This is a genomic window from Lactobacillus sp. ESL0263 (assembly GCF_003692845.1).
Classification (GTDB): Bacteria; Bacillota; Bacilli; order Lactobacillales; family Lactobacillaceae; genus Lactobacillus; species Lactobacillus apis.
Window position 1 is genome coordinate 344554 of the sequence record NZ_REHL01000004.1, and the last position, 113903, is coordinate 458456.

Sequence of the window (113903 nt, forward strand, 5' to 3'; positions counted from 1 at the left end):
AAAAGGCTACGAAAAAGAAAGAAGGATTCAAAGCAATGACAACAATCAAAATGAATGACGGCCGTACCCAGTACGATGTTGTAGATGGTCATAGATTGTTTTGTTACAGATGCGAATATACAACCTATTCGTTAAATTCGTTGAAGAAAATGAGTGAGTGAAATGACAGGAATAATTAAATTTCGTGGAACCGGTAGCGATTGTGCTAGCCGAATATATGAAAAGCAGTTAACAGATTTGAAGGAATTAAGCATGAAAGTCGAAAACGGACGCTTTGCAACGTATAAAGCCAAGTTTGGCCGGAGAATCTATCGCATTAACAAGGATGTGTTTTTTGAAATATTAGATAGGTTACCCGAGACTAATTTAGTAATCATTAATCCTAATTAATTAATCCTAATTAAAGGAGGATAAAAGATATGACCATGAAAGAAAATCTTGAAGAGTGGCAGACAGAGACGCTGGACGAGGCAAAGCTTAAGGCAATGGATTTGGAAGACGAAGCTCTAAAACAGACCACGTACCAAGACGCATTAGATTTTTTGAATAAAAGTAAGCCCAAAAGGCATGACTGCGACTACGGCAATTGGTCGGTAGCAAAAAAATTATATGAAATAACTGATTTGATTTTGGATGAAGTTAAAGAGGAAATTGTAAAACAAGCTTTTTCGAGGAAGATTGAACATGATTAATAGAGTGGTATTAACGGGACGCTTAACGCGCGTTCCTGAATTAAAAACAACGCAGAATGGGCTATCAGTGGCATCGTTTACGCTTGCCGTTAATCGTCAGTTCACAGACGTGCATGGCAAAAGAGCAGCTGACTTTATAAGCTGTGTCATTTGGAGAAAATCAGCTGAAAACTTTTGCAAATTTACAACTAAAGGCTCACTTGTTGGTATTGACGGCCGGATTCAAACCAGAAGCTATGATAACAAAGAAGGTCAAAGAGTATATATAACAGAAGTCGTTGTAGACAGTTTTTCATTGCTTGAGCCTAAAAGCGAAAGTCAAGTTAGCAATGCGGGTAACGACAATAATAGCTATAGCAGTAATAACAATGCTGATGCAGCCCCAGACCCGTTTGGTGGCAATGGTAATTCGATAGAAGTGAGTGATGACGACTTGCCGTTTTAGAAAGGGGGCACAGAAGTGATGCATGTAAAAGATGATTTAAAGAAAAAAATAAATGATAAAGTCGGCAGCTGCATATTCTGGTTTATTGCAATGTTAATAGCAGCCGTTGCAACTTTTATTTGGAGGACGAAAGTAGCATTTTTCATTTTAGCAGTAACAATAATTTTCTTTATTTTGTTACTAATGGAATTATGTCTTGTCTGTTTTAAGGCGAAAAAAATGTTAAGCGATGAAAAACGAAGCAGCCAAGAAAAAGCAAATAAAAATTTTGCTAGACAGGAACCAGAAAAAAATTTATATGAGGTATTGCGTGACTTTAGAAATGATCATAATGAGCGCTTATATGACATGGCTGAAAGGCTTGGTATTAAGTCTTGGGAATTATCAAAAATAGAAAACGGGCATGAAAAAAACCGTAAAAAAGTTAAAGAAGTATTGACCAAAATTGAGAACGCTTATGACCTGAACGGCATAGAAATGGCTACATTGATATTCGGCTATTTAACTACATATGGAGAAGACGAGGAGGTGGAGTAAAAAGATGACTAAAGATTTTGTTGATAAAGATCTCGACAAAATAGCTGATGAATCAACAGGCTATTACTATGAGATTAAAAAGACGCTACTGCAAAGTAAAAGAACCGACCCTTTTGAAAGTTCTATTTTTGGCTGGAAAAACGGAGCACCTAATCCTAAACCACCAAGTGGAGGAATTGAGCTGGTATTGCCAAATCCGGCTGACGAGGAAGAGGTTAAGCAAAGATTGTCACCATTGGACGATGAGTGGTTGCCTATTAGTCAAGAATATAAGGACTATTACTCAAAGAATATCCATTTCACAAAAACAGTCTTGCTCGAAGCAGTGGTAGTTGCACTTATCTTTGGATTGAATGACGAAGAGGATTAGCAAAATGAATTATGAATTAGATTACTTAAAAGACAAATTTGAAAAATCAGCTGGTAATTGTAAGTTGTGGACTGTTTTAGCCTTAATAACTGCAATTGCAGTATGGCTTTGGCAGACCAAGATAGCCATATTTATCTTTGCAATTTCAATGATTTTACTTGTTCTAAATCTATTAACTGCGTGGGTAGCTTATAGAAAATTCAAAAAGGCAAGTGATAAAAGCAAGGGGCAGAATCGATGGAAGCCTATCAAGTAACTTTTACTGCTGAAGGATTATCTTGTATTAAAGCTCAAGATCTTGTTTTCGCCAATACAGTTATAGAAGCAAAGGCAAAGTTTTTGGACTGGAAAAGCATTTTTGCCGGCGAAATTGAATGCTCTGATAAAAACAAGATAAAGATTGTTAGAAGACCTGAATTAGATGGCTGTGAGATATTGCCTAAAGTAGCAATCGCTGAAAAATTAGTTACAGAATGCGGTTGGAACTGGACATTCTTCAATGGCGGCGGGGATGACGTTACTCCAGAAACTTTTGATAAAAACGAGTTTGAAAAAGCTTGGGCTAGGGATGAGGAGTAATTCAATGAAAGCATTTGAAGTTAACTACTCCTGCGCTCCAGTTTTTAATGACACAGCAGTAGACGTTGCTTTTGCAAAAGACGAGGAAGAAGCTAATGCTAAGTTTACTAATGGTAAAAGCTTGTTTTCAGATTATAATGCCGGCCTGAGAAACGTAATATTTAAACGCATACCATTTTTAGACGATTGTGAAAAGTTAACATTGATGAAAAAAGTAGAAAAACTAATTACAGAGGGAAGTTGGTGTTGGACATTTGGCGGAGATGCACTAGCATTTTATAGCCCCTTAACTGACAAGCAGCTAAAAAAGTTTGAAAAGATGTGGATTGAAGAGTATGGAAGTGAGCTAGTGTGTGAGTAGTTTAACGATTATTATCCCAGGGGAGCCTGCAAGTAAGGCACGGCCACGGTTCTCTAGGACAGCCCAAGCAGTAAGGACATACACGCCTACCAAGACACTGAAGTATGAAGAGTTAGTGCGATATCACGCATTGGCCGAACGTCAGAAAATTGGCATTAAGCCAATAGCAAAACAGATGCGACTGCAGATTAAGGCATATTTCAGCATCCCAAAATCGTATTCTAAAAAGCGTAAAGAAATGTGTCTAGCAGGGGATGAACGTCCAGCCAAAAAGCCCGATAGTGACAACATTGCAAAGATTGTGCTTGACGGACTAAATCCTAAGATGAAAGTGGACCATAGATTGCACAAGGCTGTATGCGTCCACGAGGGGCTTTATCAGGACGACAGACAGGTAATAGACCTCAAGGTAGAAAAATGGTACGCAGATGAGCCTAGGGTAGAGATTACGGCCACTTGGGACGATAAGTAGAAAGGAGAAGATAGCATGAGTGAAACAAACATACCGTATGATTTGATTAATCAGTTAGAGACGGATTTCGGTTCGCTTTCAAATGTGCCAGAAAATAATCCAATTTTGATTAATATCCGCAAGATATTAAGTTATGAAGGCCATATTGTTAGCAAAAAAGTCTATCTAAAGTGTGAGATTAATAAACTACTGGATGAAGGATATTTGCCAACAGAAATTGCAGACAAGTTGATGATCACCATTGGCACTGTCAGGAAATCTATGCGCATGTTTAATATGCAGACTAGACCGAGATTCAGATACAAGGTTGTTAAGCGAAGCACTGGTGAAAGCATATATGGCAATGTTTGTCAGGACTTCAGTAAGTTAATTAATGCTAATTGTTCCTCGTTTAAATTGGCAAAAAATTATCTGTTTCTTGAAGGATATAAACTAACGCGGTGCGATCCGCGGATTCTATGGGGAGAATTAAAAAAAGGACAAAAATATTATCAAAATGGACAGTTGTTGGTAAAGAAATAAAAGGTGAAAGTAATGATTGGAGTTGTGGAATTAACATTGTTTAAGAAAGCAAAAATAAATAAGAGTAAGACAGCTAATGCAGTTAAGAGCTTTTTTGCGGATGATTTCAATCATTACCTGAACCTAGCGAATAAGCACCTTAGCGATATATCTAGTCCGACACTTGACCCTAACAATGTTGGTGGTCATGACGATCGCAATCATGCGGATGAGAAGATAATAGTTAATCTTGATGCGCAAAACTGTGTCAAGGCTGTTGACCACACTATTAGCAGCTGCAGTTATCCATCTGGCACGATCTTGTATCTGTATTTCGTAAGAAAAATCCCGGATAACAAAATAGCCGAGAGATTAGGATATCAGTCAGCTCGATATTATGACTTGAAAAATGCTGCCTTGGTCGAATTCGCCGAAAGGTTAGAGTATTGGCGGCAAATTGATCGTGCATCTATCGAAGATTTGAGGGTTTTTGATGAAGTTAAGGTAATTTGAAAATCATAGTTTCACCATAGAATCATCAGAGAATGACCATAGGTTAATCAGAGACATATCAGGTTATTATGGTATTGTCGAGAATTAAGGGTAGTTCTTGATAGCTATTAATCGTCCGCGATGACGTTAAACTACTACAAACTTTTTTTGAATATTTTGTTCATGAAAAATTCCTCCTTAATTTGACCTAGGAGCTACGGCAATGGTTGTAATCAGGTTCGATTCCTGATGCCGTAATAGCATGCCGCGACTTCAGTGGTGAAGCAAAGAGCGCCGATACTGGATAGCGTGTCAGACGTGTATTTCAATATGGTAGTCATTTTAAAATCAAAGTACATCAACAGGACGAGACCTATTGATAGCGGGTTCGAATCCCGCCACGTCTTTATTGATCAAGGAGGTAATAACTAATGGAAAATTACAGTGATGAATTAGTCAAAAATATGATAGAATTAATTAAAGAGCATGACAAAAAGATCCTTATTGAGAGTATTTCTAAAAAGCAGAAGAAGGAAAAAGAGCAATCAGGTGACATGAAGACCGTTAGTGACGTGTCAAAAAAGGTTGTTGATTTTTCAAGCACAGCAATAGATTTTTGTAAGAAAGCTTTAGAAGCACAGATGGAAAATCCAGAAAGTATAGATCCTGCTAGATTGTCAGCAATAACAAACCTGTATAAAGTTATTTACAGTGCATGGTTTAAATAAAAATAGACGTCCGAAACGACGTTAAACTAAAAACTGTATAAATAATTTAGCTAGTCTCCTATCCATTCAGTTAATAAACTGGTGTGAGGATTACGGCAATATTTGTAACTGGGTCCCGATACCAGTGCCGTAATAGACCGGCTTAAATAAAAACGCTGTTTTTAAACGTTTGTCACAAAGTAATTAAGTGATAAATGCCCAAAATGGCGTTTTTTGTGTTTTAGGGTGAACTTTTGGTGCTGTAAATGACCAAAATAGCACTTTTTGCAATTTAGTTTGAAAAATTTTGCCAATAATGATTTATAAGCACTAATTAGGTGCTTTTTTTGTGCACTAATAGGGGGTGGTGAAATGATGTGACTGATGCAGAGAAACGAATAGCTGCAAAACATGACTATGTGCTAGGGATGAAGTATAAGGACATTGCAGACAAGTATGGTGTGTCACTTAACACAGTCAGGTCATGGAAAACCAGATATGGATGGCAGCGCAATGGTGTGAAAAAAGATGCGCACATCAAATCGAAAAATGTGCGCGCAAAAACACCAACGAGTGCAGCTATTGAGCAGCTAAATGACAGTGACTTATCGGACAAGCAAAAAGAGTTTGTCCTTGAATACTTGCGACTTTACAACGCAACTCAGGCTTACCTCAATGTGTTTGGTGGAGGGTACAAAGTTGCAAACGTGTGTGGCTCGCAACTATTAGCAAAACCTAGTATTCAGGAACAAATAAGAAATATTCGTGAGGCTAAGCTAAAAGAACTAGCAATCGAGCCACTAGATTTGATTGAAGATGTTGTAAAAGAAGCTAAGGCAGACATTGGCAACTACCTTGAATTTGGCAGTTGGTCGGAGAACCTAACAAAAAAGCAATACGGTGAAGAAAAACCAAAACCGGTTGTTGATACTGACGGCAATCAGGTTGTTATTCATCACAGCTATCTGTACTTCAAAGATAAGGATAGCGTGGACACTTCATTAATCAAAAAGATAAGCGAAGGCAAAGATGGTGCAACTATTGAGCTGTACGACAAGACGAAAGCTCGTGACAAACTACTTGAATGGCTCAAGGAGCAAAACAATGATGGTGACACTTCAGTAAACATCAATTTTGATATTCCAAAGGAGGACAAAGATGCAAGTAAGTCTTAAACAGAACGTATCTCCTGCTTTTTATGACCTGTTTTGGGATATCCATAACAAAAAGCATGCTAATTATTGGCTCAAAGGAGGACGAGGTTCAACTAAGTCCTCTTTTATTTCGCTCATAATCGTTTTAGGTGTGATGCAAGACAAGAATGCTAATGCGATTGTTTTACGTAAAGTAGCTAATACCTTGCGTGATTCGGTATTTGAGCAATACTTGTGGGCAATAGACTTATTGCATGTTGATGAATACTGGCAGTCGTCAGTTAGCCCTATGCAGTTAACATTCAAGCCTACTGGTCAGCAAATCAGGTTCAAAGGTGCAGACGACCCACGCAAGATTAAGTCGCAAACCTTTCGTCAAGGATACACGAAATTTAAGCATTTTGAAGAGGTTACTGAATTCAAAGGTATGGAAGAGATTCGTTCAATCAATCAGTCTCTTGGTCGTGGTGGTTCAGGTATCATAACGTTTTACTCTTACAATCCACCAGCTAGGCAATCTAACTGGGTAAATCAGGCAGTAGACAGTGAGCAGATGCGTGATGATACGTTGGTTAACTTATCTGATTACCGCTCGGTACCTAAAGCATGGCTGGGTATTGAGTTTATAGCAGATGCAGAGCAGCTAAAAAAGGATAATGAGAAAGCCTATCGACATGAATATCTGGGAGAAGTAACCGGTACTGGTGCAGAAGTGTTCAACAATATTACGACACGTGCCATTACTGATGATGAGGTTGCTACCTTTGACAAGGTATATCATGGCCTTGACTTCGGTTTTGCGCACGACCCTACAGCTTACGTCAAGATATATTGGGATGCGGCTAGACGTCGCATTTTTATTTTCGATGAATTCGAACGTGTTGGTTTAAAGAACCGTGATGCCGTTGAGATGATTAAACAACGCAATCCGTTGAACGAACCAGTAATTGCTGATTCAGCATCCCCTGGGACGATAGCAGAATATCATGACTTAGGTTTAAACATTTATGGTGCAAGAAAAGGACCAGGTTCTCGTGACCATGGCTATAAGTGGCTTGAGGATTTACGAGAGATAGTCATTGATCCAGTCAGATGTCCGGATGCATGGCGTGAGTTTACGGGTTATGAGTTTGAGTTGGACTTGAACGGTAACTATAAATCAGGTTATCCAGACGGCAATGACCATACAATGGATGCTACACGTTATGCGTTAGAGAGATTAATACAGAGAGGAGGTTTCGAATCGTGGAAGTAGATTCAATGAAAAAGCTCTTAGAGCAAACACAAGATAGGCGCAATAGTTTTAATGAAAAGTATAGAAAATCGAAACATTATTACTTAAATGAGAACGATATTACTATTAAAAATCATGGTGAATCTAGAACAAAAGAGGATGATGCGGGTAAAAAAGAGAATAACCCTTTAAGACCAGCTGACAATAGAGTTAGTTCTAACTTTCATCAGTTATTAGTTGACCAAGAAGCAGGCTATTTAGCTACAAAGCCACCCACAATTGACGTTGATGACGATAAACTTAATCAGGAAATCAAAAACACGTTAGGTGACAACTTTGGCTTAAGGCTTAATGAGCTTGTTGTAGATGCAGCTAATGCTGGTGTGGCATGGCTACACTACTGGATTGATGAAAATGGGCAGTTTAGATATGCCATTGTACCTCCTGACCAAGTGACACCGATTTACTCAAGTGATTTAAATCGTAAGCTCGTGGCACTGAGACGCTCATATAAAGAATTAGACCCTAACACAGCAAAGAAATACTGGGTACATGAATTTTGGGACGAAAAGACAGTTACAGTATTTAAATCTAGAGATGAGCAATTCGATGATTTAGGGACTATAGATGATAGATTTACTAGTTACGATGTGACAACTGGTATTGAAACAGGTAGTTCAAGCGTTAATCATCACGGATTAGGACGGATCCCATTTATTGCCTTTCCAAAAAATAAGGAACAACAACCTGATTTATATCACTACAAGGGGCTAATTGATGTCTACGATAAGATCTATAACGGCTATGTTAATGATCTAGACGATATTCAACAGATATTCTTAATCTTGAAAAACTATGATGGACAAAGTTTAGATGAATTTAGAAAAAATTTACAAAGAGACAAAGTTATCAAGATAAGAAGTATGGGTGCTGGCGATGACTCAGGCGTTGATCAGCTTGCAATTGATATTCCAACTGAGGCTCGTAATTCAATGCTTGAAACAACAAAGACAAACATCTTTGTTACTGCTCAGGGTATTGATCCAACAGACTTTAAGGCTAACAATGCTACAGGTACAGCGATTAAGATGTTGTATTCTCACCTTGAGTTAAAAGCAGCTAAAACAGAAGCATATTTTAGGGACGCACTTACAGAGCTAGTCCGTGCAATCATGAATTGGCTACATGTGCCTGACGCTGATAGCAGACCAATCGAACAAACTTGGACTAGAACTGCAATACAGAATGACGTTGAAAAAGCTCAAGTGGTTGCTCAGTTGGCAAATTGGACAAGCAAAGAGGCGATTGCTAAGGCAAATCCAATTGTTGAAGATTGGCAACAAGAACTCAAGGACGAACAGGAAGACCTTAAGAATCGTAATGATGAGTATGGTAACCCTGATAATCTAAACGGCGGCGGTGACAATAATGACGACCAAGAGAGAAGTTAATTATTGGAAACGCCGTTTTTTGTATGAAAAAGAACAGCAACTGCAGAATACAGCTGAATATGAAACAGCAATGCGTGCACGTTTAAAAGAAGTTGAGCAGGTATTAGAGCAAGAAGTCGACTACTGGCTTAAACGTTATGCAGCTAATCAGGAAATTACAGTTAAAGATGCTCGTAAGATACTGTCAACCATCGGCACACGTGACTGGCACATGACGCTTAAAGAGTTCAAATCCAAGGCTAAAGCTGGCGGATTTGATAAAGAACTAGATGCTGAGTATTTTCGCAGTCAATTATCAAGACTAGAGAACATAGACGGACAATTAACTAGCTTGCTGGCTCAATATGCAACATCTGAGAGCGATAAATTAGAAAGTAGTCTAATTAACCAGTATCAGCAAACGTACATGCACAGCATCTATTTAACGCAATTAGAGCAAGCTAAATTATCTAGTAACTTTGCAAATGTTAACGAGTATCAAGTAAAGCAAATAGTGCACAAGCCATGGCGTGGCAGCGATTTTTCAAAGCGTATTTGGAAAAACTACACTGAAGTTTTACCGAATGAACTAGGTGATGCATTGCTTCGTGGCTCTGTTCTAGGTCATTCCCATGAACAAATATTCAAAATGATGCGCCAACGCGTGAAAGATGTCGAAGACTATCAATTACACCGACTGATTATTACCGAGATGGGACACGTTGCTGAAACTGCAACAGCTGATGCTTATAAAGAAGAAGGAGTTGAGCAATACCAATATTTAGCCACTTTAGAAGCACACACGTGTGAAGAATGTGCACATTTAGATGAGAAAATTTTTGATTTAAAAGACAAAGTTGAAGGATTGAACTATCCGTTAATACATCCATATTGCAGATGTACCACGATGCCGTACATTAAGGGATTGCCTGACAGCTCTGAACGCTGGGTTCGTGATCCTGAAACTGGTAAGGGCTATTATGTTGACAACATGACTTTCAACCAGTGGAAGAAGGCAATTGAATATCAAAGGCAAAATGAGTCGTTACCAAATTCTGCCGCTAGATGTATTTCAAAAAAAGGCAATTATAACTGGAACGAACTCAATGCAGAGCAGTATAATAAACATATAAAGGGAACGCCTGAATTTGATAACTATGCTAAAGGTCGTAAACGTCCAGTAAGCGAATTAATTATCTCACCCGCTGAAACTCAAGCATTGATTGGGAAATATGGCAAGAAACGTCAGAATACGGATAAACAAAAGGTTTTGTTCAAACATAATTCTTATATAGGATTATGGGCGGACATAAATGGCAATTATTATCCAACTAAACAAGGACGTATCGGCTACAGTAAGAGAGGCTGTCATGTCACGCCTCAGAAGCCAGATTATTTAAAATAAGGAGGGCATATCATGAACCCACGAAAAATGACGATTAAAGAAATTGATCAGCATTTCTATGGCAGGAACGTGAAGTTCACTTTAAAGAATGGTAAGCATAAAACGATATTTGTTGAGGACATTTTGAATGAAGATGATGATGAGCCTGAGCTTACTTTCATTGGCGGGACTTTAGAAGACGAGATAGGCATTTCTGATATTGTTAGTGCAGTACCAGTATAGGCAGAGCAAGCAGAAAGCATATAGAATTTTTAAGGAAGTCAGAGATTGGCTTCCACTAATCAAATAAATAAAAAGCAGCATAACAGCTGCTTTTTATTTTGCCCTGAGCATGGCGTAAAAAGGCTTATTTTTTATACCTTGATTTGTGTTCGCCACACGTAAAAGAAGCGAGAGAGGACAAATTATGAAACGCGAAGAACTAAAAAAATTAAATTTAACAGATGAACAAATTGATAAGGTCATGAGCTTACATGGCGCTGATGTTGAAAGCATGAAGTCTAAATCTGAAGAACTGAGCAAGACCAATGAGTCGTTGCAGTCGCAAATTGCTGAACGAGATAAAGATTTGAAGTCACTCAAAAAGCAAGCAGGAGACAACGAAGAACTCAATAACCAATTTAAAGATTTGCAATCCAAGTATAAGCAGGACACAGAAAACCTATCAAAAGAATTGCAGCAAACTAAACTCAATAGCGCGGTAGACAGTGAATTAGGTAAAGCCAAGGTTCGTAATACTAAGGCAGCTAAAGCTCTGCTCAACATGGACGAAGTAAAACTCAACGACAAAGGAGAAGTAGAAGGCTTAGACAATCAAATTAGTTCATTGCAGAAAACAGATGGCTACTTATTTGACCAGGGTAACAAAGAACCATATCAGCCACAAGGTGGTGGCGGTAATACTGATCCTGATCCAATAGCGGCCATGACTAATATTTTTAAAGGAGAATAAAAGTAAATGGAAGCAATAGTTAATTATGCAGACAAGTATCAAAAAGCAGTTCAAAAAGGATTTTATGATGGTCACTTATTTACCAGTGATCTATGGTTATCTCCATCTAATAAATTGATTGATTTTGATGGGGCAAAACACATTAAAGTCCCAAGACTGACAATACTAGAAGGTCGAAAAGACAGACAAAGACGTAAAATTACGGATATTAAAGCTAATTACAGCAATGATTGGGACAGTTATGAGCTCACTAATGAGCGTTATTGGGAAACCTTAGTTGACCCTCACGATGTAAATGAAACTAACTACGCAGTTACAATTGCTAATATTACTCGTCAATTTAATTTGGACGAAAAAATGCCTGAAATGGATAAGTATATGTTCAGTAAACTATTTTTAGAGAAACAGACTAAAGATGGTGGCAAAGGTATTACTACTGATACGTTGGATGAAAAGAATATTTTGACTGCTTTTGACAATATGATGACTGACTTTGATGAGGCGCGAATCCCTAGTCAAGGCAGATTTCTTTATGTAACAACTAAAGTTAATGCGATGTTGAAGAGAGCAGAAACCATCAATAGAAGTTTAGTGCTAAAAGATCCTAATAACATTGATCGTTCTGTTCATAGCTTAGATGATGTATCAATTATTGTTGTACCAACTGATTTAATGCAAACAGCGTACGACTTTACGGTTGGTGCCAAAACCATCGATGATTCTAAGCAAATTGATATGATGCTGATTAGTAATGGGGTTCAAATTGCACCAGAAAAATATAATTTTGTTGGGTTTGATGACCCAATGGCAATTAACAGTGGTAACTGCCTCTACTACGAAAGTTCATATAATGATGTTTTATTGCTTAACACTAAGACAGCCGGTATTCAGTTTGTAATTTCAGATAAAACAGCTCCGCAAGCACCATCAACTAAGACAGCAGCTAAAAGCGGGAAGTAAAAATGAACGATGAAAGAAAAAAGGAGATTAAAGATAAGGTCACCCAATTACTGGGTGATAAAGCAAACACCAATCTGATTGATTTCAGTGTGGATAGAGTTATCCAATCCGTAGCAAACTTTACCAACATTCCCGTTGATGAACTGCCACCAGAAATAGATAGCACCATTACAGCAATGTGTTTACAGTTAATTCAAACACACGAATGGACTAATTCTAGCAGTGATGTAGTCAATTCAATCAGTGAAGGAGACGTATCGGTTAACTTCGGATCACCTGCTGAAATATATGCTCAGATACAAAAGCTTAACCCTATTACGGATGACTTCATCAGTGATTTAATCCATTTTAGGAGACTACCACAATGATTAACGCATTTAACAAGTTAAAAGATATAGTCCCGATTTTATGGACTGATAAGGTCACTATTCAAGGGACAAAGAAAGTGGTTAATGAGCACCATATAACCACCAGTGAACCAGTGACGGTTGTTACAGATGAACCGGCTAAGGTGATATTGAAAGGACTAAAAAACAGTGAGCAGTCTTTTTTTGGTACAGACGAGTATGATGCAACGCTATTGCTCAGAACAGGAATAGATGTACCAGCAGGTGCCACAATAACAGTGACAGATGTTAATGGCCAAACTACCAAGTATAAACGGAGTAGTAAGGGCTATTCTGGCTATGTAAGCCATCAAGAAATAGCTATGACAAGGGATGAAAAAGCATGAGCGCATTTGGAGATTTCGACAACAGTCAATTTGAAGAGTTTGCTAAGCATGTCAATGCGGAGATATCGGGTGGTCAGCTTAAAAATGAGGTCAAAAACAGTGTGAGAAATGTCGGTGAAACGTATAAGCGTAATGCTGAAAGCAGGACACCGGTTCAATCTGGTGACTTAAGAAGAAGCTGGCAACTCAAAGGACCATTTTTTGCAGGCTCTGATATTACGGTTGAATTGAGAAACAGCAAAAACTATGCTTCATTCGTTGAAAATGGACATAGGCAGACACCTGGTAGATATGTACCGGCAATTGGTAAAAAGCTAAAAGCTAGTTGGGTTCCTGGTCAACATTTCTTGCAAAAGGCAACAGAAGAAACCAGAGGACAGGTTCCGCAATTGCTTACTCCTGTGATGAATGACATTTTACGGAGGTTAATGGATTGATAATTATTGAACGTATTGCTGACGAGATAGCACGGCTATTCCCTGATGCAACAATTTATACTGAAAATCAATCAGACGGTTTTGAAGAGCCGTCTTTTTTTATAGAAAAAATTGATACGTCGTCAGCGGCAGAACAGTTTGACAGGCAGTTACGCAAGTATGCATATCAGGTGGTTTATTTTCCTAATCCAGAAAATCCAAAAATGGATATGGAACGAATGGAAGACTACCTGCTGAGTGGACTTTTGGAGTTAAGGAACTATGCACCACTTCGAAACAAGAAACTAATTCAGCAGAAAGACAATACCTTGGTTTATCAATTCGAAGTTTGGGGTAGATTTTACCCAGATAAAAAAGATGAAATTAAATTACAGAATCAAGAAGTGAAAGGACAAATTAAATAAATGAGTTGGAAAACACAGAATAAGCGCCGTCCTGGTGCCTATATTAACGTTGTTGGTAAAGGCAATAACAATAATGGCGCAGATATTGGGCGGACATTGCTACCAGTTAGCACACAACTTAACTGGGGAGCAAAAGGGATTATCAAGCTAAACAGTGACTCAAATTTCAAGGCGTTGCTTGGACATGATATTGACGAACCAGAACTACAAACGTTGCATGAGGTACTCAAGGGTGCAAATACAGTCCTATTGTTAAATAACAATGATGGTACTGCTGCTAAGGCAACGGATGCCACATTACCATGGACAATGACTGCTAAGTATCCTGGTACACTAGGTAATAACTTGCATGTAATTGTTGAAAAGAATGATAACAAGGTGACTGTATCAACACTTTTTGGCACAAAGGTGGTTGACCAACAAGTAATTAACGTTGATAAGCCGAATACGCTATTTGACAACGATTATGTCAGTTTTAAGTTGACTAGTGAAATGACACCTCAGCCACCATCATCAGGCAGTGATGGCAATGACAGTAATGGTAGTGATGGCGGTAAAACTACTAGAGCAAGCAAAGCACCAGTAGTAATGGCATCTAAGCTGGATCAGTTATCAAGTGACGTGACTGTTGATTTGACAGGTGGGACAACATCCCCAGTTAAGATTAGTGACCTGCTTAATGATGCGCTTGAAACAGAAGACTATGACGTAGCTACTACGGCAGGTTTTCCAGTTGATAGTCCGCTACACAAGCAATTAGTTGATGAGATTAAACATCTTCGTGAGGACAACGATATTAAGGTTCGTGGTGTTATCCCTTATACAGGTGACAAAGTTAACTATGAGGGTATTTCTACCGTGGCGAATGGTGTTGTTTTAGGGGACGGCACAGAATTAGATGCCACAGTTGCTGCAGGGTTCTTTGCAGGAGCATCAAGCTCAGCCGATGCAGCTAAATCATTGACTTATGTTGAATATCCAGATGCTATCAGTGCATATCCTAAATTCAGCAATGACCGGACAATTGAAGCTTTGGAAAATGGTGAAATTGTCTTTACGACCAAACGCAACGAAACGGTTGTAATTGAACAGGATATTAATTCTTTGAACAAAGTAACTGCAGAAAAGCCAGTCTTCTTCAGCAAAAACCGTGTAGTTAGAACAATGGACACAGTTGTTACATATGCTAAACGAACTTTTGAAGATATGTTTATTGGAAAAATCACTAATAATGCAGCTGGACGTGATTTGTTCAAGGCCAACATAGTCAGTTATTTGCAGGGGTTGTCGGATGCCGATGTAATCAGTGACTTTAAAGAAGAAGACATCACAGTAGAAGCTGGAACTGACCGTGACTCAATTTTGGTTAACTTAGCAGTAAAGCCTTTAGATTCAATGGAGAAGCTTTACATGACAATGGTCGTTCAATAATTAGGAGGTAAAAATAAATGGCAGATGAAACAGTAAGTTCAGCTAGTTTTTTAAATGGGCGTGACACCATTTCAACAAAAGACGCGAAGGTATATGCCACTATTAATGGGCAGATTATTCCGCTAATTGAATGTAATGAATTCAGCGCTAAGTTGGAGAAAAATAAAGAAAAAGTATCAACACTTGGCAGTCATTGGGTTCACAAGAAAGTCACGTCTGTTGAAGGTACGGGGTCATTAGGCGGCTACCTTATCAATTCAAACTGGACAAAATATGCTTTGCCGTATGTTCAGGGTGGCAAGGACTTGTATTTTGAAATCACTTTTACAATTAATGATTCGACTAGCCGAGCAGGCGAGCAAACAATCCAATTAGGTGAGGTCAACTTAAACGACATTCCTTTTGCAGATTTCAAAGCAGATGATGGCGTTATGCAATGGAAGACGGATTTCACGTTTGAGCAAGTAAACCTAGTTACACCATTTAGCGGATTAAATTAATAGGAGAAAACAAATGACTAAAGAATATAACGTTAATGACTTTTTGGCTGAAAATGTTAAACAAGAAAGAATCACTAAAGAAATAAAAATTTCTGGTTATAAGAAACCTTTTGTTATCCAAAGTGTGACGTCCGAAGAGTTTGATGAAATGCAAAAGCAAGCCACCCGAGAATTGATTAATCCAAAAACTTATCAAGAAGTCTCCAAGACGGATAATAGTAAGTTCGGTGACTTGTTAATTGAAAAAGCAGTAGTAGTTCCTAACCTACACGATGAAAAGTTACAAAAGAGTTGGGGATGTTTAGCTGAGCCAGCTAAATTATTAAGAAAAATGATTCCTAAAGCTGGAGAATATGGTGATCTCATGGAGGAAATTCAAAAAATATCTGGATTTGATGCGGATAAATTAAGTAACTTTGTCGAACAGGCAAAAAATTAATAGAGTCCAATAGGGACTTTAATTATTGCTATTACGTTATTAATGAGTATCACTGGACACCTAGTCAATACGCTCAACTGTCTTTGAAAGAAAAGGCAATAGTACAGGCTTCGATTGATATACGGGTTAAAGCTGAAGAAAAGGCACAGAAAGAGGCAGAACGTGAAGCTAAGAGAAACAGATAGAAAGGAGGAAAAACATGGCAACAATTAGTGGAACGCTCCGTATCAATGACGCGTTCAGCAATACGTTAAACCGTTTCAACGCAGGTATACAACGTAGTGTTGCTGCGACTAATAGACTTAAGTCCACACTAAATAGTGGCAATAACAGTATGAATGCTCTAGGTAACAGTGCCAATAAGGCTAATGTGGGCTTGCGTCAGATAATAGCAGGTTCTGCATTTGGAAGCATGATTAGCAATGCAGCTAGTGCTGCGTCTAATGGGATGAGAGCATTTGTGGGCGAATTGAATGAATCAACTATTGCTTGGTCTACTTTTGAAGGAAACATGCGCCAAATCGGGAAAAGTCCTACAGAAATCAATACAGCTAAAAATGCTTTGCAAAAATTTGCGCAAGACACTATTTATTCATCGGCAGATATGGCATCAACTTATAGCCAACTAGCTGCAGTAGGTACCAAAAATACTACACAGTTGGTTAAAGGATTTGGTGGCTTAGCTGCTGCTGCAAATGACCCTAAGCAAGCAATGAAAACCTTGTCGGAGCAGGCTACGCAGATGGCTGCTAAGCCCATGGTGCAATGGCAAGATTTCAAACTGATGCTTGAGCAGACCCCAGCAGGTATGGCCGCTGTTGCCAAAACCATGGGAATGGACACTAGGCAACTTTTGCAAGCTGTTCAAAATAAAAATGTTAAAACTGAAGACTTCTTAGCAGCGATTGCTAAAACTGGTACTAATGCCAATTTCAGTAAAATGGCTACAAAGTATAAAACAGTCGGTCAGGCTCTTGACGGTTTGAAAGAAACATTAGCCAATAAAGTTCAACCACAATTCAAGAAACTAAGTGATATTGCTATACAGTCAATTAGTAATATTACTGATAAATTAGGTGGTATCGACTTTGCATCTGTAGTAGATAAATTGATTAATGGCATTAATAGAGCAAAAAAAGCTACTAGTAGTTTTTCTAAAGGATTTTCAAGTCAGTTTGGCCAAAATCAATTTAAAAATATAATTGGACAAATTGGAAGTAGTCTTAGAACGTTATCGAGCGGTCTATCTAACAATCAAGGGATTAATAGCGTAATGTCTAATCTTGGACAGGGTATAGGCAAATTTGTTTTTGACATGGCAAAAGGTATCGCTAATATAGCTCAAGCAATATCACAAATTAATCCAAGTACGCTTAAAGCGCTAGGGGCAGCATTTGTTGCTTTGAAATTTGGAACAAATGGACTAAAACTAGCTGCTATTGCAGCAGGGTTAAAAGTCATTAGTTCACTCGACCCTGGTCAAATTCAACACCTAGCTACTGCTATAACTACTTTAGCAAGTGCTTTTGTGGCATTTAAAGGGGTCAGTGCAATAGGTGGATTTTTAACAAATGCTATATCTAGCATCACGAGTGTTTTAAGTTACATACCAGCTATTATTGGAACACTTACAGGACCAATTGGTTGGGTACTAATGGGTATTGGTGTTCTAATAATCGGAGCTATCAATGCTTGGCAAAACAATATACTTGGCTTTAGAGATAGAATGCAAAATTTGTTCAGTAATTTTGGCAATATCACTGCACCACTAAAAAGTGCTTTTAGCGGACTAGGAGAAGCACTAGCACCTGCGAGTGGCGCATTATCTGTCTTCGGTAAAGTATTAGGCGGAATTAGTGTTACGGCTATATATGGCATTGCTATTGCCTTAGGATTATTAGCTGACAAAATGACAAGATTAGTTAGAGTGTTATCTATTGGAGCTAATTCAATTAGAGGTGTTGTTGATGGATTTGGTACTGTTGGATCTGCTGCTAAAGATTTATTTACTGGCAATTGGAGTTTTAGCGGAGCTAAAGGGGCAGCTAGAAACCAAATAAAAGACTTTGAGAACATAGGGGATGCATTTAGTCACTTAGGCGATCATGAAGCTACTAACGGAGTAATTAAATCACTGCAAGGGATAGATATGCAGGCTAAGAAGACTAAAACAAGTCTAAACTCCATAAAGATGCCCGACATAGCTACTAATAATAAGACTATGTTTAATATGAGTAATGTTAATGCTCAAAAAGCAAAACTTTCCAAATCAAAAGTAGAAATTCCTGCAGCATACAAAATTAACTCTTCTTCTCTTTTAAAAACAAAAGTGAAGGCAGATGCTACTCCTGCTGAAAAAGATATGCAAAAACTATTTAGCGGAGCAGGAAACAACAAGATTAAGTTAAATGTACAAAAGCCTAAAGTACCGACTCCAACATCTCCTAAGATGAAGCCTATTAAAGTTAAAGTTGCCAAGCCTAAAGTGCCAACACCAGCAATGCCTAAAATGAAGACTGTTAAAGTTAAGGTGGCTAAGCCAAAGGTTCCACAGCCGACAATGCCAAAACTTAAAACTATACCAGGTCCAAAAATTGGCAGGGCTAAAACTGGTGCATTTTTGGCAAGTGTATCCTCAGCTATTAATCAAGCTGCAGCAATTGCGCAATCAGGTGTTGGCCCTATGTTTAGTGCAGGGGCAATGATTGGACAAGGATTAGCAGCAGGTATGCAATCAGCAGTTGGTGCTGTAGCTGCTGCTGCAAATGCACTGGTTGCTCAGGCAGACAGAGCTGCACGTGCTAAGGCTAAGATCCACTCACCATCAAGGCTATTTGCTGAAATTGGTGGGTTCTTAGGTCAAGGTATGGCAGTAGGTATGGATAGCACACAAGGACTAATTGCAGATTCGAGTGCTGCCATGATTGCCACAGCAACTCCAGATGATGTAGGTATTAACTACGGTTTTAACGGCACAGCTAAGAATTTAGTTGGAGCCAAATTTGGCGGAAATAGTTCAAGCACAGACGACCATAGTTCAGCCATAACCATTGAAAGTGGTGCTATTCAAATCAATAGTACTGGTAGTGCTGAATATGATGCTGATATGCTTTTAGAAGCAATTGAAAACAGAATAATGTCTCAAAGCGAAAAAGCTCTGAGTTAAAAAGATAGAAGGTGATATTAATGGATGGTTTTGGTATTTTCTTGACAGATTATAAGACGAGTAAAACTATCCAATTGCCGGTTAACCCGGCTGAATTAAAGCTCAAATACGAAGGAGACAACTCTAGTCAATCAGTTGTTAACCTTGGTGAGATTAATCGGCTGGGCAACTTAAAGTTGGTTGGGACAACAATAGAAAGTACACTTCCGTGTGATGTGACTACATATGTTGCAGATGATAATTTGCAAGAGCCACAATTCTATATTAATTTCATTAAGAAAATTCAAAAAGCAAAGGGACACATGCAATTAGTAGTTGCTAATACAAAAATCAGCATGCCGATGACTATTGAAAGTTTCGAATATGGTTTTGCTGATGGCTATGATGAAGAGTATGTTTACACATTGGAATTAAAACAATATCGTGAGTTTGCAGCTACTAAAGTTTCTAAATCAAAAAAGAAGAAGAAATCTAAAAAAGGTAAAAAGCGGATTTCTCCACCCAAGAAATTTGGAGTGGGCTCAAGCGTTGTAGTTAACGGCAGGTTGTATATGGATTCAAACGGCAATGGACCTGGAGCATATGAGAAAAACGCTAAGCGTCAAGTAATCAACATTGCTACGGGTCATAAGTATCCTATTTGTGTTGGTATCAATGGTGCGGCACGTGGCTGGGTTAAGAAAAGTGATGTGAAAAAAGCATGATAACAATATTTGAGTTAGTGCGTCGCAGTAATCTTTATCGAAAGTCTAAAAAGAACGGCAAAGGGACTACTTACGATATGCGTGAAGTAGTGACAAACGTTAAATGGATAACCGACCTTAACTTTAGTGCTGGTGAATTGTCTTTTGACTTAATCCAAAATGCTCATCCGATAATTCCATACTCAGGAGACATTATTAAGTTCAAATGGGACAGTAGCAAAATTTTTTACGGATATGTTTTTAAATATGCCGTCAAAGACGACAATACAGTCAGTGTCACATGCTATGACAAAGAGCGCTACTTGAAAAACCAAGACTCAATTGTATGGCAGTCAGGCACTATTGCCGATCGTTTTAACAATGTCTGCAAACGTGCAGGAATTAAACATAAGGTAGTTAATAAACCTACTCACAAGGTGGCAGCTGAAGTATGCGACGGTAAAACATACTTTGATATGCTCAAGAGTGCTATTACTAAGACAAAGACAGCAACTAAGCACATGTATTATGTTTATTGCAACTACGACACGGTAGAGCTACGTAGAGCACCGTATAAGAAACTGAAAATTATAATTAGTAGTAAGTCCGCAATGACGGGCTTTTCTTATGCCGTTGATATTAATAATACAGCCAACGTGGTTAAAGTGATCCAAAAAGACACGAAAAAAGCTAAGTCGAAATCAGCCACCGCCAAGCAAGACGACCCTAAGCATACCAGTTTTAAATCAACTAGTGCAAAAGGTAAATCAACGGAGCAATGGGGCAAATTGCAGGTTACTGTAAACAAAAAGAACAAGGCTAACCATGCACAGATGGTTAAGCAAGCAAAAGATGAGCTACGTAAGCGCAATAAAGCTAATAAAACATTGACCATTGACTGTATTGGCAATGTTGACCTTGTTGCTGGAAATGCAGTAACAATCAAAATCAACGATATTAATAAGACGTTGAAGAATTGTCCAATATTAAAGGCGGAACATAATTTTGGTACTGATTATACGTGTCATTTAACAATGAAAGTAGGTGCGGAATGGCTGGAGAACTAATAATTGAAATGCTAAAAAACCGCGGTGGCAAAGACAGTGATTATGCTGATGTTGTCTATGGCGAAGTAATCAGTGATAAGCCGTTGAAAGTACAACTATCAAACAACATGGTTATTGATGACAATTTTATTGTCTTAGGTAGACACATTGGTAAATACAAGGTAACTGGTAAAGGCGAAGTAAATGGGCAGAAGATTAGTTTTAAGAACTTAGAAATAGACAATAGCCTTAAAAAAGGCGACAAAGTAACCATGATTCGCATGGATGGTGGTCAGCAATTTTACTTATTCGAACGAGAGGAGGGCTAGAATGGACGAAGACAGCAACATCATCGTTACTGAAGATGATGACAATGATATTGAACTAGAAGACAATGATGTTGATACCGAAGAAGATGACGATGAAGTCCTGGAAGATGAGTCAACTTTGACGTTTAAAGTCGAAAATGGACGAATTCGAGGCAAGGTTGACGAACAGGCAGCTATGGTTCAAGCAATTGACAAAATACTTCAAACTGAACGTCTAGTTTATCCTATATATTCTGAGCAATATGGTAATGATTTTAATGATTTAATTGGGAAAAGTATGGGTTACGCCAAAGTTGAAGTTGACCGAATGCTGAAAGAGGCATTACTAGCTGACGACCGAGTTACTGATGTTCAAATTGATGAAATAGAACAGATTAGCCGTGACACCTTGCAAGTTAAAGGTACATGTTTCACTGTTTTTGGGAAAATCAATATAGATAGTGAGGTGAGCGTTGATGAATCCTGATGAATTAGCTGCTAATTATATGGCGCAAGATTTTGAATATTGGCTTAATCTGATGCTAGATAATGTACCAGATGATATTGACCAGCGGGTGGGCTCAATTATATATGATGCAGTAGCTCCTGCAGCTATGGTAATGGCACAACAGTCACTGTCATTAGCTAATATTGTCAAGCAAACTTATATCAAGACAGCTCAAGGCCAATTTCTTGACTACAGAGCAGCTGAACACGGCACAGCCAGATATGCAGCAACCCAAACGGAAGTTAAGGCTAAATTTTTAGATTCAGATGGTAATCCAATTAATAACGTACAGATAGGCGACCAATTCGCAAGCATTGGTGAAACGCCTATTTTTTATACTGTTAAAAAAATCAATGATGATTTAACCGGAGAATTAACTGCCGATGACCCGGGAACGACGGCCAACTCTTACATTGGGCAGATACTGCCAGTAACCAGTAACGACAGCCTGTCATGGGCAGAAATTACTGAAATAGTTGCTCCTGCTCGCGATGAAGAAACAGATGACCACCTGCGTGACCGTTTATTAAGAGCTGATGACTGGATCGCCTATGGTGGTAACATTACAGACTATTTAGCTATGCTTGCAAAAATAAGCGAAGTTGGCGCTGGACAGGTTTATCCAGTCTGGAATGGCGCGGGCACTGTTAAGCTTGTTATTGTTGACAATAATTTAATGCCTGCTAGTGCCGACTTAGTTAAAAAGGTTAAAAACATAATTGATCCTACTGACAATGAGAGTCAAGGTTATGGCTTGGCTCCAATCGACCATCAAGTAACTGTCGTTGCACCAACACCTTTGACGGTTAACATAGCAGCAACAGTTAACATTGAGGGTACACATAGTGCAGACCTAGTTAAAGCTAAGATTAAGACCGCCATCGAAGAGTATTTCAAGTTGCTAAGACAGAGCTGGAACAATATTAATGCAAAGACTGGACGAGGTTACTCTCAAACAATTTATCGCTCCAAAATACTGTCACAAATTATGATGGTTGACGGGGTAATCAATGCATCTGTTCCAACTTTGAACGGTACCGACCAAGATATTGCGCTAGTGTTTAACAATCAAACATCACAACTGCCAGTTTTAGGGGAGGTAAAGTTAGATGGCTAACAATCTAATGGACTATCTACCCGACTATTACGATGGCGTCTATGAAATGGAAGCTATCATGCATGCTCAGGGTGACGTCTTAGACAGGGCAGAAAGTGAACAGTTTCGACTGCTTTTAAACCAGTTCGTCACGCAGACAGATGCCAAGGGGATTTCAGTTTTTGAAGACCAAGTTGGCATTAAGCCTGCTCCAAATGATGATTTAGAGACAAGGCAAAACAAGGTACTAATGCGTTTATTGCCACCAAGACCAATTACTATTGGCTACTTGCGTGACTTATTTGCGACCCTTAAAATTCCTGCGACAATCACAGTTATTCAGAGAGATGCAATAGTAGAAGCTAAAAGTGCCGAAATTGATAGTAGCCAAATTGAAAATATTAAGTATCTGCTTAACATCTACCTCCCTGCTAACATGATTTATGAAATCAGAGTTGCACTAAACAGAGCAGAAATATCAAATGATATCAAAATTGGCATTGGCACGTGGTCTAAAGCAACAACTACAGCGCAAGCTAATGTGTCTCAATTTAAAAACTAGAAAGGAGTGGTAATTTGTCAAAATATAATAAGACGATATTAACCAATGCAGGGCTTGATTTAGCTGCTAGAGCCAGTTCTGGAAAAGCAAAGTTCACAATTACCAGAGCAGCTACTTCAACCGAAAAACTAGCAGATAAGAGTATAAGTGAGCTGCAAAAACTAACCGCACTGCCTAGCCTGATGCAATATGGCGAGATTAACAATGTAGCTGATTCTGCCCAAGATAAAAATATTGTCATTGGTACAGAGTTGATTTTTAACAATAAAGATTTGACTACGAGTTACAATGTCAACACTGTTGGGCTTTTTGCTAAAGAAGATGGCAGCAACAAAGAGATTCTTTACGCATTAACTACTGCGGCTGAGCCTGAAACGATGCCTGACTTTAAAGATAAGGTATTGTTCAAATTCAACATGACCATGTTTGTGGTAGTTGGCCAAACTGATAATGTATCAGTCAATGTTACAGATAATGGTGTAGTTACACAGCAACAGTTGTCCGATATTATTGATAAGTTATCGACTAAAGAAGATTTGGCCAAGATGCACAAGGATAGCAATGATCTAGCGATGCTTGCAAATCCCGATAGCATAGTATCCAATCAGACAACTAACTTGGATACTTTCACAACAAAAGGAATCACCAAATTCCAAAATGCACAGTTATCGTCAGCTGGTTACATGCAGGCATTTGACCAGTCAACCACTGGACTTAATGGTTGGATTTTTAACATCTACAGCAACGATAGTGCTAGCTATATTCAGATTGTGCATATTACTAACACTGCATATAACCAAGGTGCAATGTATTTCTTACGGTCAAAAGCAAATGGAACTAGCACAGAGGATTTTGCAAGGTTATCTACAATAAAAGACCACGCTCAATTCTTCTCCTTAACGCAAAGGGACGCTAAAGATGTTGTTGCAAGGGATGAAAACAAGAGCTTCAATCCTGATAACGTGGTTGATTCGGGTGTACACCGCATTAGTAGCACTAAAATCAATGCCAAGTATGACGTGACAGACCCGAAAGATGCTAACAGTGGCTATAGCTTTTCAGGCTTTTACTGGGGATGGTTATTTAATTTAAATTTTGATGACAGCCCAACCAGTAATGCTGTCTATCAACTGCTAGTGATTAATAGTGGTATATATTTCCGCGAAATATCTGTTAAAACCAATGATTTCCCAGCTTTCAACAGTTTCAGCTTTGCCAAAGATATTGCCAATCTTCAAACAGCGATTGCTAATGCGGGCTCGGTAAAAACTATTGGCGGCAAAAAGCCTGACGATAAAGGTAACATCAATTTGTCATCTTTCGAGAATCCCGACTTCGTTTACAAATACAAAGACACGCTTGACGTTGATAAAGCCACTACACCAGGTATCTATTCGTTGATGGATACTACATTGACATGCTCAATTAACACTAATGCGCTAAGTGCAGTTCCAGGAAACACAGACGGTACAACATATACAGGATATTTGGTTGTCTATAAGCACGATGCTGCCAACATTACGCAAGAGTTACGGATCTATACAGGACGGACAGTTCCAGATTTTACTATTAGTACAAGAGGCATCTATGGCAATGGTAAATATCGTCCTGACTTTCGACGATTAATCAGCGACTACGATTATAAGAACATCATTGGTTATATTGATGGCAAAGAAGTAGTACATCAATGTGCTGATTTAACAAGCGGTATTGCTTATTCAAAAGCAAATCCGAACATAATTGTTGTAACACCTTAATAATAGTAGAAAGGGGATTAATTATGCTGCAAATGAACGGTAAAGAAGTTAATAATCTGATTATGGCAGGTCAACAATTTTCAGCTGTTAAAAGCTCTTTGATTGGTGTTAATGTCCAAACTAAAAAAGGGCAAAAAGTATACTATGTTGGCGATGTTGCATCATCTGCAACAGGACGACTTTCAATTGGTTCTGTTTTCAAAGACGAAATAGTGCCAGTTAAACAATGCCTATTTTTGACTAAAACAGCTAAGCCTGAGGATGGAGAATATTGGGTTCAAGTTCAAATCAGTTTTTCGAGTGAAGGAAATAAGGTTATCTATGCTTCAACGCCATGTTATATGCGGTTGTCAGACGTAGTCATCCAAAGTGAAAGTGGGGGGGTAAATAGTCCCTCCTATGTACTATTCATATATAAATTAGAAGATATGAGGGAGGTGACTCCTTCATGTCGCTAATGATGAACGGTAAAGAAGTTAATCACTTAATTATCAGCGGAGAACAATTTGATAAAAGCTATACTGCTGGAGTTAAGGCTAAGGTTATTTCATCAATGGCTTGGATAGGTTCAGTAAAAAAGAACGGAACAATTGCTAATGGTACTGTTGGAGGAGGCGGATATGCCAAATCACTTGGCGATATTGTAACTGTAATTGGTATATATAAAAATGCAGCTGCAATACTGACAGATGACAGGGAGACTATTAATTTTGGAAGTTGGATATCATTGAACGATATTGAATTTATAGATTAGGAGACAAAAATGACAGAAACAACGAATACAGTTAATCAAGACAATAGCGGTGCTGATGTAGCACCTAAAGATGATGTGAAAGGTTTCATTCAAGTATATAAATCAACTGATGAAAATCCTTGCGAGGTTTGGTTCGCACCTCGAGATGCAGAAATTATCCGACCTTATACGCAGATACCACCAGACCCCGATTTGAAAGATCCAAAATTCGATTTTATCAATTATAAGTGGTTAGACTTAGGCGGAGCAACACAGGCTCAGAAATTAAATAGCTTAGCAGAAAAAATCGAGAGCTTGCAACAAGATGTGGCTGATGGAAAAGTTAACCAAGAAGAAATTAATCAGAACCTTGGCACATTAACTGATTTAGTATCGGCAGTAGCAGGTACTTTTGATACGGAAGAGGGCACTAAAAATGAATAAGACTGAGCTTTTCAAAAGTGCGTATATCTACCTATATAAAAGGGGTGTCTACGACAAAGCCAAAGTTGCTAGCTTTGTTGGCAAGACTATTGATGCTGCTGCGTATAAAGAGATTACAGGTGATGACTATGTTGACCAAATTGAAACAGCTAATTAGAAATGCTGACAACAATTTTAACCAATTACTAATAGGGGTGCTAATCATATTGATTGGCATTTTTTTATGGGCGGACAAGAATTATTTCTTTTGGCCACCTCAACTTCGTCCACTAATGAACAGTGAATGGTCGGATATCATCTTTATTATTTTAGGCATATGTTTATTTTGTACTGCTTTAACAGGTAATCGCAGTAGACGATTTCAAAGCATCTTGCTGATAGTCGCAAGTGCAGCTGTGGCCATGATGCTGGTTGAGCAGTTATGGCATGTGTTGTTTGCACATAAAATTGAAATGATTATGGCAGTTATCTTAGACGCAGGGCTATTAGTAATGCTTATCAGGTGTGCATATAAAAATTAAGGGGGCGATCACTTGCGCGAATTATCAAATTGGATACAAGTGTTCGCTGGCGCAATTAGTACGTTAATAGCTGCTGTTGCGGTGTCACACAAGACCAACAGAGCAGACTATGATGCCATTATAAATGAGCATAAGTCGGAACGAGATGAATTAAAGAAGGAGAGGGACGAATTTAAAAAAAGCTATTACGAAGAGCGAGAATTGAGAACTAAAGCAGAGAACGAAGCTCTTGAATATAAAACAAAATGCAAAATTTTAGCTAAAGAGTTAAAACGAAAAAATGAGCACTAAGACAATGTCTGAGTGCTTTTTATTTGAAAGGAATTGGAAATGACGAATTTATACATAATTATCGGACTGGTGTTATTAGCATGTGGAGCATGGACACTTTACTACAAAAAGCACCCGTCAAAAAGCAAGATAGTTAATACAATTAGTCTTTATGTTGAAACGGTTAAAAAGCTAACTATTGTCTTTGTACAATTTGCTGAAAAAACTGATTTAACGGGTGAGCAAAAAATGCAAAAGGTTATTGATAAGGTGACACAAACTTTGAAAAAACAAGGCTTGCCAGTACCAGACTATGTAATAGATTTGATTAAAGCATTTGCAGAGCAGGAAGTAGCAAATATTAAAAAGGAGAACAAATAATATGAAGAGAAATTATAAATATGCATTATCTGACAACGAAGGTAGCTCACATTTAGCAAAGCGTAACTTTATCGTGGCTCACTCAACCGCTACACCAAATGGTGAAGCTTGGGCTGTAGCTAGAAATATGAAGACTGGCATTAATACTAGTCAAACCTATGTCCACTTAGTTATTGATGATGAAAATATCTATCAGGTCGGCGAAGTTGGCTATGATGCATGGGGTGCAGGTATGCCGGCTAATAGTATGGCACCAGTTCAGATTGAGCTGTGTGAGTTTACCAATCATAAGCGAGCAATGAAAGCCTATAAGCACTACGTTAACTGGCTACGTTGGTCTGCTAAAAAATATGGTATTCCTCTAACTTTAGACAACGACAAGCCAACAGGAATTAAGACACATGCTTGGCTAGTTCAACATGGATACAGTAACACTAATCATACTGATCCATGGGGTTATTTGACCAAACTTGGAATCAGCAAGGCGCAATTTGCCAAAGACTTGAAAAAGGGCTTTAGTGGGAAAAACATCAAAAATACTAAATAATAATCAATAAGCCACTCTGGAGCGTTGCTCTGGGGTGGCTTTTTTTGGTGCTATAATTAAAGAAAAAGTGAGGTAGGTATATATGAAAAATAAAAAATACTGGTGGTGGGGAGTATATGTAGTCTCTATTATTATAATATTTAGTTCTTCATTTTTAAAAAAATATAATTTAATTTTTGAAAGGGTAGCGTTTATTAGAGGAGGTTTAGTGCTTTTTATTAGCATCATATTCCTTTTACAAGTGGCTTATTTTAATAAAAAAGAACAATTCAATAAAGACTCCCTTTATATATTTTTAAGTTGCAATATACCATTATTTCTATTATCTATAGTATTAGTTATTGTGGCAATTTTTCCAGACACACACAAATTTTTAAAAGATTTAGCATTTTTTTCAGCTTTTATAATTATTATTCTTTCAATTTATTTTTGGATTATTTATTTATGGCGTTGCAATAAAACGATTGTTGAAATTAGAAAAGATAAGTACCTTTTTTCAATTAAAATGATCAGATTAATGCTAAATGCAACATTAGTTTGTTTTTCAGCTACTGTAATTATTCGTTTTCTCCCTAACAAACAAATTGTTTTAAAATCAGTATATCAAGTTATCAATGTTCTTATAAATGCCATGTACCCTTTTATTGATATGTATGTTTATGTCCGTTCAGAAATTGACAAATTTGATAAGCAGGAAAAAGAGAAAATGACTAAGGAAACGAATGGGAAAATAAAGAAAAAAGTTAAACCATAAAATTGCTTTTTTATCACTTAGGTTTTACAATTATACCAAACTAATGTTTGGGCGATGTGCAATGACCAGAGAATTTGACAAACGAGTAGATGATTTTTTTAGGACATATCAAGATCGTGGCATGAAGAAGTGGCAGGGATTTATGCTAAGCGATTTTACTTCTAAAGTTGGTAAGATTGACAAGGAACGCGCACAGGTTTATGAAAAAAAGAAACCAATGTCTCTTGAATCAATCAGTGAAATATTGATGATTGCTTATGCTAATCATAGATCAGTATCAGTACAGTTGAAGCAGGTTGATAATGACGATAAATTCTTGCCTGATATAGTTGGTACCGTAGATGGCTATCAAGTTGACCATGTAGTTATTTCGGGTGAATGGATTGAGTTGGAAGACATTAATAATGTAGAAATAGATTAAAAGAGTAGTTAATAAAACCACTCTTTTTTGTTTTAAATATTTAGCATGGATAAAACTAGATTTAAAAATACTAATATTTCAAAAATTATACCATCACTGTTTAATTTGAAAAGGTCACACATTTGGCTTTCAAATAATGTAGAATAAAATTATAATGACAAGAGATTTTTAAAAGACTAGCTTTCTTTTGAAAGGATTTAGGCAAGAGACAATGATTACTTTTATCATAGTAGTACTAGATTTTTGTGTAACGGGTTCTATTATTTACATGTTATACCATGACTATAGACTTAAAAAGTCAGGATCAACGGAAAAGCCACTTAAAAAGAAGTGGCAATATTGGCTAAGTATATTTGCGCTATTTTGTGTAATAGGTGTGGCAGCATCTTTTGATAATACCGATACTACTGCTCAAAATGAAAATAGCAGTGATACAGCACAATCAAAAAGAAAAAAGAAAAGGCAGAAAGTTGCAGATAAAAAAGCTGCTCAAACTGTTAATGATGACGATTCTGAAGACGGCAATGGTGAAATTGACTCTAAAGAAGCAAATACTAACATTGCTATGCTGTTAAGGGATGATCAAAAGGATGCCACAAAAGGAAAAGAAAAATATGCTTATGCACTATATCTTAAAAATATAAAATACAACAAAGACAGCGTAGAGGTTCAAGTTACTAACGACTTCTTTAATCTTACAAATGATGAAAAAGATATTGTTGCCGAAAGAGTTCAAGGCGTAGTTGGAGCTGGTATTTCCATGACTGACAGTAACTATGAACCAAAAGATGACCAAGAAGGATATTATTTAAGCTTTTATTACAGCAAAATAGCTGTAGGACATTCAAAAATGTCAGACTCACATGAATATAAGTGGTACAAGTCAGCTAATAAATAAAAACACGGGGTCTGATGTTAACTGTTATAAGTTTGGTAAATGGTCATTATGGTGATAAGATAGTCTTAAACATGGATATGAACTAATCACGGCATTCATGTAAGCTTCTTTTAGGCAACAATATGCTATAATCTTTCTAAGATTATGAGATATATGAAGTAGGCAGGTCTAGCAAATTGCTAGAGCTGCTTTTAAGTGTAAAAGGGACAAAAAAGGGACAAAAATAATAAATTATCTGGGAAATTTTTGGAATTTTATGGAAGATTATGGAAGTAAAAATACTAATATATCAGCATAAATTAAGATATAAAAGGGGATGAACAAAACAAATGATATATTTTGACAACAGTGCCACCACTAAAATTGATCCTTCAGTTTTAGCCACTTATGATCAGGTTGCGCAAACAATTTGGGGTAACCCATCAAGTTTGCACAAATTAGGTGATCGGGCGTTTCAATTATTGGAGAGTTCACGAAAACAAATTGCTAACTTATTGGGTACGCAAGCAGATGAAATTTTCTTTACTTCAGGTGGAACTGAATCAAATAATTGGGCTATTAAAGGAACGGCTTTTCAAAAACGTAAATTTGGCAAGCATTTAATTACTTCTAGTGTTGAACATGCTTCTGTTACCAATGCTTTTAATACCTTAGAGTACTTAGGCTTTAATGTTACGAGATTGCCAGTGGATAAAGAAGGTAGAGTTAATGTCAATGATTTGCGTAACGCAATTGATTCTGATACAACTCTAGTTTCAATTATGGGTGTTAACAATGAAATTGGTACCATTCAGCCAATTGAAGAAATTAGTGATTTACTATCTAATTATCCAAATATCATGTTTCATGTTGATAATGTGCAGGCATTAGGTAAAAATATTTGGCCACGTGTTTTTACGCCACGTGTTGATTTTTCAAGTCTATCTGCGCATAAGTTTCATGGCCCTCGTGGTACTGGTGTTTTTTATAAAAAAGAAGGCAAAATGATTGCTCCGCTCCATGATGGTGGAGGACAAGAAAAGAGCCTTCGTTCAGGTACTGAAAACTTGCCTGCAATTGCTGCAATGGCGAAAGCAATGCGTCTGATTTTGGATGACGAACCTGAAAAAGCGGCACGTGAAGAGGCAATTAAGGCGAAAATTGTTAATTACTTGCAAGATAAACCTGGTATTACAATTTTTTCACCAGTTTCAACTGGCTTTGCGCCACATGTTCTTTGCTTTTCGCTTGAAGGTATTCGAGGTGAGACTCTCGTTCATACGCTCGAAGATCATGATATTTATACTTCAACAACGTCTGCTTGTGCTTCAACTAAAGTAGATGAAGCAAGTACTTTGATTGCAATGAATGTTGATGACAAAATAGCTACAAGTGCAATCCGCATGAGTTTTGATGAAACTAATACACTGGATGAAGCAGATGAATTTATTAAAGTTTTTGATCAAATTTATCGTCACTTCGCTCAGATAAATCATTTAGGAGAGTAGTTTTTAATGGAATATACGGAAATTATGATTCGCTACGGCGAGCTTTCAACCAAGGGAAAGAATAGGAAGGACTTCATTGGTCGCTTAGCAGGAAATGTAACTAAAGTTCTGCGTGACTTTCCGCAAGTCGAAATTCATCCCAAGCATGATCGCATGCATATTGTTTTAAATGGTGCACCATTTAAACAAGTTGATCAACACTTAAAAAAGGTTTTTGGTATTCAAACCTATTCCCCAACGATTAAGACTGAGAAGACTTTAAAGGATATTGAGGAAACGGCGTTAGCCTTAATGAAGGAAACCTATCACGAAGGGATGACTTTTAAGGTTAATACCAAGCGTAGCGATCACCATTTCACTTATGATACCAACGAATTGAATTTAATGGTTGGTGACTATTTGTTTGATCACATGTCCAACCTAAAAGTTGAAATGAAGCATCCCGACATTGTTTTGAGAATTGAAGTTCGTCAAGATGCAGTTTACATCTCTGATGAGTTGCTTCATGGTGCTGGCGGAATGCCGGTTGGAACGGGTGGAAGAGCAGTAATGATGCTTTCCGGTGGAATTGACTCTCCAGTTGCTTCCTACTTAGCATTAAAACGTGGTGTTGACATTGAAATGGTTCATTTTTATAGCCCACCATACACAACTGAGAAGGCTTTGAATAAGGCAAAAGAGTTGACTGGAATTTTGGCAAATTATGCTGGTCGAATTAATTTTATCGCTGTCCCATTTGCTGAGATTCAAGAAACTATTAAAGAAAAAATTCCTGAAGGCTACTTGATGACAGTTCAACGTCGTTTCATGTTAAGACTTGCTGATTTGATTCGCGAGAAGCGTAAGGATTTAGCGATTTTTAACGGAGAATCTGTTGGTCAGGTTGCTTCACAAACATTGGAATCGATGGCAGCAATTAATGATGTGACGACTACACCTGTCCTTCGTCCTGTTGCAACAATGGATAAGACAGAAATTATCAGTTTAGCTGAAAAAATTGGCACTTTTGATTTGTCAATTCAACCGTTTGAAGATTGCTGTACTATTTTTGCGCCACCACGTCCAAAGACAAAACCTAAAATGGATAAAGCACGTGAATATGAAGCTAGACTGGATGTCGATGGTTTAATAGAACGTGCACTTGATGGTATTGAAGTTACACCAATCTATCCAGATGAGAAATTCCTAGCTAATAAAGCTGAGGAAGATACTGCATTACTGTAAAAAACATGCTATAATGGCAACAAAGTAATAATCAAGAGGTATTAATCTTATAAATAGAGAAAGGTCCATTGTTGGTGAAAGACCGAAGGAAGATTAGTTGGTAGCTTGATTGAAAACTGATTAGCTGAACTGGTAGTAAGCTAGTCCGGTGATTTGCCGTTATCATGTTTTAAGAGAGGTAGGACATCGTCTTACCTAACTTAGGTGGTACCGCGGTTAATTATATCGTCCTAAACAATTTTTAAATTGTTTAGGACTTTTTTATTGGGAGGAAAAATATGAAAGATTTAGCACCTAAATATGACCCCCGTGAGGTTGAAGAGGGCAGATATCAAAAATGGCTAGATCAAGATTTGTTTAAGCCATCGGGTGACAAAAAGGCACATCCGTATTCAATTGTTATCCCACCTCCAAATGTAACTGGAAAACTGCATTTGGGTCACGCATGGGATACTGCAATTCAAGATACTTTGATTCGTTATAAGAGAATGCAAGGTTATGACACTTTGTATTTGCCAGGGATGGATCATGCTGGTATTGCTACACAAGCTAAGGTTGAAGCTAAGTTGCGTAAACAAGGCAAAGATCGTCATGAAATGGGACGTGAAGCCTTTGTTAAGCAAGTTTGGGATTGGAAAGATGAATATGCTGGAATAATTAAGAGCCAATGGGCTAAGTTAGGCTTGTCACTTGATTATTCCCGTGAGCGTTTTACGCTTGATGAAGGTTTATCAAAAGCTGTTCGTCGCGTTTTTGTCCAATTATATAATGAAGGCTTAATTTACCGTGGCGAATATATCATTAACTGGGACCCAGAATTACAGACGGCTTTAAGTGATATCGAAGTTATCCACCAGGATGATCAAGGTGCGTTCTATCATATTAAATATCCATTTGCTGATGGCTCTGGTTTTGTTGAAATTGCAACTACTCGTCCTGAAACAATGTTTGGTGATACTGCTGTTGCAGTTGCTCACGGTGATGAACGCTACAAAGACATCGTTGGTAAAGAATTAGTTTTGCCGTTAGTGGGACGCCACATTCCTATTATTGAGGATCAACACGTTGACCCTGAATTTGGAACCGGTTTGGTAAAAATCACACCAGCCCATGATCCTAATGACTTTGCTGTAGGTAATCGTCATAATTTAGAACGAATCAACGTAATGAACGATGACGGTACAATGAATGAGAATGCTGGTAAATATGAAGGCATGGATCGTTTCGAATGCCGTAAAGCAGTAGTCGAGGATTTAAAGAAGCAAGGTTACCTAATTAAAGTTAAGCCAATCGTTCACTCGGTTGGACACTCTGAGCGTTCCGGCGTTCAAGTAGAACCTCGTTTATCAACCCAATGGTTTGTTAAGATGAAGCCATTAGCTGAAGCTGCATTAAAAAATCAGGAAACTGACAATAAGATTACTTTTGTTCCTGAACGATTTGAGCGTACTTTTAAACAATGGATGGAAAACATTCATGATTGGGTTATTTCTCGTCAGTTATGGTGGGGTCACCAAATTCCAGCTTGGTATAACAAGAAGACTGGTGAAATGTACGTTGGTGAAGAAGCGCCAAAGGACATTGAAAACTGGAACCAAGATCCAGATGTATTAGATACCTGGTTCTCAAGTGCATTATGGCCATTTTCAACGATGGGCTGGCCAGATGAAGACTCAGCCGATTATAAACGTTATTTCCCAACTAATGCTTTGGTTACAGGCTATGACATTTTACCGTTTTGGGTAGCCAGAATGATATTCCAAGGCTTACACTTCACTCATCAACGTCCATTTAAAGATGCTGTCTTTCATGGATTAATCAGGGATGAGCAAGGGCGCAAGATGAGTAAATCATTGGGTAACGGTGTTGACCCAATGGATGTAATTGATGAATATGGTGCCGACGCCCTACGCTGGTTCTTACTTAATGGTACAGCTCCTGGCCAAGACACGCGTTACAATCCAAAGCAACTTGCATCTGCTTGGAACTTTATCAATAAGATTTGGAATGCTGCTAGATTCGTAATTATGAATTTACCAGAAGATGCACAACCTGCTCATATGCCAGATACAGCTAAATTTGATTTAGCAGATGGTTGGATTTTTGACCGCCTAAATCATACTGTTAGTGAAGTTATTCGATTATTTGATGACTATCAATTTGGTGAAGCTGGTCGTGAATTATACAACTTCATTTGGAACGACTTCTGTGACTGGTACATCGAAATTGCCAAAGTAGCTTTGAATGGTAATGATGAAGAATTAAAAGCAAGAAAACAAGATAATTTAATTTGGATTCTTGACCAAATCTTGCGTTTACTACACCCAATTATGCCATTTGTAACTGAAAAGCTTTGGCTCTCAATGCCACACGATGGTGAGTCAATTATGGTGGCTAAGTATCCTGAGGCACATGCTGAATTTGAAAATGAGCAAGCGCGTCATGATATGGCTTTCTTGATTGAAATTATCAAGGCAGTTAGAAATATTCGTACCGAAGTAAATGCGCCATTATCATCTTCAATTGACATTATGATTCAACTTGAAGACGCTAAGAATGAAAGAATTTTAACTGATAATGAAGATTACGTTAAAAACTTCTTGCATCCAAAGGAATTGACTATTTCGACCCAAATTGCTGCACCGAAACTTGCTAAAACTGCTGTTATTTCAGGTGCACAAGTCTTTATCCCATTAGCTGATTTAGTGAATGTTGATGACGAAATTAAGCGGATGGAAAAAGAAGAAAAGAATCTTCAAGCTGAAGTTGATCGTTCAACTAAGAAATTAGGCAATCAAGGTTTCGTTGCCCATGCGCCAGAAGAAGTAATTGCTAAAGAAAAAGCTAAGAAAGCTGACTATGAAAGTCAACTCGAAAGTGTACGTCAACGAATTGAAGAATTAAAGAAGGGTGAATAAAATTGTTTTTTACCAACGCTCAAGATGTGATTAAGCACTTATATTCACTTCCTAAACTACATGAAAAAGCTGACCTAACCTATATTAAACGTGTCTTAAAACTATTAGGTGATCCACAAGATCAGGTGAAAACGATTCATGTTACGGGCACAAATGGTAAAGGATCTACTTCTTATTATTTGAGTAATTTGTTGCAAAAGGCCGGTCAAAAGACTGGCCTTTTTGTTTCACCGTACATCTTTGAGTTTAATGAGCGAATACAATTAAATGGCCAAAATATTAGTAATTCCGAGTTGGTTAGAATTGCTAATCTAGTTGAAAAAGCACTCGATCAAATTAGAGTCGAAGTTCCCAGTTTTGCTTTAGTGACTTTTGAATATGAAGTTATCATTGCCTTCGTTTACTTTGAACAAGTTAAATGTGACTATGCCGTGATTGAAGTTGGAATAGGCGGCGAACATGACAAAACAAATGTTATTACTCCAGAAGTTAGCATCATTACAACTGTCGGACTTGATCACGAAGATGTAATTGGTCCCACACTACTTGATATTGCTCGTGAAAAAAGTGGAGTTATCAAAACCAAGCGTCCAGTTGTTCTAGGTAATCTACCTAAGGAAGTAATGCCAATTATTGAGGAGAGAGCTCGCGAAAAAAGTGCTCCAATAAGAAAATTGGGTAAGGACTTTTTTGTTTCGGGTGACCAAAAAATACGTTATAGGGATAACAAGAAAAAGTTATCTTTCAATCTTAGACCAGAAGTTGAGGGATTTGACATTGCTGTCGCGATTCAAGCATTTTCGCTTTTACATTTACCTTTAGCGTCTGATGAAATTGAAGAGGCGATTAATCAGACAATTATTCCTGGTCGTTATCAAGTATTGCAGTCTGAGCCATTAATCATTTTAGATGGAGCTCACAATATTCAAGCAATGCAGAACTTGCTTAATTTTATTCATGAGCAAGCACGCCTTCGTCAAAGCACGGTTCGCATTTTAATGATGATGATGCGTGATAAAGATTTAGACGAGGTTTTCTCATTATTCCAGCCAGCAGATCAAATAGAATTGACAACGATTGATTATCCTCGTGCCGCTAAAAAAGAAGACTTTCCAAATTGGGTTGTGCAGAAGTATCCATACCACGAAAATTGGCAATCAGCCTACAAGCAATTAAAACTTGAAAGTCAAGCAGATGATATACTATTAGTAACAGGATCGTTTTATTTGGTGGGCGAAGTTTTACATTTAGAGGAGAATGCCAAAAATGAAAATTAATGGTATTGATGCAGAAATTAACGGTATCCTTTTCGATATGGATGGATTGCTGGTTAATTCTGAAAATTTGTATTGGAAGGCTAACATTCAAGCTGCTAAAGAAGCAAATTTGGGCATTCCAGATGACGCATATCTCAAACTTGTTGGCTCAACCAATAATGATATGCAGGATTTTTACCAAAAGTACTTTTCTGGAGCTGAACAACGTGATCGCTTTATTAAGCGGACTGATGAATTGGTTTGGCAGTGGACAAATAAAGGAAAGTTAAAATTACGACCTGGTGTCCAACAAGCACTTGATTTATTTCAGGAAAAGCAGATACCAATGGCGGTCGTTACAAGTAATACTGAAGATGTGGTAGAGCAGAATTTATGGATGACGGGAATTAGAAATTATTTCCAATTTCACTTGAATTATGATGATGTAAAGAAAAATCATGTAAAGCCTAAACCAGCACCTGATATTTATTTACTAGCTGCTAAAAAATTAGGAATACCACAAAATAATATTTTAGCTTTTGAAGATTCATCAGCTGGCTTACAATCTGCTGTTGCTGCCGAAATCAAGTGCGTAATGGTACCTGATTTAATTCCAGCAAGCGATAGTGATAAAGAAATTGCTGCAGAAGTTTGCAGCGACTTTTTCGCTTTCTTGAAAAAAGTTTAACGTCTTTTTGCGTATTAAATAGTGAAAGGAATGATTTAATGAAATTTATTAAGTCCAGACACTATTTGATAGACACTGATATTGTGATTTTGACTAAGCTGTTTGACCAGCTGAAGAAAGTTGGAATAACTGATTACGATCAGTTAATTAAGAGGCTAAATCAGTTGGATATTGTTAGCTTTGACGATTTACTTGAATATTTGTCTGATTTTAAATGTGATGATAAAGTTGCAGTGATGGGCGAAATGGTGCTTGAGCGTTTACGGATGGCTGTCTATGATCGTGATGCAGTGCTGACTTCTAGTAATGAAGTCGGAATGTACTTAACAGACAAGCTGGCTAATCGTAAGCAAGAGGAATTGTGGGCTATTTATATAGATAATAGCAACCACATAATTGCTGAAAAATGTTTGTTCAGAGGTACATTGGATAAATCTGTGGCTCATCCGCGTGAAATTTTTCGTTGGGCATTGATATATGCGTGTGCGGGTGTTTTTGTTGTTCATAATCATCCAAGCGGTAAATTAGTGCCCTCAAAAAGTGATTTAGAATTGACCAAGCTGTTGCACAGCGCGAGTGACATGCTACACATCGACTTTTTGGATCATTTTATCGTTGGAAAAGGGCATTATTTAAGCATGCGTGAGCATCAATTGTTTTAAGTTCATCTTAAAGTTTATACTGCGCTTCTTTTTTAAGTCTGAGTTTATGCTATAATGATTCAAGATTTAGAGACTGCAGTAATAAGGAGAGATTTTCGTGTTTGGATTAGGAGCAAAAAATATTGGTATCGACTTGGGTACAGCAAATACACTTGTCTATATAGAAGGTAAAGGGATAGTTTTAAGAGAACCTTCTGTTGTTGCTAAAAATACTCATACTAATAAAGTAATCGCTGTTGGTTCAGAAGCCAGAGAAATGATTGGTAGAACCCCATCAAGCATCGTTGCAATTAGACCGATGAAAGATGGTGTTATTGCCGATTACGATACAACTGCTTCAATGCTAAAGTATTTTATTGAGAAGACCGTTGGTAATTCTAAGCCTTCAGTAATGATTTGTGTTCCATCTGGTGTAACTGAAGTAGAAAAACGAGCAGTAATTGATGCTGCTCGAGTAGCTGGTGCGCGTGAAGCTTATGTGATTGAAGAACCATTTGCTGCTGCAATTGGTGCTGGATTACCAGTAATGGATCCTACCGGTTCAATGGTAGTTGATATTGGTGGTGGAACAACAGATGTTGCAACCATTTCACTTGGTGGAATTGTATCTTCAACTTCAATTCGTCAAGCAGGCGATAAGTTCAATGCCGCTATTGTAAACTATGTTCATTCCAACTTTAATTTGCTAATCGGTGAACGTACTGCTGAAGATATTAAGATTCAAATTGGATCTGCATCAGTTGAAAAAGCAAAAGAAATTGAGTCAGTTAATATTCGTGGTAGAGACCTGGTTACTGGTTTACCAAAATCAGTTGATATCAAGGCAGAAGATGTATCACGTGCCATTCAAGACGTTGTTCAAGATATTATTGTTGCTATTAAAGAAACACTTGAACAAACATCACCAGAAATTGCTGCTGATGTTATCGACCATGGTATTGTCTTAACCGGTGGTGGTGCCTTACTTAAGAATTTACCTGATGTTATTTCTGAGGCTACAAAAGTTCCTGTATTCATTGCTCAAGATCCACTGGACTGTGTTGCAGTTGGAACAGGTGAATCTCTCAAAAACATTGAAATAATGCGTAGAAGTCGCAGATAAAATTTTAAAAGCCGGCTATTTTTGCCGGCTTTTCTTTAGGGATCATTCCAGATGAAGAAATTTCTACAAAATAAAAAATTATTATCAGTTTGCATTGTTGTTATTGCTCTTTTTGCAGTGATTGGTGGCTCTGTTAGTTTACGCAACAAAAGAAATACTCCACTTGTAATTCAAAGTTTAGGCAATGATATTGTTGCAGTTGGTGCCAGAGTTGTTGATTTTCCAATCGGTATAATTTCTGGTGGCTTCAACAATGTTAATGAGCTGCTAAATACACAAAATGAGAATAATTACTTAAAAAGTCGTGTGTCTGAACTAGAGCAAACAAAAACGCGTAATTCTAGCCTTGAAGCGGAAAATAAGCAGCTGAAGTCAGCTTTAAAACTTAAGAAAACTCTTACTGATTTTGATCAAGTTAATGCGTCAGTAATATCTCGTTCTCCTGATAGTTGGACAGATATCCTGGTTATTAACAAAGGGACAACTTCTGGCTTACGTAAAAATATGGCGGTAATGTCTGGCGGTGGTGTTATCGGACGAATTGTCGAAGCAGATGCTGCATCAGCTAAGGTTGAATTAATCACAACTACTGATAAGTCTGCTAACCGTTTCGCCGTGGAAGCTGAGGCGACTAATGGGAAAAAGGTTCATGGCATTATCACTGTTATTGGAGATAAGACACTGGCATTTACTCAAGCAGTTGATAGTAAGAAATTAAAGCAAGGCACTAGGATATATACTAGTGGAATGGGCGGCAATTCTCCTAAAGGTTTACTAATTGGAAAAGTTGCGGCTACAACTCACGATTCTTTTGGGCTATCTGACTTGATAAAAGTAGATCCTGCTGGTGAATTGAATGACCCAACAACAGTAACCGTAATTAAGAGGACGGTGGACTGATGAGCTCGTTAAAGAAATATACACTAGCATTTGCTTTATTCATCACTTTAGCTTTAAACGGTAGTCTTTCATTATATCTACACCCACTGTTTGGCTTTAATAATGGAGCAAATTTATTACTACCAATTGGTATGATGCTAGTTGCATTAATTGATGATATTAACCAAAAAGAACTTTGGCTAGCATTCGGTACAGGCATTGTAAGTGATATTTTTTTCTTTGGTATCATTGGTGTATATACAGTTAGTTTGCCGTGTGTCTGCTGGCTTTTGCAAAAAGTTGCTCGCTTTTTACCAGAACTATTTTGGGCTAGAGCTATCTTTACATTAATTGGGACAATTTTCTTGAATGTTTATAATTGGCTGTTCTTTAACCTAACTGGTATCACTAAAGTATCACTAGGGATGTTAATAAAAGGCTTGCTACCAACTCTTTTATGGTCAGCTGCTTTCATTATACTAACGTACTGGATTTGGAATTGGTTAGCTATAGAGTTTCCATTTATGGTAAAGCAGGAGAATTATCGTTCTTAAATTCTCTATAAACAAAAAACGTGAGATCATTTCTCACGTTTTTTATTCGAAAAAGCCGATTTGGCTTAATGCCTGAACGACAACAGCTGCTAAAGTAATAATAGCCATTAGCCATGCCATAAAAATAGTTAACTTTTCAAAACCTGATTTTTTCTTTTTACGTCTTCGCGTCATTTGTTGACCTCCTGTTTGAACAATATTTTATTCTACTTAATTATTTTTTTCAAACGGCTAATAGGATAAAATAGAAACAAAGTAAGTAGAGGAAGAACAAATATGCTTTTAATCTTTGTGTTACCCATCATTGGAATAGTAATAGCTGTCTTACTAAATAAGTTTTTTCCAAAAGCAAAATTTAGAGGCTATGATATTTTACCGTTTTTTTTAATTGCGGCTTGTCATTTGATAGTCGTTCAAGAAAAGAGACCAGAATTTTTGCCATATGGCTTTTTCGTGTTTTTTATTTTAGTAATAATTATTGCAGTTAGTGAGGCAATAAAAAATAAAAACATTTCATTGGGTAGAACAATGAGAGAAATTTGGGACTTTTTAACTATGAATACCATTTTTTGGTATGTTGGTTTATTATTTTTGATGATTTAAGTGGGCATAATTCACCACCGGCAAAATAAGCTTAAAAGATTGAAATCTTGCAAAAAGATTTCAATCTTTTTTTATTTTTAAACGTGAAAAAATAAAAAAGTGAAAAAATGTACTAAAAAGTGGTAGAAAGTGGTGGAATGTGGTAAATTATTATTTGGAAGGGGGGCTAGACCATGTTCATGGGTGAATTCCATCACAATCTTGACAGCAAAGGGCGTTTAATTATTCCCGCTCGTTTGCGTACTCAAATTGGTGATAAGATGGTATTTACTCGTGGGATGGAAGGCTGTATTTTTGGCTACACACTTGATGAGTGGCAAAAAATTGAAGCTAAGTTAGCAAAACTTCCATTAACTAAGAGGAATGCGCGTAGTTTTACGCGATTGTTTTACTCTGGTGCAATGGAATGCGAGTTTGATAAACAAGGACGTGTTAATCTGACCACAACATTGAAGGAACACGCTTCCTTGGTTAAAGAATGTGTCATCGTTGGTGTATCCGACCGAATTGAAATTTGGGCCAAGGAACGCTGGGAAGAATTTAGTGAAGACGCTAATGAAAACTATGATGATATCGCAGAAGATTTGGATGATATTGAACTATAAAAATGACTATGGAATTCAAACACACCAGTGTACTCTTACATGAAACAATTGAAAATTTAAATCCCCAAAACGGTGGCCTATACGTAGACGCAACTTTTGGCGGTGGCGGACATGCAAAATATTTACTAAGCAAGCTTGAAAATGGAACGCTTGTTGGTTTTGATCAAGATGAATATGCAATAAAATCAGCACAGTTGAACTTTGCTAGTTTATTAGATCCTAATAGTGACCCTAAACTACAGTTAGTGCACGACAATTTTAGTCATTTAAAGAAGAATCTGGTTGAGCTAGGTTATCAAAATGGCATTGACGGTATATACTATGATTTGGGTGTTTCATCTCCGCAATTTGATCAAGCAGGACGCGGTTTTTCTTACCGTTTTGATGCTAGATTGGATATGCGTATGGATCAAAGTCAAAGTCTTGATGCGTATCAGTTAGTGAACAATTCCAGCCAAAAAGAGCTAGCAGATATTTTGTACAAGTTTGGCGATGAAAAATATTCACGACAAATTGCTCGTAAAATCGTTGAAAGAAGACAGAACAGACCAATAGAAACAACTTTTGAATTGGTAGAGGTTATTAAGGAAGCAATTCCTGCGTTTGCACGTCGAACTGGGGGACATCCTGCTAAAAAGACATTTCAAGCATTACGCGTGGCTGTTAACCATGAGCTTGATGTTTTGCAGGAGTCACTTGAGGAGGCTATTGAGCTCTTAAAGCCCGGTGGCAGAATTAGTGTAATTACCTTCCAGTCTGATGAAGACAAAATTGTAAAGAATATTTTTAAAAAATATTCTGAAGTTGAAGTACCAAGAGGAATGCCAATGATACCAGATAGCATGAAGCCAACACTTCGCCTGGTCAATCGGAAACCAATTGTTGCTTCAAAAGAAGAGTTGGAAAACAATAACCGCTCACACAGTGCAAAGTTGCGAGTTGCGGAAAAATTGTGAAGAGGAAATAGCAATGGCTGATAGTTTAGCAAGAAAAATAGAATTTAATCCTAATAATCAAGAAGAGCCCCAAAAAAGAAAAAGACAAGTTCTTGACCATCGCCATGTTGCTTGGAATGGGTTAGAGCGGACTTTACTTGCCGTGGGCACCTTAATCACAATTGGCTTGATGACAATGTTAGTATCTTCAAGCATTTCTGCTACTTCAGCTCAACATGAACTTACTAGTGTGCAACGTGCAGTTGCTAAAAAGCAAAGTCAAGTAAGTGATTTACACCAGGAATTAGGCGAGTTAACCTCAAGTGCAAGACTTAACAAGATTGCTAAAGATAAGGGGCTAACTTTGATTGAAAAAAATATTAGGACTATTCACTAATGAAAAAACACATTAGTAATTTAAATTTACAGAAATCCAAAGCTCACAAATACCGTTTTACTGTAGGAAGATTCCTTCAGGTAGCTGTAGCTTTGGTTTTTCTTGTATTTATGGGCAGATTTTTATATATAGGAATATCTAAAACAGTTAGCGGTCAAGACTTGACTAAAAAAACTGAGCAGTTATACATGAGAAATCAGGTTTTAAAAGCAACTCGCGGAACAATTTATGATCGTAATGGTCTTGCGGTTGCTCAGGATTCTCATCTATATACAATTTATGCAATTTTGGATAAATCTTCGATCAATTATAAAAATAAGCCCGAATACGTTGTAAATAAAGCAGAAACTGCAGAAAAATTAGCGAAAGTCCTACCGCTTTCTGCTGACAAGATTTTGCAGTATTTAAATCCAGGTCATCCAGCTTTTCAGGTTCAATTTGGAACTGCTGGTATTGGGTTGACACGAAAAGAAAAAGAACGAATTGAAAAGATGAAGTTACCAGGAATTAAGTTTTTTGAAACTCAATCGAGACTCTATCCTAATGGTAATTTCGCTTCTCATATTGTTGGCTTGGCTACACCAGAGTATAACAAAAAAACTAAGACCCAAGATTTGATTGGAACAATGGGACTTGAAGCTTGGTATAATGATGTTTTATCAGGTAAGGATGGCTACCAAATTTCGTCAGTTGATGCTTCAAATTTTCAAACGCCAAATAGTGTTCAAAACTATCAGGCACCCAAAGATGGTAATAACGTTTATTTGACCATTGATTCACAATTGCAAGAGTACCTTGAAAATCGTTTGTCATATGTCCAAAGCAATTTTAATCCAGTTTCAATCACTGCCGTTGTAGAAGACATGAAAACTGGTAAAGTTCTGGCTGCTTCACAAAGACCTACTTTTAACCCGCAAACGAAAAAGGGAATGGAAAAATCATACCGGAACATTTTGGTACAAGATACGTATGAACCAGGTTCTGTATTTAAGGTACTAACTTTGTCTGCGGCAGTTAACAGTGGAAATTATCACCCCAATCAATATTACAATTCTGGTTCGGTAACAGTTAACGGTTCAGTAATTCATGACTGGGAAACTCATGGGTGGGGAAGTATCCCATTTTCACAGGCTTTTCCTCGCTCAAGTAATACTGGTTTTGTTCATCTTGAACAACAAATGGGTGCAAAAACTTGGCGTAAATATTTGAATGAATTTCATATTGGTCAAAATACTGGTGTTACTTTGCCAGGAGAACAACCAGGACTGATTGCTTTTAAATCACCAATTGATCAAGCTGTTACAAGTTTTGGTCAAGGTGTAAATGTTAATGTTATGCAGATGATGCAAGCCTTTAGTAGTTTGGCTAATGAAGGTCAAATGGTAAAGCCACAGTTTGTTGAAAAAGTGACGGATTCTGAAGGTAAGACAATTACCAATTATCAAATCAAAAATGTTGGTGAACCGATTTATTCAAAAGAAACTGCACAAGTAGTTCTTGAAAATATGCAACGTGTATTGAATAAGAAAATTGGAACAGGATCTGTTTACCGCATTAAGGGCGAAAGTATTGCAGTCAAGACTGGAACTGCTCAAATTGCCAATACCAAAGGTGGAGGTTACCTCAAGGGCGACAATAACTATACTTTTTCTGTTGTTGGCGTTACCCCAGCCAAACACCCACGTTATTGTATTTATATAACCGTGAAGCAGCCTCGACGGATGAGCAAGCCTGCGGAAGTTATCTTAGCTTCAATTTTTAAACCGATGATGAAACGCGTCATTTTAATGTCAAAAAACGAAGTAAATGACACAACAATCATTAAAACACCTGATTTTAAAGGAATGTCATATTTAGAAGCTGAGAAGAAGGCACGTCAAATAGGTTTGAAGCTTGCTAAGGTAGGCAGTGGTGATAAAATAAGCGGGCAGTCAATTGCTAAAGGACAAAAACTAGAAGCAGGTAACAAAATTTTTGTTTTGACTTCTGGTAAAATAAAATGTCCCAAAATGAATGGCTGGACAATTGAAGAATTGCGTCAATTTGAAAATCTTACTGATGTGAAGTTGGATATTCAAGGCACTGGTAGAGCTAGTCAGCAAAGCGTGAAACCTGGTGTCACTATTAAGTCAGGTACTAAAATAAAAATCAAATTAAAGGAGTAGCATTTTTATGCTTATCATTAGCATTATTGCATTAGTTAGTTCGTTAGCATTAACAGGAATTTTTCTTCCATGGATGATTATTTTCATGAGAAGCCACCATGAAGGACAAGAAATTCGTGATGAAGGCCCTAAATGGCATGAGAAAAAATCGGGGACGCCTACAATGGGTGGTGTCATCTTTGTGCTTTCCGCTGTTATTTCAACAATATGGGTAGCTGCTTGGCAAAACCACTTGAATAAATTAATTTGGATTTTGGTAATTAGTTTATTAGGCTATGGCATTATTGGCTTTCTAGATGATGGAATTAAACTGTTTTATAAGCGAAACTTGGGTTTAAAGGCTTGGCAAAAGTTCACATTGCAGATCCTAATTGCAGCTTTAATTGTGCTAATTGCAGCAACTGATAACTTCAAATTTGGTCTTTATATTCCATTTATCGGCATTGTGACAAGCGCAATTTTGTTTACAATCTTTGTTATTTTCTGGTTGGTTGGCTTTTCAAACGCAGTTAACCTGTCTGATGGGTTAGACGGTTTAGCTACTGGTTTATCAATCATTGCATACGGTACGTACGCATATTTAGCATTAAAGCAAAAGAACTTTGCCGTACTAATTTTTTGTATGAGTGTAATTGGTGGACTTATTTCTTTCTTCATTTTCAACCACAAACCAGCCAAGATTTTTATGGGTGACGCTGGTTCACTTGCCCTAGGTGGTGGTTTAGCTGCCGTAAGTATCTTTTTAAATAGACCATGGTCATTGTTACTAGTTGGAATCGTATTTGTCTGTGAAACAGCTAGTGTAATCTTACAAGTGATTTCTTTCCAAACAACGGGTAAGAGAATTTTTAAAATGACACCTATTCATCATCATTTTGAAATGTTAGGTTATTCCGAATGGAAAGTTGATATTATTTTCTGGCTAACTGGTTTAATTGGCAGTATTTTATATTTAGTTATTTGGGGATAAAACAAAATGAGGCAGATTGAGACATATAAGAATAAAAATATTTTAGTCTTAGGATTAGGAAAAAGCGGCTTTGCTGTAAGTGAGTTGTTGCTTAAGCTTGGTGCAAAATTAACTTTAAACGATAAGGCTGATCTCGATCAAAATCCTCATGCACAAGAATTAAAAAAGCTTGGTGTAAGGGTTATTGGTGGTCAACATCCAGTTGATTTGCTTTCAAAAGAGCACTTTGATTATTTGGTTAAAAATCCTGGTATTCCATATGATAACCCAATGGTAAAGGAAGCAATCAAACTAGACTTACCAATTATTACCGAGCCGGAAGTTGCGTTAAGTGTCAGTGAAGCTCCATATATCTGTGTTACCGGTTCTAATGGTAAAACAACAACGGTAATGTTGACTCAACAAATTTTGGAGCATCATTTAGTAAAAACTGGACAACATGCATATGCGGTAGGTAATATTGGACGACCAATTGCAGAGGTTGTTACTGAGGCTACGAAGGATGATGTTCTGGTTGTTGAAATGTCAAGCTTCCAATTGATGGGTGTGACTGATATAAATCCGCGCGTTGCAGCAATTATTGATATTTATGATAATGTTCATCTTGATTATCATAAAACCTTTGCCAATTACGTGGCTGCTAAGCTAAATGTTACGAAAACACAATCAGCAGATAACTATTTTTTAGCTAATTTTGATCAAAAAGACATCTTAGAAAAGGAAAAGGCAATTACCAAGGCCAAAATACAAACTTTTTCAGAAAAAGATCAAACAGCAGATTACTTTATCGCTGACGGATATTTGCAAGATCAAAACGAAAAGATTATGGCAACTAAGCAAATGAAGCTGCCAGGAATCCATAACCAACAAAATGCCTTAGTGGCAATTGCAATCGCTAAAATCATGGGGGCAGAAAATGAAGACATTCAAGCAGTCTTGGCAACTTTTACCGGTGCTAAACACCGCTTACAGTATGTCATGACACTTGATGGTCGAAAGATTTATAATGATTCTAAATCCACTAATATAGAGGCTGCATCAGTTGCTATCCCATCTTTTCAAGAACCAGAAGTTTTGATTGCAGGAGGTTTAGATCGTGGATTTACATTTGATGACTTAGTACCATTACTAAAAAAGCACGTAAAAGCAGTTGTTCTTTATGGTGAAACAAGATTCTTGTTAGCAGACGCTGCTCGTAAGGCTGGTATCACTGATATTGTGATTGAAAACAGCTTACAAGAGGCGGTGCCCAAAGCCTATGAGTTAACCCAACCGGGCGATGTTTTACTATTTTCACCAGCATGTGCCTCGTGGGATCAATTCCGTACTTTTGAAGAACGTGGCGACTATTTTATAAATTTTGTTAAGGAACTGAAAACTAAATAAAATGAGAATTATTTTTACAGGTGGTGGCACGGGTGGCCACATTTATCCAATAATGGCATTGATAGAACGACTTAAAGAGCGTGACCTAGCAACTGATGACGAAATTCTGTTTGTCGGAACGCAAAAAGGGCTCGAAGCAAAAATCGTTCCTGCTGCTGGAGTAAACTTTAAAACACTTGAATTGCAGGGGTTTACTAGAAAGCACTTACTAAGTAACTTTACAACGGTTAACCTATTTATTAAGGCAACCAAAAAGGCCAGAACAATAATTTCTGATTTTAAGCCAGATGTTGTTGTAGGTACGGGTGGCTATGTAAGCGGAGCAATGGTCTACGCTGCTGCTAAAATGAATATTCCTACGATGATTCATGAATCTAATTCAGTTGTTGGTGTCGCAAATAAGTTTTTGGGTCATTATGTTGATAAAATTTGTTATACCTTTGATGATGCAGCTGCACAGTTTACCGAAAAGAAAAAACTGGTAAAAACTGGAAACCCTCGTTCACAGCAGGTGTTAGGCCTTGCTTCGACAAAAGTTGACTTGCAAAGTAAATTAGCACTTAATCCTGATACACCGACAGTACTGGTTTTTGGTGGTTCTAGGGGTGCTCTAGCTCTGAATCGGATTATGCTAAGATCACTGACTAAGTTAATGAAAAAACCGTATCAAGTGATCTGGGTGACAGGTACATACTACTATGATGAAATTCAAAAGAAGTTAGCCGACTTTAACTATGGTCCAAGCATCAAAGTATTGGCTTATGTTGAGGACATGCCAGCTCTTTTACCCAAGATGACTTGCGTTGTTTCAAGATCAGGCGCAACGAGTATTGCAGAATTTACTGCCTTAGGCGTACCAGCAATTTTGATTCCTAGTCCCAATGTTACCCATAATCATCAAATGAAGAACGCTCTTGATCTTGAAAAAGCTGGGGCAGCAACAGTTATTGCTGAAGATGATTTAAATCCTAACAATTTTATTTCTTCGATTGATCACATTTTACTAGATCAGAAATATGCTGATGAAATGAGTGCAGCGTCTAAGAAATTGGGTGTACCAGATGCATCAGATCAGGTTATTAAAGTAATGGAAGAAATAGCCAAAAAATAAAAGCAGGTGAGGTAGTTGACCAAGAAACGCATAACTAAGATTGATCCGGAAGAAAAATTATCGCACTACTTAGATCATCAATCTAATCAGAAAAAAAGAAAAAGCCAAAACAAAATTTCTGCTTCACTTTCAAATTTGCATAGTGAACGTAAGTCTGCGTTGGTTAAACGGCTTGGCTTAATCATAACTATCTCAATAATTTGCTTAATTTGCCTTGGCTACTACATTTCACCCCTAGCAAATGTTCGCAGTGTTAGGGTTGAGGGAGCGGATGATTTACCTGCTAAAGAAGTGGTTAAAACTGCTGATATTAAGGCAAGCGATAGAGTAATCGACTATTTGCTACACTGGAATGATGTAGATGAAGATCTAGCTAATAGATACACAGAAGTTAAGAGTGTTGATATAAAAGTAAAACATTTCAATCAATTAAATTTAAATATCGTTGAATTTAAAACAATTGGTTATATAAAAAAAGAAAAAGGCTATTGTAAAATCCTATCAAATGGTAAACTAGGTACACAGCTTATTTCTTGGAATAAAATAGATCAAGATAAGCCGGTTTTTATTGGTTACAACCATGAAGTTTCATTAAAAAACAATTTACAGTTATTTAATAGTTTGCCTGAAGAATTCCAGGATCAAATTAAGCTATTGAGTGGAAATACCCGTCGGAAATCGCAGGTCATCTTTGTAATGAAAGATGGAAATGTAGTTATTGGAAACATCTCTACAATCAAAAGTAAATTAAAGTATTATAATGAAATAAAGAATAAAGTAAAGAAAAATAGCTTGATTGACTTAGAAGTAGGTGCATATAGTCGTCCACTGACATCAAGCGAAAAGCGAGCTTATGGCTTAATATAAGCTGTATTTATAATTGTTTTATGTTAAAATTTTCAAAAAGGCATCGACGGGGGGTTAATCTTGGACAACACAAATTTACTGGTGGGACTTGACATAGGTACTACAAGTGTAAAAGCAGTTGTAGCTGATTCCGGAAAAGTTATTGGAGCTGTCGCAGTTCCAAATAAGGGAATGCGTCACGGTAGTATCGTTGATATTGATGAGACCGCAAGTGCAATCAGCTATGCGCTAAAAGAAATAAGTAAAAAGACAAATGCTAACATTTATCGGGTTGTAACTGGTATTCCAGTTGGAATGTTACAGCTAGAAACTGCAAGTGATTTAATCAATGTTAGTGATAATGGCCAAGAAGTTGGCAATAATGATGTTAGGCGCGTCGTAAGAGCTGCAATTAGGTCTGCTGTAAAAAGTGAACGTGAACCGATTGCTTTTTTACCGAGCCGTTTTTTAATTGATGGCAAAAACGAAGTTGACGATCCACGAAAGATGATTGCTCACTCATTGGCTGTCCAAGGTATAGTACTAACTGCTCCTGCAAGTCCATTGCACAATATAAAAAAAGCAATTGAACGTGCTGGCTATCAAAATAATTTCTTTATTCCAACGCCACTAGCAATTGCAAGTGTTGCTCTAAATGAAAGTGAACGGACATTTGGTTCTATTATTTTAGATTTGGGCGGTGGCATAACTACTGCGACTGTTATTCATAATGGTCAGATTAAATATGCAAATATTGACTTTGAAGGCGGTAGCGACATTACAAATGATATTTCAACCGTCTTAAGTACCTCCAAAAAAGATGCCGAGCAACTTAAACTTGACTACGGTTATGCTGAGCCTAAGCTTGCTTCGGAGAAGAATAAGTTTGCCATTAATAGTGTTGGCTCAAATGGTCAGCAGATGGTAGATGAAGTTTACTTAAGTCAGATTATTAATGCGCGTATTATGCAAATAGTTAACCGGATTGAGAAGGGTTTAATTAAGCATGATGCTTTAAAACTTCCTGGTGGTGTTATTATTACTGGTGGTAGTAGTTTACTACAGGGAATTGATGATATTATTGCAACAAAATTAAATATTAAAACCCGTATTTATCAACCGGATCAAATTGGGATGCGTAATCCTGTTTATTCAGCCGCATATGGTATTGTCAACTATGCATATAAGATGTCTGATATTGACTTTTTGGTAATAAGTGCAATTTACGGTAAGAATACACTTGGAGAAAAAACTGAGCTACCTGAAAAAAATAATAAAAATTCAAAAAGAACAGGTGCCGGTAATGAAACAAAGGGTAAAGAAGAATATAATAGAACTGAGTTACTGAAGCGGGAACGAAGAACGCAAAGTAAATCAAATAAAGATACGCAAAATAAAGAAAAAGGAATAAAGAATTTCTTTAAAAAATTCTTTGATTAAAGGGTGGTTAATTAGATGGATTTCACATTCGATTCAGACGACAATAAAAATGCTGTCATCAAAGTGATTGGTGTCGGTGGAGCTGGTGGTAATGCTGTTAATCGAATGATCGATGACGGCGTTCAAGGGGTTTCCTTTGTTGCTGCTAACACAGATGTTCAAGCATTAAATAGTAATAAAGCAGAAACTAAAATTCAGCTTGGACCAAAATTAACGAGAGGATTAGGAGCAGGTTCTCATCCTGAGGTTGGTCAAAAGGCTGCTGAAGAAAGTGAGCAAACAATAGAAGATGCACTTAAGGGTGCTGACATGATTTTTATCACTGCCGGAATGGGTGGTGGTACAGGTACTGGTGCAGCTCCAGTTGTTGCTAAAATTGCTCGTGAAACGGGAGCATTAACAGTTGGTGTTGTTACTAGACCATTTACATTTGAAGGACCTAAGCGTTCGAAAAATGCAACTGAAGGAATCGCCCAATTAAAGCAATATGTTGATACGTTAGTTATTATTGCTAATAACCGCTTACTGGAAATGGTTGATAAGAAGACCCCAATGATGGATGCTTTCAAAGAGGCTGATAATGTCTTGAAGCAAGGTGTTCAGGGAATTTCTGATTTAATTACTTCTACTGACTACGTAAACTTAGACTTTGCGGATGTTAAAACTGTAATGGCAAATCAAGGTGCTGCCTTGATGGGAATCGGACGTGCTAGTGGTGAAAACAGAACTGTTGAAGCTACAAAATTGGCAATTTCTTCACCACTTCTTGAAGTTTCAATTGATGGTGCAAAACAAGTCTTACTAAACATTACTGGTGGACCAGACTTAACATTATTTGAAGCTCAAGATGCTTCTGAAATTGTTTCAAAGGCTGCTGGCGATGACGTCAATATTATCTTTGGTACATCTATTAACCCTAACTTAGGCGATGAAGTTGTTGTTACTGTAATTGCGACTGGAATTAGTTCTTTGGCTGAAGAAGAGGCTTCAAAGCAAATACCTGGTCAAAGTCATCAGGTCAAGGCAAATCAGAACAAGCAAGCACCTAGCCAACCAGCTAACCAAAATGTTGCTGAACCAGTTGGCGAAGCGCAAGTTGTTGATCAAGCTTCTGATGTTGAACCTGCACCTAAGCATCGAACAATGGTTGATCCAACAAGTGTTTGGGGTTTAGACAATGATGATCAAGTTAATCGTCGTTCAACTCCAAGCGAGGTTGAGCAAAATGAACAGCCAAGTTCATTTGATGATGATCAAAGCAATATTTCTCAGATTGAAACTAATGCTTTTGATGATGACGATACAGATGACATTCCATTCTTTAGACACCGTGGCGAAAACTAATAGGAGGTAAAAGAAATGGCTTTTAGTAAAATAGGTAAATTTTTTGGCGTCTCTGATGATGAAGACGAGATGTTAGATAACGAAGAATATCTTGATGAGCAGGAAGAAACTGAAAACAGTATTCCTGTCGGTGCAATTGATCATGACAAGGTAGTTTCTATTAAGTCTGGGAATAATTCTGCTAAAAGCAAGATCGTTTTGTATGAACCTCGTGTATATTCAGATGCTAAAGATGTAGCCCAAAATTTATTAAATAACAAGGCTGTAATAATCAATTTTAGTCGCATGGAAGATGCTTCTTCGAGAAGAATTGTTGATTTTATTACAGGAACGGTTTATGCCCTAAATGGTGAAATTCAACGTATAGGTGATAAGATCTTTTTAGCTACACCACCTAAATTCGTAACTAATGGAAAAATCAGCGATTTAGTCGATAAGAAAGATAATTTAAGTTAATGCTTGTAGCAATTTATTATATACAAAATATTCTAAATTGGATTATTTGGTTATACAGTATTGTGATGGTTATAGATGCAATTATGAGTTGGGTACCTTTTTTACGTGATTCAGCAATTGGGCAAATAATTAATCGCATCATTGATCCATATGTGAGTATTTTTCGTAAAGGACCAATCGAACAGTTATCAAATTCTACTGGTATAGATTTTTCATTTCTTTTAGCCTTATTATTACTGTACTTTGTGCAGGAATATGCTATAGGATGGCTATGTGATATTTTGTTTAGGATCTTTGCATAATGGAAAAGAGACAAGCAAGTAAATTTTATCCTTATTTTGACGTTGAAGAAAAATCGGTCATTGATAAAATGACCGGTTTTTTCAATAGTGTGGTTTTTAAACAGCAACCATTGCTTACTGAGTTCTTGGATCCTGCTCAAAGAGATATTTTACGCACAATTGCAGGAAATGATCTTTTTATGCAGGATTTTGGTGGTTACCAAGCTGCTGAGAAGAAAAGAGTTTATCTAACTGTAGACTGGACTAATTTTGATTTATCGGATTATGGTGTAACTGCATTTTCAATTAACTATCCAAATAAGTTTGAAAAATTAACTCATAGTGCCATTCTGGGTAGCTTAGCTAATTCAGGAATTGAGACTGAAACATTTGGTGATATCATTACTGACGGAAATGGGCAGTGGCAGTTTTTTGGGAAAAGTGAACTAACTGATTTTTTTCAAAAAGAAATTACTAGAATAGGGCGAGTCAAAGTTAAAGTTGAACCTATAGACTTTAGAAATGTCATAGTCCCAGAAGATGATAGTAGTGAAACTTCGATTGTTGTAACTTCACTTCGTGTTGATGCAATTTTATCAGGAATTAGTAACCAAAGCCGTAGCCAAATTCAAAATAGTATTTCGACAAATTTGGTTAAATTAAATTGGCATGGTATCAAAGATTCTAATATAATAGTAAAAGTAGATGATGTTCTCAGCTTAAGGCATTTTGGTCGATGCAAAGTTGAGGATATTAGAACAACGAGAAAAGGCAAATATAAGGTGGTGCTGAGACTTTGGCAGACAAAAAAACACAAACAAAGAAATTAACGCCAATGGATATTCATAATGAGGAATTTAAAAAACGTGGACTTAGTGGCTATGATCGTCGCGAAGTTGATTCTTTTTTAGATCGTGTTGTGGATGACTATGGTGATGCACTTGATGAAACAATTGATTTAAAAAATGAAGTAGCTCGGCTAAAAACGCAAGTTAATGACTTACAAGCTAAAGTTACGAAATATGAGCAGAACGAAGAAGCAGCTAAGCATCAACTTGCTGATGCACACGTTCGTGCACAAGAGATTATCAATACGGCAACAGAGCAAGCGCATAACGAAACTGCTCAAGCAAGAGTAGATGTTGACTACCAAAAGCAGCAATTGGATACGATCAAAGATGATTACGAGCGAGTTAAGAAAGAGGTCGCTGGTTATCGTACATATATTCAAGATTTGCTTCAAAAGGCAATTGAAAATCTCAATGACGATGATTGGCAAAAGGCGCTTGATAAGTACTTTGGCACAGAGCGCTTTTATCCACCAGACGGTGCAGAGCCAATTACCTTAACCGACGAAGAAGAAATTGTTGATGAAGATGACGATGAAGAGGATACGGGAATAGTTGACAAAGATGATGACTATGAAGTAAACTTTGATGAAGAAGATGATCCACAGCCAATGGCTGGTGACAGTTCAAATTCTGAAACAATTGATCTGAATAATGAAGAAGGACCTGAAGTACAAGTTTCGGGAACTTCAATCGTTTTTCCAGAGGATTATAAAAAAAGAAATTAATAAACGGATAGTAAAACCGAAAGACAATTCAGCGATCTAGTGGTGGTGTGAGACTAGTATTAAGTGCTTGATGGTTGATCAGCTATCACGATACAGTTTATTTCGTCAATTGCACGTTACGCAATCTTTAAGTGGAGCTTAATTGGCTCAATTTAGGTGGTACCACGATATAAAACCTCGCCCTAATCAGGACGAGGTTTTTTTGCAGAAAGGAATAAATAATGAGAGTAAAGGATACGTTAAATTTAGGAAAAACTAAATTTAAAATGCGTGGAAATCTTCCCGTTAGAGAAGCAGAATGGCAAAAAGAATGGGATGAAAATAAATTATATGAACAAAGACTAAAACTAAATGAGGGTAAACCTCGTTTTGACTTGCATGATGGTCCTCCATTTGCCAACGGTAATATTCACATGGGACATGCGTTAAACAAGATTTCTAAAGATATTATTGTTCGCTTTAAAAATATGGATGGTTATTACGCACCTTACGTTCCCGGATGGGATACACACGGTTTGCCAATTGAGCAACAATTAGCAAAACAAGGCGTTGACCGCAAGAAAATGAATCGTGCGGAATACCGTCAATTGTGTGAAGACTACGCTAAAAAAGAAATCAGTAAACAAAAAGCTGATTTTAAGCGCTTAGGAGTGATGGGTGACTGGGATCATCCATACATTACTTTACAACCTGAATACGAAGCAGAAGAAATTCGTGTGTTTGGTAAAATGTATGAACAAGGATACATTTACAAGGGTAAGAAGCCAGTCTACTGGTCACCTTCTAGTGAGTCAACGTTGGCTGAAGCCGAGGTTGAATATCACGATGTAAAGTCTCCTTCAATTTATGTTGCTTTTCCTGTTAAGGATGGTAAGGGCATCATTGATCCAAAGGATACTTATTTTGTAATCTGGACTACAACACCTTGGACTATACCCGCTAATCAAGGAATCACAGTTAATCCAGGCTTTGACTATTCAGTAGTCAAAGTTGGCGATAAAAGATATGTGGTAGGTACTGATCGACTTGAAGCAGTAGCAGAAGCACTTGATTGGGAAAATTATGAAGTTGTACAACACGTAAAAGGTTCTGAGATGGATCGCATGCTTGCTTCACATCCACTATATGGACAAGATGTTTTGGTAATGAATGCGATGCATGTTACTGCTGCTGACGGTACTGGTTTAGTTCACACTGCTTCTGGCTTTGGTGAAGACGACTATAACGTTGCTCAACGCTATGACTTACCTGTCTTTAGTCCTTTGGATAATAAGGGTTGCTATACCGATGAAGTTCCTGACCCGGAATTAGTTGGCATGTTTTATGACGATGCTAATAAAGTTGTCAGCGAAAAATTAAAGCAGTCTGGTAACTTATTGAAACTAAGCTTTTTCACGCACTCATATCCTCATGACTGGAGAACTAAGAAGCCAGTTATCTATCGTGCAACAACCCAATGGTTTGCATCAATCGAAAAATGTCGTAAACAAATTCTTGAACAAATTGATCAGGTTAACTTTATGCCAGAATGGGGTAAAGTTCGTTTGCACAACATGATCAAAGATCGTGGCGACTGGGTAATTTCACGTCAACGTGCTTGGGGTGTCCCTCTACCAATTTTTTACGCAGAAGATGATACTCCAATTGTTACTCCAGAAACAATTGAACACATTGCGCAAATTTTTGCCAAGGAAGGTTCAAATGCTTGGTATAAACGCACTGCTAAAGAACTTTTACCAGATGGATTTACCTCTCCACATTCTCCTAATGGAGAATTCAGAAAAGAAACAGATATTTTAGATGTTTGGTTTGATTCTGGGTCTTCACATCGAGCAGTAATGGCTGCAAGAGAAGATTTACGTTTTCCAGCAGACATGTACCTTGAGGGCAGTGATCAGTACCGTGGGTGGTTCAATTCTAGTTTGATTACTTCAGTTGCAACAACTGGTCAGGCACCATATCGCAACATTCTATCTCAAGGGTTCGTTTTAGATGATAAAGGTCATAAAATGTCTAAATCGCTTGGTAACATCATTGCACCAAACGATATAATTAAAAAGATGGGTGCTGAGATAATTCGTTTATGGGTTGCTTCAGTTGATGCAACTTCAGATGTAGCAGTTTCCCAAGACATTTTGCAGCAAACTTCTGAAAGCTACCGTAAAATAAGAAACACTTTCCGTTATATGTTGGCTAACACTTCAGATTTTGATCCAGAAAAAGACCGTATTGCATATGAAGATCTTAATTCGATTGATCAATATCTTGAAGTTCGTTTGAATGAACTTGTTAAGACCTGTTTGGAAAGTTATGAAAAATATGATTTCAATAACGTCTATAAAATGATCTTTTCGTTTATTTCTAACGATTTATCAGCATTTTACTTGGACTTTGCAAAAGATGTTTTATACATTGAAGGCAAGAATAGTCATGCAAGACGTTCAATGCAAACGGTCATTTACGATGCTGCGGTTAAATTAGCTAAGGTTTTGACACCTATCCTTCCGCACACAATGGAAGAAATCTGGTCATTCTTAAAAGAAAAAGAAGACTACATCCAACTGACGAATATGCCTGAAGTTGAAGAATATGAAAATAGTGAAGAGCTACTTGCTAAATGGCAAAAGTTCATGTCATTAAGAGATGACGTCTTAAAGGTCTTAGAAGAAGCACGTGATAAGAAGCTAATTGGTAAATCATTTGAGGCAGCTGTGACGATTTATCCTACTGAAGAAATGAAGTCGGTTTTAGATTCACTAGACGCCAATTTCAGACAGATTTTAATTGTCTCTAAATTAACTATCGCTGATGGTCCAGCTCCTGAAAATGCTGAGAAACTACAAAATGGTGCTTTCATTGTTGAACGAGCTGAAGGTGAAGTTTGTCCACGATGCCGAATGATTAGAAATGACATTGGTCAGGATAACGACCTTCCAATGCTTTGTGGACGCTGTGCTGAGATAGTCAAGGCTGATTATCCAGAAACAGCTCAAGAAGGACTAGAAGAATAATGCGTTTAGGTACAGTAAAGCAATTTGATCCAAAAAGTAGTTTTGGATTCATTGAAGATGACGAAAACCACAAATCTTATTTTGTTTTTTACACTGCAATTAAAGAAGAAGGATATCGTCGACTTCAAGTTGGTCAAAAAGTCAAATACCAACTTGCTCAAGGAAAAAATGGCTTGCAATGTGTGAATGTATATCTAGCTAATTAATAGGAAAGTGAATAAATGGATTTAACAGAAACTGAAATTTCTTCAAAACAGATTTTTTCGGGGCGAATTGTTGATCTCTCTGTTAGAACAATTAAATTGCCTAACGGTGAAACTGCAACAAGAGAAGTAGTTAAACATCAACCTGCTGCTGCAGCGATTGCAGTAAATGATAAGCAAGAAATGCTGCTAGTTGAACAATGGCGCGAACCAATTAAAGAATTAACCTTGGAAATTCCAGCTGGTTTAATTGATGAGACCGATGCGAGTCCATTGGATGCAATGAAACGCGAGCTGAATGAAGAAGGCGGTTATCATGCCGATTATTGGGAAAAAATTACCGAATTTTATTCTTCACCTGGCTTTACTGATGAGAAACTACATTTATTTTATTGTGACACTTTGACAAAGCTTGATGATAAAAGACCATTAGATTCAGATGAATTTTTGACTAGTCACTGGTATAATTTGGAAGAACTAAAGCGTCTTTTTGCTCAAGGTAAACTTGTTGACGCAAAAACGTTGTACGCAATGAGTGTTTGGGAAAACATGTTGTTAACTGGCGCAAGCGCAAAGGAATAAAATGACTGAAAAGCGATCTGATTACCGAAAAAAGAATCAACGAAAAAAGAAAAACAGCTTTTTTAAGACAATTAAATCGGCTTTTGATAACGAGGAAGAAGTAGATGTAAATCCAGAATTTACACGTGACTCAACTGAGCGTCCTTTTAATGATGAGCAAAGCTCAAAAACTAGAAGAGAACCTCAAAGAGAAACGCAAACTTCTAGTGATGAAAATAATTCCAAGTATCAAAATAAGCAGAAAGTTCAGCCTAAGACTTGGGTAGAGAAGGGTTTAAGACTAAAAAGGCGTTTAAACATTGCAATATTAATTGTGATTGTATTGATTGTTTTGGTATTATTAGCGTTATTTCATTTATAAATAATCGAGGGGAAAATGAAGATAGCAATTATTGTCCCAATGGAAATTGAGGCAGAATATTATCGTAAGTATTTTCACTCTGGTAGCACAGAAATGTTCGGATCTACACAGTTCGAGCATTTTTGCGTTAACGGCAATGAAATTTACATTGGATTGAGTGGAATAGGTAAAGTACAAGCTGCAATGAACTTAGCAAGCTTATTGAGTAGTGTAAATATTGATTTGATTTTTATGACTGGAACAGCTGGTTCTTTGCAACAAACTGTTCATAAAGGTGATTTAGTTTTAGCTAACTCTTTTGCTTACCATGATGCTCATAATACGCTTGCTGGGGACTACGTAGAGGGACAAATTCCCGGTGAACCAGCAGTGTTTGAACTAGATTCATCTGCTAGAAATGAATTTATTAGCTTCTTAAATAAAGAAGGAGTATCGTATCAAGAAGGATTAGTAGTCACTGGTGATTCCTTCATCGGTTCTGATAAGCAGAAGGACGAAATTAAACGCAATTTTGCGAATGCTCTTGGCGTTGAAATGGAAGGTGCGGCTTTTGCTCAAGTAGCTTATCATTTTGCTAAACCTCTTATTGCATTACGTGCGATTTCAGATAATGGAAATGATAATGCAAACGAAGATTTTGATCAGTTTGCTAAAAAAGTTGGCGCTAAAGCTGCAAAGTTAATTTGTGCCTATCTAGACAAAGTGAAATAGCTTATGGAAGAAATTTATTTAGACAATGCAGCGACTACTCCAATGTCTCCGAAAGTAATTGATGTGGTTACTGAAGAAATGAAGAACGATTTTGGTAATGCTTCTAGTACTTATGAGCTAGGAAGAAAAGCGCGTCATGTAGTTGACCAAGCGCGTTCAAAGGTTGCTAAAGCAATTAATGCTAAGGATAACGAGATAATTTTTACTTCTGGTGGTTCGGAAAGTAACAATACGGCAATTTTCGGTATCGCTCATAGTAGGTCTGATATAGGCAAGCGCATTATAACTACTAAGATTGAGCATCCATCTGTTTTACAGCCAATGATGCAACTTGAACGTGAGGGCTTCGATGTAGTTTATCTTGATGTTGATGAAACAGGTCATATTTCACTTGAAGAGTTGAAAAAGAACTTAACTTCTGAAACAATTTTAGTTTCGATCATGGCAGTCAATAACGAAATAGGGACAATTAATCCGATTGCTGAAATAGGTGAAATTGTCGCAAAGAGTAACGCATATTTCCATGTTGACGCGGTTCAGGGATTAGGGAACATTGACATTGATGTTGCTAAAATGAAAATCGATTTACTATCTTCATCTGCTCATAAAATAAATGGGCCAAAGTTTCTTGGCTTTTTGTATGAAAAAGCTGATGTGAAATTACCACCATTAGTCTATGGTGGAGAGCAGGAAACGAAGCGACGGGCAGGTACTGAGAATGTTCCTGGAATTGCTGGCTTGGGCGAAGCGGTAAGCGAAATTGCTGAAATTGACAAGCAAAAATTGCAAGAAAAGTATCATCACTTCCAAAAAATAATTTTGACTGAACTTGATCAAGCAAAAATTGCTTATCAGGTTAATGGAGGTTTAGGTGAAAATGTCTCGCATCATATTTTGAACCTGCGCATTGATGGTATATCTACAACACTTTTACAAGCAAATCTTGATTTAGCTGGTTTTGCTGTTTCAGGTGGCTCAGCTTGTACAGCAGGTTCACTCGAACCGTCACATGTTTTATGTGCATGCTTTGGTAAAAAGTCTCCGCGTGTTCTAGAGTCAATTAGAATTTCATTTGGTAGATATACGACTGATGAAGAAATTACTAGTTTTGCTCAACAACTAGTGAAAATTGCTCAGAAAGTCCAGAAAAAAGAAAAATAGTTGCTTTTTAATTTAATTTAACTTATTATTAGTAAGCGTGAGGTATAATTATGGCAAATACTGTAGAAATTAATGGTGATACGCGTAAGTTTACACTTAGTCCTGACTTGAAGCTGTACGCGCTTATTGACGCTGGCTTTGTTAAAACGGCTAAAGGTAATTTTAATTACGAACATCCACTTTATAATGATTCACCATATAATGCTCCTACCAAATTGAAAATGACGATTGACAAAGAAATGAGTCATTTAACAATGGTTGTGACTGACCGCAATGGTCTTAAGAAGGTTAATATTTTTAAAAACCAACAATTAGCACCTACGGTGGAGCTGTTAGATTATATTCTAAAAGACTTAGAAGAGCGAAATATTATTGTTGCTGTAAAGGACTGAGTTAATTGGCAAAAAAGGGTCGAGTAGTAGTAGGTATGAGTGGTGGGGTTGATTCCTCTGTTTCTGCATTACTACTTAAGAAGCAAGGCTATGATGTAATTGGCGTTTTTATGAAAAACTGGGATGACACTGATGATGCGGGTGTTTGTACCGCAACAGAAGATTATGAAGATGTCAAAAAGGTAGCTGATCAAATTGGTATTCCATATTATTCAATCAATTTTGAAAAAGAATATTGGCACCGTGTTTTTGAATATTTTTTAAGTGAATACAAAAAGGGGCGCACACCTAATCCCGACGTAATGTGTAATAGCCAAATTAAATTTAAATCATTTTTGGATTTCGCAATGGACTTAGATGCAGATTATATTGCGATGGGACATTATGCAAAGACGATTACCGATGAAAATGGTATTACACATATGATGCGGCCAAAAGATGGCAATAAAGATCAAACTTATTTTTTGAGTCAACTGAGTCAAAAACAAATCAGTAAGGTGATTTTTCCATTGGCTAATTTGACTAAGCCACAGGTACGTGAAATTGCAATTGAAAATAATTTAGTTAACGCAAAAAAGAAAGACTCCACTGGAATTTGCTTTATTGGAGAGAGAAACTTCCGCAAGTTTCTAAGTGAGTTCTTACCGGCAAAGTCTGGCAAAATGGTCACACCTGGTGGAAACGTTGTCGGTGAGCATGCCGGATTAATGTACTATACTATTGGCCAGCGTTCTGGCTTGGGTCTAGGTTCTACTAAGCAATCGACTGCTCCATGGTTTGTTGTTGGTAAGGACTTGAAAAAAAACGAATTAATTGTTGAGCAAGGATATGATAGTGAATTGCTTTACGCTACTAAGCTTGAAGCAAGCGGCATGTCATTTTTCACTGGTCAGCCTGACCGTGACTTCAAGATTCGTTGTAGTGCAAAGTTCCGGTATCGCCAGCCTGATGTTGCAGTTACTGTTGAATATCATGCTGCTAATAATTCAGCTACTGTTTACTTCGATGAGCCAGCTCGTGCAGTAACACCTGGACAGGCTCTAGTTTTATATAACGGTGAAGAGTGTCTAGGTGGTGGCAACATTGACTGTGCATACCAGGAAGAGCGGAAATTACAATTAGTTTAGAATAGCTAAAAAGGAAGACTTAGTTCTTTCTTTTTTTATACTCTGAAATATATTTACAGGCCGTTGATTCTGCTTTTTCATTTATATTAATTAAATGATAAACTAGAAAAGTAATGCTAATAAAGAATAGGACTAGTAATAGATGCAGATTTATTTTGTAAGACATGGAAAAACCGAGTGGAATTTGGAGCGTCGTTTCCAGGGCGCACATGGTGATTCTCCATTGTTAGCAGAAAGCTTAAATGATATAGAAAAACTTGGCAATCACTTAAAAGGAACTAATTTCAATGGAATCTATTCTAGTCCATTAAAACGTGCTTTTGATACAGCTAATGGCATTAAAAAAGCTATATCTTCGGATTTAAGTGTCAAAAAAGATGAGCGTCTACGTGAATTTGACATGGGGCTAATGGAAGGCTTAAAGTTTGATGAAGCGAGCGCAAAATTTCCTAAACAGGTTGACGATATCTGGAATAGACCTGATAAATATGATGGTAAAAGCATTCAAGGTGAAAACTATCCAGATGTAATTTCGCGTGGAAAGAGCTTTGCTACTGAAAAAGCCAGCCAATTTACTGGTGTTGACGATAAAGTGCTTGCTGTTAGTCATGGTGCTGCTTTGGGTGCTATTATGGGGGGATTACTAGGATACCCATTAAAAGATGTTAGGTGTAATGGTCCATTAAGTAATACTAGTTTGACGATTTTGGAAACACTTGATCAAGGTGCAACCTTTAAGTTAATTGTGTGGAATGATACAAGCTTTTTGGAAAGGGATACTTCAGGAACTGATGCATTATGACAGATAAACAAAGTAAAAGTATGAAAGAGGACGCTGTAGTTAATCAGCGTATACACAAGTTAATCGAGAAAATAGATCAGAATCCACAAAAAACAGAAAATTATCTAAAATTAGCGACAGAATTAATTGAGCAGGGAAGTTTTGCTCAAGCAACTCAACTTCTTGAGCAAGCTAAACATCTTGTTAAGCACCCACAGGACTTAGACTATGATTTAGCAGTTTGCTACTACATGCAAGGTGATTTTGATAAGTCTCTTACCTTACTTAATCAAATTCCTAATGATGATTTAGTTTTATACCAGAAAGCACTAGTTTTTTTAAAACTTGGGCAAGGACAAAAGGCATTAGCTCATGCGTTAACGATTAAGCAAGTTGATGATAAGGTTCTAGAATTACTAGGTGATATCTGGCTAAGTCTTGGTGAATTAAGCGAAGCTCGTACCTGTTATGAAAAGATTTCTCCTAACAAAAGGACAGCAAAAGTCTATTTTATGCTTGGGATTAGTATTTTGGATAGTGACCGTGAAAAGGCAACTAGTTATCTAAAAAATGCAAAAGAAAAAGATCCTGAATATTTTAAGCAAGCCCAGGAACAATATGGTGCAATTTTAAAAATGGTTAACGAAGCGGAAAAGAAAAATGACTAAGTTTGTTGGAAAAGTGAACAGAATCGTTTTCGAAAACGATCAAGATTTATATAAAATCCTTGATGTAACAATCATTGGCAAATTGGAAGACTATGATCGCGAGGAAATTAAAGTAACTGGTAATTTTGGCGAAATTCAAGAAAATACTACTTATAACTTTGAAGGGAAGCTCGTTGTTCACAATAAGTTTGGTTTACAATTTCGATGCGATAGCTATAAGCAATCAGTCCCACACGAAAAGGGTAGTTTAACGCGCTATTTGAGTTCAAATAAATTCCCCGGAATTGGTAAAAAAGCAGCAGACTCTATTATTTCGGTTTTAGGTGTTGATGCATTATCAGTTTTAAAAGAAAAACCTGAAAAAGTTTCAGTTTTACCATTAACTAAGAAGCAAAAGGATAGTCTATTAAATGGGGTTCAGTCAATGGATTCATATTCAGAGATTGTTCTTAAGCTTGCCCAATTTGGCTTAAATAAAAAGGTTGCTGGCCGGCTTTACCAACTTTATCATGGTGATACTTTAACGAAATTAGAGAATGATCCCTATGCTGCAATTTCAGAAGTGACAGGTTATGCTTTTAAAAGTGCTGATCAAATAGGAAATAAGTTGGGGATAGAGGTTGATGATCCCCGCAGAATTAAGGGTGCAGTTTTTCAGGTTCTAATGGATGAGCTTAGCCAAGCTGGAAATACCTATATCAAGTTAGAACAGCTTCTAACGTCAGCTAGCGAATTATTGCAATTTAAGCATTTTGATCCAATTGCCAATGCAGTCAATGAATTGCAGCATGAAGGCAAAGTTGTGGTTTCTGGTGAGAATGCTGCACTACAAAACATTTATGCAACAGAAAATGACATTGCTTTAATGATGAAAAACTTAGTTGATCGTAAAGATGAAAGTGAGCATTTTGAAGATAAGGCAATCGACAAAGCTATAAAAAATGCTGAGAAAAAGCTAAAAATTAAATATGACCAAACACAAAAGCTTGCAATAAAAAATGCTTTAACTAATCCAATATCGATTTTAACGGGTGGACCCGGAACTGGTAAAACAACTATTATTAATGGTATCTTGTTAGCTTTACGTGAACTTGCTGATATTCCTGCATCAGCACTTTATAGTAGTGATCCGCCATTCTTACTGGCAGCTCCAACTGGCCGAGCAGCAAAGCGTATGGAAGAAATAACTGGTATTACAGCAAAAACAATTCACCGCTTGCTGGGCCTAGGAATTGGTGATAGTGATGCACTTGACCTCAACGAACTTAATGGCGAAATTCTAATCATTGATGAAATGTCGATGGTTGATATGTTTCTTTTTAAAGAACTAGTTTCTTGCATAGCTGAAACACGACACGTTGTATTTGTTGGAGACAAGGATCAGCTGCCATCAGTTGGTGCTGGAAATGTTTTTAGTGACTTAATTAGTGCAGATGTTTTTCCAACAACTGTTCTAAAGCAAATTCACCGTCAGGGTGACGATTCAAGTATTATTACGCTTGCCCACGATATAAATGAGGGACAGGATCAAGACGCATTATTTAATAAAACTAAGAATTATTCTTTCATTTCCTGTCCGCCACATGAAGTTGATCACGTAGTTAGTCAAATTGTTGAGCGTGCTCTTAAACGTGGTTTTGATCAGGATGATATTCAAGTATTGGGCGCAATGTATCAAGGTTCTGGTGGCGTAACTAACCTAAATAATGTGATTCAGGAAATTATGAATCCAGCCAAACCTAATAGTAAAATTCTCGAAGCTCATGATGAAATTTTTCGAATTGGCGACAGGGTGCTACAACTGCAAAATAACCCTGAAAAAGATATTTACAATGGACAAATAGGAAAAATAATCTCCATCGATGAAAAAAATCCGCAAAAGTGTATGACAGCTGATTTTGATGGACGTGAAATTAACTTTAGTAAGAAAGATCTGTTTGACCTTACTAGAGCTTATGCGATTACGATTCACAAAGCACAAGGTTCTGAATTTCCCTTGGTTATTTTAAGCTTGACCATGCAAAACTATGTCATGTTGAAACGAAATCTTTTATATACAGCCGTTACCCGAGCGGAGAAAAATCTTGTGTTAATTGGAGACCCGCGTGCATACGCAATGGCTTTTAATACACCAGGAAATGACCGTAAAACTGGTTTAAGTGCCAAACTGTGTGAACAGCTAGGTAAGAAAGTTAATACAGAAGTGGTTGATGAAAAAGAAGATAGTAATCTTGCAAGTAGCACCACTGACTTGCCAAAAGATGAAGATTACGTTTTAACTTCAGAATTAATTTATTCAGGTCAAATAGATCCAATGATTGGCATGCAAGGAATTAAATTAGGTGTTCAACAATAAACAAAATAGCTTGGAGAAAAATAATGAGTAAAGAAATTGAGCAAATCATAAAAGATCAAATTGGAAACTGGGTAGTTAATCACACTCAGGTTTGCTTTATTAGTGATGATACACTTGAAATTGCAACTAGTGAAAAAGACTCTTTGGGAGAAACAATATACTGCTTTATCCAGAAAAGTAATGATGTGTATCGGATAGGTGATGACAGTAGAACATTGTTTAAAATTGACCCAAGTGCAAGTGATGAAGAATTGTATGCTATGACGGAGGAAGTTGCTAAGGCTGCAGGCTTTGATTTTGATTACAATACTGGAGAAATTTGGAAAGAAGTAAGCCGAGCTAATGTCATTGCAACGATTATGAAGCTAACCCAGTTAGTAGTTGCCGTATCCTATTTAGGTTAATAGAGTGAGCAAATCGTGCAGTAATGCAGTTGAAATAGATGAGAGGGAAGGAACCTTAGAAAGTGAAATGCAATCTGCATACCTTTTGTGGTTAATTTACCTATTTCAAATTCTGGGAGAAAATATTATTGTTTGGCTTGAGTTATTAGTCATAAGCATAGTCACATTTTTTTGTCGCACTTTACTTTCAATGATTTAATATCTTCTTTGCTTCTTACTTTTGTTTTTTCCTATAGCATTAAGTATGAACGAAAAAATGGTTCATTTGACGCTTTTTAAAATAAAACTTAATATAAATATAGAGCAGTTTGATATTCATGAAAAGATGTTAACTGCTTTTATTATGCTTAATAGAATAGTTCATGCATTAAAGGAAGTTAGAATATTATTTTAGAATTTAAGAATGTTGTTTGGGGAACAAAGAATTATTTTGCCGTAAGAAAATTATATTTAACCGCTTTTCCAAAAAATGAGCGCTTTTCAATATGGCAATTAGTTTTAATGTCACTTCACCGCCAAGTTCATTTCGAAGCGGTTTATGATAAGCATGACTTTATTGGCTTAGTATTTCTTGCAGAGAACAGTGAAGCAGTTTATTTGATGTTTTTGGCAACAGTTTCGAAAAAAAGAAATCAAGGGTATGGCTCAAAAATTTTAACTCAATTGAAAAAGCGTTTTGCTCCCAAGAATATCATTATTGACATTGAACCGGTGAATGAAAAAGCGGTCAATTATAGGCAACGCTTAAAGAGATTATCTTTTTATGAAAAAAATGGGTTTAGGCAGACTTCTAATTATCTAGTTGATGACGGAGGAGCATTCTCAATCTTAACTTCGGGAAAGAAATTTAATGTAAAAAAATTCAGTCATTTACTGAAATGGCTGAGCTTTGGGTTGTATAAATTTGAAATAAAATAAAAGGAAAAGCGTGTATGCTTTTCCTTTTTTAGTGATTATCTTAATAAATAAAAATGGCTAACTTTAAAATCTATTTTGAATGAATCTGGTTTGATTTGCTCACCATCAACTTGGGCAAACTCTTTTTTAGTTGTTTGAATAGATATTTGTTTACCCTCAAAATAATGAAATTGAGGATCATGAACATGTGAGCCGTCTTTTAACAAATTAATAAAGAGTTTGATTAGTTTGCCTAAACTGAAGCGTTCAACAACAACGGTGTCAAGCACACGACTTTTGATACTTGCACTTGGTAATAATGGAATACCACCACCTAAATAGGGATGATTGGTGGTAGTTATTAGAAAAGCATCATCGTAATGATATCTTTTATTGTCGCATTTAATATCAACAGTAAATGTATCTTGCTTACGCAGTGCTGACAAAATATGAAGTCCATAAATCATTTTGCCTTCATTGATTTTGTTTAAGAGTTTCTTTAATTCTGAAATATTACTAAGGTGATTAACATAAGCATCAAAACCAACCCCTAGACTATTTGCAAAATAATAAACATCATTGCTTGAATGAGGGAAGTGGAAAGAACCACAATCAATTCTTTCAGGCTCAATACCATTTTTTAAGTGGTTAATAAGTTCTTCAGGGTTTCCAGAAAGATTAGCAGCCTTGCCGAAGTCATTTCCAGTGCCCGCAGGTAAATAAGCTAGCGGCGTGGAAGGATGACTTGATCTTTTTATTCCATTAAGAACTTCATTCAAAGATCCATCTCCACCAATTACTAATAGAACTTCATTGGAGAGATGGTTTCTATTGCCATATTCTTGTGCAATTTTTATTGCTTCACCTGCAAAAGAGCTTTTGTAAACATCAAAAGCAATATTTTCATTAACAAGTAAGAGGGTAGTTTGGTCTAATATCTTTTTCGCATGTCCATTTCCAGCAGTTTCATTAACTAGAAGATGGATTTTAAGTTTATTTTTCATATTTTATTTATTAAAAAAAGCCCAAATGGGCTTTTTTACTTTTTCTCAACAATCATAGGTAAAATCATTGGCCGTCTTTTTGTCTTGGAATATAAGAAATCAGAAAGATTTTCAACAATTGCCTTACGGACAACAGCATCTTTAGGATTATCTGTTTTATCCATTTCACTTTTTATAATATGGTAAATATGTTTTTGAGCTTGGCTAATCAATTCAGTTGATTCACGCATATAAACAAATCCACGACTTAAAACATCAGGTCCTGCTAGAACACGCTTGTGTTTATAATCAACGGTAGCAACTACAACAACTAAGCCGTCTTCTGATAAAACCTGGCGATCATGGACAACAACATTACCAACGTCAGCAGTTCCAGAAGTATCAACATATACATCGCCTGCAGGAACGTGTCCAGCAATTCTAGCACCCTCAGGTCCAAAGCAGACAACCTCACCGTTCTCCAAAACAAAAGTATGATCTTCGGGGACGCCAGCAGCTTGTGCAAGTTCTGTATGAACTACTTGCATGCGATATTCGCCGTGAACAGGAATCATATACTTAGGTTTAGTCAATCTAACCATCATCTTTAATTCTTCTTGACCACCGTGACCAGAAGTATGGACATTATTAACACGCCCATGAATGACGTTAGCGCCACCTTCCATCAATTTGTTAATCAAGTGGTTTACACTAAGTGTATTACCAGGAATAGGGTTAGAAGAAAAAATGACTGTATCACCAGGTTGAAGACTAATTTGACGGTGTGTTCCGTTTGCAATCCGAGAAAGAGCAGCTAATGGCTCACCTTGTGATCCGGTACATAATATCATTGCCTCATCGGCAGGAGTGTGGTTGATTTCATTTGAATCAACAATTAAACCTTCGGGTACATTTAAGTATCCTAGATCGATTCCATTTTGCACACCGTTTTCCATGCTTCGACCAAAAATTGCAACTTTTCTACCAGTATCAATTGCTGCTTCAATTGCCGTTGAAACACGGTAAAGGTTAGAGGCAAATGTAGCGAAAATAATTCGACCATGGATACCAGTAATAATATCGTGCAACGAATGTGCAACAAAGCGCTCTGACTTGGTAAATTGCGAAACTTCCGCATTAGTTGAATCTGATAGAAGGGCTAAGACGCCTTCGTTACCAATTTGAGCCATCTTTTGAAAATCAGGAGCAGGTTGGTTCATTACTGGAGTTAAATCAAATTTAAAGTCACCAGTAAAGACAACAGCACCGAGAGGAGTGTGAACAGCAATTCCCAACGTATCAGGAATTGAGTGGGTAGTTCTAAAGAAAGAAACAGAAAGCTTCTTGAATTTTAGAACTGTGTTTTCGTGTTCTTCGTGCAGTTCGGTAGTGCGAAGAATTCCGTGTTCTTCAAGCTTACCCTTGATTAATGCCAAGGCAAAGGGTGTAGCATAAACTGGAATTTCGGGTATTTTTTCAAGCAAGAAAGGTATACCACCAATGTGATCTTCGTGTCCGTGGCTAACAACCAGTGCTTTGATCTTTTTACGATTCTTGACTAAATATGAATAGTCAGAAATAACGTAGTTAATACCAAGAAGATCATCTTCTGGGAACTTAATACCACAGTCCATGATAATAATTTCATCTTGATATTGAACGCAATACATATTTTTGCCGATTTCATGCAACCCCCCGATTGCAAAGACGGCTACTTCATTATTTTTAATTCGCACAGAAACTACTTCTTACTATCAAAAGTCGTCAATTTAAAATCGGCGTGTTCTTTTTCATATTGTAGTGAATTTCCTGCTAATTCCTGGATGAGTTCAATGTTGTAGGGGGTATTGTCTTCAACCAAGGTTCTAGCGCTGACCAAATTGTCAGCCTCTAAGTAAAGGGTTTGAGTTGTTTCACGTCTAGGATTAACAACTTTGTCCTTTTGATACAAAACTTTGTAGATCATATTTGTATTCTCCTTATTCAGTTATAAAAACGTTCTTAATTTTGGATAACTAAAAGTATCCAATAGCTTATTTTAGTTTACCATAATTATAATTTTAAGTATAGAAACACTACTTGTTTGACTCATAAAAAAACCGTCAAAGTAAATTGGCGGTTAATCTGTCATGTAGTAGCAATACTAGTAAATTAGGACTGTATCATCATCCAATTTAAATGGGTTTTGCTTATCAATCCGGTCATAAAATAGGTGGCCTCTTAAGTGTTCAATTTCATGGGATGCAACAATAGCAGGATAGTCCTTTAAGTTAATCGTTTTTTCCTCACCATCAACGGTATAGTAATGAATCTTTAACTTATCCGGACGGGGAACATAACCATCAATAACTTTATCAACGCTTAGACATCCTTCACCTTCACTGAGACATGCCTGACGAACGGATTCGGACAAAATCTCAGGGTTAACAATCGTTTCTTTAAAAACAATTTCGTTTTGATCATTTGGAACAAGAAGTGATGCCATTTGCACACTTTCACCCACTTGAGGTGCTGCTAAACCAACACCAGCACGTAACTGATGCTTTTTAGCAATTTCTGGATCCTGTGAATTGATTAGGTATTCCATCATGTCTTCGGCCAATTTTTGGTAATGGTCGCTCAAAGGAAAAGTTAACTTTTCAGCAACTTTACGTAATACGGGATCACCATCACGAACAATATCTTTCATTAAAATCAATTAAATTCACTCTTTCATAAAAAAGTTATCTCTATATTTTTACCATAAATAAGGACATTTTGTCTGCTTTTTATTCTATCCTAAATTTAAAAATTGAAAAAGAGTGATAAACGTTGACCAGTATAACAGTTAGGTGTTAAAATCAATGAGCGTAAATATACAGATATGAAACACTTCGATTAGCATGTTCTTGAACGTGCCGGCGAAACTGTGACATTGTCACAGTTTTTTTATTGAGGAGTGGAGGAGGAATACTTTTGTCAGAAAAAAGAAGAGACGATATTAGAAATATAGCGATCATAGCGCACGTTGACCATGGTAAGACAACTTTGGTTAACCAATTATTGAAGCAATCCGACACTCTCCCTGAGCACATGGCTTTGGAAGATCGTGCAATGGACTCAAATGATATTGAACGTGAACGTGGTATTACTATTTTATCTAAAAATACTGCGGTTAAATATGGCGATACCACAATTAATATTTTAGATACACCAGGACACGCCGATTTTGGTGGTGAAGTTGAACGTATCATGCATATGGTTGATGGAGCCCTACTTTTAGTTGATGCATATGAAGGAACAATGCCACAAACTCGTTTTGTTCTTAAGAAGGCATTAGAAGCAGGCGTTAAGCCAATCGTTGTTATTAACAAAATCGACCGTCCAGGTGCTCGTCCTAAAGAAGTTCTTGATGAAGTTCTTGAATTATTCATTGAATTAGGTGCCAATGATGAACAACTCGATTTCCCAGTTGTTTATGCATCAGCATTGAACGGAACTTCTTCTTATGAAGCTGATCCATCCACTCAAAAAGAAACAATGGATCCAATTTTTGACACTATTATTAAAGCTATCCCAGCACCAATTGATAATGCTGATGAGCCTTTACAATTCCAAATCACTATGCTTGACTGGGATGACTATGTTGGTCGTATTGGAGTAGGTCGTATCTACCGCGGTAGTGTAAAAGTTGGTGACAACATCACAGTTATGAAACGTGATGGTTCAAAGCAAAACTTCCGTGTAACTAAGCTATTTGGTTTCTTTGGTTTGAAGCGTAATGAAATCACAGAAGCTAAAGCCGGAGATATTATTGCCATTAGTGGTATTAACGACATTTTCGTTGGTGAAACAATTGCATCTGCAGAAGACCCAGAAGCATTGCCATTCCTTAAGATTGACCCACCAACTTTGCAAATGGACTTTGTTGCAAGTGATTCACCATTTGCTGGCCGTGAAGGTGACAAGGTAACTCCTAAAAAGTTAGAGGATCGTTTAATCAAACAAACTCGTACTGATGTTTCTTTGAAGGTTGAACCTACTGATCAAATCAATGCCTGGACTGTTTCTGGACGTGGTGAATTACACCTTTCAATTCTTGTTGAAGAATTACGTCGTGAAGGATTTGAATTACAACTTTCACGTCCAAAAGTTATCTATCGTGAAATCGATGGCCAAATGTGTGAACCATATGAGGCAGTTCAAGTCGATACACCAGATGAATACGTTGGTTCAGTAATTGATTCACTTTCACAACGTAAAGGTGAAATGAAGAACATGGAATCAACTGGAAATAATCAAACTCGTTTGGACTTCTTAGTTCCGTCACGTGGCTTAATTGGTTATAACAATGAATTTATGTCTCAAACTGGTGGTTACGGAATTTTAAACCACAGCTTTGATTCATATAAACCAGTAGTTAAGAACTGGGAACCAGGACGTAAAAATGGTGCTCTTGTTTCAATCAGTCAAGGTAAGTCAACCACATATTCACTACAAACTGTTGAACAACGTGGTGAATTATTCATCGGAGCAGGTGTTGAAGTCTACGAAGGTATGATTGTTGGTCAATCATCACGTGATCGTGATATTGCAGTTAACGTAATTAAGGGAAAGAATTTGACTAACACCCGTGCTGCCGGTAAAGACCATGCGGCTGCAATCAGAACGCCAAAGACATTGACACTAGAAGAAGCAATCGAGTTCTTAAACGATGATGAATATTGTGAAGTAACACCTGAATCAATTCGTCTTCGTAAGAAGATTTTAAACACTTCTGAACGGCAAAAGGCAGATAAGAAGCGTAATAAAAACTAAATCAAGTAATTAAAAATGGCACTCACTTAATGAAGTAGTGTCATTTTTGTTTTATAATAAAAATATATTTTTTTCGTAAGAGGAGGGCTACTTTTGCGACGGAAACTTCAACATTTGGACTACAAAATTCTATTGCCATATTTATTACTGGTTTTCTTTGGCATAATTATGGTTTATTCAGCTAGTTCAGATATCTTGCTCGTAAATGGTTTTAAGCCAGCGACATATGGGATTAGGCAAGCAATATATGCGGTGGTAGCTTTCTTTGGTTTTGCTACATTGGCGTTCTTTTTGCGGTTAGAACTTTTTAAGCGAACTAAGTTTGTTGCTTGGTTTCTCGGAATTAGTATGTTTTTGCTGTTTTACCTAATTGTTTTAAAGGTATTTAAAGGCTCTGATGCTGCAGTTAATGGGGCGGTTGGCTGGATTGATTTAAAAGTCATCCGTATTCAGCCATTGGAAATTGCCAAATTAGCATTGGTAATATATTTAGCGTACTATTTAGATCGTCATGATGGTTCTTTCCGCCAAGGGAATATTGTCAATAATTTGATTAGACCAGCAGTTTTATCTGGGGTAATGATGCTATTAGTGATAGTTGAACCAGACTTAGGTGGTACTGCCATTTTAGCAACAATTGTGATCATTATGTTTTCTCTATCAGGTGTGCCTGCCAAGAACGCACTACTCTGTTTAATTGGAATTGGAATTGGTGTTTTCTTCTTAGTTTTCTTAATTGTTAAGTGGAATCCTGACTTTTTACAGTCCAGTTATCAATATCAACGACTCATGTCATTTTTGCATCCCTTTGAGCTAGAGCAAAAAGGTGGTGCCCAGTTAGTTAATTCATATTATGCGATTCATAATGGCGGTTTGTTTGGTGTTGGTCTAGGTAATAGTATGCAAAAGAGAGGCTATTTACCAGAGCCATATACGGACTTTATCTTAGCAATTGCGGCTGAAGAAATTGGAGTAATCGGTGCATTACTAGTTTTAGGCTTACTTTTCTATTTGATGTGGAGCATTATGGAAGTGGGTCTTCATGCTAGTACGCAATTTAACGCTTTGGTTTGTTTTGGCGTAACGACAATTATCTTTACTGAAACTCTGTTTAATGTTGGTGCAGTTTTGGGGCTATTACCAATTACAGGTGTTACTTTGCCTTTTATTTCATACGGTGGGTCATCACTAATTGTCTTATCAGCTTCAATTGGATTAGTTTTAAATATTGCTGCAAATGAACGTATTAAGAAAGAAGAGGAGTTGGCTGATGAGTATCAATCATGATTTGGCAAATACTTCCTTAACTAAGAGACAAGGATTAATTGTTTATCTTAATTCTATTAACAGTCAGTTTAAGCTTAGGCGTTACGGGGACATCGTGTATTTTTCTAAGAAAAATGCATATTGTGTCTTATATGTTGACCAAAAAGAAGCTGACAAAACGATAAACGCTATTAAACAGTTGGATTTTGTCAAGGATGTACAAAAATCTAGTGATGATGAAATTGACTTGTCAAGTAAGCATATTGAAGAACAAATTACTGAACTTGCTGCTGAAGCAGAAAAAAAGTTACTTGATGAGCAGGAACAGAATACGGACTACTTATTATGAGAATTATTTCTGGAAAGTATGCTAAGCGCAACTTGTATACACTAAAAAGTCAAAAAACTAGGCCAACCAGTGATAAGGTTAAAGAATCTTTGTTTAATAGCCTAGGACAATTTTTTGAAGGTGGAGAAGTATTAGACTTGTATGGCGGAAGTGGTGCCCTTGCAATCGAGGCTGTTTCAAGAGGCTGTAGTCATGCAACAATTATTGATATTAATTACCAAGCTGTGGAAATTATCCGAAAGAATGTTGCTTTAACTAAAGAAGAAAATCGTTTTTCTGTTTATAAAATGTCAAGCAATATTGCATTAACCAAACTTGCCAAAGATGAAAAGAAATTTGATTTAGTTTTCTTAGATCCGCCATATGCCAAACAAAAAATTACTTCTGATATGAAGAAAATGGACAGTTTAAATTTGTTAACAGATAATGCAGTTATCGTAGCAGAGACAGACGATGAAACTAATCTTGGTGAAATAGAAGGTTTTGAGCTAACGAAAACTCACCATTTAGGTAAAACAATCGTTCGTTTTTATCGAAAGGAAAAAAGATGAGTATTGCACTTTTTCCAGGTAGTTTTGACCCAATTACTAATGGACACATTGATGTAATTCAGCAGGCTGCTAGAATCTTTGATCAGGTTTTTGTAGTGGTAATGGACAATACCTCTAAGCACTATTTATTTAGTGCAGATGAACGGGTAGAACTTATTAAAAGTGCAGTGAAGAACATTGCTAATGTTGAGGTTCAAAAAAGACCACAATCATTAACTGTCGATGTGGCACACGACATTGGTGCAACAGCTATTGTTCGCGGAGTGCGGAACAGCGAGGATTTCACTTACGAGCAACAAATTGCAGCAATGAATAAGAAGCTAGCGAATGATCTTGAAACTGTATTATTGTTTACTTCGCCGCAAAACAGCTTTGTGGCATCTAGTATTATTAAAGAGGTAGCTCAATTTGGCGGTGATATTAGTTCATTTATGCCAATAGAAGCTGCAATTGCTTTAAAGAAAAAATTGGTAAAGATTAATGAACGATAAAACTAAAGATAAAGGTAAGAAAAAAGGTCATAAATGGCTCTTCTTTTTCTTAGCTATCGCCGCGATTGTAGTAGGCTTAAGCTGGCCAACTAATTATTATCTTGAAATGCCTGGCGAGGCATTTCAAGTTAGTCAATTTATCAGAAGTGGTAAAAAAGCACCTGATAATTATTATTTAGTGACAGTTAGCGAAACCCAACGCCCAGCTTCAGTGCTGCGATATTTGTTAAGTTATACTAGAAAATACGAAACGAGAATTTCAAGAGAAGAACTGCTGGGGGATGCAACAAGTAGTCAGTATGAGGAATTGCAGAATTGGTATATGGAAACCAGTCAGCAAAATGCTATCTATTATGCAGCAAAGAAGGCAGGCTTAAAGCCAAAACTAAATTATGAAGGCGTTTATGTCATGCAGGTTCAGAAGCACTCGAGTTTTAAGAAAAAACTGCAAATCGGTGATACCGTTCTGGGTGCAAACGGCCATCGTTTCAAATCAACAGAAGAAATGCTTTCATATTTTCAGAAAAAGAAAATTGGCGCTAAAGTTAAAATTAACGTTTTAAGGAATAATAATCCACTAACTTTTTCAGGAAAAATTGTTAAAGTTGAGGGCACCAATAAACCTGGAATTGGAATTCAGTTAGTAGAACATGTTAAGGTTACGACAAAACCAGAATTAAAAATAGATGCTGGTGCAATTGGGGGGCCTTCAGCAGGATTAATGTTTACACTAACGAGCTATGAAACTTTCACGCAACAGGATTTGGCTAAGGGACATAAAATTGCCGGAACGGGCACTATCTCTCCTAAAGGCAAAGTTGGGGCAATCGGTGGTGTGGACAAAAAAGTAGTCGCAGCCGACAGAGCCGGAGCAGAAGTTTTCTTTGCGCCGACAGATACCTCTCAATTGAAAAAAGCTGATAGTAACTACCAAGTTGCTAAAAGAACGGCGAAGCAAATAAAAACGAAGATGAAGATTGTCCCAGTAGGTACCTTTGAAGATGCTTTACATTATTTGCAAAAACACTACTAATAAAAAATAAAAAGTTCAGAAGAAATTCTGAACTTTTTTCGTACTTAAAATTAGGAGGTGAAAATATGGATTGGACAAAAGTTAAGGAATTCATAATTGAGCATAAACAGTATTTTGTTATAGGAATAGGGATTTTGCTTGTCTTGCTTTGGTTAATTGGTCATTCTGGAAATGAACAATCTAATGATTCTGATTTTGCCATAAAGCAAACAGAGACTGATGAGCAAGAAGGAACTGAAATAAAAGAAGAAACACAAATTGCTAATAAAGAGGTAGAGAAGAAAGTAAAAGAGCCTAAAGAAGTTATTTGTGATATTTCTGGTGCAATTGAAAATCCAGGTGTTTATACATTGAAGTATGGTGCTCGCTTAAATGAATTGATTGCGGCAGCAGGTGGACTGACAAGTAAGGCTCAAATTGAAAAAGTTAACCGTGCATTAATTCTTCGTGACCAGGACAAAGTTCATATTCCATATCATGGAGAAAAGTTAAAGGAAAACGAAATTGTTTCTTCTGTTAATGGTAGTACTAATTCAGGAGAACTAGATAATTCTTCCCAGAGTGAAAGTGCTAACCAAGCTTCAGGAGTAAAAGTAAATATCAATACGGCAAACACTGCAGATTTGCAAAAGTTATCTGGAATAGGCGCTAAAAAAGCTGAACAAATTATTGCGTACCGGCAAAAAAACGGAAATTTTAAAAGCATTGAGGATTTGAAACAAGTTTCTGGGATAGGAGATAAGACTTTTGAGGCACTTCGAAGTCAACTGGAAGTCTAAAATTCTGACACCAGGTTTTTTATTGCTAGTTTCTTTATTATTAGCAGACATAAATTTTGGTCTTTCACAGTCTATTACGCCTCTTCAATGGCTATTTTGCTTGGTAATTGCACTTTATTTGGTATTTCTTTTGTTTCATAAACACCGACAAACAAGTTGTTTAGCCTTTTTAGTGCTATTTGTTGCACTTATCAGTTTTGCTATTAATCAGAACCAACAAAATTTTTCTCTCAAAAATAGTTCTGTGGTTACCATATACCCAGATCAAATCAAAGTGTCTGGAAACCGAATGTTTGGCCAAGGAAAAGCAGATGGTAAGTCAGTACTAGTTTCAACAAAAATTAGTCAAATGCAGAAAAAAGAGCTCCTTTCTGGATACTCACTTTATCTTTCGCATTTACAAGGAGAGGTTAAAGAAATCGAGCCTGCTACAAATTATGGACAATTTGATGCAAAAAAATATTATTTGAGCAAAAACATTAAACAAAAGATTGAACTGGAGAATTGTATAATCACAAATAAAAAGCAACATTTTAGGGATGTCGCACATCATATTCGTTTTTGCTTGCAAAAGTATTTTGCACAAATGCCACCGATTTTGTCTTTTTTCAGTAGCGAATTAGTTCTTGGCGAAAGTCCAAGCCAAGCGGACCAATCGATTTTATCTAATTACCGTGACCTTGGCGTAATTCACTTGTTAAGTATTTCCGGTCTTCACGTTGGCATCTATACCTTAGTAATTAGTACAATTTGTTATTATCTGAAATTAACCGAACAAGAGACATTTGCAATTTGTTTATTCATTCTATTAATTGGTATTTTCTTAAGTAATGGTCAAGCTGGCTTTATTCGAGCCAGTCTAACTTATATACTTGATCAGATTTTTAAATTTCAGAAGCAAAAAATTACTCATTTTGATTTATTAGGTCTCACTTATATTATTCACTTAATAATTAATCCGTGTTTGATGCTCAATGTGGGAGCCATTTTAAGTTATGTCTTGGCTCTAGGTTTAGAATTAACAACTAAATTAACCTCATTTAAACAGTCATTTGCCTTAAATTGTTTACTAACACCATTACTACTTTTTCATTTTTTTCAATTTAATTTGTTGACCGTTTTTTTTAATTTGGTAGTAGTGCCATATTTTAATTGGCTAGTTATGCCAATTGTCTTTTTGAACTTAGTTACTTTTAAATTATGTCCGGAAATTTCCTGGTGCTTTGAGAATGTTTTAAAGACATGTGAAAAGTTAATAGCTCAAGTATCCGCTTCTAAATTGGGACTATTAACATTTGGTAAGATCAACTGGTGGCAATGTGTGATGTTAACTATATTTACGGCTATTTTGCTGGTTTTTGTAAATGAGCAAAAATCCACGAAAAAAAGCAGGTTAAAAGTAATTGGTGGCATTGCGGTTTTGTACGTGATGATCTTTTCCTCAATTCACTTTCCCTTAACAGGTCAGGTTACATTGATTGATGTAGGTCAGGGCGATAGTATTTTGATTTCTACACCTTTTCCAAGGCGTGTTTATTTAATTGATGTTGGCGGAAAATTAAATTTTAGTGGCCAAAAAACGACGCCTCAAGTTAATAAAATTACTATTCCTTTTTTGAAAGCACTTGGAATCAGTAAACTTAATGGTGTTTTTGTAACTCATCAAGATGCCGATCACGTTGGAGATTTAAGACCCTTGCTCGAACAAGTTCACGTTCAAAAATTGTATACGGCAGCAGGATTAATTCGTAATCCGTCTTTTATAAAAAGAATAGTGGGACAAATTAAGCGAGATCAAGTTGTAGAACTATTAGCTGGTCAGAAAGTAGCTGAGCCACAAATTACATTTAATGTTGTTTATCCTTTTAAGCCTGGCCTAGGTAAAAATGAAGATTCACTATCTTTGACATTTGTTGTAAAGAGCAAAAGATGGCTTTTTACTGGTGATTTAGGTCAAGAAGGTGAAAAAGAAATAATGAACAAGTTTAATATTCAAGCTGACTATTTCAAACTAGGACACCATGGTAGTCGCACTTCTTCAAATCCTGATTTTTTAAAAACTTTAAAGCCTAAATTAGTTTTTATTTCAGCTGGTCGAAATAATCGTTTTGGGCATCCGCATAAGGAAACGATTGATACTTTAAGCAATCAACACATTCCATGGGCTTCGACGCAGGACTGTGGTATGATTACTTGGACATATGGCTATTTTTCTAAGCCAAAATTCAAACGTTTTGTAGTGGTGAATCAAAAATGACTTTACTTTCTTTGTTTAAAAATTCAAATAATAGCAATGCGCAAACCTTAATTTTGGGTTCAGATAGCTTTTTGAATGATTATATTGCGCGCTCATACATATATGAAGAATCATTTCAAGAACTAGAGAAAGTATCCATTGATTGTGAAAGTGATAGTCTAGATGATTTGATTGCTGAATTAACAGAATCAAGTCTTTTTAGCCAGCAAAAGATAATAACTATCAAAAATCCGTTCTTTTTAACTGCTAAAGTTCCGCAAAAAGCAAAAAAGCAACTTGATCAGTTGCAGCAAATTTTTGATCATATTGATCAGCTCGACAACAAACTAGTAATAGTAGCTTCGTATGAAAAGCTTGATCGGCGAAAGAAGCTGACAAAAACAGTTTTGAAGAAGTTTAATGTCGTAGATACTGAAGTTAAAAGCTATGAAGTTAAAAAGGTAACTAAGGCATTAATTAGTGCTGAAGGATATCAGATTACAGAGATGGCTTTGCAGCTTTTACTTGAAAGAAGCGATCAGGTTCTTGATACTGTACTGAGCAATTTTAATAAATTAAAGATGGCTGCCACTGAGAATAAAATTGATGAGACACTAGTTCGTAAAAACGTTGACTTATCATTTGCCCAAAATGTTTTTGCAGTTTTAGAAGCAGCTTTAAAGCATAATTATCGAGAAGCGATTGCAAGATTAGATAACCAATTGAGAGAGGGTAGTAATCCGATTCAATTACTTGCAGTCTTTGAAAACCAGTTAGAATTAATTTTAGTTGCAAAGACATTGCATGAGCGCGGCAGAAATGAAACTGAAATTGTTAAAGAACTAGGGGTTCACCCTTATCGAGTAAAGCTAGCTCTTAATAATAAAATTTCGACTAATAAACTGGCGAGCTTGTTAGAGCAGGCAATCAAGCTAGATTATAACTATAAAAATGGGCAATATCGGGAAAACAATTTCTTAAAGTTATTTGTTTTGAGCGTATGAGGTAATAAATTGAGTAAAGAAAAAAGCAAGGATTATTCAATCCTTGCTTTTTAGTTTTTGAATTCAAATTATTTAGCTAACTTAGCTAAGCGACTCTTATCACGGCTAGCCTTGTTTTTATGAATAAGACCCTTAGAAGCGGCCTTGTCCAATGCGCGGGCAGCAGCAACATGTAATTCGGAGGCGTTTTCAGCACCAGCAGCTTGGGCAGTCTTGAACTTCTTAACAGCAGTTCTTAATTCTGTCATTTGAGCGGCTCTGCGCTTTCTAGCAGCATCTTGAGTTTTAACACGCTTAATAGCTGATTTGATTTGTGGCATAACATTCACCTCCATTGATCGTAATTTTACTTAGTAAATTATACTGAAGAATAGTTGTAGATGCAAGACAATTTATACTTGCTTTTTAAAAAAATAATCTGTATTATACTATTGTTGTGAACCGTTAACGCTGTTTGCTCGCTCACACCTGACGGTTAACGTTGTTAACGGCAATTTTTTTATTGAAAGGTGAATAATTATGGCAATTTCAAAAGCAGAAAAAGATGAAATCATTAAGCAATTTGCTACTCATGAAGGTGACACAGGTTCAACTGAAGTACAAGTTGCTATTTTAACTAAAGACATCAACAACTTGACTGAACACATGAGACAACATTCTCATGACCACCACTCATATGTTGGTTTACTTAAGAAGATTGGTCACCGTCGTAACTTGCTTCGTTACTTACAAGATAACGACATTAATCGTTACCGTGAATTAATCAAGAAGTTAGGTTTACGTCGTTAATTTCTAAACTTAGATTTAAAAAAGTCAGTTCTATTAAAGAACTGGCTTTTTGTTTTTGCCATAAGTGCTTTTTATGCTAGAATAAAAAAAGATACTTTTTACGTTGTGATCTTACGATCCATAAATAAACAACTTAATAACAATTATTATAGAAAAGGAAATAAAATGGCTGATCAAGTTAAGATAATGATTTTGAGCGGTGTTCGTGAACAAGGAAAGGACATGTTTGCTGTTCAAGTTAATGATGGAATTTTTGTTCTTGATGCTGGATTGAAATACCCTGATAGTTCTTTATATGGAATTGATTTGGTTATTCCAGATCTCGACTTCTTTGAAAAATATGGTGACCAAGTTGTTGGTATTTTTCTAACTCATGGACACGCTGATTCAATTGGTGCCTTGCCATATATTTTGCGTCAATATGATATACCTGTATTTGGTTCTCGGTTAACGATTGAACTGGCTAAAATTACAGTTAAAAGAGAGAATAAGCGAATTAAAAACAGTTTGTTCCATGTAATAGACGCTGAAACTGAAATTGAATTTAAAAACGCGAATATTTCATTCTTCCACACGACTCACTCAATTCCTGACTCGCTCGGAATTGATGTGCACACTCCAGCTGGAGAAGTAGTTTATACTGGTGACTTTAAGTTTGATCCTTCTGCAGCGCCAAAATATCGAACTGATTTAGATCGGTTGGCAGAAATTTCACAAAAGAAAGTTTTGGCACTTTTAAGTGATTCTTCTAATGCAGAAGCAGCACTACCTAACGTTTCTGAACAAGAAATAGGTGAATATGTGACCAATGTCTTTCGTAATGCCACTGGTCGAGTAATTGTAGCCGCTAAAGCTTCTAATTTAATCAGAATTCAAGAAGTTTTAAATGCTGCGCATGAAACAGGCCGGAAGGTACTATTAACTGGACGTGATGTAGCAAAAATAGTTCGTACAGCAATGGACTTAGGCTATCTTTATGTTCCTAAAAATCTGTTAATGCGTGTCAAAGATCTGAGCACTACACCAGATAACAAAGTGGTAATTCTTGAAACTGGGCAAATGGGTGAGCCATTAAATTCTTTGCAAAAAATGGCTAAAAAACGTCACAGTATGATTACGATTCATGAAAATGACCTGGTTTTCATTGCAACAACACCATCTCATTCTGTTGAAACAGTAGTTGCGCAGACTAGTGATCTTGTTTATCGAGCAGGCGGAACCGTAATTGAACTTGGTAGGGCTAAGCATACAAGCGGTCATGCAACTGGACGTGATTTGCAAATGCTAATTGATATTCTAAAACCACAATTTGTTATTCCAGTAATCGGTGAATATCGCTTGTTGGAAGTTCATCGCGATCTTGCAATAAGAGCAGGAATTAAGAAAGAAAATGTTTTGATTACCAGAAATGGTGATTGTTTGGATTACGATTTTAAACAAAAGAAGTTTAATTTAACTGATCCTGTTCCAGGCGAAGATATAATGATTGATGGCTCAGGCATCGGTGATGTGGGCAATATTGTTCTGCGTGACCGAGAAATTTTGTCAGATGATGGTATTTTTATTGCCGTTGTTACAATTGATCGTCGTAAGAAAAAAATCATTGCGCAACCACAAGTTACTAGTCGTGGCTTCGTTTACATCAAAGCCAATCATCAATTGATGAATGATTGTATTGAATTAATTAAAAAGACTATAAATAATAACTTTGAACATAAGAAGTTTGATTGGACTGAAATAAAGCAGGACGTTAGAAACGATTTAGAGAAGTTCTTATATAAGAAAACTAATCGTCGCCCTGTAGTATTACCAGTGGTCATGGAAGTAAATCAGAATAGACATCGTGCGATGCAAAAGCGTTCGGGCAAAGATGCGACTACTGGAAAAAATAATGAGCATCATTCAGTTGACGTGAAAAAATCTGGTAAGAAAATAGTTAAGAAAGACTAGTATGACAACTTTAAGCCAAAAAAATTTACTAACTCTAGCACAAGAAAATGAAGCAAACGGTAAATTAGATTCAGCAATTCAAAATGTTGAAGAAGCTCTGCGAATTGGCAGTAACAAGGAAATTGTTCTTCGCTTATGCGACTTATATTTAAAAGCCGATCAAGCATATTCTGCGTATAGCTTAATCAAAGAGGAAAAAGATCTCTTTTCAGATGATGAGATCTTTTTTGCTTATTCTAGGGTTTTGCAAGCCAATCACTTTTTAATTGAAGCACTCGAGATTAAAAATTTGAGTAAGGGCGAAAAAGAAGTTGAAGTCTTACCAGCTTCGATTTCTGAGCAGCAAGCAACAATGGAGAAATTTCGTCTTAGTAAAAATCCAACTAAGTATGAATATGACCAACTTTTTACATTGGATTTAATTAACTTTACGAATTTTGCACAGAGTCTATTATTAGACCCTAGCTTAAGTTTTGCTGTGCGTCTAGTATTATGTGAAGATCTCTTTCGCTTGGGTATTAATGAATCTTTTGATGTTTTGGTGCTAGGTAAAAGAGAAAAGTTTATTCCTAACCAGATTAATTTGCTAGAGAAGGATCCAGTTTATCGTGAAGTAGTTTCGGCAATCGGATCAAGATATTATCACCGTCCGAGTCAGCTTCCAGCTGTCTTAGGCGAGGTCAATTTGATCTTAGGTAGTTTGTATCCCAAGCTAACTAAATACGTCGAAGAACCAGATAGTTTTGCGAGTGACATTGCATCATACATTGATTTTCAAGATGGTCGAAGTCACCATGATTTATTCAGACAAATTGACCATGATTTGCCAAAATAATTTAGATAAAAGGCCTTTACATTTTTTTCCTATTTAGTATAATATCAAAGGACGTTTTCATTAGGCATGGCTCTATGCATTAAAATACTAGGCATTTGCCAATGAAAGTAGTACAATAATCAACAGAGAACTATCCGTTACTTACTCAACGGACTTCTTGCAAATTTACAGGAGGGTCATTTTAATGGCAGAAAAAGAACATTACGTTAGAACAAAGCCACACGTAAACATTGGTACTATCGGTCACGTTGACCATGGTAAGACCACTTTAACAGCGGCTATTACTAAAGTTTTATCAGAAAAGGGCTTAGCAAAGGCTGAAGACTATTCAGACATCGATGCAGCTCCAGAAGAAAAAGAACGTGGTATTACTATCAATACCGCTCACGTAGAGTACGAAACTGAAAAACGTCACTACGCTCACATGGATGCTCCAGGTCACGCTGACTACATCAAGAACATGATCACTGGTGCCGCACAAATGGATGGTGCCATCTTAGTTGTTGCTGCAACTGATGGTCCTATGCCTCAAACTCGTGAACACATTTTGCTTGCTCGTCAAGTTGGTGTTAACTACATCGTTGTTTTCTTAAACAAGACTGATTTAGTTGACGATCCAGAATTGGTTGACTTAGTTGAAATGGAAGTTCGTGACTTGTTAACTGAATACGATTACCCTGGTGATGATATTCCAGTTATCCGTGGTTCAGCTTTGAAAGCTTTACAAGGCGACAAGGAACAAGAAGAAGTTATCATGAAGTTAATGGACACTGTTGATGAATACATCCCAACTCCAGAACGTCAAACTGATAAGCCTTTCTTGATGCCTGTTGAAGATGTCTTCACTATCACTGGTCGTGGTACTGTTGCTTCAGGTCGTATCGATCGTGGTACTGTTAAAGTCGGCGACGAAGTTGAAATCGTTGGTTTAGTTCAAGAAGTTCTTAAATCAGTTGTTACTGGTTTGGAAATGTTCCACAAGACTTTGGACTCAGGTGAAGCCGGCGATAACGTTGGTGTATTGCTTCGTGGTATCGACCGTGACCAAATCGTTCGTGGACAAGTTTTAGCCGCACCTGGCTCAATTCAAACTCACCGCGAATTCAAGGGTCAAGTTTATGTCTTGAAGAAGGAAGAAGGCGGACGTCACACTCCATTCTTCTCAGACTACCGTCCACAATTCTATTTCCACACTACTGATATTACTGGTGAAATCGAATTGCCAGAGGGTACTGAAATGGTTATGCCTGGTGATAACACAGAATTTACTGTTAAGTTAATCAAACCAGCTGCCATTGAAAAAGGTACTAAGTTCACTATCCGTGAAGGTGGTCGTACTGTTGGTGCTGGTCAGGTTACTGATATCCTCGACTAGTTCGTAATAAAACAGTTTAAAAAGATGTACTTCTTCATAGAAGTGCATCTTTTTTTGCCTAAATTTGTTTTTTGCGTGCGTTTAATGTAAGATAATTTAGTATGCAAGATGCAGTTAAACTTGACATTGGAGGTATTTAATTAATGTCTGTAAAATGGAATAAAACTGGTAAAACTACCGGTGAACTTACTTTTGATATTTCTCAAGCTGAAGTAAAGCTTGGGTTAGATCAAGCATTCAGAAGAATAAAAAAGAATTTGCGTGTTCCCGGCTTTAGAAAAGGTCACGTTTCACGGGTAATCTTTGATCAATACTATGGTGAAGAAGCTTTATATGAAGAAGCATTAAACATGGTTTTACCTAACGCATATGCTGCTGCTATTAAAGAAGCTGGTATTTCTGCAGTAGGTCAACCTCAAGTTGTTCCAGATTCAATGGAAAAGGGCAAAGACTGGACAATGAAGGCCACTGTAACTGTTGAACCTGAAGTTAAATTAGGTGATTACAAGGGCATTGAAGTACCTAAGCAAAACACTCGTGTTTATGCTAAGGATGTTGACGCTCAACTTGATGCAGAACGTGAAAAGAATGCAGAACTTGTACTTAAGAAGAGTGCTGCTGCTAAGGGTGATACAGTAACTATTGATTACAAGGGTACTGTTGATGACAAGGCATTTGATGGTGGTTCTGCAGACGACTATGCACTAGAATTAGGCTCAAATACCTTTATTCCTGGCTTTGAAGATCAATTAATTGGTCACAAAGCTGGTGACGAAGTTGACGTTGTAGTTACTTTCCCAGAAGACTACGGTGCTAAAGATTTAGCTGGTAAAGAAGCTCACTTTGCAACTAAGATTCACGAAGTTAAGTCAAAGCAACTACCTAAACTTGATGATGAATTTGCAAAAGACGTTGATGATTCAGTTGAAACTCTTGATGAATTAAAAGAAAAGATCAAGAAAGACTTAAAGGCTAAGAAAGAAGAAGCTGCAAACGATGCAATTGAGCAAGCAGCTATCGAAGGCGCCGTTAAGAACGCTACGATTGACGAAATTCCAGATGCAATGATTCAAGAAGACGTTAATACTCAAATGAACCAATATCTTGGTAACATGCAACGTCAAGGCATTAGTCCAGAAACTTATTTCAAGTTGACTAATACTACTGAAGATCAATTACGTGCTCAATTTAGTAAAGACGCTGCTGAGAGAGTTAAGACTAACTTAGTTCTAGAAGCAATTGTTAAGGCTGAAGATATCAAAGCATCCAAGGAAGAAATTGATAAAGAAATCAAGGATCTTGCTGGCGAATACAACATGGATGAAAAGACAGTCCGTAACACTTTGACTGATGATATGCTTTCACACGATATTGATGTTCGTAAGGCAATCGATTTAGTAACTGATAATGCAAAACAAGTTGCTAAGTCTAAGAATAAGAAAGATGAAACTAAATCTGAAAAATAGTCGGATTTAATTTCTAGATAAAAAGGTAGTTGTTAAAACTGCCTTTTTATTTATTTACAAGCAAATTTTTTATGCAATTTTCTTGATTTATGATACCCTTAAGCTTGTAGATATTAGGAGGAATAGAATGGCATCACAGTTTACTGATCAGGATGAAATTAGATGTTCTTTTTGTGATAAAACACAAGATCAAGTTAAGAAAATGATTGCTGGCAATGGAGTTTATATTTGTAATGAGTGTGTTGATTTATCCAAAAAAATTATTGACGATGAATTAAAATCAGATTCACTCAAAAAAGCCAAAGACTTACCTAAGCCAATGGAGATTAAGCAGCAGCTTGATCAATATGTTATTGGCCAAGATCAGGCAAAAAAGGTACTGTCAGTGGCCGTTTATAACCATTACAAACGTATAAGTCAAATGGATATTGACTCTTCAACTGAATTACAAAAATCAAATATTGCTTTAATTGGACCAACTGGTTCAGGAAAAACCTATTTGGCACAAACTTTAGCTCGTATTCTCGACGTTCCATTTGCAATTGCTGATGCAACAACTTTAACTGAAGCTGGTTATGTCGGAGAAGATGTTGAGAATATTTTATTAAAGCTTTTACAAAACGCTGATTACGACATTGAACGTGCTGAACGAGGAATTGTTTATATCGATGAGATAGACAAAATTTCCAAAAAATCTGAAAATGTCTCAATTACTCGTGATGTTTCCGGCGAAGGAGTACAGCAATCATTACTAAAAATTCTTGAGGGTACCATTGCTTCAGTTCCACCTCAAGGGGGAAGAAAGCACCCACAACAAGAGTTGATTCAAATTGATACCACCAATATTTTGTTTATCGTTGGTGGTGCGTTTGATGGAATTGAACAAATCGTTAAAAACCGTATGGGTAAGAAAATTATCGGTTTTAGTGCAGAAAATGAATTGAACAAAACAAAAGATGATTCATGGACACAGCATTTAACTACAGGTGATTTGGTTAAATTTGGTATGATTCCAGAATTTATCGGTCGTATTCCAATCATTGCGACGCTTGATAAACTTAGCAGCAAAGACTTGGTAAGAATTTTAACAGAACCTAAGAATGCGCTGGTAAAACAATACAAGAAATTGCTTTCGATTGATCAAGTTGATTTGGAATTCACTGATAGTGCGCTTAAAGCAATTGCAGATTTAGCAATCGAACGTAACATGGGTGCACGTGGTTTGAGAACAATCATTGAAAATGCAATGATGGGCATAATGTACAAAACACCAAGTGAACCTGATATTGAAAAGGTTGAAGTTACTAAAGAAGTTATTACTGACCAAGCAAAGCCAAATGTAATTCGGCGAAATGCTGATGAAGATAGTGAAGAAATTAAGGCCGCAAATGATAATTAAAACGAGCGACTATGCAATCAGTGCTGTAAAAGAAGAACAATATCCTAAGGATCAACTTCCTGAAATAGCTTTGGCAGGTAGATCAAATGTGGGTAAATCAAGTTTGATTAACTCATTATTAGGAAGAAAAAACCTTGCTAGAACTTCATCGCAACCTGGTAAGACGCAGACATTAAATTTTTATATTATTAATGAAGAATTTTATTTAGTCGATGTTCCTGGCTATGGTTATGCGAAGGTTTCTCAAGTAAAACGGCAACAATTTGGTGAAATGATTCAAGATTATCTTGAAACTAGAGAAAATTTAAAAGGCTTAATCCTATTAACTGACTCACGCCATGAGCCGACTAAAGATGACATTGCGATGTATAATTATTCGCTGTATCTTGATTTGCCAATTTTGGTTGTTTGTACCAAAATTGATAAGGTAAAGAAAAACCAAGAAAATAAAGTACTATCCAATTTAAAGAAGCACCTTGATTTGGCACATGACAATGTTACTGTTCTAACATATAGTTCAGTTAAGAAAACGCATGTCAAAGAAGTATGGGACTGGATAGAAGAAAAGCTTTAAAAAAATGACTCTCATCTTGAGAGTCATTTTTTCTTCTTCTTATCGTCTTTATCTTTAGTAAGCTTTTTCTTTTTGTCTTTTGGAACTGTCGCAAATTTATCAAATAATTTTTCCAGTTCATCCTGTTTTTTATATGTTAGGCCCATGGCTTTTTTCCTTTCATTTTTGATAATTATAATTGAAAAAGCTGTGACAAGCTAGTAAAAAAATAGGTAGTAAGAATAAAAGCTGATAGAATCACTAGTTCGTATTTTGTGTTAAAATTGATAAAGCAAATTTAGAGAAGGGGTGGTTTTTTGGCGTCCGAATTAATTGAAAACAAGTTAAAACTTCTTCCTGCTAAACCTGGCTGCTATTTGATGAAGGATATTAACGGAAAAGTAATTTATGTTGGTAAGTCAAAAAATCTTAAGAATCGAGTACGTTCTTATTTTAAGAGCACCCAAGTTGGTCGAAGGGCTGAATTAGTTAATGAAATTAGGGACTATGATATTATTACCGTTTCAACTGATAAAGAAGCCTTTCTTCTAGAAGTAACTTTAATTAAAAAGTATCAACCGTACTATAACGTTCAGTTGAAGCAGGGTACAGGATATCCCTACATTGAAATTACCAATGAACGGGATCCGCAGACAAAACTAACTAGTATCGTTAGAAAAGATGGCGGCTATTATTTTGGCCCATATCCCAATGTTTATGCTGCTCAGGCAACTCTGAAATTTATTCAAAAAGTTTTTCCTCTAAGAAGGTGTAACGGTAAACAAAAGCGACCTTGCTTGTACTATCACATGGGTCAATGCCTGGGAGCGTGTTTTAAGACAGTCCCTAAATCAGAATATGATGCCCAAATCAAAAAAATCAAAAGCTTTTTGAACGGGGATATTGCTTCAGTGAAGCAAGAGCTAAATCAAAGAATGGAAGAGGCGTCGCAAAACCTTGAGTTTGAGCGAGCAGCTGATATTCGTGATCAACTCAAATATATTGAAGAAACAGTCGAAAAGCAGAAAATCATTTCTAACGATAATACTCAACGCGATATTTTTAATTTTTATGTTGATAAATCATGGATTTCAGTTCAAGTGTTTTTCTTACGCCAGGCAAAATTGCTTAGAAGAGAAACAAGAATGTATCCTTTGACAGATACTGGTGATCCTGAAGACGCTTTTGCATCAGTTATTGTTCAGTTTTATGGTCAAAAAAATCGAGTTCTTCCTAAGGAAGTTCTTGTACCTGAAGGAATTGATAATGAAGCCTTAAGCGAAGTATTAAAAGTCCCTGTAAGAACACCAAAAAGGGGGCAAAAACGAGCACTCTTAAAGATGGCTAAAGAGAATGCTAAGCTTAAACTCGATGATAAATTTCGTTTGCTAGAACTAGGAAATAGAAAAACTAAAGGTGCGCAAAAAGAAATTTTTGATGCACTTGGCTTACCGTATGGCCATGTAATAGAAAGTTTTGACCACTCTCATATTCAAGGAACAGATCCTGTTTCTGCTTTGGTCGTTTTTAAAGACGGCGAACCAGACAAAAATTCTTATCGAAAGTATAAGTTAAAGGGAGAAGTTGAACATCAAAATGGTGGCGATGAAGTTCGCAATACCAGAGAAGTTGTGCGTCGAAGATATGGAAGGCTTTTACGTGAGCATAAAGCGATGCCTGACTTAATTTTAATGGATGGTGGTCAAATTCAAGTAGATGCTTGCCAAGACGTTTTACGTAATGAGCTGAACCTTAATATCCCTGTAGCAGGAATGGTTAAAGATGATAAGCATAGAACCAATCATCTATTGTATGGTGATCCGATTAACGGCGTGCCAATGAAACTGATTCCACTAGATCCAAAATCACAAGGATTTTATTTGATGACCAGGATTCAGGATGAAGTTCACCGCTTTGCAATTACATTCCATCGGCGGACACATGCGAAAAATGCTTTATCGAGTAAATTAGACTCAATTAAAGGAATTGGTCCGAAGAGTAGAAACAAGCTATTACGTCATTTTGGCTCAATTAAGAAAATTAAAGAGGCATCAATTGATGAATTGCGCGAAGTAGGTTTGACACTACCGCAAGCACAAACAGTAAAATTAACGTTATAGCAATTAAATTACCACGAAAGAGCTGCTTTTTTGTGGTATAGTAGTAAAGTTAGAGAAGACGGAAGGAGAATTAGCATGCCTACATTTGTCGATCAGACTAAGATTGAAGTTCAAGCCGGTAAAGGCGGGGATGGTATGGTTGCTTTCCGCCATGAAAAATACGTTCCTAATGGCGGACCCGCTGGTGGAGACGGTGGCCGTGGTGGAAGCATTATTTTTGTTGCAGATAGCGGCTTAAGAACATTGATGGATTTTCGTTACCGGCGCAAATTTAAAGCTGAGAGCGGTGAAAATGGACGTATCAAATCACAATACGGTCGCGGCGCAAAGGACTTATATTTGCGCGTCCCGATTGGAACAACGGTATATGATTTTGATACTAATGAAGAAATTGGCGATTTAACTGAAAACAAGCAGGAATTAGTTGTTGCACGTGGAGGCCGTGGAGGTCGTGGAAATATTCACTTTGCTACAAGTGTTAACACTGCACCTGAGATTGCCGAAAATGGTGAGCCTGGTGAAGACCGTGTCTTGCGTTTAGAGCTAAAGGTTCTGGCAGACGTTGGCTTAGTTGGCTTTCCATCAGTTGGTAAATCAACTTTACTTTCTGTTGTTACCAAAGCTAAACCAAAGATTGCTTCATATTCATTTACCACATTAACTCCTAATTTAGGGATGGTCATCTTACCAGATGGTCGAGACTTTTCAATGGCTGATTTGCCTGGATTAATTGAAGGTGCAAGTCAAGGTGTTGGATTGGGAATTCAGTTTTTACGACACATAGAGCGAACAAAAGTTATTTTACACTTAGTATCAATGGATCCTGAAAATGGTCGTGATGCACTTGAGGATTATCAAAAAATCCGTAAGGAATTGTTGCTCTATGATGAAGAACTTAAAAACAAAGAAGAGCTAATTGTAGCAACACAATTGGATATTCCTGGTTCTGAAGAAAAACTGGCTGAATTTAAGTCAAACTTGAAAGAAGCAGGCATTACGGAGCCGGTATATGCAATATCTAGCGTTACGCATCAGGGAGTTGATGTTCTAATGCAGGATACAGCTTCATTAGTTGAAAAAGTTGAAAAAGAAAAAGCCCAAGAAGAACCAAAAGCTGTTCAAAAAGTTAAGGAATATCGTTATAGTTCACCTAAAAAGAATGAATTTACAGTTATCAAACTTGAAGATCATGTTTTTGAAATTAAGGGTGAAAGCTTAGAGAATTTAGTTAAACGTACAAATCTTGATTATCAAGACGGTGTTGTCCGTTTAGCTCGTAAATTGAAAAACCTTGGTGTGGATGAAGCATTACGTGAAAAAGGAGCCGTTGACGGCGACGATGTAATAATTGGCACATTTAATTTTGAATTTGTGCAATAATTAAAAATAGAAAAGTAGAAAAATGGCAAAAAATCGGTTTATTACGGGATATTCTGGACTCAGAGCATTAGCAGTTATCGGTGTGATTTTATATCACCTGGATCCTAATACTTTTATTGGCGGCTATCTTGGAGTGCCGATTTTTTTCGTTTTAACAGGCTATTTAGTTACATGTCAGATACTTAAATCTTATGATGAGGAAGGATATTTTGACGTTAAGAGATTCTATCTAGGTAGGTTAAAGAAGCTATATCCATCTTTAATTGCTGTTTTATGGCTAGCTGCTGCTTATATTATTTTATTTCAACGAAATTTATTAGCGAAATTAAACCAAATTGTTATTGCTAACCTATTAAATATCTATAATTTCTGGCAAATTTTTAACGGGCAGAGTTATTTTGAGCGTTTTGCAACAAATGAATCTCCCTTCACGCATTTATGGACAATGTCAATTAACGGACAGTTCTATATTTTATGGCCACTAGTGATTTTTTTACTCGTAAAATACGGTAAAAAAAGAAAGAGAATCTTTGAAATTCTTTTTGGCATTTCTATCCTTTCCGCCTTGGAAATGGCAATAATGTATAAAACCGGTGTTGATCTTAATCGGATATATTACGGAACTGATACACGTTTCTTTTCACTTGGTCTAGGTGCCGCGTTTGCAGTTATTTGGCCGATGGATAGGATGAAATCTCAAATTGAGCAAATAGATACAACTTTGCTTGATATTGTAGGTGCGATATCGCTAGTTACGATGCTCTTTCTTTTCTTTGGTCCAACAATGAATCCAGAAAAGGGCTTCCCATATTATGGCGGCATGCTACTGTTTACCATTTTTACTGTTATTTTGGTTGGTGTCATTGCTCATCCGGGAAGCCATTGGAATAGCTGGCTGACTAATCCAATTTTTAATTGGTTGGGCTCTAGGAGTTATGGTATTTACCTGTATCAATTTCCAATTATGATCTTTTTTGAAGATAAGGTCACTAATATGGCCGATCATGTGGTGTTATACCGACTAATTGAGCTATTATTAATTTTAGTATTCAGTGAAGCTTCATATCGTATTATTGAAAAGCCACTGGGGAAGATTACTTGGGCTAAATGCAAAGCTTTTTTCTCCAGATTACGTGACTTGGATGCCAAAAATAATTTTCTTAGAATAAGAACAGCTTTAATTGGCTTGGTTTTTATCGTTGGTAGTATTGCAATGCTTGTTTCGCCAACGGTTAAGGCGGAAGACTTTAATAAATCGCAACTTGCCTTAAGAATCAGTGCAAATCGAAAGCAACAAAATAAAGATAATAAAGCTTTGATTGCAAAAATGAAAAAGGCAAAAAAGAAGGATGAAAAAAAGAGCAAGCTGATAGCTCAAGCGAAGCGAAGCGCTAAAAAACATCCTGTAAATCGCTCCTATACAAAATATGGGATTAGCCAAGTTGACCTACAGCTGGGACAAAAAGTGCGTCTTACTGCAATAGGTGATTCGGTTATGGCCGGTTCGAGTAATGACTTAACCAAGTTAATGCCTAAGGCAATTATTGATGCGGCTATTTCACGTCAGCTAAATGTTGCTTTTGGATTGGTTAGTCAATATAAAGCCCAACATGCACTTGCTGACAATGTGCTAATTGGTTTAGGCACAAATGGGCCATTTGCCATGTCTGATTTAGAGCAGTTGATGAGAGAAGTTGGGACAAAGCGACATGTTTTTTGGATAAATACGCACGTACCAAATAAACCATGGCAGAATCAAGTAAATAAATTACTGGCACATGCGGCGAAACGTTATCACAATCTTACAATTATTGACTGGTATGATTTTTCTAAAAATAAAACCAACTGGTTTTACGAAGATTTGACTCATCCAACACCAATAGGATCGAAGTACTACAGTGCTTTAATCGTCAAAACGATCACAAAAAACGCCAAGTATTAGAACGAGGGACATATGGAATTAGAATTTTTAGGAACGGGTGCAGGGCAGCCATCTAAGCAGCGCAATGTTTCAAGTATTGCACTTAAAATGTTAGATGAAATTAACGAAATTTGGTTATTTGATGTTGGAGAAGCAACACAGCATCAAATTTTACGTACAAATATTAGATTGCGAAAAGTGACCAAAATTTTTATTTCTCATAATCATGGTGATCATATTTTTGGGTTACCTGGCTTGCTTGCAACCAGATCGTTTCAAGGGGATGTAGGTCCGATAACTATTTATGGTCCTCCAGGACTAGAACAGTTTGTTCGCACTGCCCTTAAAATTTCGCGTACAAAAATATCCTATCCAATCAAGTTTGTTCAACTTGAAGAGGGTGGTCTAATATTCCAAGGTCAAGGATTTAAAGTATATGCAGAAAAACTTGCGCATCGTGTTCCAAGCTTTGGTTACCGCGTAGTTGAAGATAACCATCAAGGTGAGTTGCTAATGAGTAAGTTAACGCAATATAATATTCCTAATGGACCATTACTTGGTAAACTAAAAAATGGCGAAAAAGTGACCTTAGAGGATGGTACAATATTGGATGGAAATGATTTCTTAGGACCAAGTAAGCCAGGTAGAATAATTACAATTATTTACGATACTCGTTCTACGCCAACAATTGCAAAGCTTGCTAAGAATGCTGATGTATTGGTCCATGAATCAACTTTTGCTGGTCATGAAGCCGACTTAGCGCATTCATATTTTCATTCAACGGCGGTTGAAGCAGCTAAAATTGCGCGCGATAATGGAGTAAAGAGCTTATATTTGGATCATATTTCAGCCAGATATTTAGGGGCAAAAGCCAGAAAACTAGTAAATCAAGCCGAAAAAATTTTCCCTAATACGAAATTAGCGAATGATTTTGACCGGGTAATAATTCCAATGGAGGGTGAGCAGAATGAGTGACTCATTAAGAAATAAGGTCGTGGTTGTTACTGGGGCATCCAGTGGCATAGGCCATTCAATTGCTTTAGAAAGTGCGGGACGCGGTGCAACCGTAATTTTGATAGCACGAAACAAAGAAAAGTTGGAAAAGGTAGCAGCTGAGGCACATGAACTATCTGGTGCGCCAACTTACAGCTTTGTTACTGACATGAGTGAAAGTGAGCAAATTGATGCTACTTTCAAGGACATTGTTAAAGTAACTAAACATGTTGATTATTTAGTTAACTGTGCCGGCTTCGGTAAATTTGAAAATTTTGTTGAAATGGATCGCCGTGAAGTTACTGCAATGTTCCAAGTTAATGTTTTGGGCTTGATGTACTTTACTAGATTGATCGGAAGACTAATGATGGACCAAAAGACTGGTCAAATCATTAATTTTGGTTCAATGGCTGGCAAGGTTCCGACTGTAAAATCAGCTGCTTATAGTGCTTCAAAAGCTGCTGTAATTCAATTTTCAAATGTCCTACGTCTAGAATTAAAGCCATTCGGTGTTAAAGTAATGACGGTCAATCCAGGCCCTGTTTATACGAATTTCTTTAATATTGCTGATAAAAGCGGTGAATATGTTAAAAATGTTGAAAGATACATTCTTGATCCTGATGATGTTGCTTGGCAAGTAGTTCACTTCTTTGGTAGCAATAAGCGCGAATTAAATATTCCGCTTAGTTTGGCCGCTTTAGCTAAGCTTTATAATCTATTTCCATCAATTGGGGATAAATTATCCCTTAAGTTTGCCTCAAGAAAGTAGTGCGATAAATGAAAAATAAGACAAGACAAATAAAATTGATCTTAATCTTGATCCTTACTCTTTTAGCGGTCATTTTTGTCGTACTTAATACCAAAAATGTTGCAATCAATTTCGGCTTGTTTAATGTCAAGGTACCGCTAATTATTATTTTGGTGCTAATGATTATTATAGGCGTCTTAATTGGCTGGTTTTTTGGTGCAAATGGGCATAAAAGGGACAAGAATAACTAATATATCTTGATTTATTTAAGATACAATAGTATCATTAACAAACGTGAAGTGTTTTAGGCACTGTTTTATTAGTGACCTAAAAACGTAATTCTACAATAAAGGAGATCAAATAAAATGGCAGTTCCTAAGAGACATACTTCTAAGCAAAAGAAACGTTCACGTCGTGGCCATATCAAGTTAGCTGTTCCAGCAATGCATTATGATGCAACTACTGGTGAATACCGTTTGAGCCACCGCGTTTCACCTAAAGGTTATTACAAGGGTCGTCAAGTTGTTAGTGAAACTAACGCAAGCGACAACAACTAATTTAAAGACACCTCAATTAAGGGTGTCTTTTTTTTACTTAAAATTTGTTCACGTAGATAGGATTAGACAAGATGGAACTAGTTTTCTTAAGTTCAAGTGATTTACATGGTTATATATTACCGACAGACTATCAAAGTCCCAAAGATTGCAATGCACCTTTTGGATTAAGTAGGGTTAGTAGCGTCATCAAGCGTGAGCAAGAGACGTATGGAAAAGATAATGTTGTCATCACTGATTCCGGCGATTTTCTGCAGGGCTCGCCATTAGCCTCATTTGCCCAGTCAACTAAAAATATTGAGCAGGTAAAAGAATTTCTTTCTTTATATAATGCAATCGATTATGATGCACGGTGCTTGGGTAACCACGATTTCAATTACGGACTTGATTACTTAAACGATTGCATTAATAACAGTAGAGCGCCATTTGTAAATGACAATGTTTTGGATGAAAAAACCAGTCAACCTGCTTTTGGAAAAGACTATTTAATTGTCAATAAAAATGGAATCAGGGTAGGATTAATTGGTGCTACCACTAAAAAAGTTCCTTCATGGGAACCTGCTGAACATGTTGCGGGGCTTAGATTTGCCTCTGCATTTGCTCAAACAAAGTATTATGCGCAAATTCTACGTCCACAAGTAGATGTTTTAGCCGTAATTTATCATGGTGGCTTTGAAGCTGATCCCGAAAGTGGTATGCAAACCGAACCAGCAACAGGGGAAAACGAAGGCTACAAAATGCTGGCTGAAATTCCAGAAATTGATGTTTTCCTGACAGGACATCAGCATAAAAAGATGAGTGCGGTAGTTAACAACACAGCAATTGTACAGCCAGGATATCGCGGTGAAGCAGTCGGAAAAGTGGTATTAGAGATTGACGAACAGACTAAAAAAATCATCTCTAAAAAGGCAATGTTGATTGATACTGCAGAAGCCACTCCTGATTCAGAAATTATTAATCTTTCTACAGATTTAAACAAAAATACACAAAAATGGCTGGATCAGCCGATAGCAAAGTTGAGCCAGTCTGCACCAATTGAAGATGCAAATAAAGCGCGGATTGAGGGATCCCCTTTTATTAACTTGTTACAGCAAATGCAACTTTATTTTACTGGAGCAGATGTTTCTGCTACTGCAGTGATGAGTGAAACGGCGAAAGGCTTTAAACAAGAGGTAACAATGCGTGACATTTTGCTAAACTATCCGTACTCAAATTTGTTATGCAAAGTAAAGATTTTAGGCTCTGAACTACGAGCAATTGTTGAGCATAGTTTATCTTTTTTAAAAAAGGACGATCAAGGAAAAATAGGTTTTGCACCAGAATATCAAGATTTACTATTTAATTTTGACATTTTTTATCCAATTGACTATGAAGCTGATCTTGATAGAGAAGTAGGTCAGCGCTTAACCAAATTTGAGTTAAAAGGCAAAGCAATTGAGCCAGAAAAGAGCTACTACTTAGCCGTTAATAATTATCGGGCAATGGGTGGCGGCTTTTATCCATGTTATAGTCAGGATAAAATTGAGGAAACACTTGATAAAGACTATGTCCAAATGTTTCAAGAGTTTTTAACTCAAGCAAATATACCGCTTGATCCAAGAAAAAATTACAAATTTTATTAAAACAAAAAGCCGCTAGCAGTCTATGCTAGCGGCTTTTTTAATATCTATTTTAATTTAGTGTATTCACTTTTATCTTTAACAGAATGAGCTGTGATGGTTGGGATAATAGCGGCAAACAGAACACCGAAAATTACACCAATAATAGCAGCTTCACCTAAGTTGAAGACGTTTTGCGTTAAAGGGGCTGCAATAAAGCCCACAATTAACATATAAACAACGCTCCAACAAATGGTTACAATATAACGTCCCATAGTGTTGCCCTCTTTCATAGGAGAATTTTAGCAAAGTTTGGGCAGGTTTTCAAACTAAAAGAGTAGTTTTTGGTATACTAATTTTAATAGAAGGGAAGATGCCAAATGAAAATTGCTGCTTTACAAAATACAAGTTCTTTCACACTTCTTGAAAGTCCAATTAAAATTAAAGATCTTTTAGTTGCCGCTAAAAGTGAAGGTTATGAGGCAGTTAGCCTAACTGATATAAATGTTACCTATGGTCTAGTTAACTTTTTTGAAGTGGCGCAAGATGTTGGCATTAAACCTATTTTAGGGATGCAGCTCAGATTAAACGGTCTAATTGATAGTTCGCACCAATATGACATAATTGCACTGGCAAAAACTGATGAGGGCTATCGCAACATTCTACGCTTATCTAGTAGGATTAACTTATTAACTGAGAATGGGGCTAATAAGAAAATACTAACTTTAGACAAATTGGTTAAAGATCTTGGTGATTTAGTTTTAATTGTTCCGGCAAATTCATATAGCGAGTTGCTTAATTTACAAAAGCAGGATGACCAGCTCGGCAACGATTTTGTACGAACGCTGCTTAAATTAGTGCCAGAAACAAGCTCTCTATACTTGGGGGTATATGGCTCGAAAAAACAGGAAGTTTATCTTACATATGTTAAAGAACTGGCTAAACAGTTTAAACTACCAATTGTTAGTCTGGAAGATACCAACTACCTGAAACCGCATGATCAATTTTTAAAGAAAACATTACAGGCTGTAAAAAATGGTCTTGTCATGGAAGACATCGAATCACTAGCTAAGCAAGAAGGCTCGCATTATTTACCAAGTACGCAAGAATTAAGCATCAGGTACCATGATTTGGACCTTGATGAAGCACTAGAAAATACTTGGAAAATTGCTGAACAATGTAATGCTAACATTGTTTTTCAAGAACCTGTTTTACCAAAATATAAACAAAACAAATTCCCGACTTCAAAAGAATATCTTACTTATTTGGCGCAAAATGGTTTGCAGGATCGGTTTAAAAATCAAGAAATTCCTGCTAATTACCAAAAACAACTTGATTATGAATTAGGCATAATTGATGAAATGGGTTTCAACGATTATTTCCTAATCGTTTGGGACGTAATTAATTACTGCCACCGTGCTAAAATTGTTACAGGTCCGGGACGTGGTTCAGCTTGTGGATCACTTGTTTCATATTCATTGCGGATTACAGAAGTTGATCCAATTGAATATCATCTTCTGTTTGAGCGTTTTTTGAATCCTTCAAGACACGAAATGCCTGATATTGATCTAGATATTCCTGATAATCGCCGAGATGATGTTATCAAGTATATGTTTGAAAAGTATGGGATGGATCATGCAGCGCAAATTTTAACCTTTGGTACTTTGGCAGCTAAACAAGTTTTACGTGATACTGGGCGTACATTTGGTTTAAGTGAAGCTGAAATGAGTAAGTGGTCGCAAAGTGTGCCGTTTTCTAAAACAAAAATTTCACTTGAAGAGTCTTATCAAAATTCTAATAAGATGCGCTTATTGGTTGACGCTAGTTCGAAGAATAAGCTCCTTTTTGAAACGGCAAAGGGGCTTGAAGGTCTGCCACGGCATTACTCAATCCATGCTGCTGGGTTGGTTTTAAGCGATAACTCAATTGCAGCGATTTCTGGATTGCAAGCCGGTCAGCTCGGTATACCAATTACACAACAAACTAAAAAGTATGTTGAAAGCCTTGGCTTATTAAAAATTGATTTTTTAGGACTCCGTAATCTAACAATTCTGGGTGACACTGTAGATATGATTCAGAGTCAAGGTAAGACAATTGATGTAAATCAAATACCGCTTGATGATCAAAAAACAATGGAAGCTTTCCAGAAAGGGGATACGGATTTAGTCTTTCAATTTGAATCTGGTGGGATTAAGAATGTTCTTCGTGAGCTTCATCCGGATAACTTTGAAGATCTCGTTGCGGTTAATGCTTTATATCGTCCGGGTCCAATGCAAAATATCCATTCTTTTATTGCTCGGAAAAGAGGAAAGGAAAAAGTTACTTATCCGGATCCAAGCCTTAAGGAAATTTTGGCACCAACGTATGGTATCTTGGTCTATCAGGAACAAGTTATGCAAACAGCTCAGATTTTAGCTGGTTTTTCTTTAGGTGAAGCTGACATCTTACGTCGGGCAATGTCTAAAAAGAACCAGCAAGTCATTGATCAAGAAAAAGATAAATTTATTGAGGGGACAGTAAAAAATGGACGTCCTCGTGAAGTAGGAGAACGTGTATACAGCTATATTGAGCAGTTTGCTAACTATGGTTTTAATCGTTCCCATGCAGTTGCCTATACTAAAATGGCATTTTGGCTCGCATACTTAAAGGTTCACTATCCAGCAGAATTTTATGCCGCAATGCTAAATTCTAATAGTGGTAATCACTTTAAAATTAGTGATTACATTATGCGTGCTCAAGGAGCTGGAGTGAAAATTTTGCCGCCTGATATCAATAAGAGTGATTTAAATTATCAGATGGTTGATGGCCAAATTCTGGTTGGTCTTCGCGCAATCAAGGGTATAAGAATTGATGCACTTAAGGAAATTTTAAAAGCACGCGGAAATAAACCTTTTACTTCATTTACTAATTTTTTGCGTCGAATTGATTCCAAGTTTTTAAAAGTTAAGTTAATTCAACCTTTAATCAAGGCAGGATGTTTTGATAGTTTAAATAATAATCGAAATGAATTACTCAAAAATAGCCCAGAGATTATTGAAAATATTGAACTAACTGGTAACAATTTGGCTTTATCGGAAAGCTTGGGTGGCGTACCAATAAAACCAGCTGAAGCACCAACTAGTACTGAAAAAGCTGATATGGAGCAAGAAGCACTAGGCTTTTCGACCATGACATCACCAATAGTTGCGGTACAAAAATATGCCGAAAAGTTTCATGCAAAAGCACTTAATGAGTTTGAAATTAACGAAATTGGTGTCGCAGTAGGAAAACTGATGACATTAAAACTTGTCAAAACTAAGAAAAATACAACGATGGCATTTGCTAATTTTGTTGATTCTTCAAGTAGAGAAGATATTGTTATTTTTCCAAATGTTTATGAAAAAGCCCAGTCTATTTTAAAGGAGGGTGATATTTACCTTCTAAATATTAAAGTTCAAAATGATCGCTTTGATTCAAGTAAAAAACAATACGTTTTACTGAACATAAAAGTGGTGAACTTTAAGGGATAAAGCGTTTTTTCTAACAATTTTTGGTGAGTAATGACTGTTAGCGCTAACAAGCAAAAAGACCGATAAAACGGTAAAATAAGTCATTTTTTTGAGATTTTTTTGGCAAAGAATGTTAGAATTTAGTGGATGTGAGAAATTACACAATAAATATTAATGAGGTGAATTCATGAAGCGAATTGGTATTTTAACGAGCGGCGGCGATGCTCCCGGCATGAATGCAGCTGTTAGAGCTGTTACTAAGACTGCAATTCATAACGGGCTTGGTGTCGTTGGTATTCGTTATGGCTTTGCCGGGTTAGTTGCTGGTGACTTTGTTACGCTTACTGCTGAAAACGTTGACCACATGATAAGTTTAGGTGGCACATTTTTATATAGTGCACGTTTCCCAGAATTTGCACAACCAGAGGTGCAAAAAAAGGGAGTTGAACAACTAAAGAAGCATGATATTGATACCGTTATCGTAATCGGCGGTGATGGTTCTTATCATGGTGCCTTAGCCTTAACTCGTCTTGGCATTAACTCAATCGGTTTACCAGGTACAATTGATAATGATATTCCATGTACTGACTACACAATCGGTTTAGATACTGCCTGCAATACTGCGTTAGAAGCAATTGACAAGATTCGTGATACTGCAAGTAGCCACCACCGTGTGTTCATTGTTAACGTAATGGGACGTGGTTGTGGTGATATTGCTATGCGTGTTGGTTTAGCAAGTGGTGCCGATGCAATTGTTGTTCCTGAACGTCCATACGATGTTAAAGAAATTGCTGAGACACTTAAGCGAGGCTTTGCAGCAGGCAAGGATCATGGTATTATCGTATTAGCTGAAGGCGTAATGGATGCCGAAGAATTTAGAACTGAACTTCTAAAATACGGTGACTTTGACGCTAGAGCTAATATCTTAGGTCATATGCAACGTGGTGGATCACCAACAGTTCTGGATAGAGTTAATGCAACTAAGATGGGTAATTATGCCGTTAAGTTGCTTCTCGATGGTAAAGGCGGTTTGGCTGTCGGTATGGAGAACGGTCAACTTGAAACGCACGATATCTTAGACCTGTTTGATGATACTCATCGCAGTGATGAGACGTTATTAGATATAAATGATGAAATGACTAAATAATTTAGTCGATTTTGGGGAGAATTTTACATAATGAAGAAAACTAAAATTGTTAGTACTTTAGGGCCAGCTTCAAACGATATTGAAACTATTACAGCTTTGGCTAAGTCAGGCGTAAACGTATTTCGTTTCAACTTTTCACACGGTGATCATGCTGAGCATTTATCACGTATGAAGATGGTTCGCCAAGTTGAAAAAGAAACTGGGTTAGTTCTTGGTATTGCTTTGGATACTAAAGGTGCTGAAATTAGAACCACTGATCAAGAAGGTGGCAAGTTCACTATTAATACTGGTGACGAAATCCGCGTTTCAATGGATGCTTCAAAACCTGGTAACAAGGACATGATTCATGTTACTTATGAAGGTCTATATGGTGATACTCACGTTGGTGGTCACGTTTTAATTGATGATGGTTTAGTTGATTTATTAATTAAAGAAAAAGACGACGCTAAGAAAGAATTAGTTTGTGAAGCTCAAAATACTGGAGTTATTGGTTCTAAGAAGGGTGTTAACGCACCTGGTGTTGAAATCCGCCTCCCAGGAATTACTGATAAAGACGCTGATGACATCAAGTTTGGTTTAGAGCACGGTATTAACTTTATCTTTGCCTCATTTGCACGTAAAGCTCAAGATATTCTTGATATTCGTAAGCTTTGTGAAGATGCTGGTTGTGATTACGTTAAGATCTATCCTAAGATTGAATCACAAGAAGGTATCGATAACGCAGACGAAATTTTACAAGTTTCAGATGGTTTAATGGTTGCTCGTGGTGACATGGGTGTTGAAATTCCATTTATCGATGTACCATTTGTTCAAAAGGACTTAATCAAGAGAGCTAATGCACTTGGTAAGCCAGTTATCACTGCAACCCAAATGCTTGACTCAATGCAAGAAAATCCTCGTCCAACCCGTGCTGAAGTTTCTGACGTAGCTAATGCAGTACTTGACGGTACTGACGCAACTATGCTTTCAGGTGAATCAGCAAATGGTCTTTACCCAGTTAAAGCTGTTTCAGCAATGGCTGAAATTGACGAAAGAACTGAACAAGAACTTCTTAAGCGTAACACTTTAGCTCTTCAAAGATTTGAAGAATACAAGGGTTCAAACGTTACTGAAGCTATTGGTGAATCAGTTGTTCGCACTGCTCAAGAATTAGGTGTTAAGACTATCATTACTGCAACTAACTCTGGATACACTGCAAGAATGATTTCTAAATACCGTCCAAATGCTAACATCTTAGCTTTGACTTTTGACGAAAAGATTCAACACTCACTTGGCATTTGCTGGGGTGTTCAACCATTACTTACTGAAAAACCTGCTTCAACTGACGACATGTTTGATGTAGCTGCTAAAGTTGCTAAAGAACAAGGTTACGTTAAGGATGGCGACTTAGTAATCATCGTAGCTGGTGTTCCAGTTGGTGATTCTGGTACAACTAACTTAATGAAGCTTCAAATCATTGGTAGCAAATTAGCTCAAGGTTTAGGCGTTGGTAACGGTTCAGTTGTTGGTAAAACAGTTGTTGTAAACAGTGCTGAAGAAGCAATTAGCAAGACTAATGAAGGTGACATCCTTGTTGCTAAGAACACTGATCCTGATTACATGCCTGCTATTAAGAAGGCTTCAGGTTTAGTTGTTGAAGCTTCAGGCTTAACTTCACATGCTGCAGTTGTTGGTTTATCACTTGGTATTCCAGTAGTTGTAGGTGTAACTGATGCAACTGAAAAGATTGCTGGTGGTACTACTGTTACTGTTGATGCTCGTCGTGGTGCAATTTACCAAGGTGAAGTTTCAAACCTTTAATTAATAACTTTAAACGAAAAAGTCAGCTTAGTTAGCTGGCTTTTTTGTTTTGCTTTTTTCTTATCACCTTGTAAATAAATTAAATTGCTTCTTAAGAAAAATATTACGTGGTAAAATGTTATACTTAGTGAATAGAATATGTAAAATTAAAGGGAGAATTTTATGCTTGGCACAATTGCAAAAGGAAAGGTCATCGATCAAAATGATGATGCCTATTACGTTCAAATTGAGGGTGTTACTTATGAGCTGAAACGTAAAGAAATAACCCAAGAAGAACCACCTAAACTTGGTGATGAAGTAAAAGGCTTTCTGTATGACGATAAGCAGCATAATCGCCAAATGACCCAGTTTTTACCTTTTGCTCAAGCGGATCAGTATGGCTGGAGTAAAGTGACAGACGTAAGGTTTGACTTAGGGGTCTTTGTTGATATCGGGTTGCCTGATAAAGATGTTGTTTTATCAGTCGATGATTTACCTTTTAACAAAGATGTGTGGCCAAGAAAAGATGATCAGCTTTTAGTTCATCTTGAAACAGATGATAAAGACCGTATCTGGGCCAAACTGGCAGATGAAGATATTTTTGAACAACTTTCAGCTCACTTTCCAAATGATATGAAAAATAAAGATGTTTTTGGAACAGTGTATTCTAGTCGCGATGTAGGTGCTTTTGTCATTACTAGTGACTATTATTTGGCTTTCGTTCATGCTTCACAAATGGCACAGCCATTACGTGTTGGTGAACAATTTAAAGGTCGTGTAGTGGGCATTAGTCAATATGGACGTTTAAACTTAAGTAGTTTGCCGCGCGCATTTGAAGAAATTGATGATGACGCTCAAATGATTCTGATGAGCTTGCGTCGTAAAAGGGATAAGACCTTGCCTTTTTATGACAAGTCAGATGCTCAGGAAATTAAAAACTACTTTGGCATTTCTAAGTCAGCTTTTAAACGTGCTTTGGGCCATTTACTTAAAAACAGATACATTTCAGAAGATAAGGAAGCAGGATCAATTACTTTAATTAATGATCCTGAAGCTGAAGAAAATGAATAAGCTGCAAGAAGATGTTGAAGATTATCTGCGCTATAGTCAAATTGAACGTGGATTAAGTGATAATACAATTTTTGCTTATCGACAAGATCTAATGGATTTCTTGGCTTTTTTGAAAAAAGAAGGACTCGATTCTTGGCCAACAAAAGCGGTGGATATAGATGCTTTTTTAGCTGAACAGCGTGATTTAAATAAAGCAACAAGTTCGATTAGTAGGATGATTTCAAGTCTAAGAAAATTTTATCAATGGCTGGTTAGGCAAAACATTCAAAAAATAAATCCTATGCTTGAAATTGATTCACCCAAAAAAGAACACCGTTTACCTGTAGCATTAAGTGTTGATGAAGTAACAAAGTTGCTCGATCAACCCGATGTAACTAAAAAATTGGGCATACGAGATCGAGCCCTGTTAGAAACTTTATATGCAACAGGAATTAGGGTGAGTGAACTAATTAATTTGAAATTTAGTGACCTGCACGAAGAACTAAAGCTGCTAAAAGTGTTGGGAAAAGGATCAAAAGAACGTCTGATACCAATTAGTGATGTGGCAATTTCTTGGATTAAGAGTTATCAGGAGAAAGTAAGAGATCCGCTTCTTTTAAAATCTGGCAAGTACACTGACACCATTTTCTTGAATAATCGTGGTGGTACATTGACTAGACAGGCTGTTTGGCAAATTATTAAGCGTTATTGTCAAATGGCTGGAATCAAAAAAAATGTCACTCCACATACATTGCGCCACACTTTTGCAACTCACTTGCTTGAAAATGGTGCTGATTTAAGAGTGGTGCAAGAAATATTAGGGCACTCAGATATCAGTACGACGCAGATTTATACTAATTTATCGCAGCAGCATATTTTGCAAGTGTATGCTAAAACACATCCACGGACCTAGGTGATTGAATGCTGATTCAATGCAAAAAAGATAAAGAAAAAGTGGCAATGGGCTTATTGTCCTACTTGCCAGATTTTAAAAATTTAGATAATTTAAGAGACGAAATTGAACTCAATAAAAATAGTGAAGAATTTCGGCTGTTTTTGTATCGGGATGATGACCCTAATTTTGTTGGTGTAATGGGAACTCAATGGGATAATGAGTTTATTGTTGTACGTTATCTCTCACTAGCGCCAGATTATCGTCAAGCCAAAACAGAGGGTAAAATAATGCAAGAATTGGCAAGCAGTAATCCGACCAAAAAGATTACCGCTGTACCAGAGTATATTCATTTAGTAAAATATTTAACTAAAGATAATTAAAAGATGAACAGTAATTTAACTTTAGAATTACCAAACTTTGAGGGACCATTAGATTTGCTCCTTCATTTAATCAAATCGCAAAAAATTGATATTTATGATATTCCGATTGCACAAATCACCAGTCAATATTTATCCTATTTACATGAAATGCAAAGGTTAAATTTAAAAATTGCTGGTGAGTATTTTGTGATGTCCTCAATGTTGTTACGGATTAAGTCACAGTCTTTATTACCCAAAAACGATTTTACGGAAGATGAGGGGCCTGAAGAAGACCCAAGGGATGAACTTGTTCAACAATTAGTGCAGTACTCAGTTTTTAAAAAGATTTCTGCTTATTTTAAAGAACGAAATGAGGAGGTTCCGATTACTGCTGCTAAAGAAGAAAGTGTTCCGCAAACTAAAAAAGTTCAGCCGCTACCATTAGGACAAATCACCTCCTCAGAATTGGCAAATACATTTATTGTAGTTCTGCAGCGGTTAAAAATTAGACAGCCTGACGCTGTCTCGGTTGACGTCAAGGAAACGCCAATTACTGAAATGATTGATTACTTACACCAAAAATTGGCTACACAACGAAAAATTAGCTTTTTTTCTTGTACGGATAAAATGAAGAATTTATCTGATGTAATCGGCTTGTTCTTAGCATTACTTGAGCTTTGTAAAAAGCAGGAAATCAGAGTGCAGCAGGCACATACCTTCGGTGACTTAGAACTAGAAAGAATAGACCAAAATGATAAGTAAAATAGCTCAATTAGAGGCTCTACTATATGTGGCAGGAGATAGCGGCATACCAACCAGTAACTTGTGTGATCTGATGCAAGTGGAGCATTCTGCATTGCGAGAACTAGCCAAGCAGTTAGCTGACAAACTAAGCAAAAACCCTGATTCTGGCCTCCAGGTATTGTATATAAATCACAGCTATAAATTAACTACAAGGCCTGAAGTAAGTGAGTTAGTCTCGAACTTTTTTCAAAAAGATGTTACAAAAACACTCAGTCAATCGGCACTTGAAATTCTGTCGATAGTTGCTTATAAACAGCCAATTACTAGAGTTGAAATAGATGAAATTAGGGGAGTTAATTCCTCAGGTGCTTTGCAAACCTTGGTTTGGCGCGGTTTGATTAAAACTGAAGGAAAAAAAGATGTTCCAGGACATCCAAATTTATATGTAACTACAACGTACTTTTTACAATATTTTGGCTATCAAAGTTTGGCTGATTTACCTTTAATAGAAGATTTTGAAGATGAGAGCATTAACTCTGAGGGAGAAATTGATTTATTCTCTGCAAGAGGAAAAGCTGATGAAAATATTGCCAAGGCACAAAAGGGAGAAAAATAATGGTCTTACAACGATTACAAAAAGTTATTGCGGAAGCAGGCATTGCTTCACGTCGAGGTGCTGAAAAAATAATTCAAGAAGGTAGGGTAACGGTTGATGGTAATGTCGTTACTAAGCTTGGCACAAAAGTTGATACTTTCAGTAATATCACCGTCGATGGTGAGCCAATTGAGCGTGAGAGTCTGCATACATATCTTTTCTACAAACCGCGAGGCGTTGTTTCAACTGTTAAGGATGATAAGGGGCGTAAGACTGTGGTTGACTTCTTTAAAGATGTACCTTATCGGTTATATCCAATTGGTCGTTTGGACTATGATACCTCAGGCTTGTTATTAATGACAAACGATGGTGAATTAGCTAACTTGATGATGCATCCACGTAACAAGGTGGCCAAAGTTTATGTGGCTAAAATTGAAGGTCAATTAACGCCGGAAGAAATTAAAAAATTATCTTCTGGTGTAGAAATTGATCATCGTAAAAGCTCACGTGCCAAGGTTAAAGTTGTTCGCACTGATAAAAAGAAAAAATTCCAAATTGTGCAGCTTACTATCCACGAAGGACATTACCATCAAGTTAAACGAATGTTTAAAGCAGTTGGGCATCAGGTTATTAAACTGTCACGTGAGCGCTATTCGTTTTTAACTTTAGAATCTCTTGTTTCAGGAAAGTATCGTGAATTATCTCATGCTGAAGTTGACAGGCTAAAGCATGTGAACTAATATATGTTTGTAATCGAATATAAGTTTGTTGTCTTCAGGGCAGGGTGAAAATCCCGACCGGTGGTGAGAGTCCACGACCCACGCAAGTGGTGGAATCAGTTATGATACCGATAGTTAAAGTCTAGATGAAAGAAGACAGACTAAACTTAAGCTGTGAATGATATATATGAGATATGGGTTCATTCCATTTAAGCGGGTCTGTTGCTGGAAGCAACAGACCTGTTGTTTTTTGGAGGAAAACATATTGAAAAGGAAAAATACTAGTAATTTAGCCAATATTATTGCATACGCTCTAATCGGTACAATTGCATTCATTTTAATGGAAATTGCTTTTCCGTTGCCGGTTGCTAGCTTTTTGAAGTTTGATTTTTCGGATGTTATCGTGACGATTGGAACATTTCTATTTGGACCTTTGCCTGGCTTGTTTATCGCTTTTATCAGAATGGTAATTGATTTGATATATAAGGGTTTCGCGTTGCCAAGTATTATTGGTCAATTAGCAGCTTTACTTGCATCCATGTCATTCGCACTACCGTTTTACTTTGTTACCAAAGATCTTTCTGTTGACGAAAAAAACACAACAAAAAGACATCTGAAGCCACTTTTGGGAATATTAATTGGGATTGTCGCAATGACAATTGTTTTGGCAACATTGAATGCACTTGTTCTAACACCAATTTATGCTGTATCAACAGTACCAAATCTACCTGCTATTCATGGTTATTCTGGTTTACTTAACTTCACAGAAAAGGTTTATTTAGGGCAATTACTTCATATTCCATCAATGAGTGCCTACATTTTCGGGATCATTGTGCCATTTAATTTATTAAAGGGTGCAATTAATGGTGTAGTTGTATTCTTACTATTTGAAACTGTTCTAAGAAGCTTAAAGCCATTTGTGCGTAAATATTTCAAGTTAAATAAATAAGTATGAGAAGCGTTAGGATTTTCCGAGCGCTTTTATTTTACTTACACATGTTGTTTTTATTTCAACATCTAGTATAATATAACTTGTTAATTATAAAACAACATGAAAGAAAGGCGTTTATTAATGAAATATGCTGTTACTGCTGCTACAGGCAACTTTGGTTTGTTAGCAGTCAATTATTTATCAAAGTTAGTTGATCAAAAAGATATTATTGTTATCGCTAGAAATAAGCAAAAAGCTCAACAACTTTTCCCAGATTTTGAAATTAGAAAAGGCAATTATGATAGTGTAGAAGAAATGACTGACGCACTTAAAGGAATTGATCGAGTACTCTTTATTTCATCACAGCCTGGTGGTTCGGTAGAGCGTAGTGTTCAACATCAGAATGTTGTTTCTGCACTTCAAAAAAATCATGTGAGTTTTGTAGCTTATACTAGTTTTGCTAATGCGCAATCTTCAAAAACTGCATTGGCAGCTGACCATAAGCTGACAGAAAACCTAATTGAAGAAGCAGACATCCCACATTCATTTTTACGAAACAATTGGTATTTAGAAAATGAAGCTGGCTTTTTTGAAAGTGGAAAGTCGCGCCAAAAGGCTATTTACTGGGCAGGTAATAAAGTAGGTTGGGCGCTTGAGCGTGAATATGCGGAAGCTGCTGCAAAAGTTCTTACTTCTGAAAAGCCACAAGCAATTTATGAATTTTCAGGCAAAGCAGTTACATATGAAGTGCTAGGAGAAGCTTTGAATAAGGCACTTGTTCAGCCATGTGATGTTGCACAGGTTTCTAAACAGGAGTATACTCTTGATTTAGAAAATCAGGGCTTAGACAATCAAACAGCTGCATTATATGCTTCCTTCCAGGATCCAATTGACAATGGCTCGTTAAATGAGAACAGCAGTGATTTGCAAAACGTACTTGGAAGAGAATTGACTACTCTAAGTGATGGTATCAAAGAGATACTTTCGAAGTAAGGTGAGGACAAATCAAATACTCATATAAATTAAGTGACGCGATTCATTTGCTAGCTTATCTAGTAATATGTTCGGACTGTGACCAATCTAGTAAAGCAATCGCTGCCAGTATTGAAGCAAATCCGAGTGTAATTAGAAGTTTGATGAGTGATTTGAAAAAGTCCAACATCATTACTGGGCGTCAAGGCTTAGCTAAACCAACCCTAACCAGAAATCCCGCAGAAATTAGTATTTTTGATATTTACCAAGCAATTAATATTAATCATCATTTTTTGCATGTTGATCCTGAGACTAATCCCAAATGTATTGTTGGTGGCAATATTCAGGAAGTATTAGGGGAAGTCTATTCTCAAATTGAACAAAGTGCACAACAAAAAATGAAAGAGATTTCTCTACAAGAAGTTGTAAATCAAATTTTGCAAAAAAATAAAGATAAGTAAAGTAAAAAGTAAATTGACAAATAATCTAGAAAAAGGAATTTTTCTAGATTATTTTTTATCCATTTTAATTAGTAAATATGCTAAAATTAAGCCAGCTAGGTTGAAGGAGTTTTTTAAATGCAGCAAAACCATGAAGGACCATATAAACACTATGAACGTCCTAGCAGCAAAAGAGCGATAATAAATAAAACTGGCTCTCGAGCATGGCAAGTGACAGTTATTTTTTTGGTTGTTATTTTAGTAGCACTTGTTCCAATAGTTCATCACTTGTCTTCGGCTGAAAAGACGAATGAACGGGTTGTTGAATTGCAAAAGTCAACTAAGAAAAAGGTGCATTCTAAGCTTAAAAAGATGCGCAAGAAAAAAACTAAATCTACTGTCCAGAAACAGACTAGGAAAAAGCCGCAGGCTAACTCCCAAGGTGAGATTAAAACTAAAAAGAAAATTTCACAACCAACAGAGTATACTGTACAAACAGGGGATTCTCTGACCAGTATTGCGGATAAATTTCATTTAACAGTTGATGAGTTGATTCAGATTAATCAACTTGATTCAACCGGTCAAGTTAATGCTGGACAAGTTCTTAAATTAAAATAAATTGTAGAAAGGTTGGGACATACAGTCCCTTTTTTATTGGCATGCAAGTAGCAATTGATGGACCAGCTTCAGCTGGAAAAAGTACAGTAGCAAAGATTATTGCGCAAAAATTGAATTTTACATATATTGATACAGGAGCAATGTATCGTGCTTGTACGGTTATCGCAAAAGAAAATAACCTAGATTATGGTGATGAGCAAGGCATTTTGGCTGCAATTGACTGTAATGAAATTCAACTTAAAGCAGTTAACGGTGAACAAAAAGTATACGCTGGTGACGAGGACATCACTCGTGACGTCCGTTTACCTGAAATTTCAGCAAATGTTTCTCAAGTTTCAGCTCTTCCAAAAATTAGAGAAAAAATGGTCAGCCTTCAAAGAAAAATGGCCGGTGAAATGAATGTAGTGATGGATGGAAGAGACATTGGAACTACAGTTCTTCCAAATGCAGAAGTAAAAATATTTTTGGTTGCATCAGCTCATTCTCGAGCACAAAGAAGAATGCTTGACTTGAAACAACAAGGAATTAGAAGTGACCAAACCTTGCAAGAAATAGAGCAGAGTATTCAGGAAAGAGATTATAAAGATTCTCATCGGCAAATTTCTCCTTTAAAAAAGGCGGCTGATGCTGTTGAAATTGACACAACTGAGATGAATATTGACCAAGTAGTTGAAGCAATTTTGGCTCAAATCAAAAAATCTCAAAAAAATATTTAAAAAACGGGCTAAAAGAGTAGAAAAATATCTTACTTTCATTTAGAATTAGATTATGATATTGGGAGGTAAATAATGTCAGAAAACAGTAATCAATTTTTAGATGCATTAAAGCAAATGCAAGGAGTTGAGGTTGGCGATATTGTAGACGTTGAAGTTTTAGACGTTGAAGATGGTCAAATCGACGTTGGTGTAGAAAATGCTGGTGTCGAAGGTGTTGTTCCTCGTCGTGAATTCACTTCAGATCGCAACTTAGACTTACGCGAAGCAGTTAAACCAGGTGATAAATTTAAAGCTTTAGTTTTGAGAAAAGCTGGTGGTGACAAGGAGAACGGTGAATTCTTCTTCTCAGTAACTCGTCTTAAGGAAAGAGAAGCTTATGACGAATTACAAAAAGACTTCGAAGAAGGTAAA

130 protein-coding genes, 1 tRNA gene and 1 riboswitch (2 of these 132 only partly in view) are annotated in these 113903 nt (G+C 36.8%); of the genes, 123 read left to right on the forward strand and 8 right to left on the reverse strand.

The genetic code is table 11. From position 1 onward, the window contains the following. The 56 genes from F5ESL0263_RS03590 to mreD all read left to right on the forward strand — a co-directional run. Positions 1 to 39: the 3' portion of a hypothetical protein gene (locus F5ESL0263_RS03590; protein WP_122034915.1), read on the forward strand. The gene continues 444 nt to the left of window position 1, outside the view; only the last 39 of its 483 coding nucleotides appear in the window; the start codon falls outside the window, past its left edge; the stop codon is at positions 37 to 39. Positions 40 to 162: 123 nt separating this feature from the next. After that, positions 163 to 390: a hypothetical protein gene (locus tag F5ESL0263_RS03595; RefSeq protein WP_147441551.1), complete on the forward strand. Its 228-nt coding sequence runs from the start codon at positions 163 to 165 to the stop codon at positions 388 to 390. A gap of 29 nt (positions 391 to 419) precedes the next feature. Continuing rightward, the gene (locus tag F5ESL0263_RS03600) at positions 420 to 692 is read left to right on the forward strand and encodes a hypothetical protein (protein WP_122034918.1); all 273 of its coding nucleotides are present in this window, start codon (positions 420 to 422) and stop codon (positions 690 to 692) included. Next, a complete protein-coding gene (ssb, locus tag F5ESL0263_RS03605; RefSeq protein WP_122034920.1) occupies positions 685 to 1137 on the forward strand; it encodes a single-stranded DNA-binding protein in 453 nt (150 codons plus the stop codon). Before F5ESL0263_RS03600 ends, ssb begins: the two co-directional genes overlap by 8 nt. An 18-nt stretch (positions 1138 to 1155) precedes the next feature. After that, positions 1156 to 1674 (forward strand): helix-turn-helix transcriptional regulator, encoded by a 519-nt coding sequence (locus F5ESL0263_RS03610; RefSeq protein WP_122034922.1) that lies wholly within the window; start codon positions 1156 to 1158, stop codon positions 1672 to 1674. 4 nt (positions 1675 to 1678) lie between these two features. After that, on the forward strand, positions 1679 to 2044 hold the full coding sequence (locus F5ESL0263_RS03615) for a hypothetical protein (protein WP_122034924.1): 366 nt from the start codon (positions 1679 to 1681) through the stop codon (positions 2042 to 2044). A gap of 4 nt (positions 2045 to 2048) precedes the next feature. Then, complete coding sequence (locus tag F5ESL0263_RS03620) at positions 2049 to 2300, forward strand: hypothetical protein (RefSeq protein WP_122034925.1); 252 nt, start codon at positions 2049 to 2051, stop codon at positions 2298 to 2300. After that, positions 2282 to 2623, forward strand: coding sequence for a hypothetical protein (locus tag F5ESL0263_RS03625; protein WP_122034927.1), 342 nt, complete (start codon positions 2282 to 2284; stop codon positions 2621 to 2623). The genes F5ESL0263_RS03620 and F5ESL0263_RS03625 overlap by 19 nt, the downstream gene beginning before the upstream one ends. 4 nt (positions 2624 to 2627) lie before the next feature. Next, positions 2628 to 2984, forward strand: coding sequence for a hypothetical protein (locus F5ESL0263_RS03630; RefSeq protein ID WP_122034929.1), 357 nt, complete (start codon positions 2628 to 2630; stop codon positions 2982 to 2984). After that, complete coding sequence (locus F5ESL0263_RS03635) at positions 2977 to 3456, forward strand: RusA family crossover junction endodeoxyribonuclease (RefSeq protein ID WP_122034931.1); 480 nt, start codon at positions 2977 to 2979, stop codon at positions 3454 to 3456. Before F5ESL0263_RS03630 ends, F5ESL0263_RS03635 begins: the two co-directional genes overlap by 8 nt. 15 nt (positions 3457 to 3471) lie before the next feature. After that, positions 3472 to 3978: a hypothetical protein gene (locus F5ESL0263_RS03640; protein ID WP_122034933.1), complete on the forward strand. Its 507-nt coding sequence runs from the start codon at positions 3472 to 3474 to the stop codon at positions 3976 to 3978. 12 nt (positions 3979 to 3990) lie between these two features. Then, positions 3991 to 4470: an ArpU family phage packaging/lysis transcriptional regulator gene (locus tag F5ESL0263_RS03645; RefSeq protein WP_122034935.1), complete on the forward strand. Its 480-nt coding sequence runs from the start codon at positions 3991 to 3993 to the stop codon at positions 4468 to 4470. 293 nt (positions 4471 to 4763) lie between these two features. Continuing rightward, a tRNA-OTHER gene (locus tag F5ESL0263_RS08680) sits at positions 4764 to 4856 on the forward strand. Between the two features lie 24 nt (positions 4857 to 4880). Further along, positions 4881 to 5177: a hypothetical protein gene (locus F5ESL0263_RS03650; RefSeq protein WP_122034937.1), complete on the forward strand. Its 297-nt coding sequence runs from the start codon at positions 4881 to 4883 to the stop codon at positions 5175 to 5177. Between the two features lie 356 nt (positions 5178 to 5533). Continuing rightward, positions 5534 to 6331, forward strand: a complete 798-nt coding sequence (locus F5ESL0263_RS03655; protein WP_233558447.1) for a terminase small subunit — start codon at positions 5534 to 5536, stop codon at positions 6329 to 6331. Next, positions 6315 to 7565 carry a PBSX family phage terminase large subunit gene (locus F5ESL0263_RS03660; RefSeq protein ID WP_122034939.1) on the forward strand — a complete coding sequence of 417 codons (1251 nt, stop codon included), beginning with the start codon at positions 6315 to 6317 and terminating at the stop codon, positions 7563 to 7565. Before F5ESL0263_RS03655 ends, F5ESL0263_RS03660 begins: the two co-directional genes overlap by 17 nt. Continuing rightward, on the forward strand, positions 7556 to 8995 hold the full coding sequence (locus tag F5ESL0263_RS03665; RefSeq protein WP_122034941.1) for a phage portal protein: 1440 nt from the start codon (positions 7556 to 7558) through the stop codon (positions 8993 to 8995). The genes F5ESL0263_RS03660 and F5ESL0263_RS03665 overlap by 10 nt, the downstream gene beginning before the upstream one ends. Further along, complete coding sequence (locus F5ESL0263_RS03670) at positions 8973 to 10379, forward strand: minor capsid protein (RefSeq protein ID WP_122034943.1); 1407 nt, start codon at positions 8973 to 8975, stop codon at positions 10377 to 10379. Before F5ESL0263_RS03665 ends, F5ESL0263_RS03670 begins: the two co-directional genes overlap by 23 nt. A 12-nt stretch (positions 10380 to 10391) precedes the next feature. Continuing rightward, positions 10392 to 10601: a hypothetical protein gene (locus F5ESL0263_RS03675; RefSeq protein ID WP_122022731.1), complete on the forward strand. Its 210-nt coding sequence runs from the start codon at positions 10392 to 10394 to the stop codon at positions 10599 to 10601. A 184-nt stretch (positions 10602 to 10785) separates the two neighbouring features. Continuing rightward, entirely contained in the window at positions 10786 to 11331 is a 546-nt protein-coding gene (locus tag F5ESL0263_RS03680) for a phage scaffolding protein (protein ID WP_122034945.1), read from the forward strand. 6 nt (positions 11332 to 11337) lie between these two features. Beyond that, positions 11338 to 12291, forward strand: a complete 954-nt coding sequence (locus F5ESL0263_RS03685) for a capsid protein (RefSeq protein WP_122034947.1) — start codon at positions 11338 to 11340, stop codon at positions 12289 to 12291. Positions 12292 to 12293: 2 nt separating this feature from the next. Continuing rightward, on the forward strand, positions 12294 to 12659 hold the full coding sequence (locus tag F5ESL0263_RS03690) for a hypothetical protein (protein ID WP_122034949.1): 366 nt from the start codon (positions 12294 to 12296) through the stop codon (positions 12657 to 12659). Further along, entirely contained in the window at positions 12659 to 13024 is a 366-nt protein-coding gene (locus F5ESL0263_RS03695) for a hypothetical protein (RefSeq protein ID WP_122035607.1), read from the forward strand. Before F5ESL0263_RS03690 ends, F5ESL0263_RS03695 begins: the two co-directional genes overlap by 1 nt. Further along, a complete protein-coding gene (locus tag F5ESL0263_RS03700) occupies positions 13021 to 13461 on the forward strand; it encodes an HK97 gp10 family phage protein (protein ID WP_122034951.1) in 441 nt (146 codons plus the stop codon). Before F5ESL0263_RS03695 ends, F5ESL0263_RS03700 begins: the two co-directional genes overlap by 4 nt. Beyond that, complete coding sequence (locus F5ESL0263_RS08725; RefSeq protein ID WP_233558448.1) at positions 13458 to 13865, forward strand: DUF6838 family protein; 408 nt, start codon at positions 13458 to 13460, stop codon at positions 13863 to 13865. Before F5ESL0263_RS03700 ends, F5ESL0263_RS08725 begins: the two co-directional genes overlap by 4 nt. Further along, the gene (locus F5ESL0263_RS03705) at positions 13866 to 15296 is read left to right on the forward strand and encodes a phage tail sheath C-terminal domain-containing protein (RefSeq protein ID WP_233558449.1); all 1431 of its coding nucleotides are present in this window, start codon (positions 13866 to 13868) and stop codon (positions 15294 to 15296) included. Positions 15297 to 15313: 17 nt separating this feature from the next. Next, complete coding sequence (locus tag F5ESL0263_RS03710; protein WP_122034953.1) at positions 15314 to 15796, forward strand: phage tail tube protein; 483 nt, start codon at positions 15314 to 15316, stop codon at positions 15794 to 15796. A gap of 13 nt (positions 15797 to 15809) precedes the next feature. After that, on the forward strand, positions 15810 to 16235 hold the full coding sequence (locus F5ESL0263_RS03715) for a hypothetical protein (protein WP_122034955.1): 426 nt from the start codon (positions 15810 to 15812) through the stop codon (positions 16233 to 16235). Positions 16236 to 16434: 199 nt separating this feature from the next. Then, positions 16435 to 19401, forward strand: coding sequence for a tape measure protein (locus F5ESL0263_RS08705; RefSeq protein ID WP_233558450.1), 2967 nt, complete (start codon positions 16435 to 16437; stop codon positions 19399 to 19401). Positions 19402 to 19421: 20 nt separating this feature from the next. Continuing rightward, positions 19422 to 20105: a hypothetical protein gene (locus F5ESL0263_RS03730; RefSeq protein ID WP_233558451.1), complete on the forward strand. Its 684-nt coding sequence runs from the start codon at positions 19422 to 19424 to the stop codon at positions 20103 to 20105. Continuing rightward, complete coding sequence (locus tag F5ESL0263_RS03735) at positions 20102 to 21151, forward strand: hypothetical protein (RefSeq protein WP_233558452.1); 1050 nt, start codon at positions 20102 to 20104, stop codon at positions 21149 to 21151. Before F5ESL0263_RS03730 ends, F5ESL0263_RS03735 begins: the two co-directional genes overlap by 4 nt. After that, a complete protein-coding gene (locus F5ESL0263_RS03740; RefSeq protein WP_122034959.1) occupies positions 21136 to 21459 on the forward strand; it encodes a DUF2577 domain-containing protein in 324 nt (107 codons plus the stop codon). The genes F5ESL0263_RS03735 and F5ESL0263_RS03740 overlap by 16 nt, the downstream gene beginning before the upstream one ends. A 1-nt stretch (position 21460) precedes the next feature. Beyond that, the gene (locus F5ESL0263_RS03745; protein WP_233558453.1) at positions 21461 to 21925 is read left to right on the forward strand and encodes a DUF2634 domain-containing protein; all 465 of its coding nucleotides are present in this window, start codon (positions 21461 to 21463) and stop codon (positions 21923 to 21925) included. Further along, positions 21915 to 23063 (forward strand): baseplate J/gp47 family protein, encoded by a 1149-nt coding sequence (locus tag F5ESL0263_RS03750; protein ID WP_122034963.1) that lies wholly within the window; start codon positions 21915 to 21917, stop codon positions 23061 to 23063. Before F5ESL0263_RS03745 ends, F5ESL0263_RS03750 begins: the two co-directional genes overlap by 11 nt. Then, positions 23056 to 23604 (forward strand): putative phage tail protein, encoded by a 549-nt coding sequence (locus F5ESL0263_RS03755; protein WP_122034965.1) that lies wholly within the window; start codon positions 23056 to 23058, stop codon positions 23602 to 23604. The genes F5ESL0263_RS03750 and F5ESL0263_RS03755 overlap by 8 nt, the downstream gene beginning before the upstream one ends. A gap of 14 nt (positions 23605 to 23618) precedes the next feature. Next, the gene (locus F5ESL0263_RS03760; protein ID WP_122034967.1) at positions 23619 to 25361 is read left to right on the forward strand and encodes a hypothetical protein; all 1743 of its coding nucleotides are present in this window, start codon (positions 23619 to 23621) and stop codon (positions 25359 to 25361) included. A 23-nt stretch (positions 25362 to 25384) separates the two neighbouring features. Further along, the gene (locus F5ESL0263_RS03765) at positions 25385 to 25819 is read left to right on the forward strand and encodes a hypothetical protein (protein WP_122034968.1); all 435 of its coding nucleotides are present in this window, start codon (positions 25385 to 25387) and stop codon (positions 25817 to 25819) included. Further along, positions 25810 to 26115, forward strand: coding sequence for a hypothetical protein (locus tag F5ESL0263_RS03770; RefSeq protein ID WP_122034970.1), 306 nt, complete (start codon positions 25810 to 25812; stop codon positions 26113 to 26115). Before F5ESL0263_RS03765 ends, F5ESL0263_RS03770 begins: the two co-directional genes overlap by 10 nt. Before the next feature lie 9 nt (positions 26116 to 26124). After that, positions 26125 to 26538, forward strand: coding sequence for a hypothetical protein (locus F5ESL0263_RS03775; RefSeq protein WP_122034972.1), 414 nt, complete (start codon positions 26125 to 26127; stop codon positions 26536 to 26538). Beyond that, positions 26531 to 26695, forward strand: a complete 165-nt coding sequence (locus tag F5ESL0263_RS03780; RefSeq protein WP_122034974.1) for an XkdX family protein — start codon at positions 26531 to 26533, stop codon at positions 26693 to 26695. Before F5ESL0263_RS03775 ends, F5ESL0263_RS03780 begins: the two co-directional genes overlap by 8 nt. After that, positions 26667 to 27059: a hypothetical protein gene (locus tag F5ESL0263_RS03785; RefSeq protein ID WP_122034976.1), complete on the forward strand. Its 393-nt coding sequence runs from the start codon at positions 26667 to 26669 to the stop codon at positions 27057 to 27059. Before F5ESL0263_RS03780 ends, F5ESL0263_RS03785 begins: the two co-directional genes overlap by 29 nt. 12 nt (positions 27060 to 27071) lie before the next feature. Further along, on the forward strand, positions 27072 to 27350 hold the full coding sequence (locus tag F5ESL0263_RS03790) for a hypothetical protein (protein ID WP_122034977.1): 279 nt from the start codon (positions 27072 to 27074) through the stop codon (positions 27348 to 27350). A 39-nt stretch (positions 27351 to 27389) separates the two neighbouring features. After that, positions 27390 to 27710: a hypothetical protein gene (locus tag F5ESL0263_RS03795; RefSeq protein WP_122034979.1), complete on the forward strand. Its 321-nt coding sequence runs from the start codon at positions 27390 to 27392 to the stop codon at positions 27708 to 27710. A gap of 1 nt (position 27711) precedes the next feature. Beyond that, positions 27712 to 28257 carry a peptidoglycan recognition family protein gene (locus F5ESL0263_RS03800; protein WP_122034981.1) on the forward strand — a complete coding sequence of 182 codons (546 nt, stop codon included), beginning with the start codon at positions 27712 to 27714 and terminating at the stop codon, positions 28255 to 28257. An 82-nt stretch (positions 28258 to 28339) separates the two neighbouring features. Beyond that, a complete protein-coding gene (locus F5ESL0263_RS03805; protein ID WP_122034983.1) occupies positions 28340 to 29011 on the forward strand; it encodes a hypothetical protein in 672 nt (223 codons plus the stop codon). 61 nt (positions 29012 to 29072) lie between these two features. After that, positions 29073 to 29432, forward strand: a complete 360-nt coding sequence (locus F5ESL0263_RS03810; protein ID WP_122034985.1) for a hypothetical protein — start codon at positions 29073 to 29075, stop codon at positions 29430 to 29432. A 211-nt stretch (positions 29433 to 29643) separates the two neighbouring features. Beyond that, a complete protein-coding gene (locus tag F5ESL0263_RS03815) occupies positions 29644 to 30330 on the forward strand; it encodes a hypothetical protein (RefSeq protein ID WP_122034986.1) in 687 nt (228 codons plus the stop codon). Positions 30331 to 30659: 329 nt separating this feature from the next. Then, on the forward strand, positions 30660 to 31817 hold the full coding sequence (locus F5ESL0263_RS03820; RefSeq protein ID WP_122034988.1) for a cysteine desulfurase family protein: 1158 nt from the start codon (positions 30660 to 30662) through the stop codon (positions 31815 to 31817). A 6-nt stretch (positions 31818 to 31823) separates the two neighbouring features. Continuing rightward, positions 31824 to 33041 (forward strand): tRNA uracil 4-sulfurtransferase ThiI, encoded by a 1218-nt coding sequence (gene thiI / locus F5ESL0263_RS03825; RefSeq protein WP_046306689.1) that lies wholly within the window; start codon positions 31824 to 31826, stop codon positions 33039 to 33041. 278 nt (positions 33042 to 33319) lie between these two features. After that, a complete protein-coding gene (locus F5ESL0263_RS03830; protein ID WP_122034990.1) occupies positions 33320 to 35959 on the forward strand; it encodes a valine--tRNA ligase in 2640 nt (879 codons plus the stop codon). A gap of 2 nt (positions 35960 to 35961) precedes the next feature. Beyond that, entirely contained in the window at positions 35962 to 37236 is a 1275-nt protein-coding gene (locus tag F5ESL0263_RS03835; protein WP_122034991.1) for a folylpolyglutamate synthase/dihydrofolate synthase family protein, read from the forward strand. Further along, positions 37226 to 37903: an HAD family phosphatase gene (locus tag F5ESL0263_RS03840; RefSeq protein ID WP_122034993.1), complete on the forward strand. Its 678-nt coding sequence runs from the start codon at positions 37226 to 37228 to the stop codon at positions 37901 to 37903. The genes F5ESL0263_RS03835 and F5ESL0263_RS03840 overlap by 11 nt, the downstream gene beginning before the upstream one ends. A gap of 38 nt (positions 37904 to 37941) precedes the next feature. Then, complete coding sequence (locus tag F5ESL0263_RS03845; RefSeq protein ID WP_109715407.1) at positions 37942 to 38565, forward strand: RadC family protein; 624 nt, start codon at positions 37942 to 37944, stop codon at positions 38563 to 38565. A 97-nt stretch (positions 38566 to 38662) separates the two neighbouring features. Then, positions 38663 to 39667 (forward strand): rod shape-determining protein, encoded by a 1005-nt coding sequence (locus F5ESL0263_RS03850; protein WP_122034995.1) that lies wholly within the window; start codon positions 38663 to 38665, stop codon positions 39665 to 39667. A 51-nt stretch (positions 39668 to 39718) separates the two neighbouring features. Beyond that, complete coding sequence (gene mreC, locus F5ESL0263_RS03855; protein WP_122034996.1) at positions 39719 to 40567, forward strand: rod shape-determining protein MreC; 849 nt, start codon at positions 39719 to 39721, stop codon at positions 40565 to 40567. Then, entirely contained in the window at positions 40567 to 41100 is a 534-nt protein-coding gene (gene mreD / locus F5ESL0263_RS03860; protein ID WP_122034998.1) for a rod shape-determining protein MreD, read from the forward strand. Before mreC ends, mreD begins: the two co-directional genes overlap by 1 nt. A gap of 42 nt (positions 41101 to 41142) precedes the next feature. On the opposite strand, the gene F5ESL0263_RS03865 is transcribed toward mreD, so the two are convergent. Further along, positions 41143 to 41274 (reverse strand): DUF4044 domain-containing protein, encoded by a 132-nt coding sequence (locus tag F5ESL0263_RS03865; RefSeq protein ID WP_122035000.1) that lies wholly within the window; start codon positions 41272 to 41274, stop codon positions 41143 to 41145. 102 nt (positions 41275 to 41376) lie between these two features. Here F5ESL0263_RS03865 and F5ESL0263_RS03870 point away from each other — a divergent pair, with 102 nt between their 5' ends. The 28 genes from F5ESL0263_RS03870 (at position 41377) to F5ESL0263_RS04005 (ending at position 67890) form a co-directional block, all read left to right on the forward strand. After that, positions 41377 to 41703: a DUF3397 domain-containing protein gene (locus F5ESL0263_RS03870; RefSeq protein ID WP_122035001.1), complete on the forward strand. Its 327-nt coding sequence runs from the start codon at positions 41377 to 41379 to the stop codon at positions 41701 to 41703. A 173-nt stretch (positions 41704 to 41876) separates the two neighbouring features. Next, on the forward strand, positions 41877 to 42308 hold the full coding sequence (mraZ, locus tag F5ESL0263_RS03875; RefSeq protein WP_122035003.1) for a division/cell wall cluster transcriptional repressor MraZ: 432 nt from the start codon (positions 41877 to 41879) through the stop codon (positions 42306 to 42308). Between the two features lie 8 nt (positions 42309 to 42316). After that, entirely contained in the window at positions 42317 to 43264 is a 948-nt protein-coding gene (gene rsmH, locus F5ESL0263_RS03880; RefSeq protein ID WP_122035613.1) for a 16S rRNA (cytosine(1402)-N(4))-methyltransferase RsmH, read from the forward strand. A gap of 13 nt (positions 43265 to 43277) precedes the next feature. Beyond that, on the forward strand, positions 43278 to 43640 hold the full coding sequence (gene ftsL / locus F5ESL0263_RS03885) for a cell division protein FtsL (protein ID WP_122035005.1): 363 nt from the start codon (positions 43278 to 43280) through the stop codon (positions 43638 to 43640). After that, entirely contained in the window at positions 43640 to 45805 is a 2166-nt protein-coding gene (locus F5ESL0263_RS03890) for a penicillin-binding protein (RefSeq protein WP_122035006.1), read from the forward strand. Before ftsL ends, F5ESL0263_RS03890 begins: the two co-directional genes overlap by 1 nt. Positions 45806 to 45812: 7 nt before the next feature. Beyond that, the gene (mraY, locus tag F5ESL0263_RS03895; RefSeq protein WP_232354531.1) at positions 45813 to 46775 is read left to right on the forward strand and encodes a phospho-N-acetylmuramoyl-pentapeptide-transferase; all 963 of its coding nucleotides are present in this window, start codon (positions 45813 to 45815) and stop codon (positions 46773 to 46775) included. Positions 46776 to 46781: 6 nt separating this feature from the next. Continuing rightward, positions 46782 to 48161 carry a UDP-N-acetylmuramoyl-L-alanine--D-glutamate ligase gene (murD, locus tag F5ESL0263_RS03900; protein WP_122035008.1) on the forward strand — a complete coding sequence of 460 codons (1380 nt, stop codon included), beginning with the start codon at positions 46782 to 46784 and terminating at the stop codon, positions 48159 to 48161. A gap of 1 nt (position 48162) precedes the next feature. Continuing rightward, a complete protein-coding gene (murG, locus tag F5ESL0263_RS03905) occupies positions 48163 to 49272 on the forward strand; it encodes an undecaprenyldiphospho-muramoylpentapeptide beta-N-acetylglucosaminyltransferase (RefSeq protein ID WP_122035010.1) in 1110 nt (369 codons plus the stop codon). A gap of 15 nt (positions 49273 to 49287) precedes the next feature. Beyond that, positions 49288 to 50139, forward strand: a complete 852-nt coding sequence (locus F5ESL0263_RS03910) for a cell division protein FtsQ/DivIB (protein WP_122035011.1) — start codon at positions 49288 to 49290, stop codon at positions 50137 to 50139. A 60-nt stretch (positions 50140 to 50199) separates the two neighbouring features. Beyond that, complete coding sequence (ftsA, locus tag F5ESL0263_RS03915) at positions 50200 to 51558, forward strand: cell division protein FtsA (RefSeq protein ID WP_122035013.1); 1359 nt, start codon at positions 50200 to 50202, stop codon at positions 51556 to 51558. A gap of 15 nt (positions 51559 to 51573) precedes the next feature. Then, entirely contained in the window at positions 51574 to 52902 is a 1329-nt protein-coding gene (gene ftsZ, locus F5ESL0263_RS03920) for a cell division protein FtsZ (RefSeq protein WP_122035015.1), read from the forward strand. A 15-nt stretch (positions 52903 to 52917) separates the two neighbouring features. Further along, entirely contained in the window at positions 52918 to 53358 is a 441-nt protein-coding gene (locus F5ESL0263_RS03925) for a cell division protein SepF (protein ID WP_122035017.1), read from the forward strand. After that, entirely contained in the window at positions 53358 to 53660 is a 303-nt protein-coding gene (locus F5ESL0263_RS03930) for a YggT family protein (RefSeq protein ID WP_122035019.1), read from the forward strand. The genes F5ESL0263_RS03925 and F5ESL0263_RS03930 overlap by 1 nt, the downstream gene beginning before the upstream one ends. After that, positions 53660 to 54469, forward strand: a complete 810-nt coding sequence (locus F5ESL0263_RS03935) for an RNA-binding protein (protein ID WP_122035021.1) — start codon at positions 53660 to 53662, stop codon at positions 54467 to 54469. The genes F5ESL0263_RS03930 and F5ESL0263_RS03935 overlap by 1 nt, the downstream gene beginning before the upstream one ends. Further along, the gene (locus F5ESL0263_RS03940; protein WP_122035023.1) at positions 54436 to 55215 is read left to right on the forward strand and encodes a DivIVA domain-containing protein; all 780 of its coding nucleotides are present in this window, start codon (positions 54436 to 54438) and stop codon (positions 55213 to 55215) included. The genes F5ESL0263_RS03935 and F5ESL0263_RS03940 overlap by 34 nt, the downstream gene beginning before the upstream one ends. 221 nt (positions 55216 to 55436) lie before the next feature. Beyond that, positions 55437 to 58226 carry an isoleucine--tRNA ligase gene (ileS, locus tag F5ESL0263_RS03945; protein WP_122035024.1) on the forward strand — a complete coding sequence of 930 codons (2790 nt, stop codon included), beginning with the start codon at positions 55437 to 55439 and terminating at the stop codon, positions 58224 to 58226. Then, positions 58226 to 58432, forward strand: coding sequence for a cold-shock protein (locus F5ESL0263_RS03950; protein ID WP_046306729.1), 207 nt, complete (start codon positions 58226 to 58228; stop codon positions 58430 to 58432). The genes ileS and F5ESL0263_RS03950 overlap by 1 nt, the downstream gene beginning before the upstream one ends. A 15-nt stretch (positions 58433 to 58447) precedes the next feature. Further along, positions 58448 to 59011, forward strand: coding sequence for an NUDIX hydrolase (locus tag F5ESL0263_RS03955; protein ID WP_046306730.1), 564 nt, complete (start codon positions 58448 to 58450; stop codon positions 59009 to 59011). Position 59012: 1 nt separating this feature from the next. Continuing rightward, positions 59013 to 59372, forward strand: a complete 360-nt coding sequence (locus tag F5ESL0263_RS03960) for a hypothetical protein (RefSeq protein ID WP_122035026.1) — start codon at positions 59013 to 59015, stop codon at positions 59370 to 59372. A gap of 15 nt (positions 59373 to 59387) precedes the next feature. Further along, on the forward strand, positions 59388 to 60083 hold the full coding sequence (locus tag F5ESL0263_RS03965; protein ID WP_122035028.1) for a 5'-methylthioadenosine/adenosylhomocysteine nucleosidase: 696 nt from the start codon (positions 59388 to 59390) through the stop codon (positions 60081 to 60083). A gap of 3 nt (positions 60084 to 60086) precedes the next feature. Continuing rightward, positions 60087 to 61244 carry a cysteine desulfurase family protein gene (locus tag F5ESL0263_RS03970; protein ID WP_122035030.1) on the forward strand — a complete coding sequence of 386 codons (1158 nt, stop codon included), beginning with the start codon at positions 60087 to 60089 and terminating at the stop codon, positions 61242 to 61244. A 50-nt stretch (positions 61245 to 61294) separates the two neighbouring features. Beyond that, the gene (locus F5ESL0263_RS03975) at positions 61295 to 61636 is read left to right on the forward strand and encodes a DUF1831 domain-containing protein (RefSeq protein WP_046306739.1); all 342 of its coding nucleotides are present in this window, start codon (positions 61295 to 61297) and stop codon (positions 61634 to 61636) included. Positions 61637 to 61641: 5 nt separating this feature from the next. After that, positions 61642 to 62763, forward strand: a complete 1122-nt coding sequence (gene mnmA / locus F5ESL0263_RS03980) for a tRNA 2-thiouridine(34) synthase MnmA (protein ID WP_255409600.1) — start codon at positions 61642 to 61644, stop codon at positions 62761 to 62763. A gap of 142 nt (positions 62764 to 62905) precedes the next feature. After that, positions 62906 to 63565 (forward strand): histidine phosphatase family protein, encoded by a 660-nt coding sequence (locus F5ESL0263_RS03985; RefSeq protein WP_122035031.1) that lies wholly within the window; start codon positions 62906 to 62908, stop codon positions 63563 to 63565. Next, positions 63562 to 64212 carry a lipopolysaccharide assembly protein LapB gene (locus tag F5ESL0263_RS03990; RefSeq protein WP_074425444.1) on the forward strand — a complete coding sequence of 217 codons (651 nt, stop codon included), beginning with the start codon at positions 63562 to 63564 and terminating at the stop codon, positions 64210 to 64212. The genes F5ESL0263_RS03985 and F5ESL0263_RS03990 overlap by 4 nt, the downstream gene beginning before the upstream one ends. Continuing rightward, entirely contained in the window at positions 64205 to 66568 is a 2364-nt protein-coding gene (locus F5ESL0263_RS03995) for an ATP-dependent RecD-like DNA helicase (protein WP_122035033.1), read from the forward strand. Before F5ESL0263_RS03990 ends, F5ESL0263_RS03995 begins: the two co-directional genes overlap by 8 nt. Positions 66569 to 66591: 23 nt before the next feature. After that, positions 66592 to 66972: a DUF1828 domain-containing protein gene (locus F5ESL0263_RS04000; protein WP_233558454.1), complete on the forward strand. Its 381-nt coding sequence runs from the start codon at positions 66592 to 66594 to the stop codon at positions 66970 to 66972. A gap of 387 nt (positions 66973 to 67359) precedes the next feature. After that, positions 67360 to 67890: a GNAT family N-acetyltransferase gene (locus tag F5ESL0263_RS04005; RefSeq protein WP_370448845.1), complete on the forward strand. Its 531-nt coding sequence runs from the start codon at positions 67360 to 67362 to the stop codon at positions 67888 to 67890. Positions 67891 to 67925: 35 nt separating this feature from the next. On the opposite strand, the gene F5ESL0263_RS04010 is transcribed toward F5ESL0263_RS04005, so the two are convergent. The 4 genes from F5ESL0263_RS04010 to def all read right to left on the reverse strand — a co-directional run bounded on the left by F5ESL0263_RS04010 (position 67926) and on the right by def (position 71550). Continuing rightward, a complete protein-coding gene (locus F5ESL0263_RS04010) occupies positions 67926 to 68873 on the reverse strand; it encodes a diacylglycerol kinase family protein (RefSeq protein WP_122035037.1) in 948 nt (315 codons plus the stop codon). Between the two features lie 35 nt (positions 68874 to 68908). Next, positions 68909 to 70588, reverse strand: a complete 1680-nt coding sequence (rnjA, locus tag F5ESL0263_RS04015) for a ribonuclease J1 (RefSeq protein WP_109715428.1) — start codon at positions 70586 to 70588, stop codon at positions 68909 to 68911. 5 nt (positions 70589 to 70593) lie between these two features. After that, complete coding sequence (locus tag F5ESL0263_RS04020; RefSeq protein WP_046306751.1) at positions 70594 to 70818, reverse strand: DNA-dependent RNA polymerase subunit epsilon; 225 nt, start codon at positions 70816 to 70818, stop codon at positions 70594 to 70596. Positions 70819 to 70995: 177 nt separating this feature from the next. Then, positions 70996 to 71550, reverse strand: coding sequence for a peptide deformylase (gene def / locus F5ESL0263_RS04025; protein WP_046306753.1), 555 nt, complete (start codon positions 71548 to 71550; stop codon positions 70996 to 70998). Between the two features lie 257 nt (positions 71551 to 71807). Here def and typA point away from each other — a divergent pair, with 257 nt between their 5' ends. The 9 genes from typA (at position 71808) to holA (ending at position 81358) form a co-directional block, all read left to right on the forward strand. Next, positions 71808 to 73649, forward strand: coding sequence for a translational GTPase TypA (gene typA / locus F5ESL0263_RS04030; protein WP_122035039.1), 1842 nt, complete (start codon positions 71808 to 71810; stop codon positions 73647 to 73649). Between the two features lie 93 nt (positions 73650 to 73742). After that, the gene (locus tag F5ESL0263_RS04035; protein ID WP_122035040.1) at positions 73743 to 74936 is read left to right on the forward strand and encodes an FtsW/RodA/SpoVE family cell cycle protein; all 1194 of its coding nucleotides are present in this window, start codon (positions 73743 to 73745) and stop codon (positions 74934 to 74936) included. After that, complete coding sequence (locus tag F5ESL0263_RS04040; protein ID WP_122035042.1) at positions 74920 to 75264, forward strand: YlbG family protein; 345 nt, start codon at positions 74920 to 74922, stop codon at positions 75262 to 75264. The genes F5ESL0263_RS04035 and F5ESL0263_RS04040 overlap by 17 nt, the downstream gene beginning before the upstream one ends. After that, positions 75261 to 75815 (forward strand): 16S rRNA (guanine(966)-N(2))-methyltransferase RsmD, encoded by a 555-nt coding sequence (rsmD, locus tag F5ESL0263_RS04045; protein ID WP_122035044.1) that lies wholly within the window; start codon positions 75261 to 75263, stop codon positions 75813 to 75815. Before F5ESL0263_RS04040 ends, rsmD begins: the two co-directional genes overlap by 4 nt. Beyond that, on the forward strand, positions 75812 to 76306 hold the full coding sequence (gene coaD / locus F5ESL0263_RS04050) for a pantetheine-phosphate adenylyltransferase (protein ID WP_122035046.1): 495 nt from the start codon (positions 75812 to 75814) through the stop codon (positions 76304 to 76306). The genes rsmD and coaD overlap by 4 nt, the downstream gene beginning before the upstream one ends. After that, positions 76296 to 77339 carry a SepM family pheromone-processing serine protease gene (locus tag F5ESL0263_RS04055; RefSeq protein WP_122035047.1) on the forward strand — a complete coding sequence of 348 codons (1044 nt, stop codon included), beginning with the start codon at positions 76296 to 76298 and terminating at the stop codon, positions 77337 to 77339. Before coaD ends, F5ESL0263_RS04055 begins: the two co-directional genes overlap by 11 nt. A gap of 65 nt (positions 77340 to 77404) precedes the next feature. Further along, positions 77405 to 78118: a helix-hairpin-helix domain-containing protein gene (locus F5ESL0263_RS04060; protein WP_122035049.1), complete on the forward strand. Its 714-nt coding sequence runs from the start codon at positions 77405 to 77407 to the stop codon at positions 78116 to 78118. Beyond that, on the forward strand, positions 78087 to 80375 hold the full coding sequence (locus F5ESL0263_RS04065) for a DNA internalization-related competence protein ComEC/Rec2 (RefSeq protein WP_122035051.1): 2289 nt from the start codon (positions 78087 to 78089) through the stop codon (positions 80373 to 80375). The genes F5ESL0263_RS04060 and F5ESL0263_RS04065 overlap by 32 nt, the downstream gene beginning before the upstream one ends. Next, positions 80372 to 81358, forward strand: a complete 987-nt coding sequence (gene holA, locus F5ESL0263_RS04070) for a DNA polymerase III subunit delta (RefSeq protein WP_122035053.1) — start codon at positions 80372 to 80374, stop codon at positions 81356 to 81358. Before F5ESL0263_RS04065 ends, holA begins: the two co-directional genes overlap by 4 nt. A 68-nt stretch (positions 81359 to 81426) precedes the next feature. Here holA and rpsT read toward each other — a convergent pair whose 3' ends face one another. Next, complete coding sequence (rpsT, locus tag F5ESL0263_RS04075) at positions 81427 to 81678, reverse strand: 30S ribosomal protein S20 (protein ID WP_046306779.1); 252 nt, start codon at positions 81676 to 81678, stop codon at positions 81427 to 81429. Between the two features lie 199 nt (positions 81679 to 81877). Between rpsT and rpsO the strand changes: the two genes are divergently transcribed. The 7 genes from rpsO (at position 81878) to yihA (ending at position 89746) form a co-directional block, all read left to right on the forward strand. Next, positions 81878 to 82147, forward strand: coding sequence for a 30S ribosomal protein S15 (rpsO, locus tag F5ESL0263_RS04080; RefSeq protein ID WP_046306781.1), 270 nt, complete (start codon positions 81878 to 81880; stop codon positions 82145 to 82147). 165 nt (positions 82148 to 82312) lie between these two features. Further along, a complete protein-coding gene (locus F5ESL0263_RS04085) occupies positions 82313 to 84097 on the forward strand; it encodes a ribonuclease J (protein WP_122035055.1) in 1785 nt (594 codons plus the stop codon). A gap of 1 nt (position 84098) precedes the next feature. Continuing rightward, complete coding sequence (locus F5ESL0263_RS04090) at positions 84099 to 84932, forward strand: tetratricopeptide repeat protein (protein ID WP_122035057.1); 834 nt, start codon at positions 84099 to 84101, stop codon at positions 84930 to 84932. A gap of 184 nt (positions 84933 to 85116) precedes the next feature. Further along, the gene (gene tuf, locus F5ESL0263_RS04095) at positions 85117 to 86307 is read left to right on the forward strand and encodes an elongation factor Tu (protein ID WP_122035059.1); all 1191 of its coding nucleotides are present in this window, start codon (positions 85117 to 85119) and stop codon (positions 86305 to 86307) included. Between the two features lie 143 nt (positions 86308 to 86450). Then, entirely contained in the window at positions 86451 to 87773 is a 1323-nt protein-coding gene (gene tig, locus F5ESL0263_RS04100) for a trigger factor (RefSeq protein ID WP_122035061.1), read from the forward strand. A gap of 127 nt (positions 87774 to 87900) precedes the next feature. Then, a complete protein-coding gene (clpX, locus tag F5ESL0263_RS04105) occupies positions 87901 to 89172 on the forward strand; it encodes an ATP-dependent Clp protease ATP-binding subunit ClpX (protein ID WP_122035063.1) in 1272 nt (423 codons plus the stop codon). Then, positions 89162 to 89746, forward strand: a complete 585-nt coding sequence (gene yihA, locus F5ESL0263_RS04110) for a ribosome biogenesis GTP-binding protein YihA/YsxC (RefSeq protein ID WP_122035065.1) — start codon at positions 89162 to 89164, stop codon at positions 89744 to 89746. Before clpX ends, yihA begins: the two co-directional genes overlap by 11 nt. A 23-nt stretch (positions 89747 to 89769) precedes the next feature. Here the strand turns inward: yihA and F5ESL0263_RS08745 are convergent, their stop codons facing one another. Then, the gene (locus F5ESL0263_RS08745) at positions 89770 to 89892 is read right to left on the reverse strand and encodes an SPJ_0845 family protein (protein WP_255409602.1); all 123 of its coding nucleotides are present in this window, start codon (positions 89890 to 89892) and stop codon (positions 89770 to 89772) included. A 150-nt stretch (positions 89893 to 90042) separates the two neighbouring features. Between F5ESL0263_RS08745 and uvrC the strand changes: the two genes are divergently transcribed. From uvrC to F5ESL0263_RS04150, 8 genes are all read left to right on the forward strand, one after another. After that, entirely contained in the window at positions 90043 to 91845 is a 1803-nt protein-coding gene (gene uvrC / locus F5ESL0263_RS04115; RefSeq protein ID WP_122035067.1) for an excinuclease ABC subunit UvrC, read from the forward strand. 75 nt (positions 91846 to 91920) lie between these two features. Further along, positions 91921 to 93225 (forward strand): GTPase ObgE, encoded by a 1305-nt coding sequence (obgE, locus tag F5ESL0263_RS04120; protein ID WP_122035069.1) that lies wholly within the window; start codon positions 91921 to 91923, stop codon positions 93223 to 93225. Between the two features lie 22 nt (positions 93226 to 93247). Further along, complete coding sequence (locus F5ESL0263_RS04125) at positions 93248 to 95167, forward strand: acyltransferase family protein (RefSeq protein ID WP_122035071.1); 1920 nt, start codon at positions 93248 to 93250, stop codon at positions 95165 to 95167. Between the two features lie 12 nt (positions 95168 to 95179). Continuing rightward, complete coding sequence (gene rnz, locus F5ESL0263_RS04130; protein ID WP_122035072.1) at positions 95180 to 96121, forward strand: ribonuclease Z; 942 nt, start codon at positions 95180 to 95182, stop codon at positions 96119 to 96121. Then, complete coding sequence (locus F5ESL0263_RS04135) at positions 96114 to 96908, forward strand: SDR family oxidoreductase (protein ID WP_122035074.1); 795 nt, start codon at positions 96114 to 96116, stop codon at positions 96906 to 96908. The genes rnz and F5ESL0263_RS04135 overlap by 8 nt, the downstream gene beginning before the upstream one ends. An 8-nt stretch (positions 96909 to 96916) precedes the next feature. Next, on the forward strand, positions 96917 to 97138 hold the full coding sequence (locus F5ESL0263_RS04140; protein ID WP_046306800.1) for a lipopolysaccharide assembly protein LapA domain-containing protein: 222 nt from the start codon (positions 96917 to 96919) through the stop codon (positions 97136 to 97138). Positions 97139 to 97252: 114 nt separating this feature from the next. Continuing rightward, positions 97253 to 97444 carry a 50S ribosomal protein L32 gene (rpmF, locus tag F5ESL0263_RS04145; RefSeq protein WP_046306801.1) on the forward strand — a complete coding sequence of 64 codons (192 nt, stop codon included), beginning with the start codon at positions 97253 to 97255 and terminating at the stop codon, positions 97442 to 97444. 71 nt (positions 97445 to 97515) lie between these two features. Further along, complete coding sequence (locus tag F5ESL0263_RS04150; RefSeq protein ID WP_122035076.1) at positions 97516 to 99063, forward strand: bifunctional UDP-sugar hydrolase/5'-nucleotidase; 1548 nt, start codon at positions 97516 to 97518, stop codon at positions 99061 to 99063. A 44-nt stretch (positions 99064 to 99107) separates the two neighbouring features. Here the strand turns inward: F5ESL0263_RS04150 and F5ESL0263_RS04155 are convergent, their stop codons facing one another. Further along, entirely contained in the window at positions 99108 to 99314 is a 207-nt protein-coding gene (locus F5ESL0263_RS04155; RefSeq protein ID WP_046306805.1) for a YjzD family protein, read from the reverse strand. Positions 99315 to 99419: 105 nt separating this feature from the next. Between F5ESL0263_RS04155 and F5ESL0263_RS04160 the strand changes: the two genes are divergently transcribed. The 15 genes from F5ESL0263_RS04160 to rpsA all read left to right on the forward strand — a co-directional run. Then, entirely contained in the window at positions 99420 to 102548 is a 3129-nt protein-coding gene (locus tag F5ESL0263_RS04160) for a DNA polymerase III subunit alpha (RefSeq protein ID WP_122035078.1), read from the forward strand. 166 nt (positions 102549 to 102714) lie between these two features. Next, the gene (gene pfkA, locus F5ESL0263_RS04165) at positions 102715 to 103674 is read left to right on the forward strand and encodes a 6-phosphofructokinase (protein WP_046306809.1); all 960 of its coding nucleotides are present in this window, start codon (positions 102715 to 102717) and stop codon (positions 103672 to 103674) included. A 30-nt stretch (positions 103675 to 103704) separates the two neighbouring features. Continuing rightward, positions 103705 to 105474: a pyruvate kinase gene (gene pyk / locus F5ESL0263_RS04170; RefSeq protein ID WP_122035080.1), complete on the forward strand. Its 1770-nt coding sequence runs from the start codon at positions 103705 to 103707 to the stop codon at positions 105472 to 105474. Positions 105475 to 105636: 162 nt separating this feature from the next. Further along, positions 105637 to 106524, forward strand: a complete 888-nt coding sequence (locus F5ESL0263_RS04175; protein ID WP_122035082.1) for a S1 RNA-binding domain-containing protein — start codon at positions 105637 to 105639, stop codon at positions 106522 to 106524. Next, the gene (xerD, locus tag F5ESL0263_RS04180; protein ID WP_074425404.1) at positions 106517 to 107416 is read left to right on the forward strand and encodes a site-specific tyrosine recombinase XerD; all 900 of its coding nucleotides are present in this window, start codon (positions 106517 to 106519) and stop codon (positions 107414 to 107416) included. The genes F5ESL0263_RS04175 and xerD overlap by 8 nt, the downstream gene beginning before the upstream one ends. A gap of 8 nt (positions 107417 to 107424) precedes the next feature. Next, on the forward strand, positions 107425 to 107778 hold the full coding sequence (locus F5ESL0263_RS04185; protein WP_122035084.1) for a reductase: 354 nt from the start codon (positions 107425 to 107427) through the stop codon (positions 107776 to 107778). Between the two features lie 3 nt (positions 107779 to 107781). Beyond that, positions 107782 to 108519: a ScpA family protein gene (locus tag F5ESL0263_RS04190; protein WP_074425401.1), complete on the forward strand. Its 738-nt coding sequence runs from the start codon at positions 107782 to 107784 to the stop codon at positions 108517 to 108519. Next, complete coding sequence (gene scpB, locus F5ESL0263_RS04195) at positions 108509 to 109117, forward strand: SMC-Scp complex subunit ScpB (protein WP_046306821.1); 609 nt, start codon at positions 108509 to 108511, stop codon at positions 109115 to 109117. Before F5ESL0263_RS04190 ends, scpB begins: the two co-directional genes overlap by 11 nt. Then, on the forward strand, positions 109117 to 109836 hold the full coding sequence (locus tag F5ESL0263_RS04200) for a pseudouridine synthase (RefSeq protein ID WP_109715452.1): 720 nt from the start codon (positions 109117 to 109119) through the stop codon (positions 109834 to 109836). The genes scpB and F5ESL0263_RS04200 overlap by 1 nt, the downstream gene beginning before the upstream one ends. A gap of 26 nt (positions 109837 to 109862) precedes the next feature. Next, positions 109863 to 109977: riboswitch (FMN riboswitch) on the forward strand. 103 nt (positions 109978 to 110080) lie between these two features. Next, positions 110081 to 110764 (forward strand): ECF transporter S component, encoded by a 684-nt coding sequence (locus tag F5ESL0263_RS04205; RefSeq protein ID WP_370448834.1) that lies wholly within the window; start codon positions 110081 to 110083, stop codon positions 110762 to 110764. 123 nt (positions 110765 to 110887) lie between these two features. Next, complete coding sequence (locus F5ESL0263_RS04210; RefSeq protein ID WP_122035088.1) at positions 110888 to 111739, forward strand: NAD(P)H-binding protein; 852 nt, start codon at positions 110888 to 110890, stop codon at positions 111737 to 111739. An 11-nt stretch (positions 111740 to 111750) separates the two neighbouring features. Further along, positions 111751 to 112179: an Rrf2 family transcriptional regulator gene (locus F5ESL0263_RS04215; RefSeq protein WP_074425394.1), complete on the forward strand. Its 429-nt coding sequence runs from the start codon at positions 111751 to 111753 to the stop codon at positions 112177 to 112179. 117 nt (positions 112180 to 112296) lie between these two features. Further along, entirely contained in the window at positions 112297 to 112776 is a 480-nt protein-coding gene (locus tag F5ESL0263_RS04220; RefSeq protein ID WP_122035090.1) for a LysM domain-containing protein, read from the forward strand. A 41-nt stretch (positions 112777 to 112817) separates the two neighbouring features. Continuing rightward, positions 112818 to 113492: a (d)CMP kinase gene (gene cmk / locus F5ESL0263_RS04225; RefSeq protein ID WP_122035092.1), complete on the forward strand. Its 675-nt coding sequence runs from the start codon at positions 112818 to 112820 to the stop codon at positions 113490 to 113492. Positions 113493 to 113564: 72 nt separating this feature from the next. After that, positions 113565 to 113903 carry the 5' portion of a 30S ribosomal protein S1 gene (rpsA, locus tag F5ESL0263_RS04230; protein WP_122035094.1) on the forward strand. 870 nt of this gene lie beyond the right edge of the window, so only the first 339 of its 1209 coding nucleotides appear in the window; it begins with the start codon at positions 113565 to 113567; the stop codon falls past the right edge of the window.

Excerpts from the sequence above, each read along its gene's own strand:
- F5ESL0263_RS03595 (WP_147441551.1), top strand. The coding sequence starts at position 163 with ATGACAGGAATAATTAAATTTCGTGGAACCGGTAGCGATTGTGCTAGC.
- F5ESL0263_RS03600 (WP_122034918.1), top strand. The coding sequence starts at position 420 with ATGACCATGAAAGAAAATCTTGAAGAGTGGCAGACAGAGACGCTGGAC.
- ssb (WP_122034920.1), top strand. The coding sequence starts at position 685 with ATGATTAATAGAGTGGTATTAACGGGACGCTTAACGCGCGTTCCTGAA.
- F5ESL0263_RS03610 (WP_122034922.1), top strand. The coding sequence starts at position 1,156 with ATGCATGTAAAAGATGATTTAAAGAAAAAAATAAATGATAAAGTCGGC.
- F5ESL0263_RS03615 (WP_122034924.1), top strand. The coding sequence starts at position 1,679 with ATGACTAAAGATTTTGTTGATAAAGATCTCGACAAAATAGCTGATGAA.
- F5ESL0263_RS03620 (WP_122034925.1), top strand. The coding sequence starts at position 2,049 with ATGAATTATGAATTAGATTACTTAAAAGACAAATTTGAAAAATCAGCT.
- F5ESL0263_RS03625 (WP_122034927.1), top strand. The coding sequence starts at position 2,282 with ATGGAAGCCTATCAAGTAACTTTTACTGCTGAAGGATTATCTTGTATT.
- F5ESL0263_RS03630 (WP_122034929.1), top strand. The coding sequence starts at position 2,628 with ATGAAAGCATTTGAAGTTAACTACTCCTGCGCTCCAGTTTTTAATGAC.
- F5ESL0263_RS03640 (WP_122034933.1), top strand. The coding sequence starts at position 3,472 with ATGAGTGAAACAAACATACCGTATGATTTGATTAATCAGTTAGAGACG.
- F5ESL0263_RS03645 (WP_122034935.1), top strand. The coding sequence starts at position 3,991 with ATGATTGGAGTTGTGGAATTAACATTGTTTAAGAAAGCAAAAATAAAT.
- F5ESL0263_RS03650 (WP_122034937.1), top strand. The coding sequence starts at position 4,881 with ATGGAAAATTACAGTGATGAATTAGTCAAAAATATGATAGAATTAATT.
- F5ESL0263_RS03660 (WP_122034939.1), top strand. The coding sequence starts at position 6,315 with ATGCAAGTAAGTCTTAAACAGAACGTATCTCCTGCTTTTTATGACCTG.
- F5ESL0263_RS03670 (WP_122034943.1), top strand. The coding sequence starts at position 8,973 with ATGACGACCAAGAGAGAAGTTAATTATTGGAAACGCCGTTTTTTGTAT.
- F5ESL0263_RS03675 (WP_122022731.1), top strand. The coding sequence starts at position 10,392 with ATGAACCCACGAAAAATGACGATTAAAGAAATTGATCAGCATTTCTAT.
- F5ESL0263_RS03680 (WP_122034945.1), top strand. The coding sequence starts at position 10,786 with ATGAAACGCGAAGAACTAAAAAAATTAAATTTAACAGATGAACAAATT.
- F5ESL0263_RS03685 (WP_122034947.1), top strand. The coding sequence starts at position 11,338 with ATGGAAGCAATAGTTAATTATGCAGACAAGTATCAAAAAGCAGTTCAA.
- F5ESL0263_RS03690 (WP_122034949.1), top strand. The coding sequence starts at position 12,294 with ATGAACGATGAAAGAAAAAAGGAGATTAAAGATAAGGTCACCCAATTA.
- F5ESL0263_RS03700 (WP_122034951.1), top strand. The coding sequence starts at position 13,021 with ATGAGCGCATTTGGAGATTTCGACAACAGTCAATTTGAAGAGTTTGCT.
- F5ESL0263_RS03705 (WP_233558449.1), top strand. The coding sequence starts at position 13,866 with ATGAGTTGGAAAACACAGAATAAGCGCCGTCCTGGTGCCTATATTAAC.
- F5ESL0263_RS03710 (WP_122034953.1), top strand. The coding sequence starts at position 15,314 with ATGGCAGATGAAACAGTAAGTTCAGCTAGTTTTTTAAATGGGCGTGAC.
- F5ESL0263_RS03715 (WP_122034955.1), top strand. The coding sequence starts at position 15,810 with ATGACTAAAGAATATAACGTTAATGACTTTTTGGCTGAAAATGTTAAA.
- F5ESL0263_RS08705 (WP_233558450.1), top strand. The coding sequence starts at position 16,435 with ATGGCAACAATTAGTGGAACGCTCCGTATCAATGACGCGTTCAGCAAT.
- F5ESL0263_RS03730 (WP_233558451.1), top strand. The coding sequence starts at position 19,422 with ATGGATGGTTTTGGTATTTTCTTGACAGATTATAAGACGAGTAAAACT.
- F5ESL0263_RS03735 (WP_233558452.1), top strand. The coding sequence starts at position 20,102 with ATGATAACAATATTTGAGTTAGTGCGTCGCAGTAATCTTTATCGAAAG.
- F5ESL0263_RS03740 (WP_122034959.1), top strand. The coding sequence starts at position 21,136 with ATGGCTGGAGAACTAATAATTGAAATGCTAAAAAACCGCGGTGGCAAA.
- F5ESL0263_RS03745 (WP_233558453.1), top strand. The coding sequence starts at position 21,461 with ATGGACGAAGACAGCAACATCATCGTTACTGAAGATGATGACAATGAT.
- F5ESL0263_RS03750 (WP_122034963.1), top strand. The coding sequence starts at position 21,915 with ATGAATCCTGATGAATTAGCTGCTAATTATATGGCGCAAGATTTTGAA.
- F5ESL0263_RS03755 (WP_122034965.1), top strand. The coding sequence starts at position 23,056 with ATGGCTAACAATCTAATGGACTATCTACCCGACTATTACGATGGCGTC.
- F5ESL0263_RS03765 (WP_122034968.1), top strand. The coding sequence starts at position 25,385 with ATGCTGCAAATGAACGGTAAAGAAGTTAATAATCTGATTATGGCAGGT.
- F5ESL0263_RS03770 (WP_122034970.1), top strand. The coding sequence starts at position 25,810 with ATGTCGCTAATGATGAACGGTAAAGAAGTTAATCACTTAATTATCAGC.
- F5ESL0263_RS03775 (WP_122034972.1), top strand. The coding sequence starts at position 26,125 with ATGACAGAAACAACGAATACAGTTAATCAAGACAATAGCGGTGCTGAT.
- F5ESL0263_RS03780 (WP_122034974.1), top strand. The coding sequence starts at position 26,531 with ATGAATAAGACTGAGCTTTTCAAAAGTGCGTATATCTACCTATATAAA.
- F5ESL0263_RS03785 (WP_122034976.1), top strand. The coding sequence starts at position 26,667 with ATGTTGACCAAATTGAAACAGCTAATTAGAAATGCTGACAACAATTTT.
- F5ESL0263_RS03795 (WP_122034979.1), top strand. The coding sequence starts at position 27,390 with ATGACGAATTTATACATAATTATCGGACTGGTGTTATTAGCATGTGGA.
- F5ESL0263_RS03800 (WP_122034981.1), top strand. The coding sequence starts at position 27,712 with ATGAAGAGAAATTATAAATATGCATTATCTGACAACGAAGGTAGCTCA.
- F5ESL0263_RS03805 (WP_122034983.1), top strand. The coding sequence starts at position 28,340 with ATGAAAAATAAAAAATACTGGTGGTGGGGAGTATATGTAGTCTCTATT.
- F5ESL0263_RS03810 (WP_122034985.1), top strand. The coding sequence starts at position 29,073 with ATGACCAGAGAATTTGACAAACGAGTAGATGATTTTTTTAGGACATAT.
- F5ESL0263_RS03815 (WP_122034986.1), top strand. The coding sequence starts at position 29,644 with ATGATTACTTTTATCATAGTAGTACTAGATTTTTGTGTAACGGGTTCT.
- F5ESL0263_RS03820 (WP_122034988.1), top strand. The coding sequence starts at position 30,660 with ATGATATATTTTGACAACAGTGCCACCACTAAAATTGATCCTTCAGTT.
- thiI (WP_046306689.1), top strand. The coding sequence starts at position 31,824 with ATGGAATATACGGAAATTATGATTCGCTACGGCGAGCTTTCAACCAAG.
- F5ESL0263_RS03830 (WP_122034990.1), top strand. The coding sequence starts at position 33,320 with ATGAAAGATTTAGCACCTAAATATGACCCCCGTGAGGTTGAAGAGGGC.
- F5ESL0263_RS03840 (WP_122034993.1), top strand. The coding sequence starts at position 37,226 with ATGAAAATTAATGGTATTGATGCAGAAATTAACGGTATCCTTTTCGAT.
- F5ESL0263_RS03845 (WP_109715407.1), top strand. The coding sequence starts at position 37,942 with ATGAAATTTATTAAGTCCAGACACTATTTGATAGACACTGATATTGTG.
- mreC (WP_122034996.1), top strand. The coding sequence starts at position 39,719 with ATGAAGAAATTTCTACAAAATAAAAAATTATTATCAGTTTGCATTGTT.
- mreD (WP_122034998.1), top strand. The coding sequence starts at position 40,567 with ATGAGCTCGTTAAAGAAATATACACTAGCATTTGCTTTATTCATCACT.
- F5ESL0263_RS03865 (WP_122035000.1), bottom strand. The coding sequence starts at position 41,274 with ATGACGCGAAGACGTAAAAAGAAAAAATCAGGTTTTGAAAAGTTAACT.
- F5ESL0263_RS03870 (WP_122035001.1), top strand. The coding sequence starts at position 41,377 with ATGCTTTTAATCTTTGTGTTACCCATCATTGGAATAGTAATAGCTGTC.
- mraZ (WP_122035003.1), top strand. The coding sequence starts at position 41,877 with ATGTTCATGGGTGAATTCCATCACAATCTTGACAGCAAAGGGCGTTTA.
- rsmH (WP_122035613.1), top strand. The coding sequence starts at position 42,317 with ATGGAATTCAAACACACCAGTGTACTCTTACATGAAACAATTGAAAAT.
- ftsL (WP_122035005.1), top strand. The coding sequence starts at position 43,278 with ATGGCTGATAGTTTAGCAAGAAAAATAGAATTTAATCCTAATAATCAA.
- F5ESL0263_RS03890 (WP_122035006.1), top strand. The coding sequence starts at position 43,640 with ATGAAAAAACACATTAGTAATTTAAATTTACAGAAATCCAAAGCTCAC.
- mraY (WP_232354531.1), top strand. The coding sequence starts at position 45,813 with ATGCTTATCATTAGCATTATTGCATTAGTTAGTTCGTTAGCATTAACA.
- murD (WP_122035008.1), top strand. The coding sequence starts at position 46,782 with ATGAGGCAGATTGAGACATATAAGAATAAAAATATTTTAGTCTTAGGA.
- murG (WP_122035010.1), top strand. The coding sequence starts at position 48,163 with ATGAGAATTATTTTTACAGGTGGTGGCACGGGTGGCCACATTTATCCA.
- ftsZ (WP_122035015.1), top strand. The coding sequence starts at position 51,574 with ATGGATTTCACATTCGATTCAGACGACAATAAAAATGCTGTCATCAAA.
- F5ESL0263_RS03925 (WP_122035017.1), top strand. The coding sequence starts at position 52,918 with ATGGCTTTTAGTAAAATAGGTAAATTTTTTGGCGTCTCTGATGATGAA.
- F5ESL0263_RS03930 (WP_122035019.1), top strand. The coding sequence starts at position 53,358 with ATGCTTGTAGCAATTTATTATATACAAAATATTCTAAATTGGATTATT.
- F5ESL0263_RS03935 (WP_122035021.1), top strand. The coding sequence starts at position 53,660 with ATGGAAAAGAGACAAGCAAGTAAATTTTATCCTTATTTTGACGTTGAA.
- ileS (WP_122035024.1), top strand. The coding sequence starts at position 55,437 with ATGAGAGTAAAGGATACGTTAAATTTAGGAAAAACTAAATTTAAAATG.
- F5ESL0263_RS03950 (WP_046306729.1), top strand. The coding sequence starts at position 58,226 with ATGCGTTTAGGTACAGTAAAGCAATTTGATCCAAAAAGTAGTTTTGGA.
- F5ESL0263_RS03955 (WP_046306730.1), top strand. The coding sequence starts at position 58,448 with ATGGATTTAACAGAAACTGAAATTTCTTCAAAACAGATTTTTTCGGGG.
- F5ESL0263_RS03960 (WP_122035026.1), top strand. The coding sequence starts at position 59,013 with ATGACTGAAAAGCGATCTGATTACCGAAAAAAGAATCAACGAAAAAAG.
- F5ESL0263_RS03965 (WP_122035028.1), top strand. The coding sequence starts at position 59,388 with ATGAAGATAGCAATTATTGTCCCAATGGAAATTGAGGCAGAATATTAT.
- F5ESL0263_RS03970 (WP_122035030.1), top strand. The coding sequence starts at position 60,087 with ATGGAAGAAATTTATTTAGACAATGCAGCGACTACTCCAATGTCTCCG.
- F5ESL0263_RS03975 (WP_046306739.1), top strand. The coding sequence starts at position 61,295 with ATGGCAAATACTGTAGAAATTAATGGTGATACGCGTAAGTTTACACTT.
- F5ESL0263_RS03985 (WP_122035031.1), top strand. The coding sequence starts at position 62,906 with ATGCAGATTTATTTTGTAAGACATGGAAAAACCGAGTGGAATTTGGAG.
- F5ESL0263_RS03990 (WP_074425444.1), top strand. The coding sequence starts at position 63,562 with ATGACAGATAAACAAAGTAAAAGTATGAAAGAGGACGCTGTAGTTAAT.
- F5ESL0263_RS03995 (WP_122035033.1), top strand. The coding sequence starts at position 64,205 with ATGACTAAGTTTGTTGGAAAAGTGAACAGAATCGTTTTCGAAAACGAT.
- F5ESL0263_RS04000 (WP_233558454.1), top strand. The coding sequence starts at position 66,592 with ATGAGTAAAGAAATTGAGCAAATCATAAAAGATCAAATTGGAAACTGG.
- F5ESL0263_RS04010 (WP_122035037.1), bottom strand. The coding sequence starts at position 68,873 with ATGAAAAATAAACTTAAAATCCATCTTCTAGTTAATGAAACTGCTGGA.
- F5ESL0263_RS04020 (WP_046306751.1), bottom strand. The coding sequence starts at position 70,818 with ATGATCTACAAAGTTTTGTATCAAAAGGACAAAGTTGTTAATCCTAGA.
- F5ESL0263_RS04040 (WP_122035042.1), top strand. The coding sequence starts at position 74,920 with ATGAGTATCAATCATGATTTGGCAAATACTTCCTTAACTAAGAGACAA.
- rsmD (WP_122035044.1), top strand. The coding sequence starts at position 75,261 with ATGAGAATTATTTCTGGAAAGTATGCTAAGCGCAACTTGTATACACTA.
- coaD (WP_122035046.1), top strand. The coding sequence starts at position 75,812 with ATGAGTATTGCACTTTTTCCAGGTAGTTTTGACCCAATTACTAATGGA.
- F5ESL0263_RS04055 (WP_122035047.1), top strand. The coding sequence starts at position 76,296 with ATGAACGATAAAACTAAAGATAAAGGTAAGAAAAAAGGTCATAAATGG.
- F5ESL0263_RS04060 (WP_122035049.1), top strand. The coding sequence starts at position 77,405 with ATGGATTGGACAAAAGTTAAGGAATTCATAATTGAGCATAAACAGTAT.
- holA (WP_122035053.1), top strand. The coding sequence starts at position 80,372 with ATGACTTTACTTTCTTTGTTTAAAAATTCAAATAATAGCAATGCGCAA.
- rpsT (WP_046306779.1), bottom strand. The coding sequence starts at position 81,678 with ATGCCACAAATCAAATCAGCTATTAAGCGTGTTAAAACTCAAGATGCT.
- rpsO (WP_046306781.1), top strand. The coding sequence starts at position 81,878 with ATGGCAATTTCAAAAGCAGAAAAAGATGAAATCATTAAGCAATTTGCT.
- F5ESL0263_RS04085 (WP_122035055.1), top strand. The coding sequence starts at position 82,313 with ATGGCTGATCAAGTTAAGATAATGATTTTGAGCGGTGTTCGTGAACAA.
- F5ESL0263_RS04090 (WP_122035057.1), top strand. The coding sequence starts at position 84,099 with ATGACAACTTTAAGCCAAAAAAATTTACTAACTCTAGCACAAGAAAAT.
- tuf (WP_122035059.1), top strand. The coding sequence starts at position 85,117 with ATGGCAGAAAAAGAACATTACGTTAGAACAAAGCCACACGTAAACATT.
- tig (WP_122035061.1), top strand. The coding sequence starts at position 86,451 with ATGTCTGTAAAATGGAATAAAACTGGTAAAACTACCGGTGAACTTACT.
- clpX (WP_122035063.1), top strand. The coding sequence starts at position 87,901 with ATGGCATCACAGTTTACTGATCAGGATGAAATTAGATGTTCTTTTTGT.
- yihA (WP_122035065.1), top strand. The coding sequence starts at position 89,162 with ATGATAATTAAAACGAGCGACTATGCAATCAGTGCTGTAAAAGAAGAA.
- F5ESL0263_RS08745 (WP_255409602.1), bottom strand. The coding sequence starts at position 89,892 with ATGGGCCTAACATATAAAAAACAGGATGAACTGGAAAAATTATTTGAT.
- obgE (WP_122035069.1), top strand. The coding sequence starts at position 91,921 with ATGCCTACATTTGTCGATCAGACTAAGATTGAAGTTCAAGCCGGTAAA.
- F5ESL0263_RS04125 (WP_122035071.1), top strand. The coding sequence starts at position 93,248 with ATGGCAAAAAATCGGTTTATTACGGGATATTCTGGACTCAGAGCATTA.
- rnz (WP_122035072.1), top strand. The coding sequence starts at position 95,180 with ATGGAATTAGAATTTTTAGGAACGGGTGCAGGGCAGCCATCTAAGCAG.
- F5ESL0263_RS04135 (WP_122035074.1), top strand. The coding sequence starts at position 96,114 with ATGAGTGACTCATTAAGAAATAAGGTCGTGGTTGTTACTGGGGCATCC.
- F5ESL0263_RS04140 (WP_046306800.1), top strand. The coding sequence starts at position 96,917 with ATGAAAAATAAGACAAGACAAATAAAATTGATCTTAATCTTGATCCTT.
- rpmF (WP_046306801.1), top strand. The coding sequence starts at position 97,253 with ATGGCAGTTCCTAAGAGACATACTTCTAAGCAAAAGAAACGTTCACGT.
- F5ESL0263_RS04150 (WP_122035076.1), top strand. The coding sequence starts at position 97,516 with ATGGAACTAGTTTTCTTAAGTTCAAGTGATTTACATGGTTATATATTA.
- F5ESL0263_RS04155 (WP_046306805.1), bottom strand. The coding sequence starts at position 99,314 with ATGGGACGTTATATTGTAACCATTTGTTGGAGCGTTGTTTATATGTTA.
- F5ESL0263_RS04160 (WP_122035078.1), top strand. The coding sequence starts at position 99,420 with ATGAAAATTGCTGCTTTACAAAATACAAGTTCTTTCACACTTCTTGAA.
- pfkA (WP_046306809.1), top strand. The coding sequence starts at position 102,715 with ATGAAGCGAATTGGTATTTTAACGAGCGGCGGCGATGCTCCCGGCATG.
- pyk (WP_122035080.1), top strand. The coding sequence starts at position 103,705 with ATGAAGAAAACTAAAATTGTTAGTACTTTAGGGCCAGCTTCAAACGAT.
- F5ESL0263_RS04175 (WP_122035082.1), top strand. The coding sequence starts at position 105,637 with ATGCTTGGCACAATTGCAAAAGGAAAGGTCATCGATCAAAATGATGAT.
- xerD (WP_074425404.1), top strand. The coding sequence starts at position 106,517 with ATGAATAAGCTGCAAGAAGATGTTGAAGATTATCTGCGCTATAGTCAA.
- F5ESL0263_RS04185 (WP_122035084.1), top strand. The coding sequence starts at position 107,425 with ATGCTGATTCAATGCAAAAAAGATAAAGAAAAAGTGGCAATGGGCTTA.
- F5ESL0263_RS04190 (WP_074425401.1), top strand. The coding sequence starts at position 107,782 with ATGAACAGTAATTTAACTTTAGAATTACCAAACTTTGAGGGACCATTA.
- scpB (WP_046306821.1), top strand. The coding sequence starts at position 108,509 with ATGATAAGTAAAATAGCTCAATTAGAGGCTCTACTATATGTGGCAGGA.
- F5ESL0263_RS04200 (WP_109715452.1), top strand. The coding sequence starts at position 109,117 with ATGGTCTTACAACGATTACAAAAAGTTATTGCGGAAGCAGGCATTGCT.
- F5ESL0263_RS04210 (WP_122035088.1), top strand. The coding sequence starts at position 110,888 with ATGAAATATGCTGTTACTGCTGCTACAGGCAACTTTGGTTTGTTAGCA.
- F5ESL0263_RS04220 (WP_122035090.1), top strand. The coding sequence starts at position 112,297 with ATGCAGCAAAACCATGAAGGACCATATAAACACTATGAACGTCCTAGC.
- cmk (WP_122035092.1), top strand. The coding sequence starts at position 112,818 with ATGCAAGTAGCAATTGATGGACCAGCTTCAGCTGGAAAAAGTACAGTA.